Raw genomic sequence first — 115,343 nt, 5'->3', positions numbered from 1 at the left:
CTTGTTAGGCGCAGCAATTTATCGGAGTTGACCTCGACGAAGAACGGGCCCGAACCAATAGGTCGGAAGCTACTTTCTGTTCTGTGTACCATGCCCTTGGGCATTATTGAGGCTTCTGAGCGGGACAGCAGGGTTAGAAAGTTTGGGTCGGATTGGTTTAGCTGAATCTCAAGTTGATGTGGAGCATGAGCAATAAACGTCTCGATATGATCATAGAGTCGACCCCAGTATTCCGATTGCCCCAATCCTCTCAGACTTTCGATAACATCCGCAGAGGTTATTGGTGTTTGATCGTGAAACGTTGCACCAGAGCGAAGATAGAAGTGCCATTTGGTGTAGTCTGAATTCGCTTCCCACTCATGGGCAAGGTTTTCAACGGTGTCCTCGCCCTGCGAAGTAACTAAGGTCTGGTATACCTCATGAATTAAATGGCGTTCAGTTCGCTCCATCGCATGATGAGGGTGCAACCAGCTTAAGCGTCGGTGAAAAGGTGCGTGAATTGTGTTTTCACTCACCGTCGTAGTGTGAGTGAGGTACTGCTTGAGTGCAGCGGCCACATTACGATCGTTAAAACCAATCAACTTGTGGGCGATATCGTATTTACCTTGCTCTGTTGCTAGATCTACTTCTCGGTAGCATGCTTCCAGAGGCTCCAAGATACACGTAAGTTCTCCTCGTAATCCACGTCCTCTCGCGGGTAGCCAAGTCAGCCATCCACGTTCTGACATTTGCTTGAGCAAAGTACGCGCATGTCGGTCACTGCAGTTGAGACTTTCAGCGATGGCGCTCAAGGTTATTGGGTGCGTGCCGGGCCCTAGGCGCTTAAAGAGGTTTTCATACAGTTCGAGTTTGCGTTTATTCATGAGTGTTTTGGTATAACTCAATTGTTCCTATTTTATTGTTGCTCTGACTCTTCATTTTTTATGCTTAACCCCCAAAATGCGTCAGTCTCGAACAGTTCATTCAATCGTTCTGCACGCTCGACTGGAGAGAGATAAAACAATCTTGAAAGCAGAGTGTCTCTTGATTCGTATTTATAGGTGGATTGGAAGTAGTTTGCAACGTAGTTGAAAAAAGCCATGTGATGTTCCCTCTGTGTAGGTAGTAGGGAGAGAATACAGCGCGGCAAAAAAAGAAAACCGGAACAGTTTTTGAAACTGTTCCGGTTTTCGTCAAACATGGCGGAGGTCGGCTTAACGTGCGACAGCACCACCTAGGTCGAGATTCTCGGGCCACTCTGTGATGACGTTGCCCCCGAGAAATATGTTTCCTTTCACTGTCATGGTTTTGGGGAAGCGAGTGACGTTAGAACCACCTAAGTAGAGGTTTCCCTCAACTACGATGCCTTCAGGAAGCTCTGTTATCGGAGTTCGAATGATGCTCAAATCGCCTTTCACAACCATGCCATTGGGTAATTTTTCAATGGGTGTGTCGCCAAGGTTAATATAGCCTCCAGGAATGACTCCTTGTGGCCAAGCTTTGAGTTTGCTTCCCAAAAAGTTGGCGTAACCTGTGATTTTAGTTCCTCTTGGCATGAATTCCACTAAACTATCTGAGGCATCTAGGCTACCTTTGATTTCCAAGTTGTTTGGCAAAATTTTTATTGGTGTTTTGGCGATATTGAGGTTGCCTTTGACCACCATACCATCAGGCAATGATGTGTATGGCTTATTTCTTAAATCGAGATTGCCGTAGTTATCAAGATGATTGAGCGTTTTGTAGTAGTCGAGTTCAATCGCAGACAGGCTTGTCGAAAGCAAAAGTGTGGTCAACAGAGTGGCAAAAGATCGAAGCATGATGATAGAAATTCGTTTCAGTAGATACGTTAGGTAGTTTGCAATGGATAGAATAAATTCACAATGGAAATCCGCGCAGGTTGTGATAGTAGCCTTGAGTGGATTGTTGGTAAGTGGTACTGCTTTCGCGAAAGTCATTACGACACCTGGGGCTGATGTTGGTGCGGCTGTGTTACTTTCTGACTCAAAGCTGGGAAAAAGGGTTTGCTATTACAATGACAAAGCTTACTCGCTAGGATCAGTGATTAACGTAGAGGGTGTGGTACTTCAATGTGTCGAGGAGCAAGACTTTGAAATGAATGGTCAGTTGAAGTGGAAGGCACTAAAAAGCGAGCAATGATGCTCGCTTTACAAAAACTTTAGTGAACAGAACGATTAGCGCGCTAGAGAGCGCGTTTTTAGTTCAAAGATCAGCTTCTCTGCACTCACTTCAAACTTGAATCGAGCAACTAGCTCTTTGCTTTCTTCTACTAGCTCTGAAACTTCAAACTCAACGTTTGCTGACACAGTCTTCGCCAGTTCAATGTATTTTTGAATTTCTGCTTCCAGTTGAGCTTGGGATTCGCCGAAAAGTTGAACTTCTGCGACGTCATCGCCTTCCTTGATGATAAAACCCATTTCACCAGCAACGCCACAAGCGTCACATACGGTTGGTTCTTCATAAGTGTTTGACATAACGATACCTCTTATTAAATCTGTGGTTATTCTATAACTGTGTTTGTGAGGTATCCAGCAATAAATTTCGCGAATGTATTGCAGTTGCATAGGTCTAGCTATGGGTAATTAGCATAATTAAAACGATATATTCATGGAGATTATGAATATCTTGTTGTTTAATAATGAGTTTGTAATATGCAAGTGGTATCTGCGCTATGTGATGGGGTTCTCAAATATGAGACTCATGTACTAATGATATAGTACAGATTAGTACATGACCTTTGGTGAAATGGTAAACTTTATAAGTTACTAATCAATAAGATGATTTTTATATTTTTGAATGGTATCTATGCCAAGTATTTGTCTCGTGTATGGTTTGCATTCGGTATGCCGTAAACTGAGTTTTTGCAAATCGATACAATAATGGATAGAAAATTATAACGAGCGCTGCTTTAATTATGGTATAGCATACAGCGTACGCAGATAACGATTTAGAGAAGCTTAAGAAATGCCAAAGCGTAGTAAAGAAGATACTGAGATTACGATCCAGAAAATCATGGAAGCGGTCGTCGATCAGATTATCCGACTAGGGTATGACAAAATGTCGTACACCACTTTAAGCCAGCAGACAGGTATATCAAGAACAGGGATCAGTCACCACTTCCCAAAAAAGACGGACTTTACGGCCGCGCTTGATGGACGCATCTTCAAAATGTTCGTCGAGCATTTAGAGTTTGAAAAGGGTATCGATGGCTTTACCGGTAGTTGGATCGAGTCTCTAAAGAATGATGAGTTTTTAGCAATCCTAAAGCTGCTTTTCCACCACATTGTGACGTCAGAAAACTCACATGAGTTTGCGTCGAAGGGTATTGACCGTTTATACAAACTGGTTGAGACCCAATACGGTGAAGGTAGTGACAAAGAGCTGGAATGGCTGATTGGTCGTTCGCTGATTCAACTTTCAAAGTAACAGGTTGTATTAAATAATGAAAAGCCGCTCTAACGAGCGGCTTTTTTGTTATTTGCTTGCTACGTTAGATGTAGCTATTGAGGTAATACGGTGGGGAAATCCAGAGTCGGGTGTGGCGTGACAAGCGCGCTGTATCCGTAGACTTCTTGTATTAGTTCACTACTTAACGCTTCCCATGGCTTGCCGTCTGAGACGATTTTCCCTTTATCAAGAACAAGTAGCCTATCTGAATACTGAGCAGCTAAGTTGAGGTCGTGAAGGACAACGACGACTGCGGCGTTCTCCTTATCTGCAAGCTCTCGTGCGATGGCTAAGGTGTTGTGCTGGTGTGCGAGATCGAGCGCTGATGTCGGCTCGTCCAGCATCAAGATCTTTTTATCTCCAGACAGATGAAGCTGCGTGAGAACACGTGCTAAATGCACTCTTTGCTTTTCTCCACCAGAAAGTGACGGATACAGTCGCTTTGCCAAATGAGCAACGTCAGCGGAATGCATGTAGTTTAATGCAAGCTCCTTCGTGGCTTGATTGGACAAACTCAGCGGTATGGCACCGAGCTCTACTACTTCAGAAGCGAGAAAAGGAAATGAAAGTGTGCTGTGCTGAGGTAGCAACCCCATATGCCTAGAGAGCTCCTGAGCAGACCATTGGTTCTTATGCCTATCAAAATACTCGATATCAACACTCGATGAGGTCTCACCACATAACAGCTTTAATAGTGTACTTTTGCCTGCGCCATTTGGACCTAAAAGCGTGGTAACTTGACCGGAGTAAAGCTCAACATCAATGTTATCGAGAATCACCCGCTCACCAAATGTCATAGTGATATTTTTTGCCGATATAGCAGTTTGAACCTCGCTACTCTGACTCTCTCCTTTGCGTTGGAAAGCACTAGTTTCATAGACTCGGCTCATAAAATTTTTCCTTTTTGCTGAAACAGCAAGTACAAGAAGAAAGGTGCGCCAATAATGGCAGTGACAATTCCTACTGGGAGCTCTGCAGGCGCTACTGCCACGCGAGCGAACATGTCAGCCGCGGTCATGAGTAGGGCTCCTAAAAGTGCTGACAATGGTAGTAGCGTCCTGTGGTCAGGACCTGCTAGCATTCTCCCTAGGTGGGGTATAACTAGGCCAATAAACCCAATCAAACCAGAGACACTGACGGTTACCCCGACACCGACGGCGGTGAGAAGTATTAACTGACGTTTAAGCTTCTGCACTGGAATGCCTAAGTGCTTTGCTTCGGACTCACCAAGAAGAAGCGCGTTTAGAGACATTGCTTTTTTGTAGAAGTACCAAAACAGCAGTATCAATGTGACACCCGATAACCCAATTTTTCCCCAACTTGCACCTGCAAGTGACCCCATTGACCATAGAGATAAGTCACGCAACATCTGGTCATCGGCAATAAAGTTTAGGTAGCCAATGGCTGCGCCAGACAACGCACTGATGGCCACGCCCGCGAGCAACATAATGGTGACAGAGGTTCCAAACTTACTGGTGCCCAGTTTGTAAACCAACACTGTGGTTAGTGCGCCGCCGAAAAATGCAAAAATCGGTACTACTGCAAGTGCCATAAACTGCGGAAACTCTATTCCTAGAACCGAAAAACCAACGATGGCGAGAGCGCCGCCCAAAGAAGCGCCTGCTGATACGCCGATGATCCCAGGCTCAGCTAATGGGTTACGAAATAGTCCCTGCATTACTGTGCCACAAATTGCCAAAATGGCGCCAATGAGCATGCAAAGGACGGTGCGAGGTAAACGAATATCCTGAATCACCAAGTTGATATGCGGTGCAAGATCATTACTACGAGTTGTCAGTGATGTCACGCTGTCCCAAAACGTGATGTTCATAGGACCAACGGTAATAGAGTAAATGGCGGATAGCATTAGCAATAACGCGAATGCGGAGAAGACTAATCTGTTGGATACATTTCGAAGCATAGAGTTCTTTACATCTAAACCCAGTCAAACTGAGGTTGTGAAGGTTGGTTGCTCAATTGCAGCAACCAACTGAAAAGATTGACAGTTAAGGGTAGAGCAAGGCGTTGATACGCTTTGCCTCTTCTAAGCTTTTAAGACCTAGCCCGCCGACAAGCGCGTGACCATCTATTGTCACGATGGCATTGTTTTGTCCTGCAGGAGTCGCGGAGAGCATTGGCAGGGCTTTGAGTACCGCATCGCTGCCACCGAGTTTGGCATAACTTCTCCCGCTAACAAGAACGACATCAGGCTGCATTTCGATGATGGCTTCGTTTGAGATTGGCTTATAAGAGTCGATAGACGCCGCTGCAGGGTTGATACCACCCGCTAGCTTGATGATGGCGTCTGGAGTGGTTGCATTACCTGCTACGTTTGCTGGGCGGCCTTCATGAATCAGTAGGAATAAGACTTTCTTCGCTTCATTTTCTTGGGGTTGATTAGAGGTTAGCGCATTCACCTGTTTTGCGATGTTAGATTTGAGTGCTGGTGCATTTGCCTCTGTGTCAGTGAGCTTTGCAATTTGATCGATGCGTGTATTGAGACCTTCTATGGTTGGTGCGGTATCCACAATTTCAATGTCGACTCCGATTCGTTCTAATTGATCTAAAGCCGGTTTCGGCCCCATCTCATCAGAGCCAATAACGATCGTTGGTTCTAGAGCAATTAATCCTTCTGCTGACAAAGCTCGATGATAGCCGACTTTAGGAAGCGGTGACTCTTTGGGTGTAACACTAGTGACATCCACACCGACTAGCTGGGACTGAGCGCCTAGAGCATAGATAAGCTCAGTCACAGACGCACCTGCGCTGACTATCTTCTCTGTACCTTCTGCTATCGCGGTACTAAAAGGCAGAGAAGCAACGATGCTAATCGAAAGTAGTTTTTTTATTGTTTGTTTCATTGTGTGGATCCTAACAAGGCGGATGATTTGTCCGTAAAGCATTGGCTGCATGGGTAACCGTAAAATAGGTCTCGTGCAGTTGGTAAATGAGATTATGTATCACAACGAAAATAAGATCAATTATCAATTGCATTATCAACTGCATCAAATTATGATCATCTCAGTTTTAGTTTAAGCCTTATACAACAAGGCTTTGAAACCAATCATGAGCTGTTATGAAAATTGATTTAAGTCAACTAAATGAATCGCATTTCGGAGTAAGCACTCCGGATCCGTTGCGATTCGCATTTGGAAAGAAAACTTCACCGCACGCAGGCGGGATGGGTATGCCAGTGCCGTCTGAGCGTTATGACGAACTGTTTACCGGCTTAACCGAGCAGGCTACCACTCGCAGTAAGAAGCGTTGTTTGTATATTCACATTCCTTTTTGCCGAGTGCGATGTACGTTCTGTAACTTCTTCCAGAATGCTTCAAGTCGAAAATTAGTCGATGACTATTTTGATGCTCTGATGAAAGAAATTGAGATTAAGTCACAGCTAGAGTGGACGCAAAGTGGGATGTTTCATGCCGTCTACATTGGAGGAGGAACTCCAACAGACCTTTCGCCAGACCAAGTGGAACGTTTAGGTAAAGCAATACATGCTTCATTCCCTCTTGCTACAGACTGTGAGATTACCTTAGAAGGTCGCACAAACCGCTTTAGTGATGAGATGTTTGATAAAGCGCTTGAGGGCGGCTTCAATCGTTTCTCATTTGGTGTTCAAAGCTTTGACACTAAAGTAAGACGAAGTGCAAAACGCCTTGATGACCGAGAGGTTGTTATGGAGCGAGTGTCGCAACTCGCCGCGCGTGATGAAGCCCCAATTGTGATTGACTTACTCTATGGTCTTCCATATCAAACTCTAGACGTGTTCGAGCAAGACCTAAAAGACTACATGGAGACAGGCGCCCATGGTGTAGACCTGTATCAGCTTGTCGTCAGTGGAAGTGCACCTATGTTGAATCTAGTGGAAAAAGGTCGGTCTGAACCGCCTGCCTCATCAGCAGAAAAAGCCGCGATGTATGAAATGGGTGTGAACTTCATGAACAAACATTTCGTCAAACAGCTAAGTGTCAATCACTGGGCTCGTGACAATAGAGAGCGCAGCCAATACAACAGCGTGGCAAAAACCTTCGCAGAAGTGATGCCCTTGGGAGCGGGCGCTGGTGGCAATATCGGCGGATACGGCATGATGCATCATAGAACACTTGATGCCTACATGGAGGCGATGCGTACAGGAAAGACGACCATCGCGATGATGAGCAAGCAAAGTCGTTACGAACCGGTATTAGCGAGTCTAAAAGCAGGCTTTGATAGTGGTGTTGTACGTCGTAGTTTATTGGTCGACTTTGAAGGCGAGGACACCTTCGACCTTCTTCTGCCGCTCTTTAAAATTTGGCAGCAAAATGGCTTGGTAGAACTTCATGACGATTATCTTGTGTTGACGGTCGCTGGTGCATTTTGGTGTGTCACCCTGGCTCAAGGTGCTATCGCGGCCATCAATACACTCATCAAAGACAAACCAGTTATGCCGAAGGGCATGACGAGGGACATGAAAAGGGGGCACGGTAAAACTATGCCTACTCATAAAGACAACAAAGCAAACAATAACGCTGCATAGGAAAGAAAATGACAACTGAATTGAAGCAAAACGTTGCAACTATCTTAGAACAAGACCCATCGCTCCTACCGGCTGCTATCGCAGAAAAGCTTGGTGTTAGCGAGCGTGAGGCGGTATGTGCAATGCCTGAAGAGATGGTCGCATTTGCAGGTGGCGATATTGCGCAGGATGTTCTGGAGTCAATTACGACTTGGGGACCAGTAACCACTATCGTGCACTCGTTTGGTTCCATCTTTGAAGTGAAGGCACCGTTTCCTAAAGGAAAAGTTGCACGCGGTTATTATAACCTCATGGGCAAAGAAGGTGAGTTGCATGGTCACCTTAAACTAGACCTTATTAAAACCGTTGCTCTAGTGAGTAAGCCATTTATGGGTAACGAGAGCCACTACTTTGGTTTCTTTGATGAAACAGGTAACAACGTCGTCAAAATCTACTTAGGTCGCGACAAAAAGCGTGTACTTATCCCTGAACAAGTAGATAACTTTAAAGCACTACAGACAAAACTGCGTGGCTAAGCAGCGTAACAGCAACATTCAAATTAAATTATAATTATTAGAGAAAGTGAGGTTTCAACATGGATCAACAAGTTAAGCAAGAGCGCCTGCAGGGACGTCTTGGACCAGAAATTAAAGAGTTTCGCCAAGAGCGTAAAACCATTCAATTGGCAACGGTTGATGAAGAAGGTCGTCCAAACGTAAGTTATGCGCCTTTTGTGCAAAATCAGGATGGTTACTTTGTACTGATTTCACAGATTGCCCGTCATGCTCGTAATCTTGAGCAAAACCCTAATGTGTCTCTAATGATGATTGAAGACGAGACGGAGAGTAAGCAGTTATTTGCTCGTAAGCGTCTAACATTTGATGCGGTTGCGACCGTGGTAGATCGTGAGTCCGAGCAATGGCAGCAAGTGATTGCTCAAATGAAAGACCGCTTCGGCGAAATTATCGATGGCCTAAGTCAGCTGCAAGATTTCATTCTGTTCAACTTAAAAGCTGAACACGGCTTATTTGTTAAAGGCTTTGGTCAAGCGTATCAAGTCTCTGGTGACGACTTGGTTGACTTTGTCCACCTGCAAGAAGGTCATCGCAAGATAGAAAAAACGGAAGCTTAATTAGCCATAACGCTAATCATCAAAGCCCTCTCGACAGGCATGCCGAGAGGGCTTTTTCATTATCAAGTGAGTGTGATCGCTATGCTGTGTGAGCGTTCGAAAATGTATCGAGTTTGGTTCTTTTTAGCTCAAACACCAATTGAGCGAGCAACAATAGCCCTGTTGCCGCTAGACCAACGAGTATGCCTCCCCAAATCCCAGCGAGCTCATAGCGAGACATCAATAGCCACGCGGCAGGTAGACCAAACACCCAGTAGCCTATCGCTGTCATCACTGTAGGCAGTACGACGATTTTCATACCTCTTAATAGGTTTATAGCGAGTAACTGCCAAGCGTCAACGACAAAGCTCAGAGCAACGACCCAAATAAGAGATGCAAGCATATCGGTCAGCTCATGCTCACCTTCACCATCAAGCTGGAATAGGCTGGCAATCGCTTCTGGCCACACGATGAACACAACGGCTAACACTGCACTTAGGATCGTCACTAACGCGAAGCTACGTTTGGATACGGCTTTTACGCCGGCTAAGTTGTTGTTACCGAACTCTTTGCCAACCAGAATCGCTGCTGCTTGAGAGAAACCGAAGTTAATGTTCCAAGTAAAGCTCAGGCATTGCAGTAAAATTTGGTGCAACGCTAGTGCCGTAACGCCAATAAACCCAGCCATTAAGGTGCCACCATAAATTAGCCCCATTTCCAGTGCGGCAGCGATAGCGATAGGGATACCCATTGAAAGCAAAGGCAGCATTAAACGCCACTCATATTCGTCTAGGTTAAGCCAAGGCGCGAATCGGTAGTAGGTAGGGCGCCTAAACACCCAATAACCATAGCCCAACAGAACAAGTGAGGCGGCAAGTGTTGTACCAAGCCCAAGCCCTGCAATACCCCATCCCATGTTGAAGGCAAGGAGATAGCTAAACGGTACGTTCAGTGCTACGGTTGCGAGTGACATAATCATGACAGATTTTGCGTCACCGTAATTACTGGTTAAACCACGGAGGATCAGTAGTAACAAGGTTGGCAGCATGGCCCACTTGAGTGTATCGAGGTAGGTCATTGCGACGACAATCACTTCTTCTGGCTGCTTGGCCATTCTTAGAAAGTCAGGAGCAAAGACAAAAGCTGACGTTAGTATGATAGTCAACAAAATTGAAAGCATGAAAGCCCCTTTGACCGCAAGGCGAACCTGTTTTAAACCGTGTTCAGGTCGTGCAACGCTTTGTCCGTACGCAATCGCGATCAAGTTAGCCACGCAGCCTACAGTACTGCCCGCTACCAGAAAAACAAAGGTATAGACGGACGCACCTAACCCGCCACCAGCAAGGTCACTGACACTTAATTGTGCCATCATCCAGACGTCAGTCAGGACCAACGCCATAGCGATGAGCTGTGAAATGATTAAGGGTGTCGCGAGTGACAAGATGCGTTTCATGGATAACCTCTAGTGATAATAGGTGTATTTTAGATGCATACTTATGGTGTTCAATTAACATTTGTGTCACTCTGGTATTCCTTCAGATCATGTGAGCAATTATGAATCCATATTCGAACATTCCGTATTCACACAATGCCCTAAAAGTGTTTGAAGCTGTTGCAAGGCATATGAGCTTTACGACTGCTGCACAGGAGCTTCACGTCACGCAAAGTGCTGTAAGCCGACAGGTGAAGCAGCTAGAGGATGATCTGAATGCATCTTTGGTTATTCGTCGTCATCGCTCGATTCAGTTAACGCTAAAAGGGCAAGCGCTCTATGAAGTGTTGGGACGAAACTACGCGGCTTTGCAATCGCTTTTGAACTCATGGAAAGAGTCGGAAGCAAAAAAAATCGTCATTCGTGCAGCGCTAAGTTATGCCACTCGTGCTCTATTGCCTAAGATCCAACAATTGAACGAACGTTTCCCAAACTATGAAATTGCCGTTATTCCTGTCATTGACGAGGAAGAGAGTTTAGGCAAAGGGGATTATGACTTATTTGTGTTCACCACAAGAAATAGCGAAAGCTATGACAATGATCCTGAGATTTTCTTTGTGCGCGAAGAGTATATGGCGCCAGTGTGTACTCAGCAGTTGATAGGAGATAGACGAGATATTGAGCACTTACTGACGCTTCCTAGGTTACACCCAACTCTCGACCATTTAGATTGGCGTGCGTGGCTAAATAAGATTAATCACATCGATAGAAAGGTTCCTCGTAACTCGACCTTTTTTACCCTCGATTTGACGCTTAGTGCTTGTCTGTCAGGTCATGGTGTGGCGGTCACTGATTTGTTACTTGCCCTTCCGGAACTTGAGCGGGAATACCTAGTGTGTCCAGAGAATGCGATGATACATCCAAGTGGTTGGCGATATTTCTGCCACAGAAGGACAGAATCACCCATCGTAGAAGAGTTGGTCGATTGGTTGAAACAAGAGACTGTCGAAGAGCTCAGAAAGCTAGAACAGCTTTCTGAGCGTCATGGCTGGGGACCGATCGAAAGTTAGCTTTTTTGTTCGGCCTGATGTTTCTTCACGATCTCTTCAAGTTTGTCATAAGGGATAAATCCTGGGATCACTTCATCACCAATGAACATGGCTGGTGTGCCGCGAAGTCCTAATGCAACGAATGTTTTGTAGTTTTTTACAAGTGATTCGTTAATCGCCGTATCACCCGTTAGGTATTCCTCAGTGCCTGTCGTTTTCGCAACTGCTTCTATGGACGTTTTATCGTGCAGACCTGGTTTAGCAACAAGTAGACGATTGACCTCGGCAAACTTCTCTGGTGCGTTTTGCCATACTTTAATGGCAAATGCCGCAGAGTTTGTCTCCAAGCCATCGATGACTTGCTGCTTAAGAGGCACATAGATATTGATCACTTTTAGATCTGAGTTCTTGCCAGCCATTTTTGCTAAAACATTGTCCAAGCGTTTGCAATAAGGGCAGTTGTAATCGGTAAAGTTAATGATGACAGTACCGCCTTCAGGGTTACCCGTCACACTGTGGATCGTCGTGTCATTTAGCCAGGTTTCGCTTTGTTGCTTGGCTTTCGTTAGCTGCTTTTGGTTTTCAACATATTGTTGAAGATTCGTATGAAGGTCTGCAATGATTTCAGGGTTATCACTCAGTAACTGATGAATCCCTTCTAATTGCTGTTGTTGCTCGCTAGTGAGTTCTGCATGTGAAAGTGCTGGCAACATAGCTGCGATGCTGACTGCGATTGAGATAATTGTCTTTTTCATGTTTTTTCCTTGGCTCAGTGAACTACTGAGCAGATAAAATTCTTAACCAAAGCCCCATCGGTGTCGTAACACCTGTGGAGATGTTTTCAATTTGGCCCTTATTGATGACGGCGATGGTGGGCGTAACTGTAATGTTCCATTGACGGCTAATAAGACTGTTAACATCGTTGATCACTGGAAAGTGATAGTCTTTCGATTGCATGTATTGCTTTACTCGTTGATCGGGTCCCGAAGAGAGAGCGACCGATACCACTTGGTAACGGCCGGAGAACCAGTCAATCGTTGGGCTTACAAATCGACACGCTCCGCACCAGGTCGCCCAAAAATAGAGGACAACCGGCTCTTGGTGGCTCTGCTCGATAATATCAACGGGAATATTGTCGAGTGTTACCGCTTGAAGAGCTGGAGCCTCCCCATTCGGCATATCTAAACTTCGATACCAATCGAGAGCGAGAGAAACCAGAGTGACCAGCACAAAGACGCTGATAAGCTCTTTACTCCATTTAAACAATGTGCCTTTCCAACTTTTGCGTTTAGCCATTTGGAGTCCCACTTGCCGCATTAAGTGCTTGTGTTATCGACTCAGAGGTGAGTATTACAGGCAGTGGAATTCCCTCTGGATGGTTAGGTCCGTAGACGATATTGAACGGCACGCCGTAACGGCCATAACTTTGTAGATATTTCGTGACGCTGTCACTTGGTGTTGTCCAGTCTCCGCGCATTGTCACTACGTTGCTTTGTTGCAGCTCGCTGTATACAGGGTCTTGGAGCACGACACCAATCTTGTTGGCTTTGCAGGTAATACACCAATCTGCGGTAACATCAACAAACACGGTTTTTCCATCCGCGACCAGTGCTGGGATAGAATTGGCATCTAATCGCTGCCAATTGAGGTTATCAACGATTGGTGTCGACCAACTATCTGCAGTGATGCTGCCGATAATAAGCCCTCCACCAAGTGCAAACACCGAAAAGCCCGACATCAAAATCACCGCTTTTTTCCCAAACGTCCTACCTAGCAAGATAAAGACGGTCAGTAAAATAATACCGATAATTCCGACGGTTGCTGGCTTGCCGATAAACACCGAGAGCAAAGAGGTTAACCACAAGCTTGTGAGTAGCATCATGGCGCCAAACAGAACCTTGAGCTTATTCATCCATGGACCAGGTCGTGGGAAAGCTTTCACTAATGACGGAAAGATGGTGAATAAAATCCAAGGTAAGCTCATTCCAATGCCTAAGGCGGCGAAGATAAGCCAAAGCTCGCCATAACTTGCACCGAGTGCATAGGCGACGGCGGTACCAAGAAAAGGTGCACTGCATGGTGTGGCGAGCAAGGTTGCAAACATACCTTGGATGAAGTGTCCGCCGTAACTGTGATCACCTTTCGTTGCTAACCAAGTATTCATGGAGCTTGGCAGCTGGATATTGAACAGTCCGAGTAGGTTAGCGGCAAATAGCAGTGTTACAACCGCCATGAAAATGATGAATCCACTGCTTTGAAATTGGATCCCCCAGCCGACCATGTGCCCTGCCATTTTCAACGCACTGAGCGCGCCTGCCAAAATCAAAAACGAAGTGATGATGCCAGCGGTTGAGGCGAGGAATGATAGACGAACCTGCTTTGCGGATTGGTTAGCGCCGACAATGATGGAATTAAGCTTCATTCCCAAGACGGGAAGCACACAGGGCATCACATTGAGAATCAGCCCACCTAGCAAAGCAAAACCTAACATCCAGATTAATCCACCCTCGCTCGGTACCGATATTGGGGTGGTAGATACAGTGGTTGAGGTTTCTGCCAGTATCAGTTCATCGGATACGGTGATCTGAACCATTTTGTCTGAAATATCTGCTTCACCAAGCCAGTTACTTACCTGATAGGTGGCATAAAGAGCATGACCCTCAATGGTAAGCTTGGGCTGAGAGAAAAACTCATTCGCTACCTCTTTTCCATCGACCAAAATAAACGGTTTTTTCCAGGCAGAATCCGTCGTTAGTTTGAGGGTGAGTGTTTGCGCTTGTTGATTCCAATAGCTCTCGGAAACCTGAACTTGTTCAGTTTTCTTTGGCGTTAAACTCATACCTTGACCAAACAAGTACGCTGCGTCGGAATCAAGCACAAGTGAGCTCGGGTCGATGGTAAGCTCGATAGGGTAATCGGCAATAACGCAGATATTCGTACAACTTGACAGGCGCAGGTTAGCCTTGAGCTGTACAGGCTGTGATGGGTCAGTAACCGTAACGATAAGCGGAAAGCTCACCTCATGTTTGTAGCCTAAGGTCAGCATACCTAATTGCTCATAATAGGCGGGTACTGGCCAATGCCATTCGATGTCGTCGATGTTGGTTGAGTCGCTCCAATCAAATTCGGGAGCAACACCACCTTCGCCAGGACTACGCCAATAGGTTTTCCACTCTCCATCTAATTCAACATCTAACACCATCTCCATTTGACGAGTGCTAGGATCAATGTGTCCAGTTGAAAGGGCTCGCACTCTAACGGGAGGGTGCATAGGGTCTTGTACCCAGCCAGAAGACTGAGCGACAGAGGTCGCGCTAAAAAATGCAGCGGTGCTCATCAGCAGAAGCATAAAAGCAATGCTGATTGTTCGTCTTAAAGACGAGGTAATTGCGAGTGCCATCATCGGGGCACGTCTAACTTCAGTGTTTTCGTTCGACACAGTATTCTCCAAAAAGTAATTAATAGACCTTGGTGAGTACTTTTTTATTCCCGAAATGTGCAGAGAGTGAGATGAAGCCGGTTTTTCGGTGGAGCTTCGTCCACACGTTGTGTGGCTTTACGCTGAGGTTGGTGAGTAAACAGGATTGCGGCAAGCGCAATAAGAAACAGTATGGGTGTAAAATCTTCCATGTTAGGAAGGGAATGGGTCAGCAACTTTTTAGTCACAAAGCAGGGTTCTTCAGTCGAAGCAGTGTCGTGCACAATATGATCGATTGATTCTGCGTTGAATAGGTCATTGACGCTTAAATGACTAGATAGCGTAACTTTTGAGGTCTGAATTTTGCTGTGGTAGGCGACATTCGTTTTGAGGGCGCACAACAACACTACCATTACGGCAGTGAATAGAAACAGAGCGCGAAAAGTGTTGTGCCTAAAAGTATGCAAAAAGTGTTTTCTCAATCGTTGATTGGAAGGTAATAAACCACCCAGTTAAGACACGACTAAGTTAACGTGTTACTGAAAAACGTCAAGTGAAAATAATTACCCAGATTATGGGTAGGTTGGGTATCAATGTGCAGGGTGAATGGGGTGAACAAAAAGAGCAACCTAGCATTGCTCTTTTTCAGAGTTAGTGCGCAGTCTTTACGCTGCTTTACTGACTAATCGTAATATTGCTTTGTTGATCCCGATAAGATCGTTAACAGAAGTGGCGCCTCTTATTGCATCCATGAGAGATTCCTTGCTGCAGCAAGGGATAACATCAATGTTTTTTACCTTTCCCTCAAGAGTGTTCTTCATTAATTCAAATTGTTTCTGTTCGAACATGTTAGTGAGCCTGTGACGTTGTTGTATCTGTTTTGTACCGCTATCTTACCTGTTTATTGTGACAATTTAGCCTTAAAACTTGCAACAATCGGTCAAACAGCGGTGTTTGTATCTTTATAGTGAGCACATCATAGTGCGTTATTCGATTAGATTCCAATGGAAAGAGGCTATATCAATCAAGCTACTATTGGTTTGGTATATCAGATTACTGGTGCTGACTTTTAACTGATTGAAACTAGGTTGATCCTGAGTTGGTATTTTGTAACGTATTGTTAACTCGTGGCTCTGGCTTTCATTAGGTGCATTCAGAGGTGTGATCTAAATCTTAAATAGATCGAAAAAAAGCCCCTGTCCACGAGGATGCAGGGGCTTTCAAATGGGTCTTTGCTATTTCCCGGAGAGCCAGAATACGGCGTCTCTGACTTTGTCACTTCGTGGCGTACCTTTTGCCAGTATGTCGATTTGAGTGTCGGGTCTAAATCCGGCAAACGTCACAATATCTTGAAGAGAATTACTTCTATCTAGCAGAAGATAGTCGTAATCCGGGTCGACACCATCAAGAATATCTTGCGCGCGGGCTCGGTCAACCTGCGGGACTGCCCAGTCATGATAAAGGAAGAATATAGAGGTCATGGTTTCCGAAAAATGGTAACTCGCGATACGGTCACGCTTCTGTTCTGGTACTTGTTCAACAAATGCTTGAAGGTCAGGCTTCATATCTTTGGCAATATCGATAGCTGGGAACAAGTAAGTAAATGCGCTCGAGAAAAATAGCGCAGTCACTATCGCCATCTTTGTCCATTGTGGCCAAAGTTTGCGCTCAACAACCAGCATTAGTGCAATCGCAATCAATGGGATTAACGCAACAAGGTGCCAAGTACTGAGCCAGTCCATTAGTGCTTCGGGAATTTTCTCCTGAGGCAGCAAGTTAGCCCATAGAGGGACAACGGCGAAAGCCACCAAGACAAATGACATTAATGTCATCCAACCACGGCGGTACCAATCAAACCATTTGCCTGAGAAGGTGATGAGCGCATCTGCGATCATGAGAGCGAACAGCGGCATCAAGGGTGCCAGATACATAGAACGCTTGGTTACTGAGTAAGATAAAACAAATATCGCCAGGGTAAACCAAAACGCCAAGAAGCCATCAATCCATGTAAGTTGCTTTGGTTGGCGAAGCTTGTAAATGAAATGTCCGAGCCATAGCACTAATAGAGGGGTCCAAGGGGCGCCGTATTCTAGGACACCGTTGACATAATAAAAGGGTTTACCCGCGTGGTTGTGTCCAAGGGTATTAGTTGCAGAGCCAGTTAGGCGACCCACTTGATTGTCCCAGAACCATGCCTTCCAAAGATCTGGTGACGCGGTCTTATAGAATGGATAGATCCAGCTTGCGGCAACCAAACACATGGCAGCAATACCAATAATATGCATCAGAACAAACTGACCCATTGGTGCTGCTTGTTCTGGGAACTGCTTACGAAGATACACAGCTCTACTGATCAACGGGACCCAAGCAAGACCAATACAGAGTACGATCGCAACGGGTCCTTTGCTTAAGAATGCGAGACCAGTGAATGCGCCAGCGACAACGAGAAAGCCCAGTTTTTGTCGCAAATAGGCTTCACTGAATGCCCAAATAGCTGCAATAGTGGTAAACATAAGCGCGGCGTCGACACGGAGCCAATGGAAATTCAGTACAAACCCCTCAAGCGTGCCTAGTACGGCCAGTGCGACCCAAGCGAAGTTTTCTCCTTTGAACAGATAGGCGATGCGATAGGTCGCTGCGAGTGAGCCTAAGCACAGTAGAGCGAGCGCTAAACGGCCTGCCATAATGGCATCGAGACCCGTTGCGTGCATAAATAGAGTTGAAACAATAAAGAAAACAGGTGGCTTCTCGACGAATGAAATCCCTGCAAACTGAGGGATAATATAGTCCCCAGTTAAGTACATGCTGTGAATAATCGCAGCGACTCTGGGTTCATCTGGCGTCCAGACATCATGATCAAACAGACCACTAAATACCACAGCGACGATGGCGAGTAGAAGAATGAATTTCCAACGCTGATTTTGGTCGCCAGTTTGTGTTGTTGACACTTTTTATCTCCAATTATGCTGCGCACTAATAAAGCTAGCTTGCGAACCTAATATTAAAACTTGCTATAAAATAAAAGCGCTAGATTTTAAAATTCTAGCATGTAGGCATCAACACTTTGTGTATGAAATCTATACTTTTATTCGGTAAATTTAACGCTTATCTGACAGGAGCATACCGACCAATAAGGTGTGTTTATATGTTGTTTTTGTAACGTTTGATATAACTATACTTACAAAGGGAAGGAATAAAGAGTCGAATAATTATGACGAATTGTTCTAGCGCGAACTATTGCAATGAAATGTGACTTAGATCTACTATTACCACCAAGGTGATGGGGTTCCACCTACTTAACCGCCATTTGGCTGATGACTCCTACAGTTTCAGAAAACAGGTGTAACTTGTCTATGCGTTATTATTGCGTGGGACTGGTTCTGTCGACCACTGACTGTAGTTCATAAGCCGATTCCTACGCCTGTTTTCCCGTCATAGGAAAACACAATGCAATACTCTCAAGAAATTCAATCAATGTGTCCAATTCAGCAAGGGGCACTGCATCCATCTGCACCTATTCCTGTCGAAGGTCGCTGGTTAAACCCAAAAGACGTGATTGCTATCTCTGGTCTCAGTCATGGTGTTGGCGCGTGTGCGCCGCAGCAAGGCGCTGCCAAGCTCACCCTCAATGTTAAGAACGGCGTTGTAGAAGAGGTCTTAATAGAGACCATTGGCTGTTCTGGTATGACACACTCTGCCGCAATGGCGTCGGAAATCCTCACAGGTAAAACCATTCTTGAAGCGATGAACACTGATTTAGTTTGTGATGCTATTAACGTTGCGATGCGCGAGATATTTTTGCAGTTCGCCTATGGACGAACTCAGTCGGCGTTCTCTGAAGGGGGACTTGAGGTAGGGGCTGCGCTTGAAGATCTAGGCAAAACTCAGCGAAGCCAAGTTGGCACAAGCTACTCGACGCGTGCTAAAGGTCCAAGATACATGGAAGTCGCTGAAGGTTATGTCACGCAGCTTGCACTAGATGAAGACAATGAAATTATCGGCTATGAATACCTTAACTTAGGGAAAATGATGGCAGATGTGGGTAAGGGCATACCTGCACAAGAGGCGGTGGCAAACGCTACAGGGCGTTATGGTCGCTTTGATGAAGCTGTAAAAACCGTTAATCCACGTCAAGACTAAGCTGAGGTACCTATTATGCCAATCACTAAACAATCACTATTAAATGAAATGGGCTTCGATACATTAGAGCAAGCCTACCAATACTGCTTAGCGCAAGATATCGATCCAAAGAAACTCGTTTTAGAGACACAACCCATCGCGTTTGAAGACGCTTGCAATGCGTATACGTTGGGTGGTGCACTCGCTCTATATCGTCAGGCAAATAATGCTCAACAGGCTGCGCTCAGTATCGGTGAAGGGCTTCAGGCATTTTGCAAGCCGGGAAGTGTGGCGTCACAGCGAGAAGTTGGTCTTGGTCACGGTGCGTTGGCTGCAAGACTCCTTAACGAAGAAACTCAGTGTTTTGCTTTTCTAGCCGGTCATGAGTCATTTGCCGCGGCAGAGGGCGCAATCAAAATTGCATTGAACGCCAATAAATCTCGAACATCACCGCTAAAAGTCGTATTAAACGGTCTAGGTAAAGATGCTGCTTATTTGATCTCTAGAATCAATGGATTCACTTATGTCAAAACCCAATATCATTATGAAACGGGTGAACTTGAAGAGGTGAGCCGTAAGCGCTTTAGCCAAGGTGAACGCGGAGAAATTCTCTGTTATGGGGCGGATGATGTTCGTGAGGGTGTGGCTATCATGCACGAGGCGAATGTTGATGTCAGTATCACCGGAAACTCAACTAACCCTACGCGATTCCAACACCCGGTCGCCGGTATTTATAAATCAGAGCGTCTTGCTTTGGGTAAAACATATTTCTCGGTAGCATCAGGAGGCGGTACAGGTCGAACTCTTCACCCAGACAACGTGGCAGCGGGTCCAGCAAGCTACGGTATGACAGACACCATGGGTCGAATGCATGCTGACGCGCAATTTGCTGGTAGCTCATCGGTTCCGGCTCACGTTGCCATGATGGGCTTTATCGGAATGGGCAATAACCCAATGGTAGGGGCATCGGTTGCGTTGGCCGTTGAGGTTGACCAACATTTAAACCGTCAATAGAACAACTAAGGGCATTCGATAAGAAAGAATGCCCTTGTTCTTATACCTTGAACTCTACGACGTTAGAGTTACTCTCGTTAATTAGCCTTCGCACAAAATCATCGACCGGCATTGGTTTATCAAAGTAGAAACCTTGTCCTACCTCACAGCCAATCTGTGCGAGTTTTTCCGCTTGTTCAAGCGTTTCAATTCCTTCAGCTACGACGAGTAGATCAAGGTTATTTGCCATTGCAACCATAGCTTGAACGAGCTGTTGGTCTTTTGAATCAGCGATAATGTCTCTGACAAATGACTGATCTATCTTGATGCCATCGACAGTAAATCGGCGTAGGTAGCTAAGCGATGAATAGCCAGTACCAAAGTCGTCAAGCCAAACTTCAATGCCACTCGCACGGATAGCCTTTAGCGTTCTTTCTGCTTCATCTTCATCTTGTAACAGCAAGCTCTCAGTAATTTCCATACGAATGGTGTGCGGTGGTACGTGGTATTTTTCCATGTAAAACGCGAACATCTCTACTAAATTCTGACGATAGAGCTGTTTGGATGAAATATTGATCGAAACATGGAAGTCGTGTGAGAAATAGGGCATCCATTGCTGAATTTGAAAGCACAAGCGTTCAATTAGCCACTGACCTAGAGGCAGAATCATAGCGGTTTCTTCGGCAATAGGAATAAAATCACCAGGAGGAACGATCCCAAGGGTTGGATGACGCCATCTCACTAAGGACTCAGCACCCATAACTCGTCCTGTTTTAAGACACACAAGAGGCTGGAACCATAATTCAAACTGCTGTAAATCCGCGAGTGAGCGACGTAGCTCCCTTTCAATATTGGCGCGATGTACAACAGACTTGAACATCTTAGGTGTGAACACTTTGTGCGTGTTTTTGCCATCAGCTTTTGCGCGGTACATGGCAATATCTGCATTCTTGATTAGGTCTTCGGCAGTCTTTCCGTTTCTTGGGTAGCGAGCGATGCCGATACTACCACCTACGACAAGCTCTTCATTTTCCATCAAGATTGGGGAGCGCACCGCTAAGAAAATCTTCTTAACAACAGCGTCGACGTCTTCTGTTGTTTTCAGGTGTGGAATCAACATGAGGAATTCATCCCCGCCGATGCGGGAGATCATGGTTAATGGATGATCATTGGTAATTTCTCGAGCACAGCGGGTGAGTTTCTCTGCAATGCGCATAAGCAGGAAATCGCCACTGTCATGGCCATAGTTATCGTTGACGACCTTAAACTCATCAAGGTCTAGGAAGAGTACGCTAAATGACGTTGCTGGATACGACTTGATAGTCCCTTGCAAATGCTGAATGAAACGCGTGCGGTTGGGTAAATCCGTGAGTGCATCGTGATAAGCTAAGTGAGAAATCTTTTGCGTACGATGCTCCAGTTTGGTCGCCATCGATTGCACAGCGAGGGTCAAATTGCCGATTTCGTCTTGTCGCTCCTCGCTATTCATCGTCTGAGCTAGTTTGAAATCACCGCGCCCGATAGACTCGGCTTGCTTAGTAAGCTGAACAAGTGGGCGGCTCCACCTTCTGGATATTATGGCGGCCATTAATCCAGATAGTGACAATAGCAGAACCGCAGCAGCTAACACTCCGACATATAACGCATCTTGAGAGCGTTTATTTGTCGCTTCAATAAGCGTAGCCATGGCGGATATTTCGTTATCCACCTTGTCTAGGGACATTTCTAGGTAAATCCCACCGATAGTTTCATCGGCAGCTCGAATAGGGCGAATAACGACTAGGCTTGATTCCATAAACATATGAATCGGTTTGCCATTCGCTATAACTTGCTTTACATCAACTGCAAAGCTTGCAGGCTTTCCTAGTTGTTCTAAAGAAGGGTCACCATCATGAAAGACGTTGCCTTTCTTGTCGAAAATAACCAGGTGCTCAATCTCTTCCATCTGAAGCAGAGGCTCGATTAGGTAGCCTGCCTCTTCAAGGTTATACATGTAAAGTGGGTCGAACATAGCTTCTGCAAGGTATGTTGACATTTGGGTTGCACGCTTACTTAGTTCAGTTCTAAATGTCTTACTGTTTTGAACGGTGAGTTCTTGCAACAGTCTTTCAGAGTGGTTTGACGATAACCAAAGGTGCACAGCAGCGCTGGTCAGCGTCATGACTACGGCTAGCGCAAACGTCACTAGCATATACTGCCCTTGTAGTCTTAAGTTTAACTTCATCTTATAACCAACCTAATTTAACCATAGCTGTTCTATTTGAACTCGGGATTGGTTGTAGTCTGCTAAAGACTGTAACCGCTCTTTGGACAAACGATCAAACTTTGTGGTTTTTTGAAATTTATAAAGCGCAGCTTTTCCTTCCTCTGATTTGTTGGCATTCACCAGGGTCTCGATGATTGCAGAGCGTACATTTGCATCTAAATCACCGCGAAGTAAAATAACGCTACGAGGGACAAATTCAGTACGGTGAATAATTTCCATTCCTGGCTTAATATGAGGCGGCATATCCCCTGAATCTTCCCAGTTTGTGTTAGCAAACGCGCCAACATCGGCTTGAGAGTGGGCGACCCATGTTGAAAGCGAAATTTCGTCTGCTCGACGCAAAATATCTGAAGCCAGTACTATATTAACTTTATCCGCTGTTGGTGCTTTGGGAAGTGAAAAATGAGGGGTTACTTCTAGTTTATGCTTCAGTAAGCTCTGAACCGGCAAGTAGAACCCGGACGTGGAGCTTCTATCTTCTAGGACTAGGATTTTTCCATATAGATCATCAAGAGACTGGATACCGCTATCTTTTCTCGCAAAGAATACGGTCTGATACTCTGGTTGACCTTTTTTCCATCGGCGGAGAACAATGTCTCCCTGGTAGTCTTCTTGAAGCTTTAAAGCAGCAAAAAGTGTCTCCGATACCATATCGACTTCGCCGCTTTCCAACCATTGACCAAGTTCAAAGATAGAGTCGGTGACTTTTACGCGACCGTTGGTATAACCATACTCTGTGAGCCCTTGGCTCACATATTTTGCAAGCGGGGATGAGAAAACGATATGTTTACGTGCTTTGTTGCTCAAGACGCCAATAGTAAAGGTTTGGTCCTTCGCACCATTATTTGAAGGTGCTGCAAAACCATGGCTGCTTAAGGTAAGCGTCATGGTTAGAATAAGGCAAAAGATATACTTCATACGCGCAGTATCCGCTTAATGTAATCTTATTAAAGGTATATTAGGTGATAGCTCTCAACATTCGAGCTTAATCACACATCACGATTGAAAATTTTGACGCAGAGAATGGCTGTATATCGTGTAGTAAGTGCTTATTATTGTTATCTTTATGTAGTTCTAGCATTGGCGTTGTTGATAGTTTAGTAGTTGTTATAGTGAGAAATGTTAACATAAACATTTCGTAGGTGAATGTAAGTGGTGTGAAAAATTTTTCATATTCATCGACTTGAGCCCATTTATTGAGGAACTCCATGCCCACTCAAACCACAATCAATTAAACTCTTTGGCGGTCACGCCGATACAGAGGTGCGTCAAAAAAGATAATAGGTAAATGAGTTTGAAGAAAATAGCAATGGCACTTGGGGCAATGGCGGTACTGCTTAGCATAGGTGCTGGTGTCGCCTACTATTTGGGTTACTTTGATCACGATGAGCCCGCAGCGAACAACGAGCCACGCCAAGTAATGGTTGCCGATAATGTCGTCGAGCCAACAACGATTGAAGAGCCCACTCCTGCGCCCGCTCCTTTACCGACTCATTATTATGTCTCACGAGCTTCGGAAACAGTCTACACCCAGCCAGAAACTAACTCTATGCCCGATGGTATTGCCTATTATGGTGAGCGTTTAAGTGTCATGGAAAGACGCGGTGACTGGATACGCATAGCGCCAATTTACCAGTTAGAAGAGGGTGCTGAAGAAGTATCGCAATGGGTTGACTCAACGTCACTCTCTACTAAGCAAGTGAAACTAGAGGGCAAAGTTTGGCTAGATGTACTTAAAGATTACATCGAAAATAGTGACAACTATATGAGTTACCAAGAAGCCTTTCTCGATGCGAGTACCAAGCTTATTCGACAACGTCGATGTCGTCTTGCTGACTTTGAGGAAGTCGGTGGTTGGATAAAATCAATCAACCACCAGGATAGTGTGTATTTCACCTACTGCGGCGGGATAGAAACTGAACACAAGATCTACTTAAATGTGGTAAGTGGTGAAGTGTTCTAACCTGAGGATTACCAAGGAGACTGATCTCGTTCTTTCTCTGCAGCCCTAGCCATGTCTCTTACGCACTGTTTTAGACGTTTGATCGCCGTGAGATCACCGTGCTCGATATGCTCAATGGGGGCGTAGCCGTTGAAAACGGTTGAGTTGTTTCTGACATTAATGAAGTTATTGATAAAGTGTGAGCTTTCGAATGCGGTTCGTAATAAACCATCGATTTCTACGATGAGGTGGACGCGCTCAAACGTAGAGGGTCCAATAGGTACAGTAGCTGGCGTGACTTTTAGTCGCGCATGCTGTTCTTTTGATAGCTCTAAGATAGCCTCTGTTTGTTCGTTCGAGGCGCCCCAACCGTCCAAAACACCAAGCGCGTATTTGACCAAGGTAAGTCTTTCATTCTGTGACAGTTCCATTGTCATCTCCATTCCACCACTGCTTTTTTGAATATAGTTGCTTAGCTTTGTTACCTCAAGATGACTGCTAATTTACCAACCTATGTTTTAGCTTTTTTTATTTGTCTTTGAAGAAGTATGGGAACATAATGCAGATCTTCAACTAATATTGGTTTTTCCTTTTGAGTCAGTTCAGTTTGTCGTTTTTCCTATCTTTGATTGTCGCGTTTTTCGCGCCAATTGGAATGGCTGCGTCTGATATAAAGGATACGAGGCTTGATACAGCAGGAACAACGTGGCAATCGTCGTCATATAATCATTTCCTAGCCATATCGCATGAACCTTCATCTCGGCTTGCAAACAAGCTAAACCAGCGCCAGTCAAAACCGAATAAACCAACTCGACCAACTTCGAACTCTTTTGGTGAGCATGATGCTCAAGGTATTCTTTTATCTTGGCGATGGATTGGCGGCGGTCATGAATCTCGAGAGCAAGAAACACCGCACTACACGCAAGTTGCTGACTTTGGTTCGCCTTGCTACTTAGAGCACTTCGCTGTCAATGAGACGACTCGACTACTCACGCCTTTTTATTTCCGATATGCATCGTCACAGCACCGACTTAGTGGTTGGAAAGACGGAAATACCCTCTACGTCTACTTAAACTCACTCTACGCATAATCTCCGTTACCTAAATAAAACGTTCATGCTTGCGCACAATTTATCGCGGGAGCTTTGAGCTTGGTTCTATTTTATTTTCAGTCTCTTGAGGCTGAGGAAACATTATGCGTACAAAAAAACAATCTAGAGCAGTGCTAAACCATTATTCCACTTGGAAGTATCTGGTTTTAATCGTTACTTGTGTCATGTTGGCACTGAGTGCCATGCCTTCATGGTTTGGCGAGAAACCTGCTATTGAAATCAAATTGAGTCAAACCAACGACCACTTAAATAGCCCATTTAAACTTAGCTCGCTACTGGAAGGGCAGGGTGTAGATTCTAAGTCTATTAAGCTTGAAAACAACGTGGCTCAGCTCGTCTTTGACAATGAAGTTGACCAAACCAAGGCTCGAAACGTACTGGGTGAGTGGGTTGGTAAAGATGACACCATGTCTTATTCCTATACCTCCGTGGCCCCTCAGTGGTTGCAGTCGATGGGCTTTACGCCAATAAAGCTTGGTCTTGACTTGCGTGGAGGGGTGCAATTCTTACTCAATGTCGATGTTGATCAGGCAGTATCAGAGCAGCGTGATGCTGTAATTGATGAAATTAAAACTGAACTTCGTAAAGAACGAGTTTTTGGTGCCACTGTTAGAGCCGACCAGCACACGGGCATACTCGTGACATCTAACGAAAAAGAGAGTGAGATTGCTGTTCGTAAGTTCATCAATTCAAATTACCCTGAATGGCAGGCAAAAGGCGAGGGTGACGCGCTTTCCATTTCAATGCGAGCGCAGTCGTACACAGAATTTGAAACGTTGACCATGCAGCAAAACCTTAAAATCATGCGTCAGCGCATTGAAGAGCTGGGTATTACCGAGGCATTGGTGCAGCGTCAAGGCAGTACTGGTATCCGAATTGAACTGCCGGGTGTTCAAGATCCATCGTTGGCCAAACGCGTCATTGGTGCGACGGCAAGCCTTGCGTTTCATGAAGTGAGCACATCATCAAATCCTATCTCAACACTAAAAATCAAAGATGACCAAGCAAAATTGGTCACGCTTGTGAAGAAGCCTGTGCTGACCGGTGAACACATCGTCAATGCTCGCGTTGGTTTTGACCAAATGCATCGCCCTGAAGTGGATATTTCTCTCGACCATGCTGGTGGTAAGAAGATGAGCGATTTCTCGGCGACTCATATTGGTAAAACGATGGCGACAGTGTATCGAGAATATGGTGTTAATGCGCGCGGCGAAACTGAGCGTAACGAGAAAGTCATTAGTGTCGCAACGATACAATCTCAGTTGGGTAGTCAGTTCCGAATTACAGGCTCTGGTGATCTCGAAGAGGCGCAGCAGCTGGCATTGTTGCTGCGTGCAGGTTCATTAACCGCACCTGTCACTATTGTTGAAGAACGCACTATTGGCGCCTCTCTAGGTGCTGAGAACATTCAAAATGGCTTTGCTGCACTGGCTCTGGGTTTAGGTCTTACTCTCACGTTTATGGCGCTTTGGTATCGACGTTTAGGTTGGGTTGCTAACGTCGCTTTAATACTGAACATGTCATGTTTATTAGGGCTTATTGCTCTTGTACCGGGAGCGGTATTGACGCTACCTGGCATTGCTGGTTTGGTATTAACAGTGGGTATGGCAGTGGATACCAACGTGCTCATCTTTGAACGCATCCGAGATAAGCTTGCTGAAGGTAGAAGTTTTGCACAGGCCATTGATCAAGGATTCAATTCGGCAGTTGCCACTATTCTTGATGCCAACATCACGACCATGATCACGGCCGTGATTCTTTATGCGATCGGTAATGGCCCTATTCAAGGTTTTGCACTAACGCTAGGGCTTGGTCTGCTAACCAGTATGTTTACAGGGATTTTTGCATCCCGCGCAATCATTAACTTAATTTGGGGGCGCGACACTCGTCGTGAGGTGAGGGTTTAAGCATGAAACAATTCTTTAAAACCAATATTCGACGTATTCGTTATCTAACCAACGTGTTATCAATTGCATTAGTGGTGCTGTCTATCGCGGCCGTTGCTATGCGAGGGCTGAACTTTGGCCTAGATTTTACTGGCGGTGTTGTTTCCGAAGTACAACTTTCTAGCGCGACTACACAAAGTGAACTGCGAGATACATTAACGCCAGTGCTAGGTGAGGGCATCTCCGTAACTAAGTCCGGAGAAGAGGGACGTTGGACGATTCGTTATTCGGCAGATCAAGGTGCGGAGAAGCACAACGCATTTAAACAAGCTCTAGCCGATGCTTATCCAAGCTCAACCATCGTAAGTGACAGCATAGTAGGAGCACAGGTGGGCCAAGAGCTTTATGACCAAGGTGGTCTAGCTTTACTGGTATGTTTGCTCTGTATTTTAGGCTATCTAAGCTTTCGGTTTGAATGGCGTTTGGCAAGTGGTGCACTGGCCGCGTTACTCCATGATGTCGTTCTGGTTTTGGGCTTTTTTGCTTTAACGCAAATGGAGTTCAACCTAACCGTATTTGCGGCGATATTGGCGATTTTGGGTTACTCCTTAAATGACTCGATCATTATTGCAGACCGTATTCGTGAGATTCTAAAACTCAAGCCAAACGAGAGAACGGCTGATGTCAGTGACCAAGCTGTCATTGCTACATTCGCGAGAACCATGGTGACTTCGGGCACGACATTGATAACGGTCGGAGCGCTTTGGTTACTGGGAGGTGATGCATTGCAAGGGTTTGCGACGGCGATGTTTATCGGTATCTTTTCAGGTACGTGGTCATCCATTTCGATGGGTACAGTGATCCCTGAGTGGTTGCACTTAGAAGGAAAACACTATCTTCCAGTCGAGATAGACACCGCCCCTTAACGCTCAATTAGCCAATACCTCAATTAGAGGTATTGGCTTTCATCTACTTCATCGATTTGCTCTTCAGATAGAAATCGCTCCGCATATTGCAGATAGATTTTACTACGAATAAACAATCGGAATACCTCTATGTCCACGTGCTCATCTAGCGCCATTTTATGAAGAATGTTCAATGACTGGCTTATCGTCTTTGCTTTCTTGTATGGTCGATCTCCAGCGGTTAATGCTTCAAATATATCGGCGACAGCGAGAATGCGCTCAGGGATAGAGAGTTCCTCTCCTTTAAGCTTTCTTGGATAACCAGTGCCTTTCATTGTCTCGTGGTGCGTAGTAGCAATACGAGGGACATTTTGAAGGTAGTCTGGGAAAGGAATGCTATCTAGCATCTTGATCCCAGTAATCATATGTTCATTGATCTTGTAACGCTCCTCAGGTGTGAGCGTACCCCGAGAAATCGACAAGTTGTGCAGCTCGCCCAGATTATATTGATGCTCGGGTACATCGACTTGAATCCCAAGCTCTGGTGGGAATGTCACCTCAGCTGTGCGTTTGATGACATGCTGGACTTTGTCACTGAGCAATGCTTCAGTGGTCGGCAATGTAGGTCGCTCTTTAGGCATGCGGAGTTCTTCAACTGGGGATAACCCTAATCGGTCATCAAAGTGCCTTACCCAAGTCTGGCCACCAATGTCATTCAGTTTTTGTTTGTCTTCATCACTTAAGAACTCGCCGCCAACGTTGGTTTTTGCGACAAAATCAAATTGAGCCATTAGCTCTTTTTTACGAACGTCGAGTTGAGCCATGAGTGGCCCAATGTTCTCGGGTTCATTAAGCTGCCGCTTTAACACCTCGATTTCTGCGTCGCGCCACAAGACCTCAAAACGCATTCGGACTTCATTAATCCGGTTGTAATTAGTCTCTAGTTTGGTGCCTTTATCAACCACGTACTCGGGTGTTGTGATTTTTCCGCAGTCGTGAAGCCAAGCGGCGATTCTGAACTCTCTGCGTTGATCTTCGTTTTCAAATCGGAAAGCTCGGAACGCCTTAGATTTGTCCTGTTCCGCTGCTTGAACCAACATGAGAGCGAGTTCTGGCACTCGCAAACAGTGCGCTCCTGTGTAAGGAGACTTATCATCGATGGTTTTCGCGACCAATTGGATAACCGACTCAATAAACTCATCTTGAGAGCGTTGGAATTGCTCGAGTGACTGTGCCATATCGTAGATGGAAGTTGAGAGTTGGTTTAGCTCGGAAATCGAGCTTTTATGGATGATAACTTTGTTGTATTGCCTGTGTTTTATCTTTTTAGTCTCGATAACGAGGCGTTTGATAGGTGTGGAGAGCGGCGTACTCGCAAACCAGGCTATGGGCAGCACGATGATCAGTGTGCCTAATATCCACATAACGTTGACGGCAACGTAGCGATAAGCCTTTTCAAGGATATTCTGTGTCGGGATAGAGATAATTAAATATTCATTTGGTTCACTGCTTACTTTATCAAGATAAATGAAGTGCGGAATACCTTCTATAGTGGCCTGACTAATAGTGCCAAAGTACTTTGGCTGTGAGAGTTTATCGAGGATATTTTGGTTTGCGAAGTGACCATAACTCTCGCTTGACGTCTCAAACCACTTAGCTTTAAGCCGTGCTACCACTCCGGTTTCCTCTAAGTGTGTAAGGCTCTTATTGATGAGGGCAACATAGGGCTCTAGGTCTTTTTTTGCTAGATAGGTAAAGCGATTGGGCAATAGGCGATGTGGCTCTAACACCTGCAGCGATATACCTTCGTGTTTGATGCGGTCGACTTTTGTTTGCAATACTTCGGCGATATCCAGTACAGCTGAGATACGCTGCGAGGTGAGATCTTTGAATGCCTCTTCATAGGAATCATAGTAATAAATGGTGAGGTCTGGATAAGCGTCTTCTATCGCGTCCATGATGCTCCAACCAGCAATTGCACCTATATATCTTTCCCCAAGATTATCTAAGCTCGATATCTTTGCTTCGTCGGAGCGTGTAGCGAGTGCGTAATCGACAGTGTAGAGCGTGTCTCCCTCCAATTGCTCGTTTGCGAGGTCACTTCCCTCTGCCACAGACTGCAAAATGTCGACTTTTCCTAGTCGATAGTCTTCTACGAGCTCCTCCCAAGTTCTGCCATTCACAAACTGAAACTGAAGTCCTGTTGCATCAGAGATGAGAGTAAAGAGATCGGCGGTTAGACCGTATGGTTCACCCGCTATCGTAAAGTCTAAGGGCTCCCAGTCCGATTGATTAGAAAGTTGGAGGGGAGGGGAATCAACAACCAGCGTAATCTCTTCATCCGTGAGTGGCATTGCTGTCACTTGGGGTAAACCACGGCTTTTTGAGTCGTAGGTGCTTGCTGCGATCATTTTACCGTTTGATTCAACCACATAAACGTTCGACTCTTGAAGCAGATCGATTTGTTCTAAACTGTTTTCAAACCGGCCGCCAAGTGACGCCAAAGAGATATCGACACCAATCACGGCATCGCGCTCAGGGAGTCTGATGGAATACGTTTGTCCCGGCACACGCAGATTGTGAAATAGGTAAGGCGCTGTTTTATGTACAGTATTTGCGTTGCTCTGAGCTTGCGAATACCAGTTACGTTGAGTGGGATAATAGTGACTGACTTCTACCGTTTCACGACTCACAGTCAAATCACTTAGGAAATATCTTGTCCTTTTTAACCGCTCACCATCGACAGTGACATGAGCGACCACCATCCAAGTTTCATCGTCGAGTAAGGACAGTTGCTTCGCGATATACTCTGGTTTCACATTGAAGAGTTGTAGAAAGTCATCATTGTCGTAGCCAATATAGATGCTGTGAAGAAACTCGTTACCCACAAATGCAGCCCCGAACAAGTCAATAAGCTCGGCCGGTGTCTTTCCTTTTGGGGTCGAGTTGAGCAAGTAACTCAGTTGATATGCCGCTTGTTGGCCCACTCTATCGAACTGTTCAAGTCGACTGGAAACCACAGAAGAGACAAGTTGATAGGTTTCCAGAGTACTCTCAATCTCACGCTCTTTGGTTAATGAATAAATAACAGCAGCAGATATCAAAGCCATTATCGTAATTGCTAAAGTGATTAAAAGCGCGACGACACGTCGAATTGACAACTTCCGTATTGTTCGTTTTTTAGTATCCATAGGTAGGGACTTCGTCCTATAGCAGCAAGCAAAATCTGACGCTCATTTATTCGTTAATTTATTGAGCTTATTGAATTTTAACTATAGACGAGAAACTTTACGTTAGAGAAAAAAAAGGCCTCGCAACGCTGCGAGGCCTCCCAGTTATCAGAAATAACTTACACTTCTTTATCTTTACCTAGTGATAGTAGCCAAAGTGATACCGCTGCTACACCGGCAAAACCAGACAGGATAATGACAGGCATAGCTGCGTAGCCAAGAACATGCCAAATAACCGACTCTAGTGTACTCATTTAGTGCTCCTTTATTGCCAGCCTTCCACGCCTTCCATATCAGGTAGGCGGTGTGCGATACCTTTGTGGCAGTCTACACAAGTTTTCTCACCCGATGCTAGGGCAGTTGAGTGTTGTTGAACGCTTCGTTGCCCCTGCTCAGAGAAGTCCATAAAGTCGAACTCATGACAGTTTCGGCATTCCAATGAATCGTTAGCTTTCAATCGAGCCCATTCGCGTTCTGCTAGGTGTCCACGACGAGCTTGGAACTTCTCTTCTGTACCGATAGTGTCGAGTACATAGTGAGCGAATAGTTCTTTCGATGCTTGAACCTTACGAATGATTTTATCCGTCCAATTATGTGGAACGTGACAATCAGAACAGATAGCACGAACACCTGAACGGTTTGACCAGTGAATGGTTTCCTGGATTTCCGCTACGATAGGAGCATGACAGCCCGAGCAAAACTCCTCGGTGTTGGTCATTTCCATACCCGTGTTAAACGCACCCCAAAACAAAAGTCCTCCAGAGAAGCCTAGGAACAGGACAACACCTGCCGCGACTTTACTTGGTGACTTAAGACGTTTCCAAAACGCTTTTAGAATTTTCATAGATAGCCTCTCTCTACTTCAATTGGCTATTCAGTACGCAATGAATCAACGCGCTCGAAGTCGTTGCCAACCAATGGTTGAGCGTCAACTTGAGGTACGTGGCACTGAAGACAGAAGTAGCGACGAGGAGACATATCAGCCAACACAGCATCTTCACGGTTCATGTAGTGAGTCACACTGATTTTGGTTGCACCTGCTTCTTTCGCATTTTTCCAGCTATGGCATGCCAAGCACTTGTTCGCGTTAAGCGATACTTCATAGTTACGAATTTGGTGAGGGATCAGTGGAGGCTGATACACATATGAACTCTCTACCAGTTGGTCTTTAGGTGTGTGTTTGAAGTCATCCGCAGGACGAGTATCTTCAAGGTTAGTACTACCACGGAGTGAATCTAGACCACCAGTTCCACCCGGGTTATTCAATTCTGCTTGTGCTACGCCAGCGATAAGTGCACCAACAGAGAGAATAGCAACAATCAATTTTTTCATTTTTGTTTCTCCGCCTTAAGGCAAGTTCTTCGAGGGGCTACTCTAAAAACTCTTGAGAGTAGCCACGTTCCAATTTCGCTCTCGCTTAAGCCACTTTCGTGATCTTAACAGGGCACTTCTTGAAGTCTGTCTGTTTGGACAGAGGATCGGTCGCATCGAGAATCAGTTTGTTGATTAGGATACGAGCATCGAAGAATGGTACGAATACCAGACCTTGAGGTGGACGGTTACGACCGCGTGTTTCAACACGTACGCGCACTTCACCGCGTTTGTTAGCAATGAGGACCTCTTCACCGCGACGAATACCGCGCGACTTAGCGTCTTCAGGGTGCATATAACATACCGCATCAGGCACTGCTTTATACAGTTCAGGAACACGGCGGGTCATAGTACCTGTGTGCCAATGCTCAAGAACACGGCCGGTACATAGCCACAAGTCAAACTCTTCATTTGGTACTTCTGGTGGCGCTTCATACGGTGCTGAAATGATCCAAGCTTTGCCGTCTGGCTTGCCGTAGAAGTCCCAACCAGAGCCTGCTTTCGCATATGGATCTGAGCCTTCTTTGTAGCGCCAAAGCGTTTCTTTGCCATCAACAACTGGCCAACGCAGACCACGTACTTGGTGGTAAACATCGTATGGTGCTAAGTCGTGACCATGGCCGCGACCAAACGCAGCGTACTCTTCGAACAGACCTTTTTGGACGTAGTAACCGAAGTGGTGCGCGTCATCGTTGAGTTCACGTGCTTCTTCGATTGGATACTTGTCGACTTGACCGTTTTTGAACAGCATGTCGTACATGGTTTTGCCACGGTATTCTGGTGCTTTCGCTAGAAGCTCTTCTGGCCAAACGTCTTCCATCTTGAAGCGCTTAGAGAACTCCATAACTTGCCACAAGTCAGACTTAGCTTCGCCTACAGTTTCAACTTGTTGATACCAGGCTTGAGTACGACGCTCAGCGTTGCCGTAAGCCCCTTCTTTCTCAATCCACATAGCCGTTGGTAAAACAAGGTCAGCAGCTTGAGCTGTTGCAGTTGGGTATGGGTCTGAAACAACGATAAAGTTCTCAGGGTTACGGTAACCAGGTAGACGCTCTTCGTTGATGTTAGGACCAGCTTGCATGTTATTGTTACATTGCACCCAGTAGCAGTTGAGTACACCGTCTTTCAACATACGGTCTTGCAGAACCGCGTGGAAGCCAGGTTTTGGTGGAATGGTACCTTCAGGCAGTTTCCATTCTTTCTCGGCGATTGCACGGTGTTTAGGGTTTGCTACCACCATGTCCGCAGGTAGACGGTGAGCAAAAGTACCTACCTCACGAGCCGTACCACATGCTGATGGCTGACCAGTCAATGAGAATGGGCTATTACCCGGAGTAGCAATCTTACCGGTTAGTAGGTGGATGTTGTAAACCAAGCCGTTCATCCATACGCCACGAGTATGTTGGTTCATACCCATAGTCCAAAGAGACATCACTTTGGTGTTTGGATCCGCGTACTGTTTAGCAAGCTCAATCAGTTTTTCTTGCTCTACGCCTGAGATTTCAGATGCTTTTTCAACTGTGTAAGGAGCAACTGACTTCTTGTACTCTTCGAACGAAATATCGCTCATGTTGCCAGAGTTAGGGTTAGCTGCCGCTTTTTGCAGAGGATCTTCATCGCGCAGACCATAACCGATGTCGGTATCAGCTTGCTTGAAGTTCGTGTGCTTGTTCACGAAGTCCCAGTTAACCGCATCGTTTTGAATGATGTAGTTAGCAATAAAGTTTGCGATCGCAAGGTCAGACTGTGGATTAAAGATGTAGCCATGGTCCGCAAGCTCAAATGAACGGTGGTAGTACGTAGATAGAACGTTAACGCGAACATGAGGGTGGCTTAGACGACGGTCAGTAATACGAGTCCATAATACTGGGTGCATCTCTGCCATGTTAGAACCCCAAAGCACGAATGCATCAGCGTTCTCGAAGTCATCGTAACAACCCATCGGCTCATCGATACCAAAGGCACGCATGAAACCCACTACCGCAGACGCCATACAGTGACGTGCGTTCGGGTCAATGTTGTTTGAACGGAAGCCCGCTTTCATCATTTTCGCAGCAGCGTAGCCTTCCATAACGGTCCACTGGCCAGAGCCAAACATACCGATACTTGTTGGTCCTTTAGCTTTGAGAGATGCTTTCCATTTCTCCGCCATGATGTCGAACGCGTCGTCCCAAGAGATAGGCGTGAATTCACCATCTTTGTCAAACTTACCATCTTTCATGCGAAGAAGAGGCTGAGTTAGACGGTCGCTACCGTACATAACTTTAGACAGGAAGTAACCCTTGATACAGTTTAGACCTTTGTTTACTGGTGCTTCTGGGTCACCCTGGGTCGCAACAACTTTACCGTTTTGCGTCCCTACTAGTACAGAACAGCCTGTACCACAGAAACGACAAGGTGCTTTATCCCAGGTAATTTTTGTTTGGTCGGAGCTAGCAATCAGGTTGGTCGCTGATGCAGGAAGGGTAATACCCGCTACAGCTGCCGCTGATGCCGCTGCGTTCGCTTTCACGAACGCACGTCTTGTCATTTTCATACTTCACCCTCTAATTGGGAATGGTTACTTCCAGTGTTGTTTTCATCGTCGTCTAACCCGGACTCGATTTGGTGAAAAACCAAAGCACAGGTGAGGACATTAGGTAAGTTGTTGATAGCGTCGATAGTGTCAGTGACGAAACCTTGGTTCTCGGTTTCAAGGACGACAACAATCTTGCCTTCCTCACTGTCCCCATAAATTTCCGCGTTATCGAACTTCTCGATTTCGCTTTTCACTTCCGCAAGGTGTTCAGCCTTGCAGTTAACTACCAAACTTGAGATATGCACTTCGTTTAGTGACATTAAACGGTCTTCTCTTTGTTATTTTTAATTCTGATTTTAAACATTGCTCACTGAGATAGAGGAGGTAGGGCAAGTAGAGACACATGCTCCACATCCATTGCAGTCCGCTAGCTCCAATTGAGGTAACGCAACACCACCCGCGCGCAGCTTGAAGGTAATCGCCATCGTTTCACAACTATCACCACAGCTTCGGCATTCAACATTGTTGTTTGCCAAGCAGGTGTCGGAGATTCCGGCTTTTGCGCTCCATGGTTCGGTGTCAGCACTATTAAATATAGGCTCTGGGCAGATTTCTGCACACTTGTAACAAAACGTACATTCGTCAATTGTGAAGTCGACCGAGGGGTATCCGCCATCCCCTTTTTGAATAATTCTCGTTTCGCAAACTTCTTCACATTTGCCGCAACGAGTACATAAGTCTGTAAACTGTTGTAAATTGTTAACCCAAGGGAGTTTGACTTGCGATGTGTCTATTTTTTTTCTCGTAAAAAAGCGACGTTTTGCGATATCTACCATTCACCACACCGATAAAAAAATGCGTTACTGAGAGTTTAGCGCATCTTTTCTGTTAACAATCCTTAATTTATAGTCATATAAATTGTAGTTTTGGACACATTTGTATAAATACCTCCAAGGAGGTAATTAAGGTGCAACCTTGTTTTGGATCAATAAATTACCGACAATAGAGAAGGATAGTGTAGCCACCAAGAGAGAGGTTGAAGTTGGACAAGTCTGAAACCTTGACGAGATGAATGGATCATGAGAAAACCGACTAAATCTGTAACGGGTACAATAGCTAAAGCTATGATTTTCATACTTTTGCTATCCGTATTGACCACCAATTTCGCTATTTTGACACTGGCATCTAGTTTGAATGACGCCGAAGCGGTTAATGTTTCAGGCTCTATGCGTATGCAGAGCTATCGTTTAGCGCATGATATGCAGGTTAACTCGCCGCTCTATTTTCTTCATGTGGAGCAATTTGAACGTTCTCTTTATTCCCCTTCAATGAAAGCGTTGCAGTCTTGGGATGTGCCAGAAGAAATCACCAATGATTACTACCAACTCATTATTCGTTGGCACGAACTTAAGGAAGTGCTAATTAGCGAGGAACGCGAGCAATATCTAATTTTGGTCGCGGATTTTGTAGATCGAATCGACCATTTTGTTCTTAAACTCCAAGAGCATTCAGAAAATAAACTTATTCGATTAGCTTGGGCTGGTGGTCTTGGGTTAGGTGGAATATTAATCGTGGCTGTTTATGTGGTGTTGTTTGTCCGCAAACAAATCGTTAGGCCGTTAGGACAGCTTATCTCTGCAAGTGAACAGATTCAAAATCGATCGTTTGACGTTAAGGTGGATGTTAACTCAGATAATGAGCTTGGGATCTTAGGCAAAGCCTTCAAGAATATGGCTGACGACCTTGGTAAGCTCTATCGGGGGTTAGAAGGAGCAGTGAATGAAAAGACGCATAAGCTCCAACACGCGAATCAGTCACTTCAAGTACTCTACCAATCGTCACAAGAGCTGACCGCGACACGAATCTCACATGAAAACTTTAGAGCCATACTCAGCTATATCCATAGTGTTGAAGGAATTACTGCTGTCGAACTTCAAGTAACCGAAGTTGAAGGCTCGCCTTGGGTTGCGAGTGAAGGAAAGTTCAATGGTAATTCTGAGCGCATAAAGCCTCTGCAGCTCGACGGCGAAGTGTTAGGAGAGTTGAGGTATCAAATTGGATTACCGTGTCCGGATGAGAAGTTGATTGATAACTTTGTTCAGATCCTGTCTCGAGCGGTCTATTACAACAAAACCCAACGTCAAACCGAGCAGTTAATTTTGATGGAAGAGAGGGCGACGATCGCTCGTGAACTTCACGATTCTCTCGCACAATCACTGTCTTATTTGAAGATACAGGTTACACTACTCAATCGCTCGCTTAATAAGGAAATAGATACTCTTGAGGGAAGCCGATCTCAAGGCGTACTAGACGATATTCGCGAAGGCTTAGATAATGCGTATATTCAGCTCCGTGAGTTGTTAACGACGTTCAGGTTGTCGATAAAAGAAGGAACATTCGGGGAAGCGCTCACTGAGATGCTGAACCAACTCGACGGGCAGACGAGCGCTACAATAAAATTGGATAATCAAATGTCGTCCCTAGAGTTAGGGGCAAATGAACAAGTCCATATCCTACAATTAATTCGAGAAGCTGTGCTTAATGCGATTAAGCACGCCAAAGCTTCGTTTATACAAGTTTCCTGCATTGAGGAAGACAACGCTGTTGTAACTGTTAAAATTAGTGATGATGGCGTAGGGTTTGACCAAACTATTGAAAAGTTAGACCACTATGGCATGAGTATTATGAAAGAACGTGCCACACGATTGAATGCGGACTTCTCAATCACCTCTGCAGAGAATCAAGGTTGCGAAGTGCAATTCACGTTCCAAAGAACTAAGGAGCCACTAAGTGAGCGAATGTAAAGTCATGTTAGTCGATGACCACCCTTTAATGAGGCGTGGTATAGGACAGTTACTCAGCTTTGAAGACGATTTCGAGATCGTGGCGGAAGCGAGTAATGGGTCAGACGCCGTAGCATTGGCAAAAGAAACCGAGCCAGATTTGGTGCTTCTTGACCTCAACATGAAAGGAATGTCCGGTTTAGACACGCTTAAAGCGCTTCGAGAGGATGACTTCCAAGGTCACATAGTGATTTTAACCGTATCCGATATCCCAGCTGATATCGACGCTCTGGTTAAGGCTGGTGCGGACGGTTATCTGCTCAAGGACACTGAGCCTGATGAAATCGTCGATTTGCTTCTCGGACTTTCCTCGGGTAACAAGGCGTTCAGCGGAGCGATTAAAACCTACCTGCACGAAAGAGCCAACGCGACAGATGTGTTCACCACACTCACTGAACGTGAGATGCAGATCTTACAAGAAGTAGCGAAAGGCTTTCGAAACAAGCAAATTGCCGATCGACTGTTTATCTCTGAATCGACCGTTAAAGTGCACATGAAGAGCTTGTTAAGAAAGCTGCAAGTGCCTTCGCGTACTGCTGCGACGATCCTTTACTTAGAACGATTCGGTGAAATAAAGTAGTAAATAGAGCGAGATAGAAATATGAGCCCAGCATCTGTGTTGGGCTTTTTTGTGTCCGTTGGTTGCTCTATTTGTGATGATAGTGAAGTGGATAGGTAAAGAGAATAACCGGAACAGGTGGCCGCCTGTTCCGATTGAGGCAAGAATTCACATCTTCGAGGTAATCAATATGAACATTTCATGCGCGATTTATAGTACTGAAATTTATTAAGGCCGTCTAACACTGGGGCGATATAAACTCTGCGCAATAATAGTATAAGTTGATATGTTCTTTCGAGTAATCGGGTAGGTGTGGTGAGTGCGGAGAAAAGTATCAAGCGTTACTTTTTGGTGAGAAACAAAAAAAAACGATAAAAGCAAAAGCCCCTTTAGGAGGGGCTAATGAGTTGAAACTAAGTTATTTTGCGCTGGTGTCTTTTGACATGATTCTATCCCAAACCTGCTTTTCCCAGCCTTGGTTGTTCATCCCAGGGTGTTCTGGCTTAATGCCAGTATCGAATACCGATACGTAGACAGGATTCGGTCGAGCCTCGGGAAACGGCAGTTGCTGATCCGCATAAGGACAATTTGATACGACGAAGTATTGATCCTTCTCAGCATAGAATTCCACACCCACACCGTCGTCAACGGCCGGCGCTGGTGCTAACACGCAGCGAGTGATATCTCCGTCCATTTGCGTAAATCGGTTGGGCTGGAAGATATTGACGTCGTTTCGGTTCGCATGAAAAACAGCCACCTCTCTGCGTTTTTCGTCATCTTCGATGTTAGCAATCGCTGGTACACGTAGAAATCCATGAAGGAAGTTCTCGTTGCATGAGTTTACGTTGCCTTCCTCACCATAAAGCATCGTGAGCCAATCAGCATTACAGTGCGCAGCGTAGAAGATATGCGTAAACCCTTCTTCGAGTTTTTCATATGGGAACTCATCTTCAACGAGTGTCGCCATTTTTTCCATCTTATGACGCTGAGACCAGACGCCAGAGTTTACTCTTAAGTTCAAGCCTTCTAATGCTGAGGTGTTGAGGTGATCCGCCCATTGCTCTAAATCTGGGGTTATCATTTGTACGTCGATAATTTGTGTGCGGCCATTGTGAAGACTTGGGCGCTGCTCGAATCGAATTACTTGACCTGCTTTGACGAAGAACGCATTGCCGGTATGAGCTTCTAAGATATCATCGTAGACATGTTGTCGAGTATTATCTTCTTTCGTCGCTCTAACGGCGTTATAAAACGCCATATCCGGTGATGCCATTCGCTCGTAGGTCTTTGCTGGATCGCAGTCCTCATTGTAGGTTGTATCGATTTGTGCATTTACTTGAGCTTCTGCAATTTTAATGTCAGTCATATTGATTACCTATTTGGTCGCATCCTTGATTGAAACAATGACCCGTGTCCAACTGTGGGCGTGCAGTTAGTATCAAGTTTCTACAAGATAATCACAAAATAGGAGTTCTTAACGGGGGCTAATACTTGAGGTTGCAATAATTTTCCAAGACCCTAGATCGCCGCTTAAAATAGGCACAAAAAAAGGGCCGAAGCCCCATTTAAATAGTAGAAAATCTGTTATTTTTTCTTGCCAAAGCGATTCTTGATCTTGGACTTAACCAGCGCGACGATCGGTTTACCCAGTAATAGTGCCGATGTAATAAGAACGACTTCATTGACGGCAAAACCGATGCCAGATGCTGAGGCGACTTCGCCAGCACTCCAACCTAATGCTCCACCATAAGCGGCAAGTGCCGCTGGTACAGCAACCATTCCTATATTCGTTAGAATGAACACCAGCAACGCGGCCTTTTTCAAAGGCGTGTTAACTAAGTCTTTGATGGTCATCTCTTGCTCGTCCATTGTTTTGTTTGCTCCATTACTCATGTCGATTACCTCTTAAATTGGAAGAGATGCTTTGACATCTTTGTCCGTATGGCCGTACTGACAAGATAATTAAAGCATCGATTTGTCTCGTATGACCAATGTCCTCAGTTTGATTCAAATCGGATTGAATAAGGTGATACGAGCCAACAACTCCTTTTATTGGGCAGAGATGGCCAGACCAATGACTGCGTTAAGTATGTTATCTATCGCTGTCAAGTCAGACAAAATAGGAGACGCTCGAAAATACGAATAGGTTGGGGTTGAAATACGAATAGGTCAGGGTATAGATACAATTTGCATGTAAAAAAAAGCCTGAGCGGACTCAGGCTGAAAACGCAAATTGCAATTAAGAATGTATAAAGTTGTGCTTGTTACCTGTCTCACAGATAAAGTGATGCTCAAAGTGTGGTTACTGTTAGGTAAGAATACCCCTAATACGCTCACCAACCCCAATCACTTTGAGCACCGGGCAGAGTGCTTCTAGTTCCACTTAGAAGCACGCTGTAAATAGCTCTAGCACTATAGGGATGAAGCTATAATCTCATGCTGAGAAAAAGACTTGCTAGAGCTATTTGCAAAACAGCCAGTTGATCGTCGGTCTAGCTGCTTTGCAAAATCAAACTTTCTTCGAGTTCTTTTAAAGGCCTCTCACCACTTTCTCGATGACGTAACTCAGTTCCAATCGCGACGACTTTACGTGTTGGAACTGAATGAAAACCATGAGTAACATGCCCGCCAATTACCCCCGCAAGGTAAGTGAGTCACCCATGGTTTGAGCGAACTGTCACCGAGAAACTCACCCTATTGGCAAGAGGCCTTTAACAAGAATGCACAAGCGAAAATTCAACGCATAAGGTAGGCTGATTTTGCTTTCTTTGCGTTCAGGCCAAGAGTACGTATTTTAAGTCTTGGAGACAAAATAGGTCCTCATAGGTGCACCGAATAGATGCATAAAAATATTGAGGAGGGGGAGTGTTGAAAAGATAAAAAAAGCCCTCGTATTAAACGAGGGCTTCAAGTAATCATTGCTTTGATTATAGCTTCTTAGAAAGAAGACCAGTCAGAGCGATAATACCGATACCCATCAGCATGATTGGACCTTTACCGCTATCGAAGCCGCTTGAGATACCTGCAAACGCTACGATTGCAACTGCTACAGGGATAACAAACTTAACTAGGTTGTACCACAGACCGAACAGTGGGAACTTCACTTCACCGTCGTTAGTGATTTCTTTCTCTAGCTCTTCACGGCTTAGTCTCCAACCAGCGAAGATACACACCAACATACCGCCAACTGCTAGGAAGATCTTATCAGTTAGTAGGTCGAAGATATCGAATGCACCAGTATCAAACAGAGTAGGACCAACGCCACCTAGAGATAGAGAAGCAAAGATACAAAGAACTGCCATTACTGCTGCTGCAGATAGTACAGCTGTAGTACGCTTCATGCCTTTCTCGTCGATTAGGTAAGACACAACTACTTCTAGTAGAGATACCGAAGAAGTCAGTGCTGCAACCGTTAGACCAACGAAGAACAGTAGTGCGAAGATAAGGCCAACGCCGCCCATTTCAGCAAATAGCTGAGGAACAACGACGAATACTAGACCAGGACCTGCTGCTGGCTCCATGCCAAGTGCGAACATTGCAGGGAACATTGCGATACCAGCAAGAATAGCGACACCTGTATCCATTGCCGTAACCATACCAGTGGTTTGAACTAGGTTCTCTTTCTTCTTGAGGTAGCTACCGTATGTGATCATACAGCCCATACCAAGACTTAGAGAGAAGAACGCTTGACCTAGTGCCGCTAATACGACGCCGCTGTCTACTTTCGAGAAGTCTGGGCTAAATAGGAACTCCACACCCGCCATTGCGCCTGGTAGAGACAAACCTTTTACTGAAACGATGATAAGAATCAGGAATAGGATTGGCATCAGGACTTTACCCGCTTTCTCGATACCGCCAGAAATACCGCGGCTAACGATGATGATGTTCATCAGCAAGTAAACACCCATCCACATTAGTGGCTGGATAGGGTTAGTGATGAAACCGCCAAAGCTATCACCAATAGCTTCTGGGTTACTTAGAAGACCTGTAGATACTTTCTGAACGTATGCTAGAGCCCAACCACCTACAACAGGGTAGAAACCCATAATAAGTAGACCACTCAATACACCGATAACACCTACGAATGTCCAACGACCGTCTGTCGATTTAAACGCACCAACTGCACTGCGACCAGTCTTACGACCAACTGCAAATTCAGTCAGCATTACGCTGAAACCAATGAAAATAACGAATGCAAGATAGATAACGATGAATGCACCACCGCCATTTTCACCTGCTGTGTAAGGGAATTTCCAAATATTACCAAGACCTACAGCAGAACCTGCTGCGGCCATTACGAAGCCAAGCTTCGAACCCCAATTGTCGCGGGGTGCTGCGTTTGTGTTGCTCGTTGCCACGATAACTCCAAATAATCTGTTGTGTTTGTCCGTAACTTTGGCGCCGAAACGTTGTGTGTATTTATTTATATACACTTTCTAAAAGTTGTAGAGGCGCTTTATCCGTGACAAGTAAAACAGTTTATGGTTGCAGTTGGAAGTGTTAAAAGTGTTTTTTTCTGACTTTTGTATTCAAATTGTTGTCAACTGCTGATTTTTTAAACATTGTTTGATGGTGTTTCTATAAATGCTTGACTAGCTGGCGCCATTTTCTGTTTTTTACTAATCACTCACTTGCATATTATAGATTAAGATTCTGGAGTTGCTTTCATTTTTAGCATGAGTGCATTTTCATTTTGGCGATTGTTAAGTGAATATAATTTCGGACGGTTAGTGCTAGCTACCAGCCTGGAAGGTGAGAAAGTGCATGTTTATATCGGATTATTACCCGATTATGGCAAAGAATATATAGATAAATACGATGTCAATAGGGTGGGGTAAAATTGAACGGGATGGTGCTGTAAACTATCCCGTCCGCCTGTTTAGAATGATCGCGATGCTTATAAGTTAAACTATAGTTAATAATGCGAGTGATTGCTAAATAAAGTAGAGAATTCCACTTATCTCTTAGGCAGTTCATCTCTAGTTATGAAACCATCCCTGTTTTTGTCGAGTTTATCGAAGTCTCTGGCTAGAGGACCGCGGACTTCACTACGAGATAACTTGTTGTCGCCATTGGTGTCCATATCGGCAAACGGGTCCCCACTACGACGCTGCGATTTTCCCTTGCCCTCCACTTTGCCTGCTGGTTTAGAGTCACTCAGGTCTGAACTAGACAGGGTATAGGTTTTCGTTGGACGTTCAGTTGTCTCTGGCTGTTCGACGAACCTTGTATTATTGTCACTGACGCATCGAACGTGGTTTTCAAACCTTACTGCATCACCCTGAGGCCCGTGACCTTGTGGGTAGCTTTGACCGTTATCCATCTTAGGGTCACTTCTTTGAGCACCAGCACCGTGTACGTCCACCCAGTTGTCACGCATGTAACCCATCGAGCGGCCAAAGGCGACGTAACTCGCGTTCTTGGCGTTCTTGAGATTCATGTGGGTCGTGCTGCTCCAATAGTTAGGGTAGTCAAGTTCGCCACCTTCATTGGTAATCTGACTAGCGTTGAATACTGGGTCTATGGACGGGCTATTGCTCGTTGCCGGTGAACGTGAGTAATCAACAATGGATTGAAGCTCTTTCACGTTAGGTAGACGCCAATCTTGACGACCCGCTAAATCGAGATTCTCACAGTACTCTAATGCACCATTCCAATCTAAGCTCGTTACGCTGTCGGCTGTTTGCCATATCAAACCTGTCGCTTCATCGTGTACTGTGCCGTTTAAATTAGCGACAAATTGGTTTACACCGTAATCAGAGTTCCCCCGAACAGCTAGGATATAGAAGGTTTTGTCTCCTCCACGGGGGCTCTGCATTCCGTAACCTTTGATGCGTCCATCAATAAAATTCACGCCAAATACGGTGTCATCTTTGCCCATTGTCTTAGAGACATATTGAGTACTACTTAAATATTGAGCATCAATGAGACGTTCACCCGATGCCATATCGCCAGACTCGAAGCCAAAGTAGCGATGGTCGATGAAAGGTCGAATAGAATAAGAATCAGGACCATTAATACCGCTTGGATCCTCGCCGTCAAAGAGGATCAGCGAATAGAGCTCTTTGATCGTAGGTAGTCGCCAGTCGGAAAATCCTGCCGTGTTTAGGTTAGCAATGTAGCTGACTGCTTGGTCGTAACTCATTTTATCGGCTGCGGTTACTTTTCCATCACCGTTGGTGTCAATCGATGCTGCCCACATTAGGCCGGTGACGTTATCACTTACCGTCCCATCGTTATTTGCGGTGTAACTTGGCGCGTATCCTTGATATTGGGCGTCTTGCCCGAAACCATACTCCCCTTGAACCGGGCAGGTTGAAAGCTGAGCCGACGCGTCTGAACAAACCGATTGACCTGTATCGACGATTTTATAGCTGAGGGATTCACTGCTGGAAGCTTGTCCTGTAAAGCAAAATGTCCCCCAAAGCACAAATGCTAATGTAGAAAGCTTGGGAAAGATTTGGCGGCGGTTGTCTGAGTTCATACACTACCTCACGTTCGTGTGTAAAAGCATACTTAATGGATGAAAAAAGTATGCTTGATAAAAGTGCAGAAAATATGGAGGTATCTGGGTTTGTTTGTGAAGATGAAATCCGATGGCTAGTCGCGTTCAGTCAACTCGAATCGATAACCCACGCCGTATATCGACTTAATCCAATCGTAGCTTGGGTTGATAGCCAATATCTTCTTGCGCAGGTTTTTTATATGGCTGTCAATGGTTCTATCGGTGACGACTCTTCCGTCTGAATAGATGCGGTCAATGAGCTGATCTCGGTTATAGACGACACCATGATGGCTATTGAAATGACGCAATAATTTAAACTCAGCAGGCGTCAAGGATAAAACTTCACTATCAATAGTGACCTTCATTTGCGCATCGTCGATGATTAGCGTCGCTTGAGGGCTGACTTGTTCAGCCTCGGACAGTGACGCCGTCTTGGTGCTTTGACTGCGCCTTAGTACGTTCTTGACCCTGGCAACAAGTTCTCTTGGGCTGTAAGGCTTACAGATATAGTCATCAGCGCCCAGTTCTAAACCTAGCAAGCGGTCTATTTCGTCGACTTTAGCCGTCGCCATCATGACGGGTACATCGCTGAAAGTGCGTAGTTCTCGATAGATATCCAATCCATCGCGATTAGGCAGCATTAAATCCAACAAAATTAAAGAAGGGGTGTGTTCTTTTACCCATTCGATGACTTTATCGCCGTCATCGACAATGTGTGATTCAAATCCATTATGCTGAAGGTATTCGGACACAATGTTTGCCAGTGAAGGTTCGTCTTCAACGATTAAAATCATGGTCATTCCTTTGTTTCTGTTTTTATTGCTCATCGTTGCTGGATTTTGGCAGCGTTACGACCATTTTCAAACCGCCCAGCGGAGAGTGTTCGGCGTTTAAGCTTCCATTGTGTGCTTTTACGATGCTTTGGCAGATAGCAAGCCCAAGTCCGGAGCCGCCATTGGCGCGGCTGCGAGATTTATCGACGCGATAAAGGCGCTCGAAGAGTTTAGGTAAAGCTTGCGTTGGCACGCTTGGATAACTGTCTTCAATAATGATAGTCGCCTCGGTTTTGCTCTCTTGAATTGAAAGTCTGACCGAGCCATTCTCATCAGTATAGCGAAAGCAGTTCTCAAACAGGTTCTGAAAAACTTGTTGAAGTGACTTCGAATCGGCGAATACTTCAATTTCTAAACTGTAATCAAGTTGGTGCGCAAGTGAGATGGATTTTTCTTGTAGCCTCAGTTCATAACGCTCAACGATAGGTGATAACACGTCTACAAGTGTTACGGCATCTCTCTGGTCACTGTCTTTGGCCCCACTATCTGATAGGGCTAATGTGTGTAAATCATTAATCAACCGTGTAAGCGTGGATACTTGGTCATGCAATCCATCGACATACCGCATTTCAAAGGGGCGAATCCCATCTTGTAGAGCCTCTATTTCACCCTTTAGCACCGCGACGGGCGTTCGAAGCTCATGAGAAATATCGGACAGCCACTGGTCTCTCAATTGTTTCTGCTGCTCTAACGACGCGGTGAGTTGATTAAATGCATCGACAAGGTCGGCAAGCTCATCGCTCCCAGTATGCTCAATGCGATGATCCAACTGACCAGAGCCAACAACTACGGCACCATGATGCAGCGCGCTTAGCGGCTTAAGCAAGTACCGCACTGAGAAAAATGCGATCGTTAAGGTCAGTAACAGAGCGGCCAATGAAATGGTCAGCACATGAGTATTCTGTGACTGAATAAAGCTCTCGGCAAGCTTATTTGAGACGCTGCGACTCTGAACTACGCTAAGCCAGCCAACTGTATTGCCGTCATGATCGATAGGTACATAGCTTACATATTGCAAGCTTTCGTCAAGGATAAAGTCGTGGCTCATTGGGCCTAGCAAAGGCGTACGATTTTCATCAAGCAAGCTGATGCGCACTCCCAGTGGAACAAATAAGACGCTTTCTCGTTTAAGTTTTGATAAAGGAGGAGGCCTGTCAGGAGGAAATCTATCATGTCTTGGAGGTGGTCCTTCGCCAATTTGATGCATCAAGGTGGCGAGCACTTGTGGCGAGCGAAGCAGCTTATCCCAACCATAGGTTTCGGAGTAGTAACTAGAGACATTGCTTGCAAGGCTTTCTACCTTTGTGAGCTCTTCTTGATTCAAGTAGCTTTGTAGCCCTTCTTTGAAGCTAGAGTTAATCAGATACGCCATACCTGCTAACAGTAACAAGCTTGAAGTTAGAAGCGATAAAAACAACTTTTGAAACAGAGTAAAGCGCATGCGAATCCAGAGAAAACGGAGTGTTAGCTTTAGTCTACCTCAATATTGTGGAGAAAATTTGGAGAAATAGCGATGGTTAAAAAAGAAAGCTCCGGTATTAAGACCGGAGCTTTAAGCTTGAAGTGTTAGCGAGCTTATACCTTGAAGCGGTTTAGGATCGCTTCTTGCTGGTGAACGTTATCAAACTGCTCAGTCATTGCCGTGTTCGCGCCATTAGCGGCATCAGATACTTGTTCACTTAGATCTTTGATCTTGATGGTGTTGGCGTTGATCTCTTCGGCAACCAAGCTTTGCTCTTCTGCTGCTGCGGCAATTTGCATGTTCATATCAGAAATCTGTGCGATAGATTGACGAATACGTTCTAGCGCATCATTAGCACTTTGCGCACGATCGACGGCCATTGTGGCGCTTTCCTTACTTTGAGACATAGCGCTAGAAACAGAGTGTGCGCCTGCCTGAAGCTGCTCAATCATGCTGCGAATTTCTGTTGTTGACTCTTGAGTGCGCTGAGCTAGAGTACGAACTTCGTCGGCGACCACTGCGAAACCGCGACCTGATTCACCAGCACGTGCAGCTTCAATGGCTGCGTTTAGAGCGAGTAGGTTTGTCTGGTCTGCAATGTCATTGATAACCTTAAGAATGGTTTCAATGTTGTCTGTTGCTGACTCTAGCCCTTGAACCTCGATAACTGCTTCTTCAATACTCATAGAGAGATTAGTGATAGCCGATGTGGTATCAAGCACTACCTCAGAGCCTTCTTGAGTCGCAGTGTCTGCGGCTTGCGCGGCACTTGCTGCACCTTGAGCATTGTTAGCGACTTCTGATGAGGTACTCGCCATTTCATTCATTGCGGTCGCAAGTTGCTCAAGTTCCTGAAGCTGGGTATTCATTGCAACTGCTGAGTGTTTAGCGCCTTCCGTTGTTTGCTGTGTGAGCGCTAGGATCTTGGTTGAAATCTCTTTCGACTGAATGATTTGCTGCTGAAGGTTTGCGGTGAAGGTGTTAAAGCCTTTCGCGAGTTCTGCAAACTCTGCGTCCGTGTCTGTGTCTAGGCGATGTGTTAGGTCTCCGTCGCCGTTTGCAACGTCTTGAATCGCAGCGTTCAGATCTGTTAAAGGACGCATCAGGAATTGGATGAGAAGCGTCAGAGCAATAACGCTGACAATCACGCCTACCAAGATAAACATGATGGACTGATTACGCATTTTACCAATGGCTGCAAAGGCGACATCTTTATCGATGATCGCGCCCACGTACCAATTCTCATTAGGAACTTGAATGAGGTTTACTTGGTAATCTTTACCATTAATTTGAAGTTCTTGAGTACCTTGCGTGAGCTGAATGCCAGGAACGAACTTAGCTACAGGTTGACCGTTAAGGCTTGCGTCTGGGTGAGCAATCGTCATGCCTTTATCCGTCACCACAAACAAGTAACCTGCGTTGAAAAGGTTAGTTTGGTTTACTAGGTCAGCGAGTGTGGTCAAGGTGACGTCAAACACAACGCTACCTACAAAACGACCGGATTCGTCGTTAAGCGCTGAGCCCAACGAGATGATGACATTGTTAGTCGATGAATCTACATAAGGGTCGGTAATGATTGTGCTGTTGGCTGCCTTAGCTTCTTTATACCAAGGGCGCGCACGTGAGTCATAGCTGCTATCTGGTACCCATCCATCGTTACTGATTAGCGAACCATTTGATTCATAGCCCACACCTACCGCTTGGAAGTTAGACTTCAGTGTTGAGGTGGTAATGATGTCTTCCACGTAGTCGTTATTCAGAGGGTCAATTTCCAATGACTCTGTAACGGCACTTGCCATATCGCGCTTGGCGTTTAGGTCATAAGTGATAGTGTTTTTAACGCCCGTGGTTAACTCGTTGATGCTAGTGTCAATGTGACTTTGAAGTTCGCTACGCACCGTGATCAACTGGGTAATCCCAAGGGTTGAAACGGTAACGAGTAGCAAAGCCGCTGAAGCGGAAACGATTTTGTGACTAAATTTCATACTACTTCCTAGATTTAGCTCTAAATATTGCCTTTATAGATAGCCAACATTGAATGCATAACTGGTGTTATGAATCAGATTTATTATTAAGAACAGTGTTTTGTATAACTATACAGATTATCGACCTGTCAGGCATGAACTTTAGGGAGAGATATCGAATATTTTTACTGGTCATAACAGTGATATAAGTAAGGATATATAAAAGCAATCGCCCGCTATTCCGTGGTTAGGAATAGCGGGCGATTAGCGTGCTGATTTATAAATTTATTTTCGTTTAAGGTGGTAGATTCTCGAACCAAAATCGCCAATATGACGGGTCTGTTCAGTGATCTCTACACCTAGAAATTGGCTGTTCAAAGGCAAACCAAACGCGGCGAGCTGGTCACCAAATAGGCGATAAAGCTCTGGTGTCGCTTTCACGTTCGTTGTTTCCACCTCTTCATTGTATTGAGAGCGTGACTGAACCTCGAACTCAGATTCGGGCTCGAAAAATGGTAGCTTGATTCGCTCTAAATCGCCGTTACTTTGTTGAAGTTTTTGGTAATAGCCAAGCAGTCCCTCAGTACCGTCTTCGTTAGTGACAAGCCAATTGGAGATATTGTTGTCAAAAGGCGAGGCTAGCCGATAGAAACGCCCAAATTGAATCAGCTTGCGATGTTGCTTATAGAATGCAATTTGTTCTTTGACAGCCTGCGTTTCATTGCTTGAGAGCTGCGTGATATCAAGTTGATAACCAAAATTTCCGAACGCCGCGACATTAAAGCGAGTCTCCAGTGGTGTGCGACGCAGTACCTGATGTGAAGGTTTGGCAGCGACGTGAGCACTCATAGAGGACAGGGGATAACACATGGATGTGCCGTGCTGTATGTTTAAGCGCTCAATAGCATCGGTATTATCACTGGTCCAGGTTTGAGGCATGTAGCAAAGCATACCGAGATCGAATCGGTTGCCGCCGCTAGAACATGACTCAAATAGGATATTTGGAAATGCATTGGTTAAGCGAGCTAATAAGTCGTATAGCCCAAGAACATATCTGTGATTAAATCCGCTTTGAGTCGATGGGCTTAAAGACTGGGCGTAATTGTCACTGAAGTTACGATTATGATCCCACTTCACATAGTCTACATCCGCTCTGGAAAATACGTCACTCAGTTTATCAAACAGGTAGTCGACTACGTCTGGGTTTGCCATGTCTAGAACGAGCTGGTTGCGTCCCAGAGAAGGCTCTCTTAGTGGATGAGCGACCGCCCATTCGGGGTGTTGTCTAAATAGCTCACTGTCAGGTGATACCATTTCAGGTTCGACCCAAATACCAAACTTTAGCCCGTAGCTTTTGACTTTTTGACTGATACGAGCAATGCCCCCTTGGAGTTTTGGGTTGTCGAAGTAGTCTCCGAGACTCGTAGTATCATCGTCTCGTTTGCCAAACCAACCATCATCGAGAACAAACAGCTCAACACCAATATCTTGAGCCTTCTGGGCAATAGCATCCAGTTTGTCGTAGTCAAAATCGAAGTACGTTGCTTCCCAATTATTCACTTGGATGGGGCGTTCAACTAATCGCCACTGCTCGGGTACCACATGATGATTAATGAAGTGATGCAGTTGTTGGCTCATGGTATTTAAACCAGAGGCAGAGAAGGTGAGAGCAACCTCTGGCGTCGTGAAGCTTGAGTTGGGTTTTAGCTCCCATCGGAAGTCAAAGTCATTGATTCCTGTCATGACGCGAGTTAAGCAATGCGGCGACACTTCAGCAACAGATAGGTGATTTCCGCTGTAGAAAACACCGAAGCCGTAACACGAACCTACGTGCTCGTTGGTTTCTTTATTTGCTAGTGCGATAAACGGGTTATGGTTAGCACTACTCACGCCTTTCTTGGAATCTATCTGCACTATGCCCTTGTTGAGTCGTTGGCGTGCAATTTGTGCTTCTTTTATCCACTTGCCTTGAAGGTGGATAAGGTCAAAGCCTTCCTCTGCAAAATCGACACAGCTACTGAGCACGCGATGAATTTGCATGCTTTGGCTGTCTTCATTACGAATAACAAGATGGCGAGTAATAACGTTTGAGGTTTCATAAACCGAGTAGTGAACGTCGACAGCCAATCGAGTGATAGTGTCGACAAGCGTAACGATAAGGTGCTGACCTTTTTCTTCGCCACTTGCTGACGGCAACCCCGCGAGTGCGGGTTTGCTGCCGACCACTTGGTGTGAAGAGTAGGTGAGGTCGGTAATGCGTGACCCATCTGCATACTCAATGTGTAAAAGTGGGCTTCGGTAATCGCCTTTCCCTAAGGTGGGGACTTCGAGTTTCAGGGTATCTAAACTTTGTCCAGGAACATCAGCGTAGTCCGTTGTCGAGCCTATCTTTCCGCTGTAACGCTGGTCAAGTGCTGCAAAGCTACTGCGATGTGTCATCTTGTCACCGTAATGGAGATTGATGAGATGACCTGTTTCGTTCGCTTTGATGATGTAACTTGTTTTGGATGTTTGGAGATGGAACTCAAGCTGTTCGCTATTAACAAAAATCATTGCGCCACCTTAAGGGTTGGTTAGCGTGTCATTACGGACTTACGCTGCACGAGAGTTGGAGTGAAAACAATTGGGTCATCCTCAATCTTCTCGCCACGTGATAGTAGCAAGGCCAATCGAGCCGCTCTTTCTGCCATCATGGCGATAGGGTAGCGAACCGTAGTTAGGTGAGGATGCACGAAACGGGCGATCAGACCGTCATCGAAGCCAATTATGGAAATGTCTTGAGGGACAGCAATTGCATTAGTTTCCAGCGCTTGGATCGCACCTGCTGCCATATAATCGTTGTAAGTTACGACGGCAGTAATATCGAGTGACTTTGACAACAAATTTGTCATAGCCAGCTCACCGCCATCACTGCTTGGTTCGCCAGCCTCAATGTAGTTTTTGGAAAGCGCAATACCGTGGTCTTCTAGTGCGGTGCGATAGCCTTTAATTCGCTGATGGGTATCTTCGATATCCTGAGAAGAGGCGATACACGCGATGTTACGATGCCCTGATTTGATTAGTTGCAGAGTGGCAAGGTAGGCACCACGTTCATTATCAAGCGAAATACAGCGCGATTCGATCTCTGGAATGTAGCGGTTGATAATGACTAACCCTTTCACCTCTTTGGCGTAATTGATGAGCTCCTCATCACTGAGACCTTTGGCATGTAGAATAATTGCATCGCATCGACTGTTAATCAGCAGTTCTAGCGCATGGCGTTCATCCTCAGCGTTGTGGTAGCCATGTCCAATTAATATGTGCTTTCCCGCTTCTCGAGCAACTTGATCGACCGATTTCAATAGAGTCCCGAAAAATGGGTCTGAGACATCCGCTACGACAACTCCCACTGTGTTGGTGCTTTGATTGACCAAGGCACGCGCTGCCGCATTTGGGCGATAGCCGAGCTTCTTCATCGCTGCCGTTACAGAAGTAATGGAAGACTGACTCGCTTTAGGCGATTTATTGATCACACGAGACACTGTAGCGACAGAGACTCCTGCTTCTTTTGCGACATCTTTGATGGTTGCCATTGGGCACCTTTTACTTGGGCTCTTAAATTAGGCGAGTATTAGAGCGTGTTTCATAGCGGAGCGCAATTTTTTGGATAAACAAATCCTCGTGGTTACTATGATTGCTCGAATACTCGCTGAGACTTGCGACGGACTCGAGGTTATAGGGTGACGCGTTGGCCGTCCGCATCGAACAGGTGCACATCCTCATAGGTGCAGCTTATCTCAACTTTTTCAAACTTGTTGACTGCTTGGTCACCTGGCAGGTGTACCTTGAATCCGTCGACACCGGACGCCTGTCCGAACAAGTAGGTGCTGTTGCCTAAACGCTCCACAACTTCACTTTGGAACTGCAATTTGACCGGACTGTCATGGTTGAGTGTTAGATGTTCCGGTCTAACGCCAAGGCTCAGTTTGTCACCTGTATTAGGTGTAGAGGAACTGCTGTCAGTTCGCGGAAGCGTAAAGCGCTCACCTTTGTCAGTTTTTAGGGTGAGGTTAGTATCGGTAATCTCTTCTACTAGGGTAGGAATGAAGTTCATTTTAGGAGAGCCGATAAACCCAGCAACAAACTCGTTTTGTGGTGTGTGGTATAGCTCAAGAGGGCTGCCGACTTGTTCTACCCGACCATCTCTCAACACCACGATTTTGTCGGCTAGCGTCATCGCTTCAACCTGATCGTGTGTCACGTAGATCATCGTGTTAGCTAAATCTTGATGGAGCTTCGCGATTTGCAATCGCATATCAACGCGCAGCTCTGCATCTAGGTTGGATAGGGGTTCATCAAATAGAAACACCTTAGGGTTACGGACAATGGCGCGACCGATGGCCACACGTTGGCGTTGACCACCAGACAGCTCTTTGGGTTTGCGCTTTAACAAGTGCTCTAATTGCAGTGTTTTAGCTGCATTCTGTACTTGCTTATGGATGTAGTCCTTAGGATGGTTATTCATCTTGAGACCAAAACCCATGTTTTCTTCTACCGTCATATGAGGGTAGAGGGCATAAGATTGGAACACCATCGCCACGCCACGCTCTGCTGGGTCGACGTCGTTGACTTTCTCATCATCAATGTAAATCTCACCATCGGAGATCTCTTCTAGCCCAGCGACCAAGCGAAGCAGTGTTGATTTACCACAGCCAGATGGTCCGACAAACACCACAAACTCACCATCATTAATATCGAGATCCACACCGTGGATGGTTTGTACCTTGCCAAAACGTTTGATGACTTGGTTTAAGCGGATGTCAGCCATAAGAACTCCTAGTTATGCAGACAAGTAAAAGCAAAAGTTTAGCGAGTGTTAGCGGTTAGCCTATACGTTCTCGATAGCGCTAATCGTGCTCGCATGATGTCCGTTGATACCATCACCATACGCCCTAATCGCACTCTTGTTAGCTGTCAAACCCAGAATAGTTGATCATGATCATAATTTGTTAACGAATTTGAGTGAAAAGTGTGGAAACGTTTACAGTTTTAATTTTGAGCAGTACAACATTTCACCATGCTGGCTAATATTTAGGTGTATTTTCACTAAAACTCATCTAAAACAGTACTTATTGTTGATATTTACTAAAATTAATATGTGTTAACAGTATGTTGCGATGAGGTAGGAGTCACCTTGAAATGGAACAATCTGTGAAAACGGTATACCCCAAAAACCGATTACCTTCACAGCGGCGTAAGAGCCGCATTAATACCAATGTTGCCCCCTGGCTTTTTTTGGCGCCAGCGATGCTCATTTTTGCGGTTTACGTGATTTATCCCATTCTGGATAGTATCTGGCTGAGCTTTTATGAGTGGGACGGGCTCGGCGAGAAAACATGGGTTGGTTTAGATAACTATCGCGAGCTCTTTGACTCAGAAGCCTTCTACACCTCTTTAAAAAACAACTTTTTGTGGTTGGTGTTCTTTATGCTTGCACCACCCCTAGGGCTGGCTATCGCGCTGTTTCTAAACCAACAGGTGAGGGGAATACGCGTTGTTAAATCGTTGTTCTTTTTCCCTTTTGTTATCTCTCAAGTGGTTGTCGGTTTGGTCTTCGCTTGGTTTTATGACCCATCATTTGGTCTGTTCAATATCGTATTGGGCTTCTTCAATGTTGAGCCTGTGGCGATTTTGTCGAATGAAGACTACGTCACCTACGGCATCATTGCAGCGGGTCTGTGGCCACAAATTTCATACTGCATGATTCTCTATTTAACGGGCTTAAACAATCTTGATCCAGAGCAGCTTGAAGCAGCACGATTAGATGGTGCGAAAAAGCTTCGCATGCTTTGGTATGTGGTTCTGCCTCAGCTTCGTCCAGCGACCTTTATCGCTATCGTCGTTACTGTGATTGGGGCTCTTCGCTCCTTTGATTTGGTTGCGACTATGACGGCTGGTGGCCCTTGGGGTAGTTCTACAGTGTTGGCATATCAAATGTACGAAGAGTCAATCTTTAACTATCGGATGGGCTATGGTGCGGCGGTTTCTGTTGTTCTGTTCCTGATTATGGATATCTATATCGCTTACTTCTTGTGGCGAATGCTAAGGAGTGAAAAATAATGTACCCACAACCGATCGAAAAGTCAGGACGCTTTACCAACATAAGCTATCGAGTGGCTTTGCCTATCGCCATTGTCCTGTGGTTACTTCCGCTTATCGCGGTAATGATGACGTCTATCCGCTCTATGGAGGACATCAACAAAGGTAACTATTGGGGATGGCCAACGGATATCCAGTTTATTGAAAACTATACTCAGGTATTCACTGCGACGCCGATGGGTCAATACCTGCTCAACAGTCTTATCATCACGTTGCCTGCTGTTGCTGGCGCGGTTGCTCTGTCTACGTTGGCAGGCTTTGCTCTAGCCAAATACAACTTTAAGGCGAATATCTGGATCTTTGCGATGTTCATCGCAGGCAACTTCGTGCCGTTTCAAATCTTGATGATCCCTGTGCGTGACCTGACCATTACCTTTGGGCTTTACGATACCCACTGGGCTCTTATCTTTTTCCATGTCGCGTTCCAAGCGGGTTTTTGCACGCTGTTTATGCGTAACTTCATCGTTGGCATTCCAAACGCACTGATTGAAGCTGCGCGAGTTGAAGGCGTCAGTGAAATGAAAATTTTTTGGCATGTCGTGCTACCTCTTGTGAGACCTGCACTTGCGGCATTGTCGGTTCTCGTCTTTACCTTTATATGGAATGACTTTTTCTGGGCACTAGTACTTGTTCAAAGTGATGAAGTACGTCCGGTGACAGCTGGATTGAGTTCTCTGAAAGGGCAGTGGTTGGCAGCATGGCAATTTATGTCGGCGGGTGCAATCGTCGCTGCTATTCCTCCGGTGGTGTTGTTCTTTACGATGCAACGTCACTTTATTGCAGGTTTAACATTAGGAGCGACCAAAGGTTAATTCTAAGTGTACTGCATACCCCGCGTTGAATGCAGTGTATCAACGCAAAACATAACGATAACAAATGGAGCCTGAGCTTACGCTCGACAATAAGGATCTTACTATGAAAACTGTGAAACACCTCGTTGCTACCACGATACTAAGCGCAACTGTCTCTGCTACAGCATGGGCGGGTGAGTTAGTTATCAACTCTGACCAAGCAGACCCTGCACCAAAGGAAGCTTGGGCTGAAATCGTAAAACGATTTGAAGCAGAAAACCCAGACATTACGGTGAAGTACAACCTGTATGACAAAGAAGCGTATAAGACGACGATACGTAACTGGCTGGTAACGTCTCCACCGGATGTTGTGTTCTGGTATGCGGGTAACCGTATGAAAACGTTCGTAGACCGTGGTTTGCTTGAAGATGTGAGTGATATCTGGGCTGAGAATAACATGGCTCAGGACTTCAAATCTGCAGCACCGGCAATGACGGTAAACGGTAAGCAATATGGCGTACCATACACGTATTACCAATGGGGTGTGTACTACCGTAAAGATATCTTTGAGAAGTATGGCATCGCAGAACCGAAGACATGGGATGAGCTAAAAGCTGCCGCTGCAACACTGAAGAAAAATGAGGTTGCACCATTCGCTATCGGTACTAAGTACCTTTGGACAGCAGCAGGTTGGTTTGACTACATCAACCTACGTACCAACGGTCTAGATTTCCACATCGACCTAATGGACGGTAAGGTCCCATACACCGATGAGCGAGTGAAAAAGACATTTGCTAACTGGGCGGAACTTGTTGAACCAGGCTACTACCTTGAAAACCACGCATCATACTCTTGGCAAGAAGCACAGCCATTCCTATATAACGGTGAAGCCGCAATGTACCTAATTGGTAACTTTATTGCTCCAAACTTCCCTGACGAGTTGGAAGGCAAAATGGGCTTCTTCCAGTTCCCTGTGATTGACCCTGCTGTTCCTTTGGCAGAAGACGCGCCGATGGATACGATTCACATCCCAAGCAAAGCGAAGAACAAAGAAGATGCTCGTAAGTTCCTTGCATTTGTTGCTAAGCCAGAGATTCAGCAGCTTGTTAACGACGTTCTATTGCAAATCCCGACGAATAGCAAAGCGAAGCCTGCTGATGATGAGTTCCTAAACATCGGTGTTGAAATGCTAGCTCAAGCGAGTGGTACAGCTCAGTTCTATGACCGTGATACTGATCCTGCCATGGCGAAAGAGGGCATGAAAGGTTTCCAAGAGTTCATGGTAAAACCTGAGCGTGTCGATCAGATCCTCAAACGTTTGGAAAAAGTGCGTCAACGTACATTTAAAAACTAGGTAAACACAGGATATCTGTTTTACCCAATACCAATGAGCGCTCTCAACGCATTGGAGCGCTCTTTTTGTCTCGGAACAGTAGGAAGTAGAGATGAGATCTTTCGCCCAAGTCATCGCCGCTCGCGAGTGGGAAAACCAACACGTCGTGCAACGTAATGTGCTTGCCCCTCATGCGCCTTTGCGTGCCTATCGCACCATAGAAGAGGCTCGAACCAATCAAGCATCTTTAAACCAAGTGTCATTAAATGGTGAGTGGAAGTTTCACTTGTTGGAACGTCCTGAGGATATGTTGGAGTCGTATGTTGCGAGTGACTTTGATGATGGGCAATGGGACGCTCTATCCGTTCCGAGCAATTGGCAACTGCATGGTTATGACAAGCCAATCTATACCAATGTAAAGTACCCATTCGATGACAATCCTCCGTATGTTCCAGAGCAAAACCCTACAGGCGTTTATCGCAAGCGATTTCAATTTGCGAGTCAGTCAGGTGCGACTACAACCATCACGTTTGATGGCGTCAACAGTGCTTTCCATCTTTGGTGTAATGGGACTTGGGTCGGCTACTCACAAGACTCACGTCTACCTGCTGAGTTCGACCTGAGTGCTCATTTAGTTGAGGGCGAGAACCAGCTGACCCTTATGGTCCTGCGCTGGTCAGATGGCTCTTATCTCGAAGATCAGGATATGTGGTGGCTTAGCGGCATCTTTCGTGATGTCACTCTGAGGACCAAACCTAATAACCATATTGCCGATGTCGAGACGATCGCTAGTCTCCAGTCTGATTATCGCGATGGGCTTCTTAAAGTGATGACAAAAGTTGCCAAGCCGGAGTCTACTCAAACCATTTTGGTCACAGTTTATGACGATACAGGGAGGCTTGTATCGGAACAGTCGCAAGTGATGGGCGTTGAGTTTGTTGATGAAAAAGGTGCGTGGGACAATCAATCCATTCATAGAATTAAGTTGGATGATGTAAACGCATGGAGCGCAGAGCGCCCGTATTTATATCGAGTTGTCGTTTCACTGCTTAACGATCAGAAGCAAGTTGTCGATTGTGAGGCTTACTCTGTAGGTTTTAGAAACGTCGAGATCTTAGATGGCCAGCTATGTGTAAACGGTAAACCCTTGCTCATTCGCGGTGTCAATCGTCATGAGCATCACCCTGAGCTGGGTCATGTGATGACACGAGACGATATGATTCGTGACATCAAACTCCTTAAGCAAAATAACTTTAATGCGGTTCGAACGGCACACTATCCAAATCACCCAATGTGGTATGAGCTTTGTGACCAGTTTGGGCTGTATTTAGTCGATGAAGCGAACATTGAAACTCACGGTCAGTTTCCAATGTGCCGTCTGTCTGATGATAGCGAGTGGTTAAATGCTTTCATGAGGCGTATGGTTAATCTGGTTGAAAGAGATAAAAACCATCCCTCGATCATTATCTGGTCGTTGGGGAATGAATCGGGAATTGGCAGCAATCATCATGCGATGTACCAATGGGTTAAGCAGCGTGATCCATCAAGACCGGTTCAATACGAGGGTGGCGGTGCGATGACATCGGCGACGGACATCATTTGTCCTATGTATGCCCGTGTCGATTGGGACTTGCCTGTGGTGGGGCATCAGCCAGAGGTCACACCTCGCGTAGGCATCAAAAAAGCCATTGCGCTACCCAATGAAACGCGCCCTCTGATCCTATGTGAATATGCCCATGCGATGGGAAATAGTCTTGGTAGTTTCGTTGAATACTGGAAAGCTTTTCGTGACCATCCAAGATTACAGGGTGGGTTTATTTGGGACTGGGTAGATCAAGGGCTTACCAAATTTGATGATAAAGGGCAGTCCTATTGGGCTTATGGTGGTGATTTCGGTGATGAAATCAATGACCGACAGTTCTGCATCAACGGACTGATTTTCCCTGACAGAACGGTGCACCCAACTCTGTTTGAAGTTAAAAAAGCGCAGCAGTTTTTCCAGTTCAAGTTGATCAGCGACCAGCCACTTGTGATAGAAGCTGTGTCTGAAAACTTGTTTACTTCCAGTGACAATGAAGTCCTCTCTTGGCAGCTTTTGGAAGATGGCAAAACAGTGCAATCTGGAGAGGTCGCACTATCCATTCCTGCTCAAGCTAGTCTTCAGATACAGCTGTGCGATGCTATCGAGCGACGTCCAGGTGCACGCTATCACCTTAATCTACAAGTGACATTAATCAATGCGACACCTTGGGCAGAGTCAGGACACATCACCGCGTGTGAGCAAATTGAGTTAGCCTCTATTCCCAAGCTCCATCTTGCTGAAAAGGAAAACTTTGGTTCGCTCCAACTGCTTGATACTGATACTAAGCTTCGAATTGAGAACGATAGTTTTGTTATTGAGTTTGATAAAGAGACAGGCTATTTGGCTGATTGGATGGTAAGTGGAGCCGAGGTACTGAGCCAACCAATACAAGACAATTTCTATCGTGCCCCCCTAGACAATGACATTGGTACAAGTGAAGCGAATAAGCTCGACCCTAACTCCTGGTTCGCACGCTGGGAGGCCGCTGGATTTAGAACGCTTCGACGAGACGTTCAAAGCTTTGAGGCTTATGAGGTCTCTGGTGGTGTAGAGATAAAGTGTGTTGCTATCTACAGTAATGATCTAGCCCCAGTAATTTCAAGCACTTGGCGTTACCACATCGCGAGTGATGGCTCGGTTGCTATCGATGTTGATGTCACGCTCGCTCGAGGTCTACCACCGATTCCGCGTGTTGGCCTTGAGTTATGTTTGCCAAAACAGACGTCAAGCGAAGATCGAATTATGGTTGATTGGTTTGGCCGTGGTCCACACGAAAACTACCCAGACAGATTGTACTCAGCTCATATCGGTCGTTACCAAAAGTGTCTTGAAGAGATGCACACCAATTACATTTTCCCTTCAGAGAATGGTCTTCGTTGTGATTGTCATGAATTATCGGTAGGCAATCTCTCGGTGGAAGGTGAGTTTCATTTTTCTGTCAGTGAGTTTAATCAAGCGAACCTTGCCAGCGCAAAACACACAAACGACCTTGTAAAAGATGATGCGGTGTATGTACGGATTGACGGCTTTCACATGGGAGTGGGGGGCGACGACTCTTGGACACCAAGTGTTCATGATGAGTACCAACTTCGTGAGCAGCACTATCGATATGCCTTGGTATTGAGGACCGCGGATTAATTGGTTGTAACCGTTAATCACTTTTTGAACGTTGTGCAGAAAATAAGCTAAAAGAATTGGATGCTTTGGGAGTGAAAACGTTTACATTATCGAGAGTTGCATCACGGATTACTAATGGACTCGCTTGATAGAATAATCAAAACGGGCCTGCGAAACAGATTGAGAAACATTATGGCTGATATACATTTTGACCCAGTAGACCACCCACATCGCCGTTACAACCCGCTGAGCGGTCAGTGGATCTTGGTATCACCACACAGGGCTAAGCGCCCATGGAGTGGTCAAGATGAGAAACCCTCAACCGCTGAGCTACCAAGTTTTGATAAGGGGTGTTTTTTGTGTCCGGGTAACGCTCGAATCTCTGGCGAAACGAATCCTGATTACGAGGGAACCTACGTTTTCTCCAATGACTTTGCAGCATTGATGCCCGACTCACCAGACGCACCGCAATCTGACAATCCGTTGTTTAAAACTCAAGGCGTGAGAGGACTGAGTCGCGTTATCTGTTTTTCTCCTGATCACAGCAAAACCTTACCAGAGTTATCCGTCACTAAAATTCGTGGCGTTATCGATACCTGGAATGAACAGATTGAAGAGTTGGGTAAAGACTACCTTTGGGTTCAGGCATTTGAAAACAAAGGGGAAACCATGGGGTGCTCTCAACCTCACCCTCATGGACAGATTTGGGCGAACAGTTTTTTGCCCAATGAAATTGAGCGCAAAGAGATCCATCTAAAAGATTACTTTGAACAGTACGGCTCTAACTTACTCGTGGACTATGTCGAATCTGAGCAAAAGGACGGTTCGAGAACGGTCGTCGAAACAGAACATTGGCTAGCCGTCGTCCCTTATTGGGCAGCTTGGCCTTTTGAAACCATGTTGTTGCCTAAGGCCCATATTCGACGAATGAGTGAGTTAAGTGACGTGCAGCGCGATGATCTCGCCTTGGCAATCAAGAAGTTGACCAGCCGATATGACAATCTGTTTCAGTGCTCTTTCCCTTACTCAATGGGCTGGCATTTTGCGCCGTTCTTTGAAGAGGGTACGAATATCGACCATTGGCAATTACATGCTCTTTTCTATCCACCGCTTTTGCGCAGCGCCACGGTTAGAAAGTTTATGGTGGGCTACGAGATGCTCGCTGAATCACAACGAGATTTAACGCCAGAGCAAGCCGCTGAGCGACTGCGCGTACTGAGTGACGTTCATTACAAAGAGCGTTAATACAACATCCCATACGTTGGCTGAGTCGACGTGTTTACACAAGATTTGAGAGTTCATTATGTCTGATTTAATAAATAACGTGAAAGCGTCTTTCAAGCAGGTATTAGATTACGAGCCGACCCATGTTGTGCAAGCACCGGGGCGTGTAAATTTAATAGGCGAACATACCGATTATAATGATGGTTTTGTATTACCTTGTGCAATCAACTACCAGACAGTGGTCGCTGCGGCCAAAAGAGAAGATAACCAAGTTCGACTCGTCGCTGTGGATTACGACAATGATACCGATGCGTTCAACCTAGAAGAGCCGATTGAGTTTCAAGACGATAAAATGTGGGCGAACTACATTCGAGGCGTGGTCAAGTATTTGTTGGCGAGGGGCTATGAGTTTAACGGCGTTGATATTGCCGTTAGTGGTAACGTGCCCCAAGGTGCTGGTTTAAGCTCTTCAGCGGCTTTAGAGGTCGTGATTGGACAAACCTTTAAAGTGCTTTACGACTTAGATATCAGCCAAGAAGAAATCGCGCTAAACGGCCAACAAGCAGAGAATGAGTTTGTTGGTTGTAACTGCGGAATTATGGACCAGATGATTTCGGCGAAGGGACAAAAAGATCATGCCATGTTACTCGATTGTCGAAGCCTTGAATCCACCTCAGTATCTATGCCCGAAGGCATGTCCGTCGTTATTATTAACTCCAACAAAAAGCGCGGTTTAGTTGATAGTGAATACAACACCAGACGACAACAGTGTGAAGAAGCGGCTCGCGTGTTGGGAGTCAAAGCGCTGCGTGACGTGTCGATTGAGGTGTTTAATCAAAAGCAGGACCAACTCGATGAACTGGTCGCGAAGCGCGCTCGTCACGTCATTACTGAAAATGCGCGTACTGAAGAGGCGGCCAAAGCACTGATGGCTGGTGATATGAAGCGAATGGGCGAACTGATGGCTGAGTCACATGCCTCAATGAGAGATGATTTTGAAATCACAGTCACGGAGATAGATACGCTTGTTGACATCGTGAAGTCTGCTATTGGCGAAAATGGCGGCGTTCGCATGACGGGAGGCGGGTTTGGTGGTTGTGTTGTTGCATTAGTTCCACCTAGTTTAGTGCCAGTCATCGAGCAGGCAGTGAATCAGAACTACGAAGCAGCAACAGGATTAAAAGAGTCGATCTACGTGTGCCAAGCTCAATCAGGCGCGGGACTTGCTGAAGCGCTTTAGTAATAAGAGATAAGTTATGGGAATCGAGTTTAGTGGTATCGCAAAAGATGGCCAGGCACCAAAGTTAGTCACCTTATCCAACGCAGCTGGGATGGAAATAACGGTTATGGACATCGGGGCGGCTTGGCTGAGTTGCAAGATTCCAGTAGACAACAGTCTACGAGAAGTGCTGTTGGGCGTGAGTTCAATAGAGGATTACGAGCGTCAGCAAGTCTACTTGGGCTCGACGGTTGGTCGATATGCTAATCGCATTGCTGGGGGGAAATTTTCGATCGATGGAAATAGCTACCAAGTGGATACCAACCAAGCCGGAAACTGCCTACATGGCGGACGTGACGGGTTCGATAAACGGCGTTGGATCCTCATAAAACAAACAGCAAATAGCGTTGTGTTTGAACTTATCTCTGAAGATGGTGATCAAGGGTATCCGGGTAGACTCGTGACGAGAGTGACTTACACGCTCACCGAAGACAACTCTGTCAACATTGATTACCGGGCCTCAACTAATAAGGCGACCCCAGTTAATCTTACCAATCATGCTTATTTCAATTTATCTGGGGCCGATAGCGGGGAGACGGCGTTAGAACATTGGCTTCAAATCGATTCATCGCATTACCTACCGACTAACGAAGTTGGCATCCCGCACGAAATGCCTGAGCTGGTGAGTGAAACGAGCTTTGATTTTAACCGCACCAAACGATTGTCTTCTGAACTACTAGTTAATGAGCAACAAGTACAAGCGAAAGGTTATGATCACTGCTATTTATTGTTGAGTGGGCGCGATATCTCCTCACGCGTTGCAGCGTTGCAATCTCCAGATAAAAAGCTGGGAATGTCAGTGAGTACGACCATGCCCGGGATGCAGCTTTACACTGGAAATTGGCTTGCGGGTACCCCAAATCGAAATGGTGGAACATATGAAGATTATACGGGTTTGGCACTAGAGACTCAGTTCTATCCAGATTCGCCAAACCGAGATTGGCGCGAATCCAACACCATTCTCAGACCTGATGACGAGTACAATCATAGTACGAGGTATTGCTTCGAGTTCTAAATGAACAATGTGTCCAGAGAACTCAGGTAGAGGTGAAATTTTAGACTGATTTCGGTTTTGAGACGTAGCTGCGAAACTCTAGTAGTCAACATTTTAGGCTGTTTTAAGCAGGCCGTATTTTATAAATGCTGCTTAAGTCTCAAGCATATTGAGACGTAGATCCAGAATTACAACAATGCGGAAGGAAAGTCACAGTTTTACCTACTATAAATAATACTCTTATAGATAATGGTGAGTGTATAACATGTTGATTCGGGCCAACTTTAGTACGTTGGTGACCTCGATTCTGATGTTGCTTTTGGGGGGATTCCCAGCACTGGCATCCGGATCTTCCGCGCAAGATACCGGTGCTTTGGCGTTGGAACAGCACGGAGAGCAACCGTTGACTCCAAAGCGCCTAATAGTGTCTAACTCGAAAGCGTGGAAACCCTATTCTTTTCTCGACGACGCTAATCAGCCTGCGGGGATTTTGATCGACCTGTGGAAAGCATACGGCGAAGCGAACGATATTGTTATCGAATTCAAACTTGTTGATTGGCAAGAATCCATTGATCTCGTCAAAGCGGGGCAAGCAGACGTCCATGCCGGCTTATTATGGTCGCGTGACCGAGCGAGAGTTTTGGCATTCGGAGAGCCTCTATTCGAATTAGACACTCAGCTTTATTTTCATCACTCATTACAAAGTTTTGATGCTGATGAATTTCTTCTTGGTCACCACAACCACAAGGTCGGGGTAGTTAAGGGTGGTTATGAAGCAGAATATATGCTTAACCACTTTCCCGAAGTTGGGTTAGCTTATTTTGACAATAATGCTCTGATGATAAAAGCGGCGCGAGACAACAGGATTCGAGCCTTTGTCGCCGATCTTCAAGTAGCGAACTACTATTTGCATATTGGCCCTAAAAGCGGTCAGTTTATCGATGTTAAGCACCTATATTCGGGTGATATTCATTACGCTACGTCGCAATCGAATGTAAGCCTAATGGAGTCGATCATTGCCGACTTCAAACATGTCGGAAAACAGGATTTACAGCGGATTTACGGACGATGGATGCATATAGAAACCGTGTACCCCTCCTACTTACCGGCAATCGCCATTTCTGGCATTGTTATCATGCTTCTTATCTACCTAGTAATTCTAAAACATGTAGTGAGAACCAAGACTCAAGAATTGTCCGCTGAAAACGTACAGTTAAAGTACCTATCTGAGACCGACGCTTTGACGGGACTGTGGAATCGTCGCTATTTTCTGGACAAATTGAAGTACTTCCGTAGGTCCAACAGCAATTTAACGGTCATGATTATCGATATCGACAATTTTAAAATTGTGAATGATACCTACGGGCATATTAAAGGGGATGTGGTAATTAAGCATGTGTCCGAGAAAATAAAAGCACTGACTAACTCAAGTCATATCGTTGCTCGTATTGGGGGAGAAGAGTTTGCGTTAGCCTTCATTGATCAGCCCGTTTGCTTCTCGGATGAACTTGCGCACCGTATTTGTCAGTCTGTGAGAGATATCGACCTCGATGAAATAGATGGTTTGCCAGTGACCGTTAGCCTCGGGTGTGCGATCTATCATTGTGCTAGCGACTTTGAAACGCTGTATGAGGCCGATAAACTCATGTATGCTGCTAAAAAACAAGGTAAAAACCAGGCTGTAGTGGAGTACATACCCACTCAAGTTGAACCGGCACAAGCACTAGAATAGTGCGTCTGTCTAACGTATTTTTCACGGTAACAATGGCTAGTAAAACCAATCTAAACCTGTTGTACACGCTTCAAGTGCTACTCTCAGAAAAGCATGTCAGTCGAGCGGCTTCGCGTCTTAACGTGACTCAGTCTGCTGTTAGCCGTCAATTAAGTCAGCTAAGAGATATCTACCAAGATCCATTGCTGGTGAGAGAAGGAAGTCATTATGTTTTAACGCCGCGAGCAATACAGCTAAGTGCAGAGTTAGAAAAGCTATTAGAGGAAATTCAAAGAGTCTTGGGTAGTCAGGAGTTTGACCCGAAACTTTATGATCAAACGCTTACGTTTTCCTCATCGGATTATGTCGCACAATACATTTTTCCTGAACTTGTTAGCCAGTTATCGCCGCTCGCTCCTCTACTAAAGTTCTCTTATCGTTTGTGGGAACCAAAGTTGCTACAGAAGTTGGGCGATGAAGATGTTCAACTGGCCTCAACAATGTTGCCTAGTGCGCCGGAATCATTATGTTCGCGTAAAATTGGCGAGGATGTACCTGTGGTAGTGGTTCGAGAAGGGCATCCTTTGTGTTCGAAAGCTGAGATCACTTTCAATGATTTAGAGTCCTATCAACATATCCGAATTTCCGCAGGAGGAGACAAAGACAGTTTTCTCGACTCTGCAATGAAGGAAAGAGGTCTTGAGCGTCGAATTTTGGTTTCCACCCCGTTTTTTAGCTCGGCTTTCGCGATGGTGCAGCAAAGTGATGGACTATTAACGCTACCAGAGCACATTGCTCATAATCTAGAGAAACGCTTATCACTGCGCACCTTCTCACTGCCCTTTACTCCGCCTACACATCAGTACTGGCTTATATGGCATCCAAAGTACGAACAAGATCCTGCCCACAAGTGGGTGAGAGACAAAGTCCTCGCGTATATGCAATCGTCTATGTATTCCGTGAAAAGTTGATTCTCTATGTACTATGATTTCATGTGATGATGGCCATGATTAATTGTGATTTCAAATCATGATATTGAGATGATAGAGTTCACTCAACGAGTTGGAATTACACACGGAATAGATTATGACGTTTACGATTTGGTTATCACTGCTAGCCATTTGCTTATTAGGGGCTATGTCCCCAGGTCCGAGTTTAGCGATTGTTGCTAAACACAGCTTGGCTGGTGGGCGACGCCACGGTCTCGCCACTGCATGGGCTCATGCATTTGGTATCGGTGTGTATGCATTAGTTACTGTGCTTGGTCTGTCAGTGCTTCTACATCAGTTCCCGATGCTATTTAAGACTATCTCTCTACTGGGGGCACTTTATCTCGCATGGCTGGGATATAACGCGATTCGCTCTAAAGGTGGCATTGTTGATAGATTAGAGTCAGGCAAGCAAGTATCGGTAGCATCTGCTGCACGAGAAGGGCTGCTTATCTCGTTACTGAGTCCGAAAATCGCTCTGTTTTTCACGGCTCTATTTAGTCAGTTTGTTGCCGTGGGAAGCGAAATTACTGATAAAGCCATTATCGTCACGACACCCCTGATCGTTGACGGACTTTGGTATACATTAATTACGTTTATGCTTTCATCGCCACGCTTATTGAATACGCTAAAGTCAAGAGCGAAACTTATTGACCAGTTGTCTGGCGTGGTACTGATTCTACTTGCGGTAAGAGTTGTCACTACTCTATAGTTTTCTCGCTAAACCTCACAGTTTAATAAACAAGTTTGTTCACTGAAACTTGAGATATGGTGTTTATCTTCATAGACTTAGATATCTCTCTCATGTTTCGGAGAACAAATTGAAACTACCTACCATACTACTCAGTGTGTTTACTGTTGCTTTGATTCAAGGGTGTAATCACACCTATGACGAGCCTCGCCCGGATGTCTTTACCCTAGAGAATATCGATAGATTAGTGGTTGAAGATATTCTAATTCCAGAGAAGCTCGATCCTAGAGAAAAAGATTATAAGTACCTAACGGGGGCAACAGATCTCAACGGAAATGGCAGTGAAGAGTTATTTGTATTAATGCTAGACCCTTACTTTTGCGGGTCGGGTGGCTGTACGGCTTATCTATTTCAAGACTCCGGAGAGCTAATTAATAGAATGACAGTGACCAATACGCCTGTACTTCTTGCTAGTCGAGAAACCAACGGGTGGAAGAATTTTTATGTGTGGAGTGATGGCTCTCTTAGAACCATGGCATTTGATGGAAAATCGTACCCTGCAAATCCATCGGTTGAACCCGAATATGATAGGAGCCGAGAGTTAGAAGCTGCGAGGCTACAAATTGAAGTACAAGAGATCTATGTGCAAGACGGCTTTGACTTAAAACAGGTCGAGGAAGTGCCTATATTTTTCCCTGCTCACACGTATCAATTTGACTTCAAGCATCATGGAGACCCTGATAACCATTATCTATTTACTATAGATATGGTTACTGGAGAATCAGAATTGGATATGCGTCCCAAGACTAACGGCCAGGAACAAGCTAAAGAGTAATAATTCTCAATTTTGAGATGATAAAGACTTCGCCATCACCCTGCTACTGTCCTAGGCTCTTTATGTTAGTAAGAGCTAAAGGACTTAGCAGATGTCGAAACGAAGTTTGGTCAAAGGACGGGCTGTACTCAGTTGTTGGTTATATCTGTTGTTTGCTGTTTGCTCGCCCTTGTACGCTCACCAAGGCGACGACGCCGTTCACCTTTATAACTGGGAAGCGTTTTTAGCGCCGATTGTCATCGAGAAGCTGAGACAAGATCATCAAATTAGCATCGAACAAATCTATTTCTCTGACGAGTCAGTTCGTGATGAGTTACTGCTGAGTGAGCGTGGTAAAACCATTGATATTGTTGTCGTTGAAAGTGTCCGATTACAAACATTGGGTCAACTCGGTGTAGTCCGCCCAATACCAGAGCTTCGACAAAAACTGTCAGGTCGTTTTGAGCACAAATGGATGGAGGCATGCGGTGACTTTGGTATTCCTTATGCGTGGGGTACCAGTGGTATTCTTTATAGACGTGATAAATTTTCCAAGCCGGTAGATTCTTGGGAAACGCTACTCAAGCCGAATAAGGGTCTCGACGGCAAAGTGTCTATGTACTACCACCCTATAGACCTTGTAGGGGTAGCGTTACTGTCATCCAACAAAAGTCCATTTACTGATGATGAAGCATCACTTCAGCAAGCGCATAAGCTATTGCAGACCCAACGATCATCGCTTGCTTCCACAGACTACATTCTTGCAGATGTTGCTACACCAAGTGCGCTTGAGACCATCGATATAGCTTTTGGTTATGCAGGTGATCACCATGTATTAAATGAAGCTGAAAACAAAGATGTATGGGAGTATGTTGTGCCTAATGAGGGCACAATTGTCTGGTTGGAGTGTTTAGCGATACCCGCTGGCAGCCGTTTCCGTGAACAAACAACAGTAGCGTTAGACTACTTGACCTCACCTGAAGTGGCCACTCTTAATGCTCAAAGTGCCTGGTTTTCAACACCTAACGCAAATGTTGAAGCTTTGCTGAGTAGAGAGTACCGTGAAGACCCTGCAATCAGTCCAGCCTCAAACCTCATTGAGAAAAGCTTTCTGTACACGCCTGTGAGCGACAACGGCTTACTCATTCGCCAAAGAATTGTAGAAGATTTGAGGTGATCTATGAGACTACTCAGAAGGTTAGATCTTGTTCTCGTACCAGTAATGACGGTTGTCGCCGCGCTTGCAGGTACTGGGCTCTATTTTTGGCAGTTAAGCGAGCAAAAGACACTCGAACAGGACAAGTGGGTCACAAAAGTCAAAAATGCGTTGAGTGCCGCTGAGTTTGAGCGAAGTGGTATAGAGGGGCTTGGGCATGAGATTTCAGGCAGCGCCCAGTTTATAAATCACATCCAGGACACGAGTGATTATGTATTGCGGGGCTTTCTCGAGTCTCACATTAATTATTTGCTTCACCAAGAACGAGCCATGAAGTTAGGAAATGTCGAAGTCTATAGCTTGGATCCACTTTTCAATCTAACAGCGAGTTCACTTAAATCCGATCCGTTTGAAGCAAACGCGTTAGCTGATGACATCTATCAAACTGTCTTCGACTCTTACATTTTAGTTTCGTTAGGCGAAGAGTTTTGTAGTACAGGGTATACCTACCAATCGGTAACAGGAGAAATTAGGTACAGCTACATCGGCGCTTATGACCCGAAACTCTTGCCAGATGATAAACAAGCGATGACACGCAAAAGTAGAAGCTTGCTCGTTGTTGATGGACCATTAAGAAAGCTAAATCAGTTGTTTAACGACGCATCAAACCACGAAAACATTATTTTGGATTTCAATCAAGTTACTGAGACATCTGAGCTTTGGTCTGACATTCATTTCGAGGTTGTAAACAATGAGTTCGTTGACGGGAAAGTGATTAAGATATTTGGCCCAGGAGTAGAGATAGAATTGGATATATTGGATGACCATTATGCCAATGTTAAATCACAGATAGCGACACAAGTGTTGGTCTATATGCTTGCGGTCGTGATCTCGTTGTTACTTATTATTCACGTGATTGTGAGAACGAAAGTGCTCGATCCAATCAACGGTTTACTGAAAGACATAAAAAGAGGAGGCTTAGAGCTACGCTACTTTAAACGAGCTAAAGATAATGATGAAGTCTCTATTCTCAAAAATGCTTACATAGACAGTTTGAGCAAAGTAAAGTTTGAGGCTGAGTTTGATAGCCTAACAAAGCTAGCTAATCGAGCTTCTTTTATTAGGTTTGTCGACCAGAGAACCGAAAGCTATTGTAATGAGCATACTTATATTGTGGCCTGGGATGTCATAGACTTCAGAAGAGTTAATGATTTGCATGGTTTGTTCGAGGGTGACCGTGCTCTTGTCAAAATCGCGAGGGAAATCGAGCGGTGTATTTGCACCAATCAATCAAGCACGGGATGTGGTTGCAGTGATTATTCAATCAGTCGTTACGGCAGCAATACATTCTATGCTTTAGTGAACGCGGATAGCGAGCAGGCCATTAAATTACTGATGGCCAACTTTGAGCAGTCCCTCAAAACCGCGATACGGGTTGAGGGCGTCCCGCTTCACCTTGATTTTGCCCAGGCTATTTTTCCTCTTTGTGACGAATCTCAGAGAGGAGTTTGGCAGAAAGGCATAGAGGCGGCGTTAAGCAAAGCGAAACAGATCAAAAACAAAGTACCGTTGGTCTATTTTGATCATCTTCTATTTGATGAGTTAAAACGAAGAGATGAGATAGAAAAAATACTCCTGAGCTGCTGTGGAAATGGCGAGTTTGAGCTGAACTATATGCCGCTCATTGATTCAACGACCTATCAGGTTGCTAGTATTGAAGTGTTAGTAAGGTGCCCTAAATTACGGGCAATGGGGATTGGACCAGAAGAGTTTATTCCGGCAGCAGAGCGAGCTAACTTAATTGGCGATATAGACACTTGGGTCATTAATAATGCGATCAAATCTTTATCGATGTTGCAATCAAAAGTGGGATACGTAGGAGATATTTCAATCAATATTTCTGCCCTTGAGCTTTACAACAATGATTTTATTGAGCTCATCTGTAGTGTGTGTCATTCGCATAACATTACGCCCAACCGCGTGATTCTAGAAGTAACAGAAACGAGCTATGTTAAAAGTACTAAAGACACGATAGCGATTATCGCTGGTTTGCGAGATATAGGGTTTAGGGTGTCACTGGATGATTTTGGAACGGGCTTTACTTCAATAAATCAGTTGCTAAGTTACCCGGTTGATGAGCTGAAGGTGGATAAGAGTTTTGTTGAACGTATCGGCACCGATGGTACGGAGGAGCGAATGCTTAACTCCATTATTGCTCTCGGTCACAACTGCAATGCGAAAGTTGTTGGCGAAGGCGTCGAAACAGGTTACCAATGTCGATATCTTTCCGATTTGGGCTGTGATTATCTTCAGGGCTATTGGTTTAGTAAACCGCTGGGTTTTGAGGCGTTTTGCGACTTTTATGTTCAGGATAGGCTAACCGACCTTAAAGCTAAGATGGCGGATATCACCATAATCAAGCATTAAGCATATCGTAGTTTACATCTTTTCGTATAAAGGGACTCGCCTTAAAGCGCTGTTGACAATGCTTTTCTGGATAATTGGGTCAGCTTCTCAATCAAACTTCGTCTTACTAAGTTCGATTCACGACTCATTGATATGTCGAGAATTAAAGCCATGTCAGACAGTTCAATGGGCTCCGCTAGTATGTCTTTGATCGTTTGTTGAAGAGAAGGGGTAATTTTAGAGTCAGGGGTATTGCTCAAAATAATAAACTGAGAACCACTGTAACGGTATAGTGAGTAGTCAGCGTTGATGGAGTTGAGTAGTCGGTCAGCTGCAACTTTAATCAACACATCACCATAATCAATGCCGTACTTGTGGTTAATTTCTGAGATGTTGAGGATACGCACCGATAGCAAATGGTAATAGGGTTGTTTCAGTTGGCTTTTGATGTCATTGGTTAGCGCAGTGCGGTTCAATAAGCAAGTGAGAGCGTCTTTGCGCTGAAGCGTTTTACGAAGTCTCGAATCTATCCAGAAAATACAAGAGATAAGAAGAAATAGGACGATGAGCGCGACGGTGCTGGCTTTTTGGTACATCAGGAGACGTTCAAGCTCAGTCCGGTTTTTCTCAGTGATAGGGCTTTCAATCTGAAACTTCTCGTTTATGAAATGAACGATTTCTTCAAAGTTAACTTCTATGCGCTGCTTGAGGGCATCCTGTATTTCTGGTTGGGTGTCGAGTAGTACCAAAGATTTCTCTAGGGCCTTGAACTTATCAAACTGCGCTTCCATGAAGGCTTGATAGCCCGCTTGCTCAATAAACTTTGATGATTCTTTACTGTGCAATATGATGTCGAATCGACTCCACGTCAGGTCATATGCCAGCCAGATCTCGTCCTTTCTTAACGGCTTTATATGAGATTGCGTAATGAAATTTGAGTACTCTTTGACTAACTGAAGTATGAACCAGGTCGCTTCGTTTTTGCGGTCAGAAAGGTCTTCGTTGATTTGATTGATACGGTCGATGGTTATGACGTTTACGGCGAGTACGCAAGCGGTTATGGTTGCCAAAATAATCTTTATTAGATTGATTGGGAATCGTTCGACGCACTCCTTGGCTTTCATGCTAGTACCGTACTTCCTTTAATTGCCAGATCATCATGGCGTGGTAATCGGTATTATCGATCTCTGGGTGCTGTGACAACGGGAAGATCACCCAATATGGTCCTTTATCGCGGATAGACATTTTTTCGCCGTTTTTCCGATTAGCGATGATAGGTTGGTATTGTTTGATATCTTCTTGCCTAATGGTGACTTTGTAGTCATTGAGTGCGATAAAAGTGATCAGTGCTGGAAGCGGGGCATTAGACTGGGCGAAAAACTCTTCAAGGTTTACCCCAGTAAATGAGTTTTTTCCGTCTAACCATGGCAACTCTGTATCTATGGTTGCTTGGGGCATGTTTGATAAGTCACTATCGGAGTAGGTCTTTAGCAATACGCCACCGCTTTTGACGGCAAGGTCACCAGCGTGCGCCGTAGTCAGGCAAATTGAGAGTAGTGAGACAAGGGTGATGAGAAGTGTTCTAGCTCGCATAGTAAAAATCCTTTTTGACCATACCGTACAGTGTAGAAAGCGAGATTGCTCCTTCAAGCGAAATTGTGTCTAACATATGAGACATGTTGAATCTAAAACAGTCACACATAAAAAAGGCTGAGCATTTGCTCAGCCTTTTGTGTTGAAAGAGAAGTTTACTTCAACAGTTCTTTTGCTTTGCTTACAACATTCTCAGTTGTAAAGCCAAACATCTTAAATAGCTCACCAGCTGGTGCTGACTCACCGAACGTTGTCATACCAACGATCTTGCCGCCGAAGCCAACATACTTGTACCAGAAGTCAGCAATACCCGCTTCAACTGCAATACGTGCTGTTACGCCCGAAGGCAGAACAGACTCACGGTAGGCCTCGTCTTGCTTATCGAACACGTCAGTTGCTGGCATAGATACGACACGTACCTTCTTACCTTCTGCGGTGAGTTCTACGGCTGCGTTAACGGCTAGCTCAACTTCAGAACCTGTCGCAATCAGAATAAGCTCTGGCGTACCTTCACAATCTTTAAGAACGTATCCGCCTTTTGCGATGTCAGCCACTTGCTGCGTGTCACGCTCTTGCTGTGCAAGGTTTTGACGAGAGAAGATGAGAGACGTAGGACCGTCTTTACGCTCAATCGCAAATTTCCATGCAACTGCCGACTCAACCTGGTCACATGGACGCCATGTGCTCATGTTAGGCGTTAGACGAAGTGATGCCATTTGCTCAACAGGTTGGTGCGTAGGGCCATCTTCACCCAGGCCGATAGAGTCGTGAGTGTAAACCTGGATGTTTTGCACTTTCATTAATGCAGCCATACGCATCGCATTACGCGCGTATTCCATGAACATTAAGAAGGTTGCACCGTAAGGTACGAAACCGCCGTGAAGCGCGATACCGTTCATAATCGCTGTCATACCGAACTCACGAACACCGTAGTGAATGTAGTTACCAGATGCATCTTCAGCAGTAAGAGATTTAGACCCAGACCACATGGTCAGGTTAGACGGAGCAAGGTCAGCAGAGCCACCAAGGAACTCTGGTAGCATTGCGCCAAATGCTTCTAGTGCGTTTTGCGACGCTTTACGAGAGGCGATGTTCGCCGGGTTAGCTTGAAGATCAGCAATGATTTGTGTCGCTTTCTCTTCCCACTCTGCAGGTAGCTCACCATTTACACGACGTTTGAACTCAGCTGCCAGCTCTGGGTATGCTGCTTCATACGCTGCAAGTTTCTCGTTCCACGCTGCTTCTTTAGCTGCGCCCGCTTCTTTCGCATCCCACTGCGCATAGATGTCCGTTGGAATCTCAAAAGGACCGTGCTCCCAACCTAGTTCTTTACGTGTTGCTGCAATTTCGTCAGCGCCTAGAGGTGCACCGTGACAGTCGTGTGAACCTGATTTATTTGGAGAACCAAAGCCAATGATGGTCTTAGTACAGATAAGAGTAGGACGAGGGTCTGCTTTAGCTGCTTCAATCGCTGCATTGATAGCGTCTGAATCGTGACCATCAACAGCAGGGATTACGTGCCAGCCGTATGCTTCAAAACGTTTTGGCGTGTCGTCAGAGAACCAACCTTCAACTTCGCCATCGATAGAGATGCCGTTGTCATCCCAGAATGCGATGAGCTTGCCAAGGCCTAGTGTGCCTGCAAGAGAACATGCTTCGTGAGAGATACCTTCCATCAAACAGCCATCACCCATAAATGCATACGTGTAGTGGTCGACGATGTCGTGGCCGTCTTTGTTGAATTGAGCCGCTAGCGTTTTCTCTGCCAGCGCCATACCTACTGCGTTTGTGATGCCTTGACCTAGCGGGCCTGTTGTCGTCTCAATACCGGGCGCATAACCATACTCTGGGTGACCAGGTGTTTTCGAGTGAAGCTGACGGAAGTTCTTTAGCTCTTCAATCGGTAACTCATAGCCTGTTAGGTGAAGCAGTGAGTAGATCAGCATGGAGCCGTGGCCGTTTGATAGTACGAAACGGTCACGGTCAGCCCATTCTGGGTTAGATGGGTTGTGGTTTAAGTGTGAACGCCAAAGAACTTCAGCGATATCAGCCATACCCATTGGCGCGCCAGGGTGACCAGAGTTTGCTTGTTGAACGCCGTCCATGCTTAGAGCACGAATAGCATTAGCGAGATGTTTACGATCCATAATACATTCCGAAAAAATAGATTTTAAAGAGAGAGAATTGAAGAGGGGAACGCAAACGTTCCCCTCTGAATATCTGTGCTGATTAAAGCTTAGCTTCGATCATAGCTTCTAGTTTGCCTTGGTCGATAGCGAAGTTGCGGATGCCCTCTGCTAGCTTCTCTACCGCCATAGGGTCTTGGTTGTGCTCCCATAGGAACTCTGCGTGAGTCATTGCAGCTGGGCGCTCTTTAGAGCCTTTAGAGTCAACCAGTTTCTCAACGACTTCGCCTTCCGCTTCTTCAAGCTCTGCAAGCAGTTGTGGACTGATAGTTAGACGGTCACAACCAGCAAGCTCAAGGATTTCACCTGTGTTACGGAAGCTTGCGCCCATTACTACTGTGTTGTAGCCATGGTCTTTGTAGTAGTTGTAGATACCTGTTACTGAAATCACGCCTGGATCTTCTGATGCTTCAAAGTCGCGACCTTCTTTCGCTTTATACCAGTCCATGATGCGGCCAACGAAAGGAGAAATTAGGAAAACGCCCGCTTCAGCACATGCACGTGCCTGAGCAAATGAGAATAGAAGCGTTAGGTTACAGTTGATGCCTTCTTTTTCTAGGATCTCTGCAGCACGAATGCCTTCCCAAGTAGAAGCTAGCTTGATAAGGATGCGGTCATTTGCGATACCAGCATCGTTGTACATTTTCATTAGCTGACGTGCTTTCGCTACGCTGCCTTCCATGTCGTAAGAAAGACGCGCGTCAACTTCTGTTGAAATGCGACCAGGAATCGTCTTTAGAATTTCTTTACCGATGTTAACCGCTAGCATGTCACACGTATCTTGCACTTGTTGTGCTTTGTCGTCACTTTGAGATTTCGCGTACTCAATCGCTTGGTCAATGAGAGGTGCATACTCTTCGATCTGCGCCGCTTTCAAAATCAGAGAAGGGTTAGTAGTTGCATCTTGTGGTTGGTACTTGCGAATTGCTTCGATATCACCAGTGTCTGCAACGACAGTTGTTAGTTTGCGAAGTTGCTCTAATTTGTTGCTCATCGGTTCGTTCCTATTCTTGAGGGCAGAGAATTTGAGACTAAGGCTCTAAATACAAATGTTGCTCAGCGGTTCAAAGTTTCAGTCGACTATCGATCCGCTTTAAATTTTTGCAGTACAGAGTGCGCAGATTGTAGTGAACATTTGCGTCACTCCTGAGTAAATGTTGGATTCATATTTACCCTATGCAGAAATAATGTCAACCAAATACTGGTACAAAAATTCGTATTCCATGGGTTATTTTTGGTTTTTGTTAGCGTGACCCGAATTGCAACTGAAAATCAGTGCTAGCAGGGGCTAGAGGAGAATTTCAATGGTTAAAAATGCAGCTGAGAAAATGTCACGCTATTGAGCGAATGGTACGGTAAGGTTATCATTGAGCAAATGATTGATATGTGAGCCAATGCTCGCCTGAATAGAATCGCGGAGTAGTACAGCCGATGAAAAACGAAAGCAACGAAACCAGCAACGATTTATTGACCGAAATCGCGGTGGCTTATTATCAAGATGGGGCGACACAAGAAGAGATTTCCAAAAAGTTTGGGGTATCGCGAGCAAAGATAGGACGATTACTCAAACAGGCGAGAGACGAAGGCATTGTAGAGATCACGGTGAAGTATCACCCAGTATACAGTGCCAAGATAGAACAGCGCCTGATTGAGCGATTTGGTATTAAGCGGGCGCTTATCGCTCTCGACCAGCCAGATGAAGAGTCGCAGCGAACTCAAGTGGGCGGTTTGGTTTCGAACTACCTTGCTCAAACCTTACGTGGCGGAACAGTTGTTACCGTAGGTCAGGGTAGGAATGTCTCTGCAGTCGCGCATCATATGGGGGTGATTTCTCCCCGTGATTGTAAGTTTGTTTGCGGAATCGGAGGCATTCATCCAAGGGGCGGACGCTTTAACGCCGATCATATTTGTCGACAACTGGCGAAAAAGTACGGGGGAACGTCAGAAACGCTTTATGCGCCGGCGTACGCTGAAAATAGAGACCAGAAAATGGTGTTTATGCAAAACGCTACGGTCAAGCAAACTCTCGACTTGGCACGCAAAGCGGATGTGGCAATTGTTGGTGTGGGCGATATGAGCGAGAACAGTTATATGGTGGATCTAGGATGGTTTACTACGGATGAAGTGGTTCAATCGCGGTTGAATCAAGGGGTTGTTGGTGATTTTGCAGGCTATGATTTCTTCGACATTCAGGGCAGAGCAGCCAACACAGTGATGAGTGATCGTGTCATTGGATTAGGGCTTGAAGAGTTCCGCCGCATTTCAGAAGTCATCGCCATTGCTTCTGAAAACAGCAAACCAATGGCATTGCTGGGTGCGCTTCGCACGGGCGTCGTGGATGTTGTTGCAACAAGCGTTAGTAACGCGCTGACAGTGCTTAACCTTGACGAACAAATGCTAAGCCTGCCAGACACCACAAAAGGCGATTAGGAAAACTCCGTCTCTTTAATGACCTCAAGAAGAAACGAATAACGCGCCGCCAGCTGTTTACGTTTCTTCTTCACAAAGTATAGCGGTTCACTCACCAACTCTGCGGTTGGCCAAATGTCGACTTTATCCTTGTACTCTGAGTATTCGATAGCGACCTTAGGCAAGACGGTAACTCCAATTCCCATCGAAACAGGCTGCAGAATTTGGCTATGTTGGTTGATATAGCTGACTTTTCTAAAATCCTGCCACTCAGCCTCTTCGAGTTCTTCGAGCCCGCTCTGATCAAATAGCTTTTGTAAGTAGTACTGAGCATCTGGGTGGTCAATCACGCCCAACTGCTCAAGCGCGTCACGCGGACTAAGGTTAGACACGGAGGCTTTGGAGCCAATCAGACATAACTCAAGCTGCCCCAAATACTCCGAGGACAAGTCTGGATGTTGGGGTACCGCGGTAACGATGCCAGAGTCTATCGTTCCGTTGGTGACGCTCTCTATTACTCGCCTGTTTGGAGCTGCTTCAATATTGACACGCAAACCAGGGTATTGAGTTTGTAGACGGAGCAATTTTGGGTACAACGCAGTGCTTATTGCACCTGAGGCAGAAAAGCTGAGATTTCCTGATTCAGGGTCATCGTATTTGAGCTTTTCAAGTAGTGAGGCTTCTTGCTTGGCTAGGTCACATGCGTAGTTATAAACCAGTCGCCCTTGCTCCGTCAGTTCGAATGTTTTCCCTTCTCTTGTGATCAGTTCCGCATTGAGACTCGCTTCGAGCTTTTTAATGTGCTGACTCACACCTGGCTGAGTCATAAACAGCTTTTCTGCAGTCTGGGTAAAGTGACCAATCTCTACTAGAGTTTTAAACGTATTAAGCCAAGTTGTGTTAATCATACACTCACATTGATAACAAATCCTTATTGTCTGAAGAGTATATGATAAATAACAACGAATCCATCAGAAGTATCTTATTCTCAACGAGAGAGAGGGACACCACTCATGATTTCACCCAACACAAATCCCACCTATCCACGTACTTTTAGCCATATCGGAATATCAGTGCCCGACTTGGAAGCTGCTGTGAAATTCTACACTGAGGTTTTAGGCTGGTACTTGATCATGCCACCAACCGATGTCACTGAAGATGATTCCGCAATAGGAGTAATGTGTACCGACGTATTTGGGGCAGGGTGGAAGCACTTCCGTATCGCTCATATGTCGACAGGTGATCGCATTGGTGTCGAGTTATTCCAGTTCGATAATCAAGAAAACCCAGAGGATAACTTCGAGTATTGGAAAACCGGAATATTCCATTTCTGTGTACAAGACCCAGACGTGGAGGGGCTAGCGGACAAAATAGTAGCTGCTGGTGGCAAACGAAGAATGAAAGAGCCTCGCTACTACTATCCGGGAGAGAAGCCTTATCGCATGATCTACATGGAAGACCCGTTTGGCAATATTCTAGAGATTTACTCTCACAGTTATGAGTTGCATTACTCAAGTGGCGCTTACACAGGCTAGACAAACGAAGGTTTTTTATTGGAACGCCCCAACATATAAGTGGGGCGTTGTTTTATATGAAGGCTATTTCTTCTCTATGTTAAAGTTGGACCGGTAGGTCAGTGCGCTGACCCCACTCGGTCCATGACCCGTCGTACACAGACAAGTTAGTGTAGCCACACAAGTACGCTCCTAGCGCCAAAATACACGCTGTCACACCCGACCCACAACTAAACACTAGATGTTCACGCTTGCTTGCACTGATAGACGAAAACAATGGAGCAAGCTCTTCAAGGGGTTTGAGAGTACCTTCCTCCATTAATTCTGCAAACGGTAGGCACACCGAGTTTGGAATGTGACCGCTACGGATTCCCTCACGCGGTTCGGGAGTTTCGCCTTTGAAGCGTGCTAGTGAACGAGCGTCAACGATACGTGCGCACTTGTTATCTGAGTATTGCAACACTTGCTCAGCGGCGATGAAATAGTTGCCATCAATGGGTTGCGATAGTGTAGAGGTGTTTCGCGCACTGTAGTTTTCATCAACAGAATAACCCGCCGCCTTCCATGCTGGTAGACCACCGGACAAGACATGCACGTGCTTAAGACCGAGAGATTTCAACATCCACCATGCACGAGGTGAGGCAAATGTTCCTGAGTTGTCGTAGACGACAATGGTGCTTTCTGGCGTAATTCCGAGGTTACCTGCGAGTTCATTGAAACGCGCTTCAGACGGCATCATGTGGGGTAGTGATGCTTGCGGGTCACAGAACTCATTGTCGTAATCAAAGCGCTGGGCGGTTGGAATGACTCCACTCTTATCTTTATTGGGTTCGAGCGGGATTTGGAATTCAATACTGGCGTCTAAAACAATGGTATCTGGATTGTTATCTAGTTGCGTTTTTAACCACTGCGGAGAGATGAGGGTATCTGTCATGTGCCGTTCCTTATTATTGTTTTGTTCCACTATTATGCTGTTTCAGCATGCAGGCAAAAAACGCAAGTGTCTAGGTGTAAAACACTATTTAGGTACGCAATGGTCCAACTGATAGGTGGTTGAATCTCCCCACGATGAGGAAGCGCTCAGTACGACTTTATCGCCGACAGGGCAAAGAGATAGGGCATTGGCTAGGAGTCGAGTTGAGGTGCCATCATCAAAAATAACTACCATGTAATGGCGATTGCCATCAAGTGACTGAGTTAGGACGTGGCTTTGCACCGTTGCGGTGATAGTTTGGTTATCATCAGAGGATTGAAAAGTGAGCAAAAGTACCAAAAGACCGACGCCGGCTAAGAGTAGCGTAATAGCGATGGTCAACGGTTTCATTTGCTCACTCCGTCACTGGTTTACAAGCTTAACCACAAACTTGGCAGGATTTGGACTTAGGAAGCCCCATTTCACGCCAAGTTAAGGTAAGGCCATCAAACAACATCAGCTTTCCGATCTTTGGTTGACCATAGTTCGCAAGTACCTTAATGGCTTCGAGCGCTTGTGTCGCTCCGATAATACCGACTATTGGAGACATCACGCCAGCTTCAACACAGCTCAGGCTCGTGTCGCCAAATAGAGCGCTCAAACACGCATAGCAGGGCAAAGCATCATCTTGGTAGGTAAATACCGACACTTGTCCTTCCATGCGGATAGCCGCACCACACACCAAAGGTTTTTTATGCTGATAACAAAGACGGTTAAGTTGATTTCGTGTCTCAACATTGTCTGTTGCATCTAAAACCAATGAATGCTGAAGGATTTGCTGCTCAAGCTCTTTATCGCTCAGTCGCTTAGCGACTGTATTGACAGTGATGAAGGGGTTGAGTTTACACAGTGATAGTTTGGCGGAGTCTACTTTGTTTTGTCCTACCGTCTCGTCAGAGTGGAGGACTTGACGCTGAAGGTTCGACACCTCCACTTTATCATCATCGACTAAGGTGATGGTGCCAACACCTGCAGTAGCGAGGTACTGACTTGCTGCGCAACCTAATCCGCCAGCTCCAATAATTAAGATTGAAGACTGTTTAAGCGCTTCTTGTCCATCAAAATCGAAGTTCTTGAGAATGATCTGCCGATTGTATCGAAGCATCTCTTCATCAGAGAGAATATCCAAGGTCACCTCTTAGTAAAGCGTAGGGTTGAACAGTTGAATCTGGACCGTTTCACCAACTTCGATTGAGCCACGCTCTCTTTCAAGCACGACAAAGCAGTTAGCAAGGCTCATCGAACGGAACGCACCTGAACTTTGGTTACCCGTTGTTTCTACGACGAACTGACCATTCTCAATAGTATAGATACCACGTTGGTAGTCTGTTCTACCCGGTGCTTTTTTAAATGCGCTGCGGGTTGTCGCAGGGATCGATTCAGGCTGTTTCCACTCTGTGTTGCCTGCAAGCTTTGCAATGAGTGGCTGTACCAGTACATACATAGTCAATACGGCTGATACAGGGTTGCCAGGTAAACCGCAGAACCAAGCATTATCAAGTTCACCGAACGCGAATGGTTTACCAGGCTTAATAGCAAGTTTCCAGAAGCCAATTTGACCAAGTTCTTCAAGAATGTCTTTAGTGTAATCTGCTTCGCCAACGCTCACACCACCTGACGTAATGACAACATCTGCTTGTTGTTGAGCTTGCTCGAATGTCGCTTTAAGTGTGTCCTGACAATCAGGGATGATACCTAGGTCAATGGCTTCGCAACCAAAGTTTTCAATGAGTGGCTTAATACCGTATCGGTTGCTGTCGTATATTTGACCTGCTTCGAGTTCGGTGCCTAAAGGCTTGAGCTCATCACCGGTTGAAAAGAACGCGACTTTTGGTTTGCGATAGACACTAATATGACTGATGCCAAGTGTGGCTATCATAGGAATATCACGAGCGGTTAAACGAGCACCTTTCTTTAGCACAATGTCGTTGGCACAAATATCATCGCCGGTAGGGCGAATGTTCATGTTAGCTTTGACACTAGGCTGAGAAAACGTGATGTTGTCACCTTCTACACTGGTGTTCTCTTGCATGATGACTGCGTCACAACCTTCAGGGATTTTCGCCCCGGTCATGATGCGTACAGTTGTTAATGCAGGCCACTCACCTTCGAAGGGAGCGCCAGCAAATGATTTTCCGACCATAGGCATGGTGGTATTTTGCTCGAGATCGCTCAAGCGAATGGCGTATCCATCCATTGCTGAGTTATCAAACGGTGGAACATTAATAGGTGACAGAATGTCTTCAGCCAGTACATAGCCTAATGCTTCAGCTAGCGGAAGGGTTAGGGTGTCAGAAATAGGGGTGATTGGAGTGAGCATTTTATCCAATGCTTCTTCGATAGGCATTAAGCCTGGTGCGTCGCAGCAACCCATAAGATAAGTCATCCTGATTGATTCAATAAAACCATTCGACTCTAACACACTTTAATGGATGAGAGGCTTATCCCTTTGGATAAAAGCAGCTAAATGTTGCTCCAAATCATAGCGGATACAAAGCAATACGGAATTTGTGGGTGTAATTGCGTGTAAATCCGAGTATCCTTGTCTCCCCTTACGGGAGTTAGTGCGAGGAAGTAAGATGTCAGGTTTAAGAGAGTCAGCAAAATTGGTGAAAGAAGCGTTGTCAGAACGTGGACTGGAAACCCCAATGTTGCCGAATGAAGTAACAAGAGAAGAAAAGAAAGAGCGTATCGAGCATCACATGCGTGAGATCTTGACCCTCCTTCAACTTGACCTTGCGGATGATAGTTTGATGGAGACGCCACATCGCATTGCTAAGATGTACGTGGATGAGATTTTTTCAGGCCTAGATTACAGTAACTTCCCAAAAATCACCGTCATCGAAAACAAGATGGATGTCAGTGAAATGGTGCGAGTAAAAGACATTACTGTGACCAGTACCTGTGAACATCACTTAGTGACTATCGATGGTAAAGCAGCTGTCGCTTACATCCCACGCGGCAAGATCATCGGCCTATCGAAAATCAATCGAATCGTCAGATTTTTCGCTCAGCGCCCTCAAGTGCAAGAACGCATGACGCAACAAATTTTAGTCGCGCTACAAACCTTGCTAGAAACCGATGACGTTGCGGTAACGATGGATGCGGTACACTACTGCGTGAAATCTCGTGGCGTTATGGACGCAACGAGTGAGACAACAACAACAGCGCTTGGCGGTATTTTCAAATCAAATCCTGCAACACGCCATGAGTTTCTGCATGGTTTGCGCTAAATCTCTCGATTGTAAATAAAAAGCTTTAGACGCCCTCTAATTTCAGAGGGCGTTGTTGTATTTGTCACTGCTTTTCGTTCATACTATTGATTACATAAAGGATTTGCTAAGAAATTAGCCAGTTAGACCATGGACGATCAAAACAAAACAATACCTCGCCCTGGTGTGCTGATCTGATAGTTGGACTAGGTTGAAATGAACAGAATTCAAAAAATCTACAGTTATGCTGAGCCTAATACGACTCTGGTCGTGGTGATGGGTGGGCTTGGTTACCCTGTATACTATTGGGTATGGGATACGCTCTATCCTCAGCCCTACGAAAACTTATGGCTGAGACTGCTCTGCTCGTTAGCGGTTTTCGTTTTAGCATTTCGTGGCGTGATGACCAATAGATTAAAGAAGGTGGTTCCATATTATTACCTAGTTTCCATAGGTTTTTGTCTTCCTTTTTTCTTCTCCTACATGATGTTTATGAATGGCTGGAATGATGTATGGGTATTATCATTTATGTCATCTATATTTCTGCATATTCTCTTGGTTTATGATACTAGAGTTATGCTATTGCAGGCGTTAATCTGTGTAATGTGCGCGGCTATATTTGCCCATTTTAATTTACCTGACGGTGTGAACTTTTCTGACCATCTGGTATATTTGCCTATCTTCGCGTTTACGTATTTATTTGGCAATCTGTTTTATTTTCGAAACCAAACAGAACATGAAGCTAAATTTACTGTTGCCAGATCGTTTGGTGCAGGTATTGCCCATGAAATGCGAAACCCACTAAGTGCATTGTTGTCTTCATTTGAAGTGATTAAGAGCATCATACCAAGTGGTAACTCGTCCTACAGAAATACATATCAACTAAATGCACAAGAAATACAAATACTCAATGATATTATTGATGATTCTATGAAAGCAATTTGGACGGGTAACGAAACCATAGACTTATTGCTGACATCAATAGATCAAAATAGAGTGTCGACTTCAACGTTTTGTAAGTTGAATGCCAAGTCGATTGTAGATAATGCGGTTGATAGTTTCAGTTATAAAAATGCAGCTGATAAAAGGCTAGTTTTCTTCGATATTAAGGAAGATTTTAGCTATTTCGGGAGTGACACACTTTTAAAGTATGTTGTATATAACCTCTTAAAGAACTCTTTCCGACATCGAGGAGCGGGTAAGTTCAACATTGTGATTAGCTCCAAGGCGACTGAGAATGGCAATAGTATCTTATTTAGAGATACGGGTATTGGGATTGAGCCTGAGCTTATAAAAAATATATTTGATGATTTTTATACCACGGGAAAAAACGGCACGTTTGGTTTAGGGTTGTCTTTTTGTAAGAAGGTAATGCGTTCATTTGGCGGCACGATAGTCTGTCGTTCAAGTGTTGGTGAATGGACGGAGTTTGAGTTGTGTTTCCCTAATTATTCCTCGACAGCGGTAAAAAATATCAAAACTGAGCTGGTCAAAGCAAAATCTGTGCTATTTATCGGAGATGAAAAATCAGATGTTGCAACTGAGCTTATAAAACTGCAAGGCATCACTCAGATGAAAGTCGAGTTTGTGAGTTTAGAGGATGCTTGTGAGAGAGATGAACATCACTTTGAATATAGTTTGATACTTATAGATGGCGAGTTTAATAGCAATGGCTGGTCGTTAATGTCACGCCTTGAAGGTAAGTTGGGATTCACTGAGGCTAGGATTGTGTTCCTCAACGAAGAGGATGCTACTCGTAACCTTTATTTCCAACGATATGTCAATATCGTTCTCAATAGCAGGGAAACGTTCATTAGCCAACCATTGGCTACGTTAGACTACCTATTGTTTGATTCTTTAGAAGATGATGAACCTGAACAGGCTTATAATGAAATCTCTACTAAGAAAACAGTCATGATTGTCGATGACAACCACTCATTGCGCTCGATTACTAGTATTATGCTTGAAAAACAAGGCTTACATGTAATACAAGCTGAAAACGGGCAGGTCGCCCTAGATGTTCTCGATGAAGAAGACGTCCACTTAATTCTTATGGATGTAGAGATGCCAGTACTCGATGGTTTATCTGCGACTCGGAAAATTCGTGAGTCAAACATGCCTTACTCATCGGTTCCAATCGTTGGTTATACCGGTGATAAAAGCGAAGAAACTGTCGTTCAGATCAACCAAAGTGGTATGAATGATTATATTGTTAAGCCAACGCCCAAAGATGAGTTAATTGATAAAGTAGCGACTTGGTTGTAGTTGAACTACGACTGTAAAGGGACTGGATTAACAAAGAAGAAAACGCCTACATTGATGTAGGCGTTTTTATATCTTAATAGAAGATAAGGTCGTTGTTCAGCCAAGCTGATCGGCAAACCTCTATGACTTTATCGAGATCCTGCTTAGTGTGCATCGCATTGATGGATAATCTTAGTATGTGCTTATTGTTAGGTGTCGCTGGTGGGGCAAACACTGAGCCAAACACACCGTTTTCCTCAAAGTAGTTTCTTACTTTAATCGTGTTTTCTACATCACCAGTTTCCAAACCTATGATTTGCGATTCACTTTGAATGGCAAAGCCAATGGAACGCAGTTCCTTATTTAGGTATTGAGCGTTCTCGTTGAGTGTTTGTCGTCTCTTCTCAGAGCTTACGATGACGTCGTGTGTTTTGCTTAGTCGAGCGAGTTCGTAAGGCAGCATTGTTGAACTAAAAATTGCCGGAAAAGCGACCATTGGCACGCAATAGTTGGTTTTCTCATTGGCTAAAATAACACCAGCGCGATAGGCATATGTTTTAGCGAGACTCGCGGTAATGTAATCAACATGCTCGGTAAGCCCCAGCTCGGCAACGAGACCAGCCCCTCGTGGACCATGGGTTCCTAGCGAATGAGATTCGTCAACGACCAAGGCACAATCAAACTCGTAGGCAAGCGAAACGAGATCCACCAGTGGAGCAACCGTGCCAACGGTACTGTAAATAGAATCTACAAGAATGATTCCGCTGCCGTTTCTCGATATTTGACGCTTCAGGTGCTTGATATTGTTGTGCATAAACATGTGCACCTTGGCCCCTGCAATGCGTGCCCCTTCCCACAATGAAGCATGGGCAAAGAAATCAACGTAGACGTTTGTATCTTTGTCGCAGATAGCTTGCAGAAGGTTTACATTCGCAGTCCAGCCTGACTGAGCAACTAAGCAGCTTTCGAACCCAACATGACGCGCCAATTTCGATTCGAAGTCACTCTCTTTTTCTTCGCCCAGCAAATAAACACCGGACATGAGTAAGCTTTCTTTGGTTTCGCGTATTCCCTGAATATGAGCTTCTTGAATTTCGTAGTGGTCATGCAGGCAAAGGTAGTCATTTGTTTGCATTACAACATCGTTGCTAGTTGGTCGACCGCCACAAACAACAGGATGATTTTCTGTATTCGAGCTGATCCTGTCCGCAATAAAATGCTCATGCTTTTTAGTAATAAATTCTGGGAGAGACTTTTTAATCTGAGTTAAGTGCATAGCAGTTATTCTCTATGTAATTGAAATCATATGTCGGCCGATGCACTTATTTATTGCCGACAAACGAGCTGCTGTCATTAGTGAATATTTTATTTTTTGGTTCTGTTTGCAAAATGAACTATATTCTATGGGATTATGTTTATTTTGCTTATACCTGTTGGGGGTCTAAGTGATTGAAAAATTTACGCTCCTACCTCATTATTGATATTTGTATCACAAAATATTAGCTACTTCTACCAAGCTCAGGCCAGTACATTTTTACAAATCCTACACTCACCCAAACCACTGCTAACGTGGCCACAGTCAGTTCGAGAAATCCAAAATTATGTAGCCAGTGCCAATGTGGGTGCTCGGCTTCAAAAAACGTGGTAAGTCTATGCATCGCAATAGAACTAATGACTGAGGGAAACGTAATTGCTGCTATTGAAGGCTGGAATTTGAGCTTCAGTAATCGGAAGTAGCACAAATAGATCAGCATAGTCATTGTGATGGCGATACCAGCTAACGCCCCAGTGAGTATAGGATCAGGTTCGGGAAAATTGACTAAGTATGCAGATAATGTGAGGTTGATCGGAGCTGCCATAATGGCCAAAGTGGGTCTTGCCCGTTTTCTTAGCATCCCTTCGAATACCAAACGGTATAGAACAAGCGGCAACATAAAAAAGTAAATAGTAATACAAACTGATGCAATAGTTTCCGAGTAAACGGTGTGCCCAAATTGTGTTCCAGCCAATGAACTACTGATTAGGCCCACTGGATAGAGAAACCAACTAGGCACTATATTCGACATTCGGAAGTTTTTTATTTGGTGGAAGAAAAATAACACAGCCATCGATACATGAAGTGTTAATGCGGCAAACCAGAGGGGATAGGCTACGATTGGTTGAATAACCGCGAGGTAGTCACAGAGAATTAAGAGCGCCATGCTCATTGGCGCCATCAAACTACCTGTTAAGGGATTCTTAATATCCGCCGAGAAGATATGTCTATTCAGTAGGTATTTGATTAATACCGGTAGCAGTAGAATAGCGCCTAATGCCGCTAATATAGGCTGAATCTGTTTACCTATTTCAGGAATATACAGCGCCCAAGCATGCCCTAAGCCGATCATACCAAGCGCCAAGGAGGCTTGAGAAGTCGGTACATTATGAAACTGGGTAAGACGTTTAAGGGGAGCAAAGCTTATTGTCACAGGGGGCTCTCTTGAAATTCCATATCCAATGGCTGCTTATTTTTTAGCAGTCTAGCCGTCTAATTATACATGCTTTTCTAGATCACGTAACCATGAAACATCTTACAGTATGATTAAATTCACTCTTTTCTAGGTAGATCAACTTGCTGGAGTTTTTCGTTTTTAATGGTGCGATGTAGAAGTTGGCTATAGATAGGTTGGCCACCAAGCATCTGGGCGACGATGGTAGCGCCAACCGCTGTGATGATCAAAGGTAATATCAAGTGATAGTTATTGGTCATTTCGATAACCAACAAAATTCCTGTGATTGGCGCACGCACAGTGGCAGCAAATAGCGCTCCCATTCCTGCGATAGCGAACACTCCCGGCTCTATGGGAAGCTCTGGGAAAAGGGTATGTGCGACTAGGCCAAAAGCGTAACCAAAGGAAGTACCAAGCGCCAACATTGGCGCAAATATACCGCCAGGCGCACCCGAGCCAAAACAGATAAGCGTTGTCAGAACCCGTCCGATGAAGAGAAGTATCAAGACTTGAGCACTAAAACTCCCGTTGGTTATTTCGGGGATTAAACCTATGCCCCCGCCAGTAAGTTCTGGTACATACAGTAGCAATAAGCCAAACGTACCGCCAATCATTGAGCCTGTGAAAAGGAAACGCTTTAGGTCGTTTTTATGAATACGAACAAACAAGTCCTGAAATACCGTCACTAGGCGATTAAACACAACCCCAAATCCACCAAACAAGGCCCCAAGTAACAGGAATAGCCATAGTACTTGTAGGTCAGGCGAGTTGTATTGCGGCATGGTAATGACCGCGTGTTGCCCATTGATGGCGCGAAAAACAATGGTTGCCGTCACCGCAGAAATCAACACGGCTTTGATAGAGATAAGGGAGTAGCGAAAATGTGGGCGCATCTCCTCAACAACAAACATAATGCCTGCTAGAGGGGCATTGAACGCAGCGGCAAGACCACCCGCAGCACCAGAGGCCAGAAGGGTATGGCGACTATCATCGTTTTTCACCCGAAATATATCCGTCACCATACGGGCAATATTACCACCCATTTGAACGGTAGGGCCCTCACGTCCCAATACCATGCCTGAGCCGAGGGCTCCAAGACCACCAAAGAACTTTACAGGTAAAACTCGCCACCAACGAACAGGGCGCATATTATCCATCGCGCCTTCGATCTCTGGAATACCTGACCCCGCTGCTTCAGGGGCAAACTTATGGACCAAAAAAAAACCGACGAACGCGAGTAGAGCACTGATAAGAAAAGCAAGTAACCATAGCGGCAAAACGGAGCCTATTTCGTCTTTTAGCCAATCCGTTCGGGTTTCGGTAACGAAATGAACACCCAGCTCAAAAAGAGTTCCAACGAGCCCAGCAAATACGCCGACCACACATGACAGAAGAAGAACTGAAATCGGTGTTTTGTCTCTAGAGAGAAATTGATTGATCGTTTCTTTTGGCACGTGGGCAAGTAACGACTGTTTAATTTTCTCTCTTTTGGTCATTGTAGTAAGAACCTTTTTGGCTTAACTGATGGGTACCTAAGGTAAAATTATACGACTTCACAAAGTTGGCAACAGTGGCAAGAATGAAAAGTAGTATTTCACTATTCGCTGATACACCGAAAATGACTCGACTAATTGAGGTTATGCATAGACCGTGTGCTTTGCTTTCCAATTTCGAACCACCGTTCAACATATGTGATGTCAGGCACACTTCAAAACTTGTAATTTATCGTTTCTGTACCATAGTTAGAGTGTAGGGTTCATATTCGACTTACATGGAGGATTCAAATCCCTACCTACAATTTGGATGTGCAACATACACATACTACTGCCTCGTAATTTATCTCAGCCGATCGATTTGGTTCAGAGATTCGCAAACTCACGATTGAGTCACGAGGGATCAAGGCGCGCGCAAAGTGCGCCTTTTGTCGTCTGCGATAAAGTAAACGCCTGAACACTTCTTGCTCTCCTCTCTATCACTCTAGAATCATTGAATAATTTGCGGTTATACTTTCCTTAAAAGCAAACACAGAGTAAGACTATGACTAATCAAGTCCCAACCAACATAATCACCGGCTTTCTAGGTGTCGGTAAGACCACAACGATACTCAATCTGCTGAAAGACAAACCCGAGAATGAAAACTGGGCAGTTTTGGTCAATGAGTTTGGTGAGGTTGGCATTGACGGCGCAATGATGGCAGATGGTGGCGCCATGATTAAGGAAGTACCAGGTGGCTGCATGTGCTGTACGGCGGGTGTTCCTATGTCTGTTGGCATCAATGCACTATTACGACAAAAGCCAGATCGCCTGATCATCGAGCCAACAGGTTTGGGACATCCTAAGCAGGTTATTAAAACGCTGACGTCAGACCAATATGATAAGTATATTGATTTAAGAGCCACTATTGCGTTGGTTGACCCGCGTAACCTGTCAGACGATCGACATCTAGAGAATAAAAACTTCAATGACCAACTTGCCTCGGCGGAAGTCATTATTGGCAACAAAGTCGATCAGTGCACGGCAGAAGACATTGATGTCTTTAATGATTGGCTGACTGACCAAGAGCCAGCAAAAATCTTCCACAAACTGGTTAAAAATGGTGAGCTTCCCCTTGAAGTACTTGATATAGAAAGACGCGAAGTAGCACAAGAGCCTTCTAAATATGGTCATCATCACGACGATCATGACCATAGCGACCTTGAACCAGTATTTGAGTTGCCACCAGAAAAACCGTATATACGTCGTGAGAACCAGGGACAAGGCTATTTTAGCTGTGGATGGATCATCGGTGAAGAACACAAGTTTGATTTCGACCAGCTATTCTCGCTGTTTAGCGATCTAAATGCTGAGCGCGTGAAGGCGGTGGTCAATACAGACAAGGGCTGCTTTGCATTCAATGTGGCTAACCGCGTGGTTTCCGTCAATCAAATGTCACTGGAGGGGTATGAATCTCGAATTGAGGTTATCGACTCGCAACTGATGCCGTGGCAAGACCTAGAATCGATACTTTTAAAGCTATGCGGCTTGAATGAAGTGTAGCGATATTTGTCAAAGAAAAGAGAGGCAAAGCGCCTCTCTTTTTTTTGTATAAATCTAAGCCAAATCAACTAACTCACCTTGCTCAGTGATGATTCTAGACTATTGTTATTATTGAAATAACAATAACTTGCAACAAAGCAAAGGAATGTCAGATGGGCGCAGTGGTTCGAGTGTTTAGTGTGGTTGTGATACTGCTCACGAGCGTTACGGCACGTGGCGGTGATGGCACGATGTCGACCTCAAACAATTTAAAAGCGAGTTTTGTGGGCAGTGAAGCTTGTGTTGAGTGTCACCAAAAAGAAGTTGAGCAATGGAAAGGCTCAGACCATGAGCGAGCGATGGACCACGCAACAGAGCACAGTGTCCTAGGCGATTTCGATAACGCTGTATTTGAGTTTAAAGGCAAAGACAACCGATTCTTTAAAAAGGACGACCAATTTTGGGTCAATATCCAAGGTCCTGATGGTCAATTTTATGACTACCAAATCCAGTACACCTTCGGTCATTACCCCCTTCAGCAATATATGGTCGAGTTTGATGATGGCCGCGTGCAGCTGATCCCCTTTACTTGGGATTCCAGGGCTAAAGATCAGGGTGGGCAACGTTGGTATCACCTCTATCCAGAAACAACAATCAATGATGAGTTTTATTGGACTAACACTGGTCAAAACTGGAACTTCATGTGTGCCGATTGTCACTCAACGAATCTTGAAAAAAAATACAACAAAGCGATGAATCGCTATGACACAACCTGGTCAGAAATCACCGTAGGTTGTGAAGCGTGCCATGGACCAGGCAGCTTGCATGTAACTCTCTCAAAGCAGGAAAATTCCACCAACTTTTCTCAAGATAATCATTATGGCTTTGATCGCGATTTAAGCAAAGCGGTCTCGGAGTGGGTTTATCAAGAGGGCTATTCGACACTGCAACCAGAGTCCATCAAAGAGACACAACAGGTTAAGGTTTGTGCTCAATGCCACAGTCGCCGTGTTCAGTTGTCAGAGCAGTATGATCACGTTCAAGGGGATCTATTTGATAGGTACTTAATCTCCAATTTAACGCCAGAGCTATATCACTCAGATGGTCAGATCTACGACGAAGTGTATGTTTTTGGCTCATTTGAACAATCAAAGATGGCCCAAAAGGGTGTGACTTGTACCAATTGTCACGATCCCCATTCCGCAAAGCTCAAAATACCAGAAGAAGCTGTTTGTGCTCAGTGCCATGTTGCCTCTGAATACACGCCAGAAAAGCATACATTCCACCAAGCAGGAACAGAGGCTAACAAATGTACAACCTGTCATATGCCAGAGACGACGTACATGGAAGTCGATCCGAGAAGAGATCACAGCTGGCACATACCTAGACCAGATATGAGTAAACACATCGGCACACCGAATGTTTGTACTGCCTGTCATGAGGACAAAGAAGCTGACTGGGCGAGCGAAACCCTGGCTCAGTGGTTCCCTAAATCCAACTACCAAAATACTCAACACTATGGTGTAGCTTTCTATGCAGCGGATATTGGTCACCCAGCGGCTGCAGACGCGCTCTCTTACATTGCGCAAGATGTGAACCAACCATCCATTGTACGAGCGTCAGCGTTGCAACGAATGGCTGGTTTTCAAGGGCAAAACAGTTTGATCGCGTTAGGACGGGCAGTGAAAAACAAGCAACCTATGATTCGAATTGGCGCGATACAAGGCAGCGCGCCATATCCGGCTCTGCAGCGCTGGCAGATTATTTCTCCGCTCCTTGAAGATGAAGTGCTCGCCGTTCGAGCGGAAGCCGCAGGTGCTCTGGCTCAATATTGGCGAGAGTTAAACCCACTCCAAAAAGACCAACTAAATGCCCCTTTGAAAGAGTACATAGAAGTTCAGGAGTACAACTCAGACCGAGGGTTTGGAAGAACCAATCTTGGCAATATCTACGCGGCACAGGGTAAAAGCCAACAAGCAATTGCAGAATACCAAGGGGCCATTGAAATAGAGCCTTATTTTGAAAATAGCTACATCAATCTTGCCGATCTCTACCGAGGACTTGGCGATGAGAAGTTGGCAGACCAAACACTCAAGCTAGGTATGAAAAATCAGCCAAACTCGGCAGCCATTCATTACAGTGCTGCGCTTTCAAAACTAAGACAGGGTGATAAAGCGACCGCCAGCCAGTTACTGGCAAAAGCTACCGAGCTAGAGGCAAGCAATCCTCAATATTGGTTCGTATATGGTTTGTCTATGGAAACTGCCAATTTGAATGTCGCGCTTAACGCCGTAGACAAAGCCTATCAACTGAGCCGAAACCCAGAGCATTTATTCTCGAAGTGCGATTTGATGCTCAAATACAAACACCAAGGCGCACCTGAATGTCTAGGCCAACTGTCCAAAGTTGCACCACCAGAAGTTATACAGCAGCTAAAATCACGCTATTAGGGGCCGTATAGCATTATCACTATAACCAAAAGTTATAGAGTGGCTAGGTAAAATTAAGCGCTACATTGAGGTCCATTCATTTAACGAAGACGAGCAATCAAAAGGTGTGAACCAATGAATCAAGCACAAACAGAACTTAACCGCCTGATTACAGAAGTAGGTAAATCGGTTATCGGTCAACAACATATGGTCACAGCGCTGGTGGTTGGCTTGATTACCAATGGACACATCTTGCTTGAGGGTTTGCCGGGCACGGCGAAAACACGCTCTATAAAATCATTGGCCGATCGCCTGAATACAAGTTTTGGGCGTATTCAGTTCACGCCAGACTTATTACCGTCCGATGTAACTGGTACTGAAATTTACCAAGATATGGATGGTAAGCCTCAGCTTCACTTCCAAGCTGGCCCAATCTTCAACAGCATTGTTCTGGCGGATGAGATCAACCGCGCGCCAGCAAAAGTTCAGGCAGCATTGTTAGAAGCGATGGCCGAAGGAACGGTGACAGTGGGAGGAGACAGTCATAAGTTGCCAGAGCTGTTTATGGTTCTCGCGACACAAAACCCAATCGAACAAGAGGGTACCTATCCGTTACCCGAAGCGCAGATGGACCGCTTCATTATGAAGGTGACGGTGGATTATCCCGAGGACGAGGCAGAACGAGACATCATTCGCTTAGTGCGAAATGAAGAACGTTCAATATCGGTTGCTACGGATTCTGAAACCACCACCTCCAATGACATTATCACTATCTCAACAGACTCGGTTTTTGCCGCAAGACAAGAAATGCCAGAGATTGAAGTATCGGACATCGTCGAGAATTATATCGTCAGCCTCGTGATGGCGACAAGACAGCCACAGCGTTACCCAGAATCATCACTGTCAGATTGGCTTCTTGTAGGCTCTTCACCGCGTGCTTCTATTGCTTTAGATAAATGTAGTCGCGCTTATGCTTGGTTACAGGGTCGAAGCTATGTCGAGCCTGATGACGTTAGAGCGGTAGCGAACATGGTGCTCGGACACCGAATTGCGCTGTCATACAACGCGTTGGCAGAACAAGTGACTCAGCAAGATGTTGTTAACCACCTTCTTGATGTTGTTGCGATAGGCTAAGCCGCCAGAGGTACTACTATGGCTTCTAAAAACGCTAACAACCAAGATTGTCGAATTCATACCTCCTATGAGCGCTTGGTTAAGCTGCAATCACAAGTGCAAGCTTTCTCATTATTACCGCATCTCGTGGCGCAATCTCGCATGTCAGGTAGACACGGCTCGCCGTTTCGCGGCCGTGGGCTTAACTTTGAAGAGCTTCGCCACTACCAGCTCGGTGATGATATTCGAAATCTAGATTGGAAGGTCACGATGCGTACTGGCAAACCGCACGTGCGCACTTATACCGAAGAGAAAGACCGAAACTTTATCATCTGTGTTGACCAGCGGAGTGGCATGTATTTCTCTTCTATCGATACCATGAAATCCGTGGTTGCTTCCGAGATCGCCGCTCTGTCAGCCTGGCGCATTTTGAAAGACAATGACCGAGTTGGTTTTATCATTAGCCAAACAACACAGATTGAATACTTAAAGCCTCAACGCTCGCAAAACCATCTTTTGCATGCCTTAAAACGGCTCAATGAAGCGAATAATGCGCTTGATATCTACAGTGAAGACAGCGAAGCATCTAGCTTGTCAGCCACCATTCGTATGCTTGGCAATCTTGGGCTTAAGAACGCCACTGTCTTGTTCATTAGTGATTGGTCTGGGGCGTCTGAATTCGATCTCGATCGATTGAAGTACCTACAGCAGCATAACGACATCTTAAGCGTAGTCATTTCCGATCCGCTTGAAGCGGCGTTACCAGCAGACGTTCTCGACTCAGCTTCTTTGGTATTTGGAGATGGCAAATATCAGCTAAGCGTGACTGAAAAAACGAAATTAGATAAAGTCAACCTTGGACTCAGGGAGCAATCTCACCAACGTCTTGAGAGACTTGGTCAGCTAATGGCGATGAAGCGACTTCCTGTTATCGAGCTATCAACTGATGGTAAACATATCGATGCGTTCAAGCGTGCTGTGGGAGGGGTGTCTTTATGAGTCAAACAGCGCCTAGTTCCTATATTCTTCGCAATATGTCAGAGGTCCCGAACCCTGATGCTATCTCTTGGGTTCCACAGACCATAGGCTGGCAAGTGCTGGCATTACTCATCGTTCTATTTGCTTTATACAAGTTTGCCGTAGCCTATTGTGACCATCAGATGCAGAGTTATCGAAGAGAAGCGAAACGAGTACTTGAACAACATCAACAGTCCGAGCATCTTTCGATGGTTTGTTATGACGTGCTGAAAAGTGTTCACCACTACCTATATCCAAATCAGCCTCAACAGTTTAATAAGGTTTGGTTGGAGTATTTGAGTCAACAGTCTTTAGATCAAAGCAGCAATCTAGCGACAGAACTCGGAGAAAAGTGGCTACGATCGCTTATCTCTCAATCGGTGGCATTAACGAATGCAGAAACTCAGCAAATATATGGCGCGGTATCGCTTTGGATTGATTCTCATAAAACGCCCTCTTGGCTAAGAGAATACTGGTCGCTTAAAAATACCGCTCAGCGAAAATTGAGTGGTGTTCGACGATCGCTGATTCACTTCAAGGGGGAGTCATCATGAACTGGGAAAGCCTCTCTCTAACTTACCCAATGTGGCTATTGCTCTTACCCTTACCGATTCTGGTTTACCGCTTAGTCCCAGCTTATAAAACCAAACAGAGTGCGATTAAGGTACCGTTTTTTAGAAGCCTCTTGGACATTCTTGGTGAAGAACCCGAGCAGGGTGCGAGTCAGCTGAATCCGTCTTGGTGGCAGCGTGCAATCCTTGTTGCTTCTTGGGTTTTGTTGGTTATCGCGATGACTAAGCCCACCGTGCTTGGCGAGCCACAGACGCGCGAGAAACTCGGACGAGATGTGATGGTCGCTGTCGATCTCTCGGGTTCAATGGCAGAAATGGATTTTCTATCTCCAGATGGTCAAGCGATATCAAGATTGGACGCGGTCAAAGGTGTACTTAAAGACTTTGTCACTACGCGAGATGGTGACCGCCTTGGTTTGATTTTGTTTGGCGATGCCGCTTACTTACAAACGCCATTTACTGCCGATCACGATGTTTGGCTGGCATTGCTCAATCAAACTGAAGTCGCGATGGCAGGACAAAGTACTCACTTAGGAGATGCTATTGGCTTGGCAATCAAGGTGTTTGAACAATCGCAAGGGGAAGCAGATCGCGAGAAAGTGGTCATTGTTCTCACTGACGGGAACGACACCGGGAGCTTTGTTGAACCGAAAGATGCGGCAACTGTTGCCGCTGCGAAACAAGTGAGGATCCACGTGATAGCAATGGGCGATCCAGAAACCGTAGGCGAGCAAGCGTTAGATATGGAAACAATTCAAAACATTGCTAGCTCATCGGGCGGCGAAGCGTTTCAAGCGATGGACCAAGAAGCATTGCACAATGCTTATCAAGCGATTGGGGAGTTGGAGCCAAAGTTATACGAAAGCACGCAATACCGACCTAAACAAACGGTGCATCATTACTTGATTATGATTGTCGTCGTTCTTTATCTTATCGCGTTTACCACCGCTACGATTCGTCGCTCCATGTTTAACTCTGAGCCAGTGGATTTAGCCAGAAAGCAAGATGTTACCTCTATCGAAACGGAGGGTAAATCATGAGCAGTTTAGCGATTGAACAGTTCCTCTCTCAGTTTCACTTTATCCGTCCTTACTGGCTGTTGGCGTTTATCCCACTTGTGGTACTGCTGTTGCTTCGTTGGCGTAGAGAGTCAAAATCTGCATGGAAAACCATCGTCCCAGAGCATTTACAAAAGGCATTGATCATTGGCGAGCAGGGCTGGAAAAGCCAGCTTCCCCTTAAACTACTCAGCGCGATTCTCAGTGTTGCCATAGTTATCTGTGCGGGACCAACCTGGGAGCGCGAACCGTCACCATTTGGAGAAGACCAAGGGGCGCTCGCTATTGTGCTGGATGTCAGTACTTCTATGGAGCAAACGGACTTGCCGCCGTCGCGCTTAGAGCGTGCCAAATACAAGATCCGAGACCTTCTAGAAGCTAGAAAAGGTGGAAAAACGTCACTTATTGTCTTCGGTGGAAGTGCACACACAGCGATGCCTATGACAGAGGACAATCAAGTGTTCTTGCCATTTCTCAATGCGATAACGCCTGAGGTGATTCCGGTACAAGGTAAGAGTGTCCAATCGGCAATTCCTGAGTTGCAATCTCAGTTAAAAGGCTTTCCGTCAGCATCCATTTTGATTGTCTCTGATGGCGTTTCTCAAGAAGGTATTCAGCAGTATCAAGAGGCATTTAAAGATACTAACCAACTGATCATGGTATTGGGTGTGGGCAACGATGCTATCCAAAGTAGTTCAGCGACTGATTGGGGGAGCTTGAAAAAGCTGGCTAACGATACAGATGGTCGTTACTACGCGCTCACAACTGACGACAGTGACATCAACAAAATCGCATCGGATGTCGAACGTCACATGCAAATCACAGGTGAGTCGGCGATGCCGTGGAGAGACATGGGATACTACCTCATCTTTCCTGTGATGATTCTTGCGCTGCTATGGTTTAGAAAAGGTTGGCTAGTTCAGTGGGTGCTATTAGCGTCGTTAATTAGCCCTAATCTGATAATAAGCCAAGCTCAGGCCGAAACTGTTTCTGTGGTGGCAAAAACTGAGCAAACCACGGAACCCAATTCGAATATTGAAAAGTTTTGGGACAGCGCGAAACAGACTTGGATGAATCTATGGCTAACCCCTGAACAGCAGGGGCAGTGGTACTTCAATCAAGGCGAATTCATTAAAGCGGCGAACCATTATCAAGAGCCGATGAATAAAGGTATCGCCTTTTACTATGGGCGTGACTTCGTTTCAGCCCAATCTCAGTTTGTTCAGGTGCAAGGCGATGAACGAGCGATCCTCTATCTTGGCAACACGTTAGCGAGGCAACGTGAGTATCTTGCTGCAAGAAACCTTTATAAAGATCTTATGGAAAAAACCAACGACGAAGATATTGCCAATGTTGCCAAGCAAAACTACCAAGCCATGAGTGAGCTGGTGGATGAAATTAATCGTGTAAGTGAGAGCCAATCAGGTACCACTGATGGACCTGAAGAATCTATGGAGCTGGGGGATAATCCTCGAACCGCTGATGGCGCGGATGAAGAAACAGCGTCACAGTTATTGCTGAAAGAAACGCTCAATGCCAATGAAATATTGGGCAGTCAAGAACTGGCGGATAAATGGCTGAGGAAAGTGGAAGCCGATCCAAAGAACTTTTTGAGGAATAAATTCCAAATCCAGCTTCGTGAACAAGGGAGTCAACAATGAAAACCGTTAACTTCCGACGAGCGATTAATTTCCGACGTAACTCTCTAAAAGCAATAGCTAAATTGGGACTGATTCTTTTCGCCACCCTGATATCATTGTCGATGCCCGCACACGCGGACATGACGATAAACCAACTGCAGCGTGAAGGCGGTGTCGAAATAAAATCTTGGCTTAGTAAAGGTGATAGCGCAGCAGAGCCTGCCGCTATTCGAGAGCAGGTTATTCTCTATATTGAGGTGGCAACGCCAAGGTGGTTTACAGGCGGTACTCGTATCTCTGGATTTGGGATGCCCGATCTGATTGTAAAACAGCGGAATCAACTAGCGACCAACTACACCGAGCGTAAAAATGGGCAGACATGGTCTCGGCAGCGTTGGGAGATAACGCTTTATCCTCAACAAAGTGGTGAATATCGACTACCGAAAGTCCCTGTGCGCGTTCAGGTTTCAGCTCAGGACGGCTCGACCGTCTCCGGCACTCTGTATACCGAACCCATGTCGCTGTTTACCTACCTGCCGGATGCGTCGTTCACTCAAGATGAACCCTGGTTCTCTGCCCAAGATGTCAAAGTTAATGAGTCTTGGAAGGCATCCTCGGAGGATTTAAAAGCGGGCGATAGTCTAGTCAGAACCTTGAACATCGAAGCCGCCGATACTTTATCGATACTTTTGCCACCTTTAGGTGAGCAGAGTGTCGAGGGAGTAAAAGGTTATCCCAAACCAAGTTTATTGAACGATAGCCAGACCCGTGGTGTATACAAATCGAAACGTACCGACGAGGTGACGTATATTCTCACAACAGGCGGTGAAGTGAGGTTCCCTGAGCAGGAGATTCGCTGGTGGGATGTGGAGTCGCAATCGGTCAAATCTGTCACTTTAGCTGCGAAAAAAGTACAGGTTGCTCACACTTGGCGTTCGCTGATCAATACGTATAAAACTGAACTCGTTATACTTTTTGTAGTTATGCTCGCAATAGTAACAGCGTTCAAGCTAATGTACCGCTTCTACAAAACGCACCCAACACCACAGTGGTGGCAACTGGCGAAAGCGCTAAGACGCAGAGAGTGGACGTTAGTGAGGGCTTTGATCTATAAAAAAGGTCGTGAAGTTAGCGGAGAAGTTGAACTCAAAAAGATCCATGACGAACCTTCATGGCAGCAAGCGAGTCACAGCATACAAAACGAAACACCAGACGCCGCGTTAAGTCGCAGAATGTGGAAAAGACTTAAGCCAAAAAGGCGCAGCGAACGTTCATCTGTACTCAAGGGTTTAGATAAGTGGCAGTAGAGCACTTGAGCCTAGCTGGTGAAAACAAAAAGGTCAGAATGAAAAACACCGAACTTAATCTTATTCCAGTCTTCGTTGCTATCTACGAAGAGCAAAGTTTATCCAGTGCGGCAACACGGCTTGGCATTAGCCAGCCAGCAGTGAGCAAAGCACTCAAGCGTCTTCGAGAAATCTACGACGACTCTCTATTCCATCGCAACGCCAGTGGTGTAGAGCCGACAACCTTTGCCAATGATATCTACCCGGCTTTGGCAACGTCGCTCAAAAACTTCAATTCGACACTGGAAGCGTCGCGCGATTTTAATCCTAAGACCTCGACCAAGACATTCTCTATCGCCTCTGTGTCTGCCGCGAACTATGCAGTATTGCCGGAGCTACTAGTAAGGTTTGCCAAGATAGCGCCTAAGGTGTCACTTGAAGTGCATCCGCTGTTCACCGAAGACCATGAGTCCGACCTGCGCTTGCAGCGCTATGATTTAGTCATTGATAGAACGCGCACTGATGTCACTACGTTGAAGACCAAAGAGATCTTCAAAGAAACGCTTTATGTTGTCGCATCGAACGACCACCCTAGGCTGACAGGTGAGACAATCACTACCGAAGAGTATTTAGCCGAGCAACACGTCGTGATGTCTCGTTGGCACACTCGTCAAAGCTTCTTTAGCGAGAAAGACTTCCCTGAATTTGGCAAACGCAAGATCGTCTATCGTGCTCCAGGCGAAGTGGATATGCTGCCAGCCATAAGTCAGACCGAGGCCATTGGTCTGGTCACGCACTCTACGTTCACCAAATTTTCCCAGGGACTCAACGTAAAAGCGCTGCCAATGCCATTTGGCGCTTCAGTGCACGGACTAAGTATGGTTTGGCACCCAAGCCGAAATTCGGATACGGCACATCAATGGTTAAGAACTCAAATTGCTAAGGTTGGCAGTACGCTCAATAAATAATATGAAAGGATGAGGCTCATGATCAAATGGGGTGTGATAGGGCCGGGTAGGATTGCCCACAATTTTGCTAAAGGGATCAGTGTTACCAAAGACGCTGTTATCCACGCCGTAGCAAGCAGAAACCAACAGCGGGCCCAGCGGTTTGCGGATGAGTATCAAATATCGACTGTTTACGGAGATTATCAAGCGTTAACACAAGATCCCGATATCGATACTATCTACATCGCGACGCCTCACGCCTTTCATTATGAGCAAGCCTTGATGTGCTTGAATGCCGGTAAACCAGTCATGTGCGAAAAAGCACTCACAATGACTGCCAAGCAGTCTGAGCATCTGCGCGAGGTCTCTGTCGAGAAAGGCCTATTTATCATGGAGGCTTTTTGGTCTAAGTTCCTTCCTGTCTGGGATCAAATCCAAATCTGGAAGCAGCAAATAGGACCAATAAAACTCGTCCAATCGAACTTCTGCTTTAAAGCTGAGCGTAACTACAGTGACCGCCTCTTTGACCCCGCGCAGGGAGGAGGAGCACTGCATGACATTGGTATCTACAACATCGCACTATCTAATTACGTCTTCGATCAACTGCCTCTAAACTGGCGAATCACAGGTGAAGTAGGGGAAACGGGAGTCGAAGAAAGTGTCTCGGCGATTCTCGAATATGAAAATGGCGCTAGTGCCACGTTTACTTGTAGTTTCAATATCAACACTCCAAACACCATGATTATATTCGGCGAAAACGGACGAATCGAAGTCGCGGAGCCTTTTTTCGGCGCAGAGAAAGCGACGCTCGTTACTGACAAGGACACCGAAATATTCGAAGCACCGCACTTAGGTGCCGGCTTTGAGTATCAAATCGCGGAGGCGATGGAGTGTCTAAGACAAAACAAAATCCAGAGTGATAAGCATCCAATGAAAGCGACGATTGATACTTTACGTATCATTGAAGAAATGCGTAAAAAGCTCGACGTTGAGTAAAAGTACACCATTCATTGGCAAACACAACTTAAGCTATTCTTAACTCAATTCTTAAGAAATATGAGAGCCAGACAATTGATTACCGATAGCCAACTTCGTGCAATGCAACAAAACGATCTACCAGCAGTTAAATCCATCATAGATGCGAATGAAATGTTTCCCTCTGAATATCTCGATGAAATGACGTCCGAGTATTTCTCTGGTGACTCTCAAGAAGTTTGGACGGTTGCAGAGAATGAGAAGGCGGGCATTGTTGCTGTTGCTTTTTGTTCCCCAGAAAGAATGACCGAGGGAACATGGAACCTGCTCATGATTGCAGTACTGCCTGATTATCAAGGTGTTGGTATCGGTAAAGCGATGATGCAACATGCTGAGAGTCAGGTTAAGGGCCAAGAGGCTCGTATTTTGTTAGTCGAGACATCAGGGCTTCCGGAGTATGAAAAGACGAGGGAGTTTTATCCCAAGTGCGGATATAAGCCAGTCGCGGTCATACCTGATTACTATGACGCAGGTGATGATAAGGTGGTTTTCTGGAAGTCGTTTCAGGATTAATTAAAACTTGGTATGCACTTTCCCTAGTAGCTTGCCTTTTCAGGAGCACAAACCTGTTTAAACCAGTTGCTGACAGCATCAATACAATCTTGTTGAAGAGGTTTTGTAATTGCACTCGCTGGATAAAGTAGTACATAGCCAAAGTGACCAGACTGAACCGCAAAATCAACGTCTAGTGATACAAACTCGTCCTCTCTAACTCCGAGAAGGTGTTTGGGTAACAAACTAAATCCTTCTGTTTCTAATAGATCTAGCAACACAGATGGGTCGCTTGCCGAGCTAATCTTCGATGATATAAGTGTTTGTTGCCCAAACTGAGATTGCTGCAAGTCCTCCAACACAAACTGCCGATGGAGTTGAACTTCTGCTAACGATAAGTTTTTACTTTTGGCTAGTGGGGAGTTTCTGTGGACGTAATAATCGAAGGCAGGGTAGCCAAGATTAATGAAACTGACACCGGTATCTGGGAGAACCGCTCCTTGATTAAGTGTGATAGAAAAATCCGCACTGCCATCGATGAGGTGATTCAAAGCGATATCTCGCGAACGAGAGAGCCAGTTAATCGTTGTCATTGGGTGGCGCTTTCGAATTTCTTGATCAATTTTCTTTATCGCTGAGCTTGAAATAGAGGCATCATGACAGATTGAAAGGCTCGTCTGTTCACCCTGAAACAAGCTATCAGTTGCCGTCTCTAGTGCGTTCATTTGATAAATAATGAACTTAGATGGACGGACTAAGCTTGCTCCCTGCTCTGTCAATCTAGGGAATTTCCCGCTTCGCTCAAACAGTTCTATTCCCCAATCGATCTCGAGTTCTGATACTTGTCGATGCAGAGTAGAACGATCTTTATTTAACGTTCTTGCCGCTTTGCTAAATGAGCCTTGTTCAGCAACCGCCACAAAGGCACTCAGTTGGTCAAATGACGCTCTCGGCATACCAGTACTCTCCATCGATACACTTAATTATGTTGTAGATTATACAACATATGTGATTTTCACTGTTGCGATTAACTGTTTAAAGTCATTTCCAGACAATAACGTTAAGTAGGCAAAATGATGAAAACTCTTAAAAGCAAATCTGTGTTAGCCCTAGCCGCAGCCATTTCTATAGGAACAATCAGTGCGACGGCGGAAGCATGCTCTCGCATCCTTTGGGAGACCGAAGATCACGGTGTATTTGTCAGTCGCACCATGGATTGGATGGAAGAGAACCAGCCAACAATCGAAGTTCGTCATGCAGGTCAAAGCTACAAAGGTCATAACTCGGACAATGGTAAAACGTGGACGTCTAAATATGCATCTATCGGAATGACGTTGTATGGCATTGGCCTTGTTGATGGTTTTAATGAAGCGGGTTTCTCGGCGAATGGCCTGTTTTTAGATGAAGAGTCAACCGGTGACTTAGAAAGTGGCGCAGAGCAGATCTCCAATGCCGTATTTGTAGCGTACTTACTCGACAACTACTCGACAGTAGAGGAAGCGCTGCAAAATATTCATGATCTAGAGATCCAACGCTTTGAGCACAACGGTCACTCAATGCGTGGACACTATTCAATTCAGGATCAAAGCGGCGATTCTGCCGTGCTCGAGTTTCTTGATGGTGGGTGGAAAATCTATCGCGGTAAGCAGTATGACGTGATGACAAACAGCCCAACATTTAAGGAACACCTTGCCAACTGGGAACAAGCCAAGCCGACAACGACAGATGTGATTGATGGTGAATACCCAATCCCTGGAAACATCAACTCAGCTCAGCGATTTATCTGGAACAAATACATGAAATCGCAACTAAAAGAGCCGACAAGTTATGTAAATGGCCTAGCAAAACTAGATAGCGTCACGTACAAAATCCCGTTGGATGCGGCAAATCGTCCAGATGCCGAAGGTGTGATGCGCGGTTACGCTACCATTTATTCGGTGGGTTACAACCTAGACCAGAAAGTAATGCAGGTTCGCTATCAATATGGCGACGCATACACCCATTTCATGGTTGACTTCGACAAGCTAAACAACGGCAAAAACTACAGCATCAAGGCGGACAGGGCTGACCTATTTGGTGATGTCACAGACCAAGTTTCAGAACGTATCGGTGTCATGTCTCACTACCTGATCAACTAATCCTATCGAGTTCGGTTTCAAGCCGGACTCATCATTAAGCACCAAGCGATCGCAAGGTTCGCAATGCCGATGGTGAACAAGCAAATTCTGACATCGGTCTTCTGACAAGCAAGCAAACCTCTAGGAGGCGTTTTCGCCTCCTAATCCGGATATTTCAATGATTAAAAAACTCTTTATTCTATTAGCCGTCAATCCCTTTTTCTCGTTTTACACCTTTGCCGAAGCCAGCGGTGAAGATATTGACCCTTCTGATCTGACTAATGTATACACTCAAGCCGCTATTATGGTGAGCGGTAACAGCAACGTAATGCCTGTGGCTATGGTTTCTGGGGGCTATGACAATGGTCATCAGTTCGCGTTTATGGCCGAGGCTAAATTCGGAAACACTGGCGATAACGGTGACAATGAATTTGGGTTTGAATATGGTTCTTCACGATTTCAGTATTTCCAAGTAGCAGATACTGGTGTCAACTTTATGCCAAGGGCTGGTCTTTCCGTAGATTACATCAACATCCGCGCTTCAGGGCTTAAATCTGATCTATTAGCCCTTGGCGGAGTTGGTGCGATCAATCACGAGTACACACCAGGCTTTATGTTATTTCCGATTGCTAGCTATGTTTATGGCCAGTTTGATGTAGGTGGTTTAAAAGATGACGTCGATGGTGTCAATGTATCTCTTGCTGCATCTATTCCTTTGGGTAGCAGTGGTGCATTTATGATGATTTGGCCTGAGTACCGAAAACTAAGTGGTAGCAGTGTAGAAACTGAAAATCTTTCGACAAAACTCATCGTCAACGCACCTCTGACTAGTGACCGTAAATGGTGGATTAATACTCGGTTGGAGCTTGATCATTCTGACTTAAGTGTTTCAGGTATTGAGCTACAGAATCAGTGGAACTCTGATGTTTATATGGGTATTCGATACTTCTTCTAAATTGGTCGTTAGGTTGCTCTGCCAAGGCAGAGCGGCTTGCCTACACCAATCGATGCCTTTTCGTTGACTCTTTTATCACTGTTCTCTGAGAGTGTATTTATTGATTTTGGAGCTATTAAATGCAACCTAAAGCGTGTATTTAAAAGAGAGTTAGGTAGGTTATCGTCTCGACAAAATAATTTCGTGGAAGTTTTCTCAATATTCTCGCCGATTGTGGCTAGAATGACGCCACTTTTCTATTCGGATAGTCTCCATGAGTCTACTTGAAAACCTCTCCATTATTATGGCGCTGATATTAATCAGCTGCTTTTTTTCGATGTCAGAAATCTCATTGGCTGCGGCGCGCAAAATTCGTTTACGGCAACTTGCAGACGATGGTGATCAACGAGCGACTTTGGTGCTTGGGTTGCAAACGCACCCAGGTAATTTCTTCACGGTTGTGCAAATTGGCCTAAACGCAGTAGCTATTATGGGCGGCATTGTCGGGGAATCAGCGTTCACCCCTTATATCGCCGCAATGCTTAGCAATTGGATTCCAGCAACATGGGTGGCGCAAACGAGCTTTGTGCTCTCTTTTACCTTGGTTACCAGCCTGTTTATTCTGTTTGCTGACCTTATGCCAAAACGCATCGCCATGGCGATGCCAGAGACCGTCGCTTTGGCGTTGGTAAAGCCTCTAGTGGTTTGCATACTCATCCTTAAACCCTTCGTACTTGTGTTTAATGGTTTGGCGACACTGATTTTTCGTTTGCTACGCGTGCCTGCTGAGCGCGATGATGACATCACTAGTGATGATATTTATGCGGTTATGGATGCAGGCGCCGAAGCGGGCGTATTGGATACCAACGAGCAACAAATGATGGAAAGCGTATTTCAGATGCAATCTATCCCGATTACTTCTGCCATGACGCCACGCGAAGACATCGCTTTTCTCTCACTTAGTGATGATGAATCGATGCTCAAACGCAAAATAGCTGACAACCCTCATCACAAGTTCTTAGTGTGTGACGGGCAGCTTGATGCGATCAAAGGATTTGTTAACTCAACCGAGCTGTTGATTCGCCTTATTAATGAACAGACGTTGGATTTGAAAAGCAGCAGTGTGGTGCAAAGCTGCCCGATCATTCCCGATACATTAAGCTTGTCCGAAGCGCTAGAGTATTTCAAATCTAACCGCGTAGATTTCGCCGTTGTGATGAACGAATACGCGCTAGTGCTTGGCGTTGTAACGTTTAATGACTTACAAAGCGCAGCAATGGGTAGTTGGGTGTTAGCAGAAGGCGAGGAGCAGATAGTCGCCCGTGATGAGCATTCTTGGTTAGTCGATGGTGTCACGCCTATTACGGATGTTATGCGCACACTGCAAATTGATGAACTGCCGCATTCGCAAAACTATGAAACCATCGCTGGTTTTATGATGTTTATGTTGAAGAAAATTCCTCGTCGTACTGATTCTGTGGTTTTCTCAGGGTATAAGTTTGAGGTAGTTGATATTGATGATTATAAAGTGGATCAGTTGTTGGTGACGCGTGTTGATAATAAAGGCGGTGAAAAGGAATTTGTAGGGTCAAAAAGCAGTTAGGTGTTAGTTACCCCCTCTAGCTCCCCCTATGTTGAGTTTGGCAGCTAACGCAGTTGCGAGCTGTGTTCTAGGGGGAGAACATGAAACGAGCCAACAACTTTGTTGTTGGCTCTAGTTTTAAAATATTCTAAAGAATGTCTCTTACTCGATAGTAGGACATCGCCAACACCAATGCTGGAGTCTTAAACAATCTTCCTCCCGGGAACGGCATATGCGGGATCTTATCAAAAATCGCGAAGCGCTCTGCCGTTGTGGCAACGCACTCTGCCATTAGTGTACCTGCCATCCCCGTTGCCGCAATGCCGTGACCGGAAAAACCTTGTGCAAAGTAGACATTGGGTTTTAGACGCCCAAAGTGGGGCGCGCGGTTCATGGTGATGGCGACATTCCCGCCCCAGGCATAATCGATTTTTGCATCTGAGAGTTGAGGGAATATATCCACCATGCGTCCACGCATCGCTTTTTCGAGATTAAACGGTGCCACGCCAGAGTAGCTGACTCGTCCGCCAAATAGCATCCTGTGATCGCCGGAGCAGCGGAAGTAATCTAAGACAAAGTTGATGTCACAAGCGGCGATATGATCTTTCATTAAAGCGCCAGTAACGTCTTCACCCAAAGGCTCGGTGGCACAAATATAGGTGCCAACAGGCATCACTTTGTTCTCTAACTTGGTCTCTAAACCATCCATATAGGCGTTACAAGCGAGGATGACGTGATTCGCCTTCACTGTGCCGTTTTTAGTAAATAGGGTAGCTGGGTCACCATGCTCGATTTTGGTCACTGCACTTTCTTCATAAAACTCTGCGCCAGCCTGTTTGGCAGCGTTTACCAAGCCAAGCGTGTAATTGAGTGGATGCAGATGGCCGCTGTTGCTATCGAACATACCAGATGTGTATTTTTGGCTTGCGATGTGGTGATGCGTCTTTTCTTGATCCCACATCTCGAGCGATTCATAGCCGTAGTTTTCGGTGAGATCGTCATACCAAGCTTTAAGCTCTTTATCGTGGCGAGGCTTAACACCGACATGCACCATGCCATCTCGCCAATCACAATCAATGTTGTACTTGTTGATGTTGGATTTGGTCAGCGCTAACGCTTCAACGGAAATGTCCCAGAGCTTTCTTGCATCGGATTTGCCGACCAGCTTTTCTAAGGTGTCTTGCTCGGATGCCCAACCAAAGATGGCTTGACCACCACTTCTTCCAGAAGCGCCCCAGCCAACACGATTGGCTTCAAGGACAATTACTTTAAAGCCTTTGTTGGCAAGTTCGAGTGCGGCGGTGGCTCCGGTGATGCCGGAGCCAATAACACAGACGTCGGCAACATGATCTCCCATCAGTTTAGGAAAATCGAATTGCTGATTTCGCGATGCCGCGTAATAAGAGTCTGTGTGCTTCACTTTCATTTTGTATCCTTACTTTACTTGTACCACTGATATTCTAATGGCGAGACTTGCGCCGAGAAGCGAGCTTGCTCATGTTTTTTGTTTGCGAGGTAAACCTTACAGAACTCCTCACCAAAGCTACGTTTCATAAACTGGCTGTTGGCAAACTCATGCAGTGACATATCCCAAGAGATAGGCAGCATTGGGAGCTCGAGCAATGTTGCATCGCCTTCAATTGGCTCTGGTGGAGTGAGTTTGTTTTCGATGCCGTCGAGAATAGACGCGAGCAACACTGCGACAGTGAGGTAGGGGTTTACGTCGGCACCAGAGAGTCGATGCTCGATACGTTTGTCTGATTGACCACTTGCAGGTACTCGAACCGCTACGGTTCGATTATCCCAGCCCCAAGTCGCGTGCAACGGCACGAACATATTAGGCTGTAGCCTTCGATAAGAGTTAGCGTTAGGCGCGAAGATCGCCATACTATCTTCAAGGTGTGCTAGTACGCCCGCAATCGCATTGAGAAGAACGCTCTCATCTTCACCAAAGACATTGGTTCCTGTTTCATCTCGCAAACTGATATGCACGTGACAGCCGTTGCCTGCGTATTCGGTGTAAGGTTTGGCCATAAAGTTGGCGTAGAAGCCGTGTTTTTTGGCGACCGCTCGAACCACGCGCTTTAACAGCATGGCTTGGTCACAAGCGAGTAGAACATCATCAGTATGCTTTAGGTTAACCTCGAACTGCCCAGGGGCATATTCGGCTGTGATGTTCTCAGCTGGGATATTTTGCTCTTCACAGGCGCTGATGATCTCATCGAGGAAGGCTTTGAACTCGTCGAGCTCTTCTAGGGAATAGACTTGAGTTTGTGTCATGCGTTCACCACTGATTGGCATCAATGGTGGTTGTGGGTTGCCTGCTTCGTCGGGTTCAAGGTCTTGTAGATAGAACTCAAGCTCAACTGCGATGCAAGGTTTGAGTCCTTTACTGGCAAATTTTTCTAGCTGAACTTCGAGTACGTGTCTTGGATCGGCAAAAAATGGTTGATTTGAGGTTGGTTCAAACATAGTCACAATCGCTTGCGCGCTGTTCTCTTGCCACGGCGTGGTAGTGAGTGAGCTTGCCACCATTCGGCAGATCCTATCACCGTCGCCTTTTTCAAAACCCAGTCCGGTTTCTTCTACCGTCTCGCCACAAATATCCAGGGCGAATACCGAAGCGGGTAGACAAATACCTTGTTCCAAAACTTTGTTGAGTTGGGTGATGGGGACACGCTTGCCACGAACAACACCGTTCATATCGAACAGGATCAAATCCAAGCTGGTGACGTCTGGATGCTGTTCAATAAATCGTTCAATTGTAAGCTTTTCGTGACCAAGTTGAATTGGTTCGATGTTGTCTGCGCTACTCGCAAGTTGACTCGTTCCCACTGTGGCTCCTCCACTTTTCCCAACGATTCCTTATATATCAAGCCCTAAATTGAGCTCAACCTTGTTGGCTGCTTTTTAACCATAGACACAATGTTCAGTAAAACACAACACTAATGTATCTAAAATGTTAATCGTCATCTCAAAAGTTGCAAAATAATTAACATCTTTGTTTGACATTTATACAGGTCGGTGCCAATGCTAAATGGGAGCTTATTGATAAATTCGTTGAGCGAGTAACGAAAAGAAGGATTTATGGAAACGATTAGGAAATGGATAGAAGAGAACCGTATTACTGAAGTTGAGTGTTTGATCCCGGATATCACGGGCAACGCTCGAGGCAAAATTATGCCAGCGAAAAAATTCCTTCGAGAAGGGGGCATGCGTCTTCCCGAAGTGGTTTTTTTCCAGACCGTGACCGGCGATTGGCCAGACGATGAAAGTATGATCGACCTGACCGAGAAGGACATGACTCTGGAGCCCGACCAAAACACAATTCGATTTGTACCTTGGACCAAAGAGCCCACGGCGCAAGTGATCCACGACTGCTACACCGTAGAGGGTAACCCAGTCGATATCTCACCACGTGCTGTGTTACGCCGTGTGTTGAGTCTTTACGAGAAAGAAGGCTGGCACCCAGTTGTCGCGCCAGAGCTGGAGTTTTTCCTCGTTCAGAAAAACCTTGATTGGGACTACCCACTTGAGCCACCAATTGGTCGCAATGGTCGCCCAGAAACAGCAAGACAGTCATTCAGTATCGATGCGGTTAACGAGTTCGATCCTATTTTCGAAGACATGTACGACTACTGCGAAGCGCAGGGTTTGGATGTAGACACTCTAGTCCATGAGTCTGGCGCAGCCCAGATGGAGCTTAATTTTGACCACGGCGAGCCACTAGACCGAGCAGACCAGGTTTTCCTATTCAAACGCACGGTACGTGAAGCAGCGCTACGACACGATGTGTACGCGACCTTTATGGCAAAACCGATGGAAGATGAGCCCGGCAGTGCCATGCACATTCACCAAAGCCTAGTTGATGACAAAGGTAAAAACCTATTCGCCAACGAAGATGGCTCAAACAGCGAACTGTTCATGAACTACATCGGTGGCATGCAGAAATACACGCCAGCAGCGATCGCGTTCTTTGCTCCAAACGTGAACTCGTACCGCCGTTTGGTGTTTGGTGATTCAGCGCCAACTAACGTCGCTTGGGGTGAAGACAACCGCACTGTTGGTCTTCGTGTTCCAGTATCTGACCGCGATTCAAGACGTTTAGAAAACCGCTACGCGGGCGCAGATGCTAACCCATATCTGGCGATGGCTTTGACCTTAGCGTGTGGCTACCTTGGCATGAAAGAAAAACTCACGCCAACGGAGAAGAGCACAGGCGACATGACGACTGAACCATACTCGCTTCCTCATAATCTAGAGGATGCATTGGTTCTGCTAGAGAACAGCGATGAATTACGCGAAATCCTAGGCGATCGATTTGTATCGGCTTATGTGGCAATCAAACGCAAGGAGTACAAAACCTTCTTCCAAGTCATCAGTTCTTGGGAGCGAGAATTCTTACTTTTAAACGTGTAACTAAGGCAACGCTATCGAAAAGAGCATCAATTAAACAGCAGGAAATGGAAATTAATTTATGTCAGTACAAAACGGATCAAAATGGATAGAGCAAGACAGCGCACACTGTCTCCATCCATTTACTAACTTCAAAGCACTAAACGACAAAGGCTCACGTGTGATTACTCGTGCAGAAGGCATCTACATCTATGATGAGCACGATAATAAAATCTTAGATGGAATGGCGGGTCTTTGGTGCGTGAATATGGGCTACAATTGTGAGCCTCTTATTGAAGCGGCGACTAACCAGCTAAAGGAGTTGCCTTATTACAATCTGTTTTTCCAGACTACGCATCCACCTGCTGTTGAGCTTTCGACGCTGCTTGCTGAAGTAGCTCCTGAGGGCATGAACCATGTGTTCTTTACTGGGTCGGGCTCTGAGTGTAACGACACTGTGGTTCGCATGGTTCGTCATTACTGGACAAGCCTAGGTAAGCCAAACAAACAAACCATCATTAGCCGTAAGAATGCCTACCACGGCAGTACTATGGCGGGCGCAAGCTTGGGTGGCATGGCGTTTATGCATGCGCAAGGTGGTTTGCCATTGCCAAACATTACTCATATCGACCAACCATATCACTTCGGTGAAGGTCAGGGTATGGATGCGAATGAGTTTGGCTTGGAACGCGCACGTCAGCTTGAAGCGAAGATCCTTGAACTTGGTGAAGAGAATGTCGCTGCGTTTATCGCTGAGCCTATCCAAGGCGCTGGTGGTGTAATTATCCCGCCAGACAGCTACTGGCCCGAAATTCAACGCATCTGTGACAAATACGAAATTCTTTTGATTGCTGATGAAGTGATCTGTGGCTTCGGACGAACAGGCGAATGGTTTGCTAGCCAAACCTACAACATCAAACCAGACCTAATGTGTATGGCAAAAGGCATTACCTCGGGCTATTTGCCACTTGGTGGTGTGATGGTTCGCGACCACGTTGCTAAGGTGCTGACAGATGCAGACACTGAGTTTGCGCACGGGTTTACCTACTCAGGTCACCCAGCGGCCTGTGCAGTTGCCATCGCCAATATCAAGGAGATGCAGAACCGCAATATCATCAACCAAGTTCGCGAAGATACCGCCCCTTACTTTGCTTCACGTTGGAGTGAGCTTTTAGAGCACCCAATGGTCGGTGAAGCAAGAAGTAAAGGTCTGGTTGGTGCGATTGAACTGGTCAAAGACAAACAGACTCATGAGCGATACCACAAAGACCTCGATGTAGGTACGCGTTGTCGCGAGCATTGCTTTAACTCAGGTGTCGTTCTTCGAGCGGTAGGGGACACCATGATTTGTTCGCCACCGCTCATTATCACCCGAGACGAGATCGATGAGTTCATCGAAAAAGCAAAACTCGCACTCGATAAAACACTCGCCGACGTTTCGCAGTAGCCGACGAGACACCCAATACCAGAAAAACACAACAAAGGTATTAACCAAAGAGCAAACAGGAAACGGAGATCCAAATGGAGAAAGCAAAAGCATACTTTGGTGTAGCGTTAGGGATGACAATGGGGCTTACCTCAATGACATCTTTTGCTGCTGAGGAAAAAGTGCTCAACATTTACAATTGGTCAGACTACATCGCGGAAGACACCATTGCGAAGTTTGAAGCGGAAACCGGCATCAAAGTCGTGTATGACGTATTCGATTCAAACGAAGTGTTAGAGGCGAAGATCTTATCGGGCAATACAGGCTTTGACCTAGTTGTACCGAGTAACGACTTCTTAGGTCGTCAGGCGAAAGCGGGGGCTTTCCAAAAGCTCGATAAGTCTAAGCTGACCAACTACAAGAACCTTGATCCGAAACTGATGGGTATTCTTGCAGACACTGTAGACCCAGGTAACGACTACTCAGTCCCTTACCTATGGGGTACGACGGGTATTGGTTACAACGTTGAGAAAGTGAAAGCAGTACTTGGAGAAGATGCACCTGTCGACAGCTGGGACCTTGTGTTCAAGCCAGAGAACATGGAAAAACTCAACAAGTGTGGTGTGGGCTTCTTGAATGCGCCAACCGAAATCATGGCGGCTGCGCTCAACTATATCGGCAAAGATCCAAACAGTACCAATCCAAACGACTACAAGAAAGACGCTTTGGAGCTGCTTAAACAAGTTCGTCCATACGTGACTTACTTCCACTCATCACAGTACATCAATGACCTAGCAAACGGTGATATCTGTGTCGCGATCGGTTGGTCTGGTGACGTCCTTCAAGCGGCAGATCGCGCCGCTGAAGCAGACAATGGTGTAGAAGTCGCGTACTCAATTCCGAAAGAGGGTGCACTCGCTTGGTTCGACCTAATGGCGATTCCAAAAGAGGCGAAGCACCCAGAGAATGCTCACCTGTTTATTAACTATCTACTTCGTCCGGAAGTGATTGCTGAGATCAGTAACTACGTTTGGTATGCGAACCCGAACCCACCATCGCGTGAGTTTATCGACGCAGAGATTCTTGAAGATCCAGGAATCTACCCAACAGAAGAAGCGCAAGCGAAGCTATATAGCTCGAAGATGTTGCCACACAAAACATCTCGTGCCATGACTCGCGCTTGGACCGACTTCCTTAAAAACTGATTAGTACTATTTGGCGACCCAACTTGGGTCGCCGCGTTTGCTTGGAGACTACCATGACAGTGATGTCACTCGATACAGAGCTCAACCATCAACACGTTGCCCCAGTGCCACCGAAACCACTTCTAGAAATTCGAGGTCTGACTAAGGATTTCGATGGTCACGTCGCCGTGGACAACATTGATCTCACCATCAATCAAGGCGAGCTATTCGCGCTGTTAGGCGCTTCTGGCTGCGGTAAATCAACACTACTGCGCATGCTTGCAGGTTTCGAAC

Annotated in this window: 96 protein-coding genes and 1 riboswitch (2 of these 97 cut by a window edge); of the genes, 49 read left to right on the top strand and 47 right to left on the bottom strand. The window is 45.5% G+C overall.

Annotated features, from left to right (window positions below):
• From LY387_RS17340 to LY387_RS17330, 3 genes are all read right to left on the bottom strand, one after another.
• Positions 1–863, bottom strand: partial view of an SgrR family transcriptional regulator gene (locus LY387_RS17340; RefSeq protein ID WP_234497003.1) — the 5' portion only. Its footprint begins 724 nt before the window's first position; the window shows 863 of its 1,587 coding nt (coding positions 1–863); it begins with the start codon at positions 861–863; its stop codon lies off the left edge, out of view.
• Between the two features lie 32 nt (positions 864–895).
• Positions 896–1,081, bottom strand: coding sequence for a hypothetical protein (locus tag LY387_RS17335; RefSeq protein WP_234497002.1), 186 nt, complete (start codon positions 1,079–1,081; stop codon positions 896–898).
• A gap of 112 nt (positions 1,082–1,193) precedes the next feature.
• Positions 1,194–1,796, bottom strand: coding sequence for a hypothetical protein (locus LY387_RS17330; protein WP_234497001.1), 603 nt, complete (start codon positions 1,794–1,796; stop codon positions 1,194–1,196).
• A 43-nt stretch (positions 1,797–1,839) separates the two neighbouring features.
• Here LY387_RS17330 and LY387_RS17325 point away from each other — a divergent pair, with 43 nt between their 5' ends.
• Positions 1,840–2,136, top strand: coding sequence for a DUF1496 domain-containing protein (locus LY387_RS17325; RefSeq protein ID WP_128649398.1), 297 nt, complete (start codon positions 1,840–1,842; stop codon positions 2,134–2,136).
• Between the two features lie 35 nt (positions 2,137–2,171).
• Here the strand turns inward: LY387_RS17325 and LY387_RS17320 are convergent, their stop codons facing one another.
• Positions 2,172–2,471: a YfcZ/YiiS family protein gene (locus LY387_RS17320; protein WP_128649399.1), complete on the bottom strand. Its 300-nt coding sequence runs from the start codon at positions 2,469–2,471 to the stop codon at positions 2,172–2,174.
• Positions 2,472–2,961: 490 nt separating this feature from the next.
• Here LY387_RS17320 and LY387_RS17315 point away from each other — a divergent pair, with 490 nt between their 5' ends.
• Positions 2,962–3,423 carry a TetR/AcrR family transcriptional regulator gene (locus LY387_RS17315; RefSeq protein ID WP_128649400.1) on the top strand — a complete coding sequence of 154 codons (462 nt, stop codon included), beginning with the start codon at positions 2,962–2,964 and terminating at the stop codon, positions 3,421–3,423.
• Between the two features lie 74 nt (positions 3,424–3,497).
• On the opposite strand, the gene LY387_RS17310 is transcribed toward LY387_RS17315, so the two are convergent.
• The 3 genes from LY387_RS17310 to LY387_RS17300 all read right to left on the bottom strand — a co-directional run bounded on the left by LY387_RS17310 (position 3,498) and on the right by LY387_RS17300 (position 6,305).
• Complete coding sequence (locus LY387_RS17310; protein WP_234497866.1) at positions 3,498–4,241, bottom strand: heme ABC transporter ATP-binding protein; 744 nt, start codon at positions 4,239–4,241, stop codon at positions 3,498–3,500.
• A gap of 89 nt (positions 4,242–4,330) precedes the next feature.
• Positions 4,331–5,311, bottom strand: coding sequence for a FecCD family ABC transporter permease (locus LY387_RS17305; RefSeq protein ID WP_234497865.1), 981 nt, complete (start codon positions 5,309–5,311; stop codon positions 4,331–4,333).
• 139 nt (positions 5,312–5,450) lie between these two features.
• The gene (locus LY387_RS17300) at positions 5,451–6,305 is read right to left on the bottom strand and encodes a heme/hemin ABC transporter substrate-binding protein (RefSeq protein WP_234497000.1); all 855 of its coding nucleotides are present in this window, start codon (positions 6,303–6,305) and stop codon (positions 5,451–5,453) included.
• 215 nt (positions 6,306–6,520) lie between these two features.
• Here LY387_RS17300 and hutW point away from each other — a divergent pair, with 215 nt between their 5' ends.
• From hutW to hutZ, 3 genes are read left to right on the top strand one after another with little or no spacing between them, the layout of a single operon-like run.
• Positions 6,521–7,966, top strand: coding sequence for a heme anaerobic degradation radical SAM methyltransferase ChuW/HutW (hutW, locus tag LY387_RS17295; protein WP_234496999.1), 1,446 nt, complete (start codon positions 6,521–6,523; stop codon positions 7,964–7,966).
• A gap of 8 nt (positions 7,967–7,974) precedes the next feature.
• Positions 7,975–8,481: a heme utilization cystosolic carrier protein HutX gene (hutX, locus tag LY387_RS17290; RefSeq protein ID WP_234496998.1), complete on the top strand. Its 507-nt coding sequence runs from the start codon at positions 7,975–7,977 to the stop codon at positions 8,479–8,481.
• A 59-nt stretch (positions 8,482–8,540) separates the two neighbouring features.
• On the top strand, positions 8,541–9,077 hold the full coding sequence (gene hutZ / locus LY387_RS17285; protein WP_234496997.1) for a heme utilization protein HutZ: 537 nt from the start codon (positions 8,541–8,543) through the stop codon (positions 9,075–9,077).
• Between the two features lie 79 nt (positions 9,078–9,156).
• On the opposite strand, the gene LY387_RS17280 is transcribed toward hutZ, so the two are convergent.
• Positions 9,157–10,509 carry an MATE family efflux transporter gene (locus LY387_RS17280; protein ID WP_234496996.1) on the bottom strand — a complete coding sequence of 451 codons (1,353 nt, stop codon included), beginning with the start codon at positions 10,507–10,509 and terminating at the stop codon, positions 9,157–9,159.
• A gap of 101 nt (positions 10,510–10,610) precedes the next feature.
• Between LY387_RS17280 and LY387_RS17275 the strand changes: the two genes are divergently transcribed.
• Positions 10,611–11,558 (top strand): LysR family transcriptional regulator, encoded by a 948-nt coding sequence (locus tag LY387_RS17275; protein WP_234496995.1) that lies wholly within the window; start codon positions 10,611–10,613, stop codon positions 11,556–11,558.
• Here LY387_RS17275 and LY387_RS17270 read toward each other — a convergent pair.
• The 4 genes from LY387_RS17270 to LY387_RS17255 form a co-directional block, all read right to left on the bottom strand.
• On the bottom strand, positions 11,555–12,292 hold the full coding sequence (locus tag LY387_RS17270; RefSeq protein WP_234496994.1) for a DsbA family protein: 738 nt from the start codon (positions 12,290–12,292) through the stop codon (positions 11,555–11,557). The genes LY387_RS17275 and LY387_RS17270 overlap by 4 nt on opposite strands.
• Positions 12,293–12,314: 22 nt before the next feature.
• Positions 12,315–12,833, bottom strand: a complete 519-nt coding sequence (locus tag LY387_RS17265) for a protein disulfide oxidoreductase (RefSeq protein WP_234496993.1) — start codon at positions 12,831–12,833, stop codon at positions 12,315–12,317.
• Complete coding sequence (locus LY387_RS17260; protein ID WP_419153482.1) at positions 12,826–14,937, bottom strand: protein-disulfide reductase DsbD family protein; 2,112 nt, start codon at positions 14,935–14,937, stop codon at positions 12,826–12,828. The genes LY387_RS17265 and LY387_RS17260 overlap by 8 nt, the downstream gene beginning before the upstream one ends.
• Before the next feature lie 1,253 nt (positions 14,938–16,190).
• Complete coding sequence (locus LY387_RS17255) at positions 16,191–17,903, bottom strand: ArnT family glycosyltransferase (RefSeq protein WP_234496992.1); 1,713 nt, start codon at positions 17,901–17,903, stop codon at positions 16,191–16,193.
• Positions 17,904–18,222: 319 nt separating this feature from the next.
• Positions 18,223–18,286: riboswitch (Fluoride riboswitch) on the top strand.
• 116 nt (positions 18,287–18,402) lie between these two features.
• Here LY387_RS17255 and LY387_RS17250 point away from each other — a divergent pair.
• Entirely contained in the window at positions 18,403–19,095 is a 693-nt protein-coding gene (locus LY387_RS17250) for an iron-sulfur cluster assembly scaffold protein (RefSeq protein ID WP_234496991.1), read from the top strand.
• A 15-nt stretch (positions 19,096–19,110) separates the two neighbouring features.
• Positions 19,111–20,088, top strand: coding sequence for a GGGtGRT protein (locus LY387_RS17245; RefSeq protein WP_234496990.1), 978 nt, complete (start codon positions 19,111–19,113; stop codon positions 20,086–20,088).
• A gap of 40 nt (positions 20,089–20,128) precedes the next feature.
• Here the strand turns inward: LY387_RS17245 and LY387_RS17240 are convergent, their stop codons facing one another.
• Together LY387_RS17240 and LY387_RS17235 are read right to left on the bottom strand one after the other, a co-directional pair.
• On the bottom strand, positions 20,129–22,291 hold the full coding sequence (locus tag LY387_RS17240) for an EAL domain-containing protein (RefSeq protein WP_234496989.1): 2,163 nt from the start codon (positions 22,289–22,291) through the stop codon (positions 20,129–20,131).
• Between the two features lie 12 nt (positions 22,292–22,303).
• Complete coding sequence (locus LY387_RS17235; RefSeq protein WP_234496988.1) at positions 22,304–23,251, bottom strand: phosphate/phosphite/phosphonate ABC transporter substrate-binding protein; 948 nt, start codon at positions 23,249–23,251, stop codon at positions 22,304–22,306.
• 370 nt (positions 23,252–23,621) lie between these two features.
• On the opposite strand from LY387_RS17235, the gene LY387_RS17230 reads away from it, so the two are divergent.
• Positions 23,622–24,296 (top strand): hypothetical protein, encoded by a 675-nt coding sequence (locus tag LY387_RS17230; protein ID WP_234496987.1) that lies wholly within the window; start codon positions 23,622–23,624, stop codon positions 24,294–24,296.
• Positions 24,297–24,304: 8 nt separating this feature from the next.
• On the opposite strand, the gene LY387_RS17225 is transcribed toward LY387_RS17230, so the two are convergent.
• On the bottom strand, positions 24,305–24,706 hold the full coding sequence (locus tag LY387_RS17225) for a hypothetical protein (protein WP_128650289.1): 402 nt from the start codon (positions 24,704–24,706) through the stop codon (positions 24,305–24,307).
• 161 nt (positions 24,707–24,867) lie between these two features.
• Here LY387_RS17225 and LY387_RS17220 point away from each other — a divergent pair, with 161 nt between their 5' ends.
• From LY387_RS17220 to secF, 3 genes are all read left to right on the top strand, one after another.
• The gene (locus tag LY387_RS17220) at positions 24,868–25,365 is read left to right on the top strand and encodes a hypothetical protein (protein ID WP_234496986.1); all 498 of its coding nucleotides are present in this window, start codon (positions 24,868–24,870) and stop codon (positions 25,363–25,365) included.
• Between the two features lie 101 nt (positions 25,366–25,466).
• Positions 25,467–27,293 carry a protein translocase subunit SecD gene (secD, locus tag LY387_RS17215; RefSeq protein ID WP_234497863.1) on the top strand — a complete coding sequence of 609 codons (1,827 nt, stop codon included), beginning with the start codon at positions 25,467–25,469 and terminating at the stop codon, positions 27,291–27,293.
• Between the two features lie 2 nt (positions 27,294–27,295).
• Complete coding sequence (secF, locus tag LY387_RS17210) at positions 27,296–28,198, top strand: protein translocase subunit SecF (protein WP_234496985.1); 903 nt, start codon at positions 27,296–27,298, stop codon at positions 28,196–28,198.
• A gap of 23 nt (positions 28,199–28,221) precedes the next feature.
• Here secF and LY387_RS17205 read toward each other — a convergent pair whose 3' ends face one another.
• The 7 genes from LY387_RS17205 to napF all read right to left on the bottom strand — a co-directional run bounded on the left by LY387_RS17205 (position 28,222) and on the right by napF (position 36,132).
• On the bottom strand, positions 28,222–31,287 hold the full coding sequence (locus LY387_RS17205; RefSeq protein WP_234496984.1) for an HD domain-containing phosphohydrolase: 3,066 nt from the start codon (positions 31,285–31,287) through the stop codon (positions 28,222–28,224).
• A gap of 239 nt (positions 31,288–31,526) precedes the next feature.
• Positions 31,527–31,661, bottom strand: coding sequence for a TIGR02808 family protein (locus LY387_RS17200; protein WP_081935794.1), 135 nt, complete (start codon positions 31,659–31,661; stop codon positions 31,527–31,529).
• A gap of 11 nt (positions 31,662–31,672) precedes the next feature.
• The gene (locus tag LY387_RS17195; RefSeq protein ID WP_234496983.1) at positions 31,673–32,251 is read right to left on the bottom strand and encodes a NapC/NirT family cytochrome c; all 579 of its coding nucleotides are present in this window, start codon (positions 32,249–32,251) and stop codon (positions 31,673–31,675) included.
• Between the two features lie 26 nt (positions 32,252–32,277).
• Positions 32,278–32,739 carry a nitrate reductase cytochrome c-type subunit gene (locus tag LY387_RS17190; RefSeq protein WP_042495465.1) on the bottom strand — a complete coding sequence of 154 codons (462 nt, stop codon included), beginning with the start codon at positions 32,737–32,739 and terminating at the stop codon, positions 32,278–32,280.
• Between the two features lie 85 nt (positions 32,740–32,824).
• Positions 32,825–35,314, bottom strand: coding sequence for a periplasmic nitrate reductase subunit alpha (napA, locus tag LY387_RS17185; protein ID WP_234496982.1), 2,490 nt, complete (start codon positions 35,312–35,314; stop codon positions 32,825–32,827).
• Entirely contained in the window at positions 35,311–35,616 is a 306-nt protein-coding gene (locus LY387_RS17180; RefSeq protein ID WP_042471229.1) for a chaperone NapD, read from the bottom strand. The genes napA and LY387_RS17180 overlap by 4 nt, the downstream gene beginning before the upstream one ends.
• Positions 35,617–35,652: 36 nt before the next feature.
• A complete protein-coding gene (gene napF / locus LY387_RS17175; RefSeq protein WP_234496981.1) occupies positions 35,653–36,132 on the bottom strand; it encodes a ferredoxin-type protein NapF in 480 nt (159 codons plus the stop codon).
• A 240-nt stretch (positions 36,133–36,372) separates the two neighbouring features.
• Here napF and narQ point away from each other — a divergent pair, with 240 nt between their 5' ends.
• Positions 36,373–38,100 carry a nitrate/nitrite two-component system sensor histidine kinase NarQ gene (gene narQ, locus LY387_RS17170; RefSeq protein WP_419153481.1) on the top strand — a complete coding sequence of 576 codons (1,728 nt, stop codon included), beginning with the start codon at positions 36,373–36,375 and terminating at the stop codon, positions 38,098–38,100.
• The gene (locus tag LY387_RS17165) at positions 38,087–38,719 is read left to right on the top strand and encodes a response regulator (RefSeq protein WP_128650294.1); all 633 of its coding nucleotides are present in this window, start codon (positions 38,087–38,089) and stop codon (positions 38,717–38,719) included. Before narQ ends, LY387_RS17165 begins: the two co-directional genes overlap by 14 nt.
• A gap of 397 nt (positions 38,720–39,116) precedes the next feature.
• Here LY387_RS17165 and LY387_RS17160 read toward each other — a convergent pair whose 3' ends face one another.
• The 10 genes from LY387_RS17160 to LY387_RS17115 all read right to left on the bottom strand — a co-directional run bounded on the left by LY387_RS17160 (position 39,117) and on the right by LY387_RS17115 (position 54,269).
• Positions 39,117–40,064 carry a DUF1989 domain-containing protein gene (locus LY387_RS17160; RefSeq protein ID WP_234496979.1) on the bottom strand — a complete coding sequence of 316 codons (948 nt, stop codon included), beginning with the start codon at positions 40,062–40,064 and terminating at the stop codon, positions 39,117–39,119.
• 218 nt (positions 40,065–40,282) lie between these two features.
• The gene (locus LY387_RS17155) at positions 40,283–40,591 is read right to left on the bottom strand and encodes a hypothetical protein (RefSeq protein WP_234496978.1); all 309 of its coding nucleotides are present in this window, start codon (positions 40,589–40,591) and stop codon (positions 40,283–40,285) included.
• A gap of 1,034 nt (positions 40,592–41,625) precedes the next feature.
• Positions 41,626–43,056 carry a sodium-dependent transporter gene (locus tag LY387_RS17150; RefSeq protein ID WP_042471239.1) on the bottom strand — a complete coding sequence of 477 codons (1,431 nt, stop codon included), beginning with the start codon at positions 43,054–43,056 and terminating at the stop codon, positions 41,626–41,628.
• A 599-nt stretch (positions 43,057–43,655) separates the two neighbouring features.
• Entirely contained in the window at positions 43,656–45,182 is a 1,527-nt protein-coding gene (locus tag LY387_RS17145; RefSeq protein WP_234496977.1) for a DUF1566 domain-containing protein, read from the bottom strand.
• 116 nt (positions 45,183–45,298) lie between these two features.
• Positions 45,299–45,997 (bottom strand): response regulator, encoded by a 699-nt coding sequence (locus LY387_RS17140; RefSeq protein ID WP_234496976.1) that lies wholly within the window; start codon positions 45,995–45,997, stop codon positions 45,299–45,301.
• A gap of 22 nt (positions 45,998–46,019) precedes the next feature.
• Positions 46,020–47,477 carry an ATP-binding protein gene (locus LY387_RS17135; RefSeq protein ID WP_234496975.1) on the bottom strand — a complete coding sequence of 486 codons (1,458 nt, stop codon included), beginning with the start codon at positions 47,475–47,477 and terminating at the stop codon, positions 46,020–46,022.
• 134 nt (positions 47,478–47,611) lie between these two features.
• Positions 47,612–49,483 carry a methyl-accepting chemotaxis protein gene (locus LY387_RS17130; protein ID WP_234496974.1) on the bottom strand — a complete coding sequence of 624 codons (1,872 nt, stop codon included), beginning with the start codon at positions 49,481–49,483 and terminating at the stop codon, positions 47,612–47,614.
• Positions 49,484–49,747: 264 nt separating this feature from the next.
• Positions 49,748–52,015, bottom strand: coding sequence for an alpha-galactosidase (locus tag LY387_RS17125; RefSeq protein ID WP_234496973.1), 2,268 nt, complete (start codon positions 52,013–52,015; stop codon positions 49,748–49,750).
• 20 nt (positions 52,016–52,035) lie between these two features.
• Complete coding sequence (locus tag LY387_RS17120; protein ID WP_234496972.1) at positions 52,036–53,034, bottom strand: substrate-binding domain-containing protein; 999 nt, start codon at positions 53,032–53,034, stop codon at positions 52,036–52,038.
• 140 nt (positions 53,035–53,174) lie between these two features.
• A complete protein-coding gene (locus tag LY387_RS17115) occupies positions 53,175–54,269 on the bottom strand; it encodes an ABC transporter ATP-binding protein (protein WP_234496971.1) in 1,095 nt (364 codons plus the stop codon).
• A gap of 371 nt (positions 54,270–54,640) precedes the next feature.
• On the opposite strand from LY387_RS17115, the gene LY387_RS17110 reads away from it, so the two are divergent.
• The 13 genes from LY387_RS17110 to LY387_RS17050 all read left to right on the top strand — a co-directional run bounded on the left by LY387_RS17110 (position 54,641) and on the right by LY387_RS17050 (position 72,208).
• Positions 54,641–55,561: a carbohydrate ABC transporter permease gene (locus LY387_RS17110; protein ID WP_234496970.1), complete on the top strand. Its 921-nt coding sequence runs from the start codon at positions 54,641–54,643 to the stop codon at positions 55,559–55,561.
• Complete coding sequence (locus LY387_RS17105; protein ID WP_234496969.1) at positions 55,561–56,412, top strand: carbohydrate ABC transporter permease; 852 nt, start codon at positions 55,561–55,563, stop codon at positions 56,410–56,412. Before LY387_RS17110 ends, LY387_RS17105 begins: the two co-directional genes overlap by 1 nt.
• A gap of 103 nt (positions 56,413–56,515) precedes the next feature.
• On the top strand, positions 56,516–57,745 hold the full coding sequence (locus tag LY387_RS17100; protein WP_234496968.1) for an extracellular solute-binding protein: 1,230 nt from the start codon (positions 56,516–56,518) through the stop codon (positions 57,743–57,745).
• A gap of 91 nt (positions 57,746–57,836) precedes the next feature.
• Positions 57,837–60,944: a beta-galactosidase gene (locus LY387_RS17095; protein ID WP_234496967.1), complete on the top strand. Its 3,108-nt coding sequence runs from the start codon at positions 57,837–57,839 to the stop codon at positions 60,942–60,944.
• Positions 60,945–61,115: 171 nt separating this feature from the next.
• Positions 61,116–62,168: a UDP-glucose--hexose-1-phosphate uridylyltransferase gene (locus LY387_RS17090; protein ID WP_234496966.1), complete on the top strand. Its 1,053-nt coding sequence runs from the start codon at positions 61,116–61,118 to the stop codon at positions 62,166–62,168.
• Between the two features lie 58 nt (positions 62,169–62,226).
• Complete coding sequence (galK, locus tag LY387_RS17085; RefSeq protein ID WP_234496965.1) at positions 62,227–63,387, top strand: galactokinase; 1,161 nt, start codon at positions 62,227–62,229, stop codon at positions 63,385–63,387.
• A 16-nt stretch (positions 63,388–63,403) separates the two neighbouring features.
• On the top strand, positions 63,404–64,441 hold the full coding sequence (gene galM, locus LY387_RS17080) for a galactose-1-epimerase (RefSeq protein WP_234496964.1): 1,038 nt from the start codon (positions 63,404–63,406) through the stop codon (positions 64,439–64,441).
• A gap of 244 nt (positions 64,442–64,685) precedes the next feature.
• On the top strand, positions 64,686–66,152 hold the full coding sequence (locus tag LY387_RS17075) for a sensor domain-containing diguanylate cyclase (protein WP_234496963.1): 1,467 nt from the start codon (positions 64,686–64,688) through the stop codon (positions 66,150–66,152).
• A gap of 32 nt (positions 66,153–66,184) precedes the next feature.
• A complete protein-coding gene (locus tag LY387_RS17070) occupies positions 66,185–67,102 on the top strand; it encodes a LysR family transcriptional regulator (RefSeq protein WP_234496962.1) in 918 nt (305 codons plus the stop codon).
• A 115-nt stretch (positions 67,103–67,217) separates the two neighbouring features.
• The gene (locus LY387_RS17065) at positions 67,218–67,832 is read left to right on the top strand and encodes a LysE family translocator (RefSeq protein WP_234496961.1); all 615 of its coding nucleotides are present in this window, start codon (positions 67,218–67,220) and stop codon (positions 67,830–67,832) included.
• Positions 67,833–67,941: 109 nt separating this feature from the next.
• Complete coding sequence (locus tag LY387_RS17060; protein ID WP_234496960.1) at positions 67,942–68,646, top strand: hypothetical protein; 705 nt, start codon at positions 67,942–67,944, stop codon at positions 68,644–68,646.
• Positions 68,647–68,737: 91 nt separating this feature from the next.
• Positions 68,738–69,802 carry an ABC transporter substrate-binding protein gene (locus tag LY387_RS17055; protein ID WP_234496959.1) on the top strand — a complete coding sequence of 355 codons (1,065 nt, stop codon included), beginning with the start codon at positions 68,738–68,740 and terminating at the stop codon, positions 69,800–69,802.
• A gap of 3 nt (positions 69,803–69,805) precedes the next feature.
• Entirely contained in the window at positions 69,806–72,208 is a 2,403-nt protein-coding gene (locus LY387_RS17050; protein WP_234496958.1) for a bifunctional diguanylate cyclase/phosphodiesterase, read from the top strand.
• A gap of 41 nt (positions 72,209–72,249) precedes the next feature.
• Here LY387_RS17050 and LY387_RS17045 read toward each other — a convergent pair whose 3' ends face one another.
• From LY387_RS17045 to tal, 4 genes are all read right to left on the bottom strand, one after another.
• Complete coding sequence (locus tag LY387_RS17045) at positions 72,250–73,311, bottom strand: diguanylate cyclase domain-containing protein (protein ID WP_234496957.1); 1,062 nt, start codon at positions 73,309–73,311, stop codon at positions 72,250–72,252.
• A gap of 1 nt (position 73,312) precedes the next feature.
• The gene (locus LY387_RS17040; RefSeq protein ID WP_234496956.1) at positions 73,313–73,780 is read right to left on the bottom strand and encodes a hypothetical protein; all 468 of its coding nucleotides are present in this window, start codon (positions 73,778–73,780) and stop codon (positions 73,313–73,315) included.
• A gap of 155 nt (positions 73,781–73,935) precedes the next feature.
• Positions 73,936–75,927, bottom strand: coding sequence for a transketolase (gene tkt / locus LY387_RS17035; RefSeq protein WP_234496955.1), 1,992 nt, complete (start codon positions 75,925–75,927; stop codon positions 73,936–73,938).
• Between the two features lie 82 nt (positions 75,928–76,009).
• Complete coding sequence (tal, locus tag LY387_RS17030) at positions 76,010–76,960, bottom strand: transaldolase (RefSeq protein ID WP_042471254.1); 951 nt, start codon at positions 76,958–76,960, stop codon at positions 76,010–76,012.
• 437 nt (positions 76,961–77,397) lie between these two features.
• Here tal and LY387_RS17025 point away from each other — a divergent pair, with 437 nt between their 5' ends.
• Positions 77,398–78,396, top strand: coding sequence for a sugar-binding transcriptional regulator (locus tag LY387_RS17025; RefSeq protein WP_234496954.1), 999 nt, complete (start codon positions 77,398–77,400; stop codon positions 78,394–78,396).
• On the opposite strand, the gene LY387_RS17020 is transcribed toward LY387_RS17025, so the two are convergent.
• Complete coding sequence (locus tag LY387_RS17020; RefSeq protein ID WP_234496953.1) at positions 78,393–79,283, bottom strand: LysR family transcriptional regulator; 891 nt, start codon at positions 79,281–79,283, stop codon at positions 78,393–78,395. The two genes, LY387_RS17025 and LY387_RS17020, sit on opposite strands and share 4 nt — an antisense overlap.
• A gap of 105 nt (positions 79,284–79,388) precedes the next feature.
• On the opposite strand from LY387_RS17020, the gene LY387_RS17015 reads away from it, so the two are divergent.
• On the top strand, positions 79,389–79,910 hold the full coding sequence (locus LY387_RS17015) for a lactoylglutathione lyase family protein (RefSeq protein WP_234496952.1): 522 nt from the start codon (positions 79,389–79,391) through the stop codon (positions 79,908–79,910).
• Positions 79,911–79,989: 79 nt separating this feature from the next.
• Here LY387_RS17015 and LY387_RS17010 read toward each other — a convergent pair whose 3' ends face one another.
• The 4 genes from LY387_RS17010 to moeA form a co-directional block, all read right to left on the bottom strand.
• Positions 79,990–80,823 carry a sulfurtransferase gene (locus LY387_RS17010; RefSeq protein WP_234496951.1) on the bottom strand — a complete coding sequence of 278 codons (834 nt, stop codon included), beginning with the start codon at positions 80,821–80,823 and terminating at the stop codon, positions 79,990–79,992.
• Positions 80,824–80,907: 84 nt separating this feature from the next.
• Positions 80,908–81,213, bottom strand: a complete 306-nt coding sequence (locus LY387_RS17005) for a hypothetical protein (protein ID WP_234496950.1) — start codon at positions 81,211–81,213, stop codon at positions 80,908–80,910.
• A gap of 28 nt (positions 81,214–81,241) precedes the next feature.
• Positions 81,242–81,991, bottom strand: coding sequence for a molybdopterin-synthase adenylyltransferase MoeB (gene moeB, locus LY387_RS17000; protein WP_234496949.1), 750 nt, complete (start codon positions 81,989–81,991; stop codon positions 81,242–81,244).
• A 9-nt stretch (positions 81,992–82,000) separates the two neighbouring features.
• Positions 82,001–83,236, bottom strand: a complete 1,236-nt coding sequence (moeA, locus tag LY387_RS16995) for a molybdopterin molybdotransferase MoeA (protein WP_234497862.1) — start codon at positions 83,234–83,236, stop codon at positions 82,001–82,003.
• 205 nt (positions 83,237–83,441) lie between these two features.
• On the opposite strand from moeA, the gene folE reads away from it, so the two are divergent.
• Together folE and LY387_RS16985 are read left to right on the top strand one after the other, a co-directional pair.
• On the top strand, positions 83,442–84,095 hold the full coding sequence (gene folE, locus LY387_RS16990; protein WP_234496948.1) for a GTP cyclohydrolase I FolE: 654 nt from the start codon (positions 83,442–83,444) through the stop codon (positions 84,093–84,095).
• A gap of 195 nt (positions 84,096–84,290) precedes the next feature.
• Positions 84,291–86,339, top strand: a complete 2,049-nt coding sequence (locus LY387_RS16985; protein ID WP_234496947.1) for a hybrid sensor histidine kinase/response regulator — start codon at positions 84,291–84,293, stop codon at positions 86,337–86,339.
• Between the two features lie 73 nt (positions 86,340–86,412).
• On the opposite strand, the gene cqsA is transcribed toward LY387_RS16985, so the two are convergent.
• The 3 genes from cqsA to clcA form a co-directional block, all read right to left on the bottom strand.
• Positions 86,413–87,594, bottom strand: coding sequence for an alpha-hydroxyketone-type quorum-sensing autoinducer synthase (gene cqsA / locus LY387_RS16980; protein WP_042471269.1), 1,182 nt, complete (start codon positions 87,592–87,594; stop codon positions 86,413–86,415).
• Positions 87,595–87,817: 223 nt separating this feature from the next.
• Positions 87,818–88,705, bottom strand: coding sequence for a TDT family transporter (locus LY387_RS16975; RefSeq protein ID WP_234497861.1), 888 nt, complete (start codon positions 88,703–88,705; stop codon positions 87,818–87,820).
• A gap of 200 nt (positions 88,706–88,905) precedes the next feature.
• A complete protein-coding gene (gene clcA / locus LY387_RS16970) occupies positions 88,906–90,303 on the bottom strand; it encodes a H(+)/Cl(-) exchange transporter ClcA (RefSeq protein ID WP_234496946.1) in 1,398 nt (465 codons plus the stop codon).
• Positions 90,304–90,844: 541 nt separating this feature from the next.
• On the opposite strand from clcA, the gene LY387_RS16965 reads away from it, so the two are divergent.
• The 11 genes from LY387_RS16965 to LY387_RS16915 all read left to right on the top strand — a co-directional run bounded on the left by LY387_RS16965 (position 90,845) and on the right by LY387_RS16915 (position 103,432).
• Complete coding sequence (locus LY387_RS16965) at positions 90,845–91,843, top strand: CobW family GTP-binding protein (protein ID WP_234496945.1); 999 nt, start codon at positions 90,845–90,847, stop codon at positions 91,841–91,843.
• A gap of 152 nt (positions 91,844–91,995) precedes the next feature.
• Positions 91,996–94,272 (top strand): multiheme c-type cytochrome, encoded by a 2,277-nt coding sequence (locus LY387_RS16960; RefSeq protein ID WP_234496944.1) that lies wholly within the window; start codon positions 91,996–91,998, stop codon positions 94,270–94,272.
• A gap of 114 nt (positions 94,273–94,386) precedes the next feature.
• The gene (locus LY387_RS16955) at positions 94,387–95,385 is read left to right on the top strand and encodes an AAA family ATPase (RefSeq protein ID WP_234496943.1); all 999 of its coding nucleotides are present in this window, start codon (positions 94,387–94,389) and stop codon (positions 95,383–95,385) included.
• Positions 95,386–95,403: 18 nt separating this feature from the next.
• Complete coding sequence (locus LY387_RS16950) at positions 95,404–96,363, top strand: DUF58 domain-containing protein (protein ID WP_234496942.1); 960 nt, start codon at positions 95,404–95,406, stop codon at positions 96,361–96,363.
• Positions 96,360–96,935, top strand: a complete 576-nt coding sequence (locus LY387_RS16945) for a DUF4381 domain-containing protein (protein ID WP_234496941.1) — start codon at positions 96,360–96,362, stop codon at positions 96,933–96,935. The genes LY387_RS16950 and LY387_RS16945 overlap by 4 nt, the downstream gene beginning before the upstream one ends.
• Positions 96,932–97,993, top strand: a complete 1,062-nt coding sequence (locus LY387_RS16940) for a VWA domain-containing protein (protein ID WP_234496940.1) — start codon at positions 96,932–96,934, stop codon at positions 97,991–97,993. Before LY387_RS16945 ends, LY387_RS16940 begins: the two co-directional genes overlap by 4 nt.
• Positions 97,990–99,672 (top strand): vWA domain-containing protein, encoded by a 1,683-nt coding sequence (locus LY387_RS16935; protein ID WP_234496939.1) that lies wholly within the window; start codon positions 97,990–97,992, stop codon positions 99,670–99,672. The genes LY387_RS16940 and LY387_RS16935 overlap by 4 nt, the downstream gene beginning before the upstream one ends.
• Complete coding sequence (locus LY387_RS16930; RefSeq protein WP_234496938.1) at positions 99,669–100,958, top strand: BatD family protein; 1,290 nt, start codon at positions 99,669–99,671, stop codon at positions 100,956–100,958. Before LY387_RS16935 ends, LY387_RS16930 begins: the two co-directional genes overlap by 4 nt.
• Before the next feature lie 38 nt (positions 100,959–100,996).
• Positions 100,997–101,905 carry a LysR family transcriptional regulator gene (locus LY387_RS16925; RefSeq protein WP_234496937.1) on the top strand — a complete coding sequence of 303 codons (909 nt, stop codon included), beginning with the start codon at positions 100,997–100,999 and terminating at the stop codon, positions 101,903–101,905.
• An 18-nt stretch (positions 101,906–101,923) separates the two neighbouring features.
• The gene (locus tag LY387_RS16920; RefSeq protein WP_234496936.1) at positions 101,924–102,880 is read left to right on the top strand and encodes a Gfo/Idh/MocA family protein; all 957 of its coding nucleotides are present in this window, start codon (positions 101,924–101,926) and stop codon (positions 102,878–102,880) included.
• 60 nt (positions 102,881–102,940) lie between these two features.
• Entirely contained in the window at positions 102,941–103,432 is a 492-nt protein-coding gene (locus tag LY387_RS16915; protein WP_234496935.1) for a GNAT family N-acetyltransferase, read from the top strand.
• Positions 103,433–103,455: 23 nt separating this feature from the next.
• On the opposite strand, the gene LY387_RS16910 is transcribed toward LY387_RS16915, so the two are convergent.
• A complete protein-coding gene (locus LY387_RS16910) occupies positions 103,456–104,367 on the bottom strand; it encodes a LysR family transcriptional regulator (RefSeq protein ID WP_234496934.1) in 912 nt (303 codons plus the stop codon).
• 120 nt (positions 104,368–104,487) lie between these two features.
• Between LY387_RS16910 and LY387_RS16905 the strand changes: the two genes are divergently transcribed.
• The 3 genes from LY387_RS16905 (at position 104,488) to LY387_RS16895 (ending at position 108,065) form a co-directional block, all read left to right on the top strand.
• Positions 104,488–105,549, top strand: a complete 1,062-nt coding sequence (locus tag LY387_RS16905; RefSeq protein ID WP_419153480.1) for a linear amide C-N hydrolase — start codon at positions 104,488–104,490, stop codon at positions 105,547–105,549.
• Positions 105,550–105,706: 157 nt separating this feature from the next.
• The gene (locus LY387_RS16900) at positions 105,707–106,483 is read left to right on the top strand and encodes a hypothetical protein (protein ID WP_234496932.1); all 777 of its coding nucleotides are present in this window, start codon (positions 105,707–105,709) and stop codon (positions 106,481–106,483) included.
• Positions 106,484–106,736: 253 nt separating this feature from the next.
• Positions 106,737–108,065 carry a hemolysin family protein gene (locus LY387_RS16895; protein ID WP_234496931.1) on the top strand — a complete coding sequence of 443 codons (1,329 nt, stop codon included), beginning with the start codon at positions 106,737–106,739 and terminating at the stop codon, positions 108,063–108,065.
• A 127-nt stretch (positions 108,066–108,192) separates the two neighbouring features.
• On the opposite strand, the gene LY387_RS16890 is transcribed toward LY387_RS16895, so the two are convergent.
• Together LY387_RS16890 and LY387_RS16885 are read right to left on the bottom strand one after the other, a co-directional pair.
• Positions 108,193–109,470, bottom strand: coding sequence for an NAD(P)/FAD-dependent oxidoreductase (locus LY387_RS16890; protein WP_234496930.1), 1,278 nt, complete (start codon positions 109,468–109,470; stop codon positions 108,193–108,195).
• Between the two features lie 14 nt (positions 109,471–109,484).
• The gene (locus tag LY387_RS16885; protein WP_419153479.1) at positions 109,485–110,843 is read right to left on the bottom strand and encodes a glutamine synthetase family protein; all 1,359 of its coding nucleotides are present in this window, start codon (positions 110,841–110,843) and stop codon (positions 109,485–109,487) included.
• A 288-nt stretch (positions 110,844–111,131) separates the two neighbouring features.
• Between LY387_RS16885 and LY387_RS16880 the strand changes: the two genes are divergently transcribed.
• The 4 genes from LY387_RS16880 to potG form a co-directional block, all read left to right on the top strand.
• Positions 111,132–112,463 (top strand): glutamine synthetase family protein, encoded by a 1,332-nt coding sequence (locus LY387_RS16880; protein WP_234496928.1) that lies wholly within the window; start codon positions 111,132–111,134, stop codon positions 112,461–112,463.
• A gap of 58 nt (positions 112,464–112,521) precedes the next feature.
• On the top strand, positions 112,522–113,886 hold the full coding sequence (locus tag LY387_RS16875) for an aspartate aminotransferase family protein (RefSeq protein ID WP_234496927.1): 1,365 nt from the start codon (positions 112,522–112,524) through the stop codon (positions 113,884–113,886).
• Positions 113,887–113,960: 74 nt separating this feature from the next.
• Positions 113,961–115,070: an extracellular solute-binding protein gene (locus LY387_RS16870; protein ID WP_286036919.1), complete on the top strand. Its 1,110-nt coding sequence runs from the start codon at positions 113,961–113,963 to the stop codon at positions 115,068–115,070.
• Positions 115,071–115,123: 53 nt separating this feature from the next.
• On the top strand, positions 115,124–115,343 hold the beginning of the coding sequence (gene potG / locus LY387_RS16865; RefSeq protein ID WP_042471286.1) for a putrescine ABC transporter ATP-binding subunit PotG. The gene runs 923 nt beyond the window's last position; the window shows 220 of its 1,143 coding nt (coding positions 1–220); its start codon is at positions 115,124–115,126; its stop codon lies off the right edge, out of view.

This window comes from Vibrio maritimus, assembly GCF_021441885.1.
Taxonomy (GTDB): domain Bacteria; phylum Pseudomonadota; class Gammaproteobacteria; order Enterobacterales; family Vibrionaceae; genus Vibrio; species Vibrio maritimus_B.
Note: the sequence above shows the minus strand (reverse complement) of the source record. Positions and strands in the feature narration are given on the sequence as shown.

Coding starts and splice junctions, on each gene's coding strand:
- cqsA (WP_042471269.1), bottom strand. CDS start 87,594: ATGCACTTAACTCAGATTAAAAAGTCTCTCCCAGAATTTATTACTAAA.
- LY387_RS17155 (WP_234496978.1), bottom strand. CDS start 40,591: ATGAGTAATGGAGCAAACAAAACAATGGACGAGCAAGAGATGACCATC.
- LY387_RS17110 (WP_234496970.1), top strand. CDS start 54,641: ATGGAACAATCTGTGAAAACGGTATACCCCAAAAACCGATTACCTTCA.
- LY387_RS16950 (WP_234496942.1), top strand. CDS start 95,404: ATGGCTTCTAAAAACGCTAACAACCAAGATTGTCGAATTCATACCTCC.
- moeA (WP_234497862.1), bottom strand. CDS start 83,236: ATGGGTTGCTGCGACGCACCAGGCTTAATGCCTATCGAAGAAGCATTG.
- LY387_RS17230 (WP_234496987.1), top strand. CDS start 23,622: ATGAGTTTGAAGAAAATAGCAATGGCACTTGGGGCAATGGCGGTACTG.
- galM (WP_234496964.1), top strand. CDS start 63,404: ATGGGAATCGAGTTTAGTGGTATCGCAAAAGATGGCCAGGCACCAAAG.
- folE (WP_234496948.1), top strand. CDS start 83,442: ATGTCAGGTTTAAGAGAGTCAGCAAAATTGGTGAAAGAAGCGTTGTCA.
- LY387_RS17050 (WP_234496958.1), top strand. CDS start 69,806: ATGAGACTACTCAGAAGGTTAGATCTTGTTCTCGTACCAGTAATGACG.
- LY387_RS16930 (WP_234496938.1), top strand. CDS start 99,669: ATGAAAACCGTTAACTTCCGACGAGCGATTAATTTCCGACGTAACTCT.
- LY387_RS17195 (WP_234496983.1), bottom strand. CDS start 32,251: ATGAAAATTCTAAAAGCGTTTTGGAAACGTCTTAAGTCACCAAGTAAA.
- LY387_RS17260 (WP_419153482.1), bottom strand. CDS start 14,937: ATGGCACTCGCAATTACCTCGTCTTTAAGACGAACAATCAGCATTGCT.
- tal (WP_042471254.1), bottom strand. CDS start 76,960: ATGAGCAACAAATTAGAGCAACTTCGCAAACTAACAACTGTCGTTGCA.
- galK (WP_234496965.1), top strand. CDS start 62,227: ATGTCTGATTTAATAAATAACGTGAAAGCGTCTTTCAAGCAGGTATTA.
- LY387_RS17335 (WP_234497002.1), bottom strand. CDS start 1,081: ATGGCTTTTTTCAACTACGTTGCAAACTACTTCCAATCCACCTATAAA.
- LY387_RS17055 (WP_234496959.1), top strand. CDS start 68,738: ATGTCGAAACGAAGTTTGGTCAAAGGACGGGCTGTACTCAGTTGTTGG.
- secF (WP_234496985.1), top strand. CDS start 27,296: ATGAAACAATTCTTTAAAACCAATATTCGACGTATTCGTTATCTAACC.
- LY387_RS17045 (WP_234496957.1), bottom strand. CDS start 73,311: ATGAAAGCCAAGGAGTGCGTCGAACGATTCCCAATCAATCTAATAAAG.
- LY387_RS16875 (WP_234496927.1), top strand. CDS start 112,522: ATGTCAGTACAAAACGGATCAAAATGGATAGAGCAAGACAGCGCACAC.
- LY387_RS17070 (WP_234496962.1), top strand. CDS start 66,185: ATGGCTAGTAAAACCAATCTAAACCTGTTGTACACGCTTCAAGTGCTA.
- LY387_RS16925 (WP_234496937.1), top strand. CDS start 100,997: ATGAAAAACACCGAACTTAATCTTATTCCAGTCTTCGTTGCTATCTAC.
- LY387_RS17250 (WP_234496991.1), top strand. CDS start 18,403: ATGCAATACTCTCAAGAAATTCAATCAATGTGTCCAATTCAGCAAGGG.
- tkt (WP_234496955.1), bottom strand. CDS start 75,927: ATGGATCGTAAACATCTCGCTAATGCTATTCGTGCTCTAAGCATGGAC.
- LY387_RS16915 (WP_234496935.1), top strand. CDS start 102,941: ATGAGAGCCAGACAATTGATTACCGATAGCCAACTTCGTGCAATGCAA.
- LY387_RS17300 (WP_234497000.1), bottom strand. CDS start 6,305: ATGAAACAAACAATAAAAAAACTACTTTCGATTAGCATCGTTGCTTCT.
- LY387_RS16985 (WP_234496947.1), top strand. CDS start 84,291: ATGAACAGAATTCAAAAAATCTACAGTTATGCTGAGCCTAATACGACT.
- LY387_RS17205 (WP_234496984.1), bottom strand. CDS start 31,287: ATGGCTTTGATATCTGCTGCTGTTATTTATTCATTAACCAAAGAGCGT.
- LY387_RS17120 (WP_234496972.1), bottom strand. CDS start 53,034: ATGGCAACCATCAAAGATGTCGCAAAAGAAGCAGGAGTCTCTGTCGCT.
- LY387_RS16900 (WP_234496932.1), top strand. CDS start 105,707: ATGATTAAAAAACTCTTTATTCTATTAGCCGTCAATCCCTTTTTCTCG.
- LY387_RS17325 (WP_128649398.1), top strand. CDS start 1,840: ATGGATAGAATAAATTCACAATGGAAATCCGCGCAGGTTGTGATAGTA.
- LY387_RS17265 (WP_234496993.1), bottom strand. CDS start 12,833: ATGGCTAAACGCAAAAGTTGGAAAGGCACATTGTTTAAATGGAGTAAA.
- LY387_RS16870 (WP_286036919.1), top strand. CDS start 113,961: ATGGAGAAAGCAAAAGCATACTTTGGTGTAGCGTTAGGGATGACAATG.
- LY387_RS17305 (WP_234497865.1), bottom strand. CDS start 5,311: ATGCTATCCGCCATTTACTCTATTACCGTTGGTCCTATGAACATCACG.
- hutX (WP_234496998.1), top strand. CDS start 7,975: ATGACAACTGAATTGAAGCAAAACGTTGCAACTATCTTAGAACAAGAC.
- LY387_RS17090 (WP_234496966.1), top strand. CDS start 61,116: ATGGCTGATATACATTTTGACCCAGTAGACCACCCACATCGCCGTTAC.
- LY387_RS16965 (WP_234496945.1), top strand. CDS start 90,845: ATGACTAATCAAGTCCCAACCAACATAATCACCGGCTTTCTAGGTGTC.
- LY387_RS17125 (WP_234496973.1), bottom strand. CDS start 52,015: ATGATTTTTGTTAATAGCGAACAGCTTGAGTTCCATCTCCAAACATCC.
- LY387_RS17235 (WP_234496988.1), bottom strand. CDS start 23,251: ATGAAGTATATCTTTTGCCTTATTCTAACCATGACGCTTACCTTAAGC.
- LY387_RS17310 (WP_234497866.1), bottom strand. CDS start 4,241: ATGACATTTGGTGAGCGGGTGATTCTCGATAACATTGATGTTGAGCTT.
- LY387_RS17270 (WP_234496994.1), bottom strand. CDS start 12,292: ATGAAAAAGACAATTATCTCAATCGCAGTCAGCATCGCAGCTATGTTG.
- LY387_RS17145 (WP_234496977.1), bottom strand. CDS start 45,182: ATGAACTCAGACAACCGCCGCCAAATCTTTCCCAAGCTTTCTACATTA.
- napA (WP_234496982.1), bottom strand. CDS start 35,314: ATGAAAATGACAAGACGTGCGTTCGTGAAAGCGAACGCAGCGGCATCA.
- LY387_RS16935 (WP_234496939.1), top strand. CDS start 97,990: ATGAGCAGTTTAGCGATTGAACAGTTCCTCTCTCAGTTTCACTTTATC.
- LY387_RS17095 (WP_234496967.1), top strand. CDS start 57,837: ATGAGATCTTTCGCCCAAGTCATCGCCGCTCGCGAGTGGGAAAACCAA.
- LY387_RS16910 (WP_234496934.1), bottom strand. CDS start 104,367: ATGCCGAGAGCGTCATTTGACCAACTGAGTGCCTTTGTGGCGGTTGCT.
- LY387_RS16945 (WP_234496941.1), top strand. CDS start 96,360: ATGAGTCAAACAGCGCCTAGTTCCTATATTCTTCGCAATATGTCAGAG.
- LY387_RS17075 (WP_234496963.1), top strand. CDS start 64,686: ATGTTGATTCGGGCCAACTTTAGTACGTTGGTGACCTCGATTCTGATG.
- LY387_RS16895 (WP_234496931.1), top strand. CDS start 106,737: ATGAGTCTACTTGAAAACCTCTCCATTATTATGGCGCTGATATTAATC.
- LY387_RS17225 (WP_128650289.1), bottom strand. CDS start 24,706: ATGGAACTGTCACAGAATGAAAGACTTACCTTGGTCAAATACGCGCTT.
- LY387_RS17275 (WP_234496995.1), top strand. CDS start 10,611: ATGAATCCATATTCGAACATTCCGTATTCACACAATGCCCTAAAAGTG.
- LY387_RS17135 (WP_234496975.1), bottom strand. CDS start 47,477: ATGCGCTTTACTCTGTTTCAAAAGTTGTTTTTATCGCTTCTAACTTCA.
- LY387_RS16975 (WP_234497861.1), bottom strand. CDS start 88,705: ATGATCGGCTTAGGGCATGCTTGGGCGCTGTATATTCCTGAAATAGGT.
- LY387_RS17040 (WP_234496956.1), bottom strand. CDS start 73,780: ATGCGAGCTAGAACACTTCTCATCACCCTTGTCTCACTACTCTCAATT.
- LY387_RS17240 (WP_234496989.1), bottom strand. CDS start 22,291: ATGAAGTTAAACTTAAGACTACAAGGGCAGTATATGCTAGTGACGTTT.
- hutZ (WP_234496997.1), top strand. CDS start 8,541: ATGGATCAACAAGTTAAGCAAGAGCGCCTGCAGGGACGTCTTGGACCA.
- LY387_RS17330 (WP_234497001.1), bottom strand. CDS start 1,796: ATGCTTCGATCTTTTGCCACTCTGTTGACCACACTTTTGCTTTCGACA.
- LY387_RS17065 (WP_234496961.1), top strand. CDS start 67,218: ATGACGTTTACGATTTGGTTATCACTGCTAGCCATTTGCTTATTAGGG.
- LY387_RS16905 (WP_419153480.1), top strand. CDS start 104,488: ATGAAAACTCTTAAAAGCAAATCTGTGTTAGCCCTAGCCGCAGCCATT.
- LY387_RS17015 (WP_234496952.1), top strand. CDS start 79,389: ATGATTTCACCCAACACAAATCCCACCTATCCACGTACTTTTAGCCAT.
- LY387_RS17320 (WP_128649399.1), bottom strand. CDS start 2,471: ATGTCAAACACTTATGAAGAACCAACCGTATGTGACGCTTGTGGCGTT.
- napF (WP_234496981.1), bottom strand. CDS start 36,132: ATGGTAGATATCGCAAAACGTCGCTTTTTTACGAGAAAAAAAATAGAC.
- LY387_RS17105 (WP_234496969.1), top strand. CDS start 55,561: ATGTACCCACAACCGATCGAAAAGTCAGGACGCTTTACCAACATAAGC.
- LY387_RS17200 (WP_081935794.1), bottom strand. CDS start 31,661: ATGAGTACACTAGAGTCGGTTATTTGGCATGTTCTTGGCTACGCAGCT.
- LY387_RS17115 (WP_234496971.1), bottom strand. CDS start 54,269: ATGGCTGACATCCGCTTAAACCAAGTCATCAAACGTTTTGGCAAGGTA.
- LY387_RS16890 (WP_234496930.1), bottom strand. CDS start 109,470: ATGAAAGTGAAGCACACAGACTCTTATTACGCGGCATCGCGAAATCAG.
- LY387_RS17010 (WP_234496951.1), bottom strand. CDS start 80,823: ATGACAGATACCCTCATCTCTCCGCAGTGGTTAAAAACGCAACTAGAT.
- LY387_RS16940 (WP_234496940.1), top strand. CDS start 96,932: ATGAACTGGGAAAGCCTCTCTCTAACTTACCCAATGTGGCTATTGCTC.
- LY387_RS17280 (WP_234496996.1), bottom strand. CDS start 10,509: ATGAAACGCATCTTGTCACTCGCGACACCCTTAATCATTTCACAGCTC.
- clcA (WP_234496946.1), bottom strand. CDS start 90,303: ATGACCAAAAGAGAGAAAATTAAACAGTCGTTACTTGCCCACGTGCCA.
- LY387_RS17180 (WP_042471229.1), bottom strand. CDS start 35,616: ATGTCACTAAACGAAGTGCATATCTCAAGTTTGGTAGTTAACTGCAAG.
- LY387_RS17140 (WP_234496976.1), bottom strand. CDS start 45,997: ATGATTTTAATCGTTGAAGACGAACCTTCACTGGCAAACATTGTGTCC.
- LY387_RS17130 (WP_234496974.1), bottom strand. CDS start 49,483: ATGAAATTTAGTCACAAAATCGTTTCCGCTTCAGCGGCTTTGCTACTC.
- hutW (WP_234496999.1), top strand. CDS start 6,521: ATGAAAATTGATTTAAGTCAACTAAATGAATCGCATTTCGGAGTAAGC.
- LY387_RS17160 (WP_234496979.1), bottom strand. CDS start 40,064: ATGACTGACATTAAAATTGCAGAAGCTCAAGTAAATGCACAAATCGAT.
- LY387_RS17020 (WP_234496953.1), bottom strand. CDS start 79,283: ATGATTAACACAACTTGGCTTAATACGTTTAAAACTCTAGTAGAGATT.
- LY387_RS17025 (WP_234496954.1), top strand. CDS start 77,398: ATGAAAAACGAAAGCAACGAAACCAGCAACGATTTATTGACCGAAATC.
- LY387_RS17190 (WP_042495465.1), bottom strand. CDS start 32,739: ATGAAAAAATTGATTGTTGCTATTCTCTCTGTTGGTGCACTTATCGCT.
- LY387_RS17245 (WP_234496990.1), top strand. CDS start 19,111: ATGCCAATCACTAAACAATCACTATTAAATGAAATGGGCTTCGATACA.
- LY387_RS17005 (WP_234496950.1), bottom strand. CDS start 81,213: ATGAAACCGTTGACCATCGCTATTACGCTACTCTTAGCCGGCGTCGGT.
- LY387_RS16880 (WP_234496928.1), top strand. CDS start 111,132: ATGGAAACGATTAGGAAATGGATAGAAGAGAACCGTATTACTGAAGTT.
- LY387_RS16960 (WP_234496944.1), top strand. CDS start 91,996: ATGGGCGCAGTGGTTCGAGTGTTTAGTGTGGTTGTGATACTGCTCACG.
- LY387_RS17100 (WP_234496968.1), top strand. CDS start 56,516: ATGAAAACTGTGAAACACCTCGTTGCTACCACGATACTAAGCGCAACT.
- LY387_RS17315 (WP_128649400.1), top strand. CDS start 2,962: ATGCCAAAGCGTAGTAAAGAAGATACTGAGATTACGATCCAGAAAATC.
- LY387_RS16920 (WP_234496936.1), top strand. CDS start 101,924: ATGATCAAATGGGGTGTGATAGGGCCGGGTAGGATTGCCCACAATTTT.
- LY387_RS16955 (WP_234496943.1), top strand. CDS start 94,387: ATGAATCAAGCACAAACAGAACTTAACCGCCTGATTACAGAAGTAGGT.